Genomic DNA, 112,650 nt, shown 5'->3' with positions numbered 1-112,650 from the left:
TGAACTGCGTGGCGCCGGGCATGGTCGACGGGCCGCGCTTTCGCGAGAAGGTGTGTGCCGACATGGCCGAGAAGCTCGGCATTTCGCTGGAAGAGGCAATGACGCGGCACGCCGCCGACTACGCGCTGCGCCGCGTGTCCACCGACGCGGACGTGGCCAACGCCTGCCTCTTCATGGCAAGCGATGTGTCCCGCCAGGTCACCGGTGTCGACCTGCCCGTCGACGGCGGCTGGGCGATGCTCTGAGGAGGCCGGCATGAAAGAAGTCGACCTCGTCATTCGCGGTGCGCGCGTCGTGTCCGCGGACCAGATCATCGAAGCCAGCGTGGCCATCGCCGGCGAGCACATCGTGGCCGTCGGCCACGACGACACCATGCCGCCGGCGCGCCAGGAGATGCGCGCCGACGGGCTGCACCTGCTGCCGGGCGCCATCGACAGCCACGTGCACTTTCGCGACCCGGGCTATCCGAACAAGGAAACCTGGAAGACCGGGTCGGCCGCCGCCGCCATGGGCGGCGTGACCACCGTGTTCGAGATGCCCAACACCAACCCCGCCACCGGCACGGTGGAGGCGCTGCGGCTGAAGCAGAAGGCGGCCGAGTCGTCGTACTGCGACTTCGGCATCCACGGCCTGCTGGGCGACGACACGGTCGAGCGGCTCGAGGAGCTGCTCGACGCGGGCGTCACCAGCTTCAAGGCCTTTGTGGGCAACACCTTCGGCAACCTGCCCGCGCCCACCGACGGTGCGCTGCTCGAAGGCTTCGAGAAGCTGGCGCCGCTGGGCATTCGCACGGTGGTGCATGCGGAGAACTCGTCGATCCTGCAGCGCCGCCAGAAGCACATGCAGGCGGCCGGGCGCATCGACGCGATGGCGCACCTGGCCGCGCGGCCGGCCGTGGCCGAGATAGAGGCCATCGGCCGCGTGCTCACGCTGGCCGAGTGGACCGGCGCGCGCGTGCACATCGCGCACCACAGCGCGGCCGATTCGCTCTACCTGCTGCGCGAGGCCAAGCGCCGCGGCGTCGACGTGACGGCCGAGACCTGCCCGCAGTACCTGCTGCTGAACACCGGCCACATGCTCAAGCTCGGCGGCGTGATGCGGCTCAACCCGCCCATTCGCGAGGCGCGCCACAACCAGCCGCTGTGGGACGCGCTGATGGACGGCACGCTCGACATGATCGCCACCGACCACGCGCCGCACGCGCCCGAGGAGAAGACGCGCGAGAGCATCTGGGACTGCGACTGCGGTTTTCCGGGCGTGGAAACGCAGATGCCGCTGATGCTCACCGAGGTGAACCGCGAACGCGCCACCCTGATGGACTACGTGCGCTGGAGCGCGGTGAACCCGGCCAGGGCCTGGGGCCTGTACGGCACCAAGGGCGTGATCGCGCCCGGCGCGCATGCCGACATCGCCTTCGTCGACATGCAGCGCGCGGGCACGCTGTCGCAGAACCGGCTGCAGAGCATCAGCAAGATCTCGCCGTGGAACGGCCGCCCGGTCAAGGGCTACCCGCTGCACACGCTGCTGCGCGGGCGCTTCGTGATGCGCGAAGGCAAGCTGGTGAGCGACGCGGTCGGATGGGGCCGTTCGGTGAAGGGCGTGCAGAAGATGCCCGCGGCCAGGCCGCGCAACACCGAGCACTACAGCAGCGCCATCCTGCGGACGCCGCCCGGCGTGCCCGCGACGGCGGTGCCGGTGGGCGAGGTGGACTGGAGCGCCACATGAACGCCGCGCGTGTGCAGCAGGTGCAGGTGTGGCGCATTCCCTGCCGCGGGCCCGGCGACCTGAGCGGCGTGAAGGCGCTGATCGACGCGGGCGAGATTGTCGCGGCCGACATCGTGGCCGTGATGGGCAAGACCGAAGGCAACGGCTGCGTCAACGACTTCACGCGCGAGTACGCGTCCACCGCCTGGTGCCACCTGCTCGCACCCGCGCTCGGGTGCACGCCCGAGGCGGTGCACGGGCGCGTGGCGCTGGTGATGTCGGGCGGCACCGAGGGTGTGCTGGCGCCACATTTCACCGTGTTCGCGCGGCGCTGGCTGCCCAAGCTGCCCGAGGTTCCTGGCGTGACTGAGTTGACGGCCGGCCTGGGCAAGCGCCTGGTGGTCGGCGTGGCGCACACGCGCGACTTCCTGCCCGAAGAAATGGGCCGCGCCGCGCAGGTCGACGCCACGGCGCAGGCGGTGGCCGAAGCCATGCGCGACGCGGGCATCGACAGCGCCGACGACGTGCACTTCGTGCAGGTCAAGTGCCCGCTGCTCACGTCGGCCAAGGTGTCGGCGGCACTGGCGCGCGGGGCCGCGCCCGTGACCCACGACAGCTACGAGTCGATGGGCTATTCGCGCGGCGCCTCGGCACTCGGCGTGGCGGTGGCGCTGGGCGAAGTCGCGCGCGGCGACATCACCGATGCGAGCGTGATGAGCGACTGGGGCCTGTTCTCGGCGCGTGCCTCGGCCTCGGCCGGCATCGAGCTCGAGGGCAACGTGGTCATCGTGCTCGGCGAGGCGCAAGGCAGCGCCTCGGCGTTTCGCATCGCCCATGCGGTGATGCGCGACGCGATCGATGCGGCCAGCGTGCGCGCGCTTCTGCGCGATGCCTTCGGGCTCGACGCGGAGCGCGATGCGCAGGCCCTGTCCGCACGGTTGGTGAACCTGCTCGCCAAGGCCGAGGCCAGCCCCGACGGCCGCGTGCGCGACGCGCGCCACACCATGCTCAACGACTCCGACATCCACTCGACGCGCCACGCGCGCGCCGTGGTGGGCGGCGTGCTGGCCTCGGTGGCCGGCCACACGGCGCTGTACGTGTCGGGCGGCGCCGAGCACCAGGGGCCCGCGGGCGGCGGGCCGGTGGCCGCCATCCTGCGGATGGACGACGCGGCGGCCAGTTCTTCCCTCGCCAGTTCTTCCCTCTCTTCCTGAATGACCTTCATGGGCAACGCATTCATCCAACTGTCCGACGTGATGCTCCGTTATGGCGGCGGCACCATCGCGCTGGACCACACGACGCTGGACATCGACAAGGGCGACTTCGTCGCGCTGGTGGGGCCCAGCGGCTGCGGCAAGTCGACCATCCTGAAGCTGGTGGCGGGCCTGCTGCGGCCGAGCGCGGGCGCGGTGATTGCCGGCGGGCGCGAGGTGGGCGCGGCCGGCACGGTGGCCGCGGCGGGCGCGCATGCCTCGCAGGCGCCGCGCCTTCGCATCGGCCTGGCCTTCCAGAACCCGACGATGCTGCCGTGGCTCACGATCCGCGAGAACGTGATGATCCCGCTGAAGATCGTCGAGCCCTTTCGCCAGCACTACCGCAGCAAGAAGCGCGGCGAGTACGCCGAGCGCGCCGACGCGCTGCTGGCGCAGGTGGGCCTGAAGGGCTTCGGCGATAAGCGGCCGTGGCAGCTCTCGGGCGGCATGCTGCAGCGCGCCTCGCTGTGCCGCGCGCTGGTGCACGAGCCCGAGCTGCTGCTGCTCGACGAGCCCTTCGGCGCGCTCGACCAGTTCACGCGCGAGGAGCTGTGGGACATCATGCAGACGCTGTGGATCGCCCGGCGCCCGACCGTGCTGCTGGTGACGCACGACCTGCGCGAGTCGGCCTACCTGGCCAACCGCATCTGCGTGATGAGCGCGCGGCCGGGCCGCATCCTGGAAACGCGCGACGTGGGCTTTGCGCGGCCGCGCACGCTGGAGAGCAGCTACGCGCCCGAGTTCGCGGCGCTGGTGCAGCAGCTGCGCATGCGCATCGCCGAGGCGCGGCGCGAGAGCGATGCGGTGCCTGCAATCGCACAGGCAACGCAGGCCACGCAGGCAACGCAGGCCACGCAGGCAGCGCAGGCCACGCAGGCTGCGTCCCGCAACACCACGCCGGAAGCACGCGAAGAGGTGGCCGCGTGATCGCGCCGCTCACCCGGCAGCGCCTGCTGTCCGCCGGCGCGCTCGTCGGCTTCTTCGTGTTGTGGGAAGCGGTGTGCCTGGCCTTCGGCGTGTCGGACCTGATCCTGCCGCGCCCGAGCCAGATCGCGATGGTGCTGCTGCAGAAGATGCCGCTGCTGTGGCCGCACACCGTGCAGACGCTCTACACCACGCTGGCCGGCTTCGTGCTCGGCGTGGGAGCGGGCATCGTGGTGGGCGTGGTGATCGGCTCGTCGAAGCTGGCTTACGACGTGACGTACCCGCTGCTGGTGGGCTTCTCGAGCATTCCCAAGGTGGCGGTGGTGCCGCTGTTCGTGGTGTGGTTCGGCGCGGGCACGGTGCCGGCCATCCTGACCTCGATGGTGATCAGCATCTTTCCGGTGGTGGTGAACGTGGCCACCGGCCTGGCGAGCACCGAGCCCGAGCTGGAGGACGTGCTGCGCGTGCTGGGCGCGAGAAAGCGCGACATCCTGTGGAACGTGGGCCTGCCGCGCGCGCTGCCCTACCTGTTCGCCTCGCTGAAGATCGCGATCACGCTGGCCTTCGTGGGCACCGTGCTGAGCGAGACGGTGGCGGCCAACAAGGGCATCGGCACGGTGATGATGATCGCCAGCGGCAACTTCGACGTGCCGATGGTGTTCGCCGGGCTCTTCCTGCTCGCAGCGATGGGGGTGGCGCTGTATGCCGTGTCCTCGCTGGTCGAGCGGCGCATGACGGGCTGGGCCCAGCGCAAGACCGACACGGCCATGGCATGACGGCCACGACAAGGTGAAAAGGCAAGAAATGAACGACCTCATCCGCATCACCGCCGGCGGCCTGCGCTTCGTGGCGCAGACGCACCCCGACGCACCGCGCACCGTCGCGGCCTTCCGCAAGCTGCTGCCCTTCGCGCAGAAGCTGGTCCACGTGCGCTGGAGCGGCGAAGGCTGCTGGGTGCCGCTGGGCGATTTCGAACTGGGCGTGGGCTTCGAGAACCACACCAGCCATCCGTCGGTGGGGGACGTGCTGTTCTACCCCGGCGGCTACAGCGAGACCGAGATCATCCTGGCCTACGGCGCCTGCAGCTTCGCCAGCAAGATGGGCACGCTGGCGGGCAACCACTTCCTCACCATCGTCGAAGGGCGCGAACAGCTGCGCGCGCTCGGCAACAAGGTGCTGTGGGAGGGCGCGCAGGACGTGCTTTTCGAAGCCCTCTGATTCATCCGCCGATTCATTCGCCGATTCACCCGCTGATTCGCTTGCCGATTCATTCTCCGGAGCCGCTCATGACCTTTTCCGTATCCCGCCGCAAGGCGGTCGTCGCCTTGTCGGCGGCCCTGGGTTCGTCGCTCGCGGCGTTGCCCGCGCGCCAGGCGCGCGCCCAGCCGCTCACGCCCGTGCGCTTCGTGCTCGACTGGAAGCTGCAGGGCGTGCACGCCTGGTACTACCTCGCCGAAGACCGCGGCTACTTCGCCGCGGAAAACCTCGCGGTCGCCATCGACCAGGGCGACGGCTCCGCGGCTGCCGTGACCAAGGTGATGGCCGGCGCCTACGACGCGGGCTTCGGCGACGTCAACGCGGTCATCCAGAACGCCGCTGCCAAGCCGGGCGCCGCGCCCGTGATGGTCTACATGGTCTACAACCGCGCGCCGTTCGCGCTCATCGTGAAGGCCAGCAGCCCCGTTCGCACGCTGAAGGACCTGGAAGGCCGCACGCTGGGCTCGCCGGCCGGCGGCGCCGCGCTGCGCATGTTCCCGCTGATGGCGGCGCGCAGCGGCGTGGACGCGGCCAAGGTCAAGTGGACGAACATGGCGCCCAACCTGCAGGAGCAGATGCTGCTGAAGGACCATGTCGAAGGCTCGGCCGTGTTCTCGGTCACCAGCTACATGAACCTGGTGGCGCAGGGCGTGGACCCCGACAAGGACATCCGCTGGTTCCACTACGCGGACCACGGTGTCGACCTGTACGGCAACGGCGTGGTGGTGTCGCGCCAGTTCCTGAAAGACAAGCCACAGGCCGTGGCCGGGCTGGTGCGTGCCATCCACAAGGCGGTGCGCGACACCGTGGCCGACCCCGACGCCGCCATTGCCGCGCTCATGAAGCGCGAGCCGCTGCTGAACGCGGCGCTGGAGAAACGGCGGTTGCTCTACACGCTGCGCACCGTCATGCTCACGCCCGAAGTCGCCGCCGCCGGGCTGGGCGATGTGAACGACGCGCGCATGGCGCGTGCCGTCGGGCAGGTGAAGGAGGCGTTCGAACTGGCGAACGCGCCTGCCGCTGGCGAGGTGTTCGACCGGCGCTTCCTGCCGCCGCTGGCGGAGCGCAAGGTCGCCGCGCTGCAACCGTAGCCAGGGCGCCCAACCGACAACGAAGGAAGCGCCATGCTCGCTCGCACGCCTGAAGAACACATCGACTGCGCCTGGTTGCTGGCCGACCCCGGCGTGCAGCCTGCGCAACGCGGCATGCGCATCGCGTTGGAAGGCGGCGGCATCCGGTCGGTCGCGCCGTTGCCGGACCTAGCCGCCAGCAGCGCGCCGCGCCTGCTCGCGCTGCCCGCGTTGGCCAACGCGCACGACCATGCGCGCACTTTCCGCAGCGCCACGCTGGGCGCTTTCGGCCAGCCGCTGGAGAGCTGGCTGCCGTTCCTGGGCGTGGTGCCGGGCATGGACCCGTACCTGTGCGCCGCCACGTCGTTCGCCCGCTCGGTGCGCCACGGCGTCGCGAACCTGATGGTCCACTACACACGCGTGCAGGGCGGCATGGCCTATGCCGACGAAGCGGCCGCGGTGGCGCGCGCGGCACGCGACGTGGGCGTGCGCATCGGCTTTGCAGTGGCCATGCGCGACCGCCATGGCATCGCCTACTGCGACGACGCGGCGGTGCTGTCGGCGCTGCGCCCGGGCATTCGCGATGCGGTTGCCGAAAGGCTCGCGGTGAAGCCGGTGTCGCCGGCGCAGCAGCTCGCGCTGGTCGACGAGGTCGCTCGCAGGGTGGAAGAGGGCGGCCACGCTGGCCACGTGACGGTGCAGTACGGCCCGGCGGCCGTGCAGTGGTGCAGCACGCCGTTGCTCGAGGCCATCGCGCGGGCGTCGGCCGACACGGGCCGCCCGGTGCACATGCACCTGCTCGAAACGCGCTACCAGCGCGACTGGGCCGATGCCAACCACCCCGGCGGCATCGTGCGCTTCCTGGACGACATCGGGCTGCTGACGCCGCGCCTCACGCTCGCGCACTGCGCCTGGGCCCGGCCGGAAGAGCTGGCGTTGATTGCCGAGCGCGGCGCGACCATCGCGGTCAACACCAGCTCCAACCTGGGCCTGAAATCGGGCATCGCCCCGGTGCCCGAGATGCTGAAGCACGGCTGCCGCGTGGCCATGGGGCTGGACGGCATGGCCTTCGACGAAGACGACGACGCGCTGCGCGAGATGCGGCTGGCGTATTCGCTGCACCGCGGCTGGGGCTACGACACCACGATGACGCGCGAGCAGCTCTGGGCGTTCGCCTCGGGCAACGGGCCGCGCAGCGTGCGCGGCGGCGGCGCGTGGGGTAGGCAAAGCGGGCGCATCGCACCCGGCGCGCCGGCGGATATCGTGTTGCTGGACTGGGATGCGCTCGACGACGACGCGCTCTTCGCCGAGACCGACCCGCTCGACCTGCTGCTGGCGCGCGCCAACGGCAGCCACATCGCCAAGGTGCTGGTCGGCGGGCGGCGGGTGGTCGACCGGGGGCGCGTGCTGGGCATCGACGAGCCCGCGTTGCGCGCCGAGCTGCTGGCGCGCATGCGCGGCGCGCTGGCGGCGGACGCGGCAGGCGCGCTGTCGTGGCGCGAGACCGTCAAGGCGCTGGCCGAGGACCTCGGGCCGTTCTACCGCAGCGGGCGGATCGGCGGCTGCTGCGGCTAGGAAGCTGGGAAGCTGGGGAGTTGGAAGGGGCCTCCAGCCGGGGCCTTACAGCGTGAAGTCGTACTCCACCGTGATCGGCGCGTGGTCGCTGAACTTGATGGTCTTGTAGATCGCCTCGGTGCGCGCCAGCGCGCCGATGGCCGGCGTGGCCAGGTGGTAGTCCAGCCGCCATCCCACGTTGTTCGCGTAGGCCTGGCCGCGGTTGCTCCACCAGGTGTAGGCCTCGTCGGTGGTGTCGGGCTTGAGCATGCGGTACACGTCCACCAGGCCCGCGCCGTCGGTGCCGGCGTCGAGCAGCTTGGTCATCCAGTCGCGCTCCTCGGGCAGGAAGCCGCTGTTCTTGCGGTTGCCGCGCCAGTTCTTCAGGTCGATTTCCTTGTGCGCGATGTTGATGTCGCCGCACAGCACGAACTCGCGCTCCTTCTTCAGCGCGATCAGGTGCGGGAAAAAGCCTTTCAGGAAGCGGAACTTGGCCTCCTGGCGCTCCTCGCCCGAACTGCCGCTCGGAAAGTAGCAGCTGATGACGGAGAACTTGCGGCTGGGCGTGTCGAAGCGCAGCTCCAGGTAGCGGCCCTCGGCGTCGAACTCGGCGTCGCCCCAGCCCACCACGACCTGGCTCGGTGCGTGCTTGGTGTAGATGGCGGTGCCGGCGTAGCCTTTTTTCTCGGCGAAGTGGAAGTGGCCCTTCAGGCCCGCCATCTCCTCGAAACGGCCTTCGATGTCGCTGGCCTGGACCCGGATCTCCTGCATGCAAATACAATCCGGCGCAAGTTCGGCCACCCAGTCGGCCACGCCTTTGGTAGCGGCCGAACGCAGGCCATTGAGATTGAGACTGGTCAGTTTGAACACAAGGAATTTCCGATGGCTGTAGAGAGTGAGAAAAGCAGCGCGGTCGCACAGGACTTCGTCCAGTTTGCGTTGGATGCCGGCGTGCTGCGCTTCGGCGAATTCAAGACGAAGGCCGGGCGAATGAGCCCTTATTTCTTCAATTCCGGGCTCTTCGACGACGGCGCCAAGATCGCCCGTCTGGCCGGATTCTATGCAGACCGCATCATCGAGAGCGGGCTCGAATTCGACATGATCTTCGGCCCCGCCTACAAGGGCATTCCGCTGGGCGCCACGGTGGCCGCCGAGCTGGCGCGCCGCGGGCGCAACTACCCCTTTGCCTACAACCGCAAGGAAGCCAAGGCCCACGGCGAGGGCGGCAACCTGGTGGGCGCGCCGCTGAAGGGCCGCGTGCTGATCGTGGACGACGTCATGTCGGCCGGCACCGCGGTGCGTGAATCCATTGCCGCCATCCAGGCCGCGGGCGCCACGCCGCATGCCGTGGCCATCGCGCTCGACCGGCAGGAGAAAGCCACCGAGAACGGGGTCGACGTGGACCACAGCGCCGTGCAGTACGTGCGCAACCAGCTCGGCCTGGCGGTGTTCGCCATCGCCACGCTGGACGACCTGCTGAACTACCTCGCGGGCAACGCCGCCGCCGACCTGGGCGCGCACCACGAGCGGGTGCTGGCCTACCGCACCCGCTACGGCGCCAGCTGAGGCAAGGCCCGCATGCACGCACGCGATCACGGCCATCCGACTCGCCTGCGGGCAGCGGCGACTTCGTTTCTTGTGCTTCTGTCGTTCCTGGGCTCCGGCGGCGCGTTGCATGCGCAGCCGAAGAGCGTGGACGGCGCGGGCCCCAGCATCTACACCTGCACCGACGCACGCGGGCGCACGCTGACGGCCGACCGGCCCATTGCCGAGTGCAGCGACCGCGAGCAGCGCGAGCTGAATCCCAGCGGCTCGATTCGCCGCAAGGTCGAGCCGACCTACACGGCGCGCGAGCTGCAGGAGCGCGAAGACCGCGCCCGCGAAGCCGCGGTGCAGGCCGCGCGCATCACCGACGAGCGCCGCCGCGAGCGCGCGCTGCTGGTGCGCTACCCCAACGCCACCACGCACGACCGCGAGCGCTCGGAGGCGCTGGCGCAGGTCGACGCCGTGACCCAGGCGGCGCGCAAGCGCATCGCCGAGCTGGCCGAAGACCGCAAGAAGGTCGACGAGGAGATGGAGTTCTACAAGCAGGACCCGAGCAAGGCGCCCGGCTCGGTGCGCCGCAAGCTCGAGGACAACACGCAGAGCGTGGCCGTGCAGAACCGCTTCATCGCGGAGCAGGAAGACGAGAAGAAGCGGGTGAACGCGCGCTTCGACGAAGAGCGCATTCGCCTGAAAGCGCTGTGGTCGCCGCAGAACGGCGGCACCAACCGGTGACAGTGCCGGGGCCCTGCGCAAGCCATTGCGCAAGGCCCCGGTCGGCCGGGTTCAGCCCAGCTTGGCCTTCAGCAGCTCGGTGACCTGCGCGGGGTTCGCCTTGCCGCCGCTGGCCTTCATGACCTGGCCCACGAGGCCGTTCAGCGCCTTCTCCTTGCCGCCGCGGTATTCCTCGACGTTCTTCGCGTTCTTGGCGATCACCTCGTCGAGGATCTTGTCGAGCGCGCCGGTGTCGGCCATCGGCTTCAGGTCTTTCGCCTCGATGATCGCGTCGACGTCGCTGCCTTCGCCGGTCCACAGGGCGTCGAACACCTGGCGCGCGGCGTTGTTGGGCAGCGTGCCGTCGGCGATGCGCGTGACCAGCTGGGCCAGTTGCCGGGCCTTCACGGGCGCGGCCTCGATGCCGATCTCGGCGGCGTTCAGGCGGCGCGCCATCTCGCCGGTGATCCAGTTGCTCGCGAGCTTGGGCGTGGCGCCCGCGCCCACGGCTTCGTCGAAGTAGCCGGCCAGCGCCGCGCTCTGCGTGAGCTGCGCGGCGTCGTATTCCGACAGGCCGTGGTCGCGCGCATAGCGCTCGGCGGTGGCGCGCGGCAGCTCGGGCATGGCCGCCTTCACGCGCTCGATCCACTCGGCGGCGATCACCAGCGGCGGAAGGTCGGGGTCGGGAAAGTAGCGGTAGTCGGCCGAGTCTTCCTTGGCGCGCATGGCGCGCGTCTCGCCGGTGTCGGTGTTGAACAGCACCGTGGCCTGCTCGATCTTGCGGCCGTCCTCGATCTCCTCGATCTGCCAGCGGATCTCATAGTCGATCGCCTGCTGCATGTGCTTGAAGCTGTTGAGGTTCTTGATCTCGCGGCGCGTGCCCAGCCTGTCGCCGGGCTTGCGCACCGACACGTTGGCGTCGCAGCGGAAGCTGCCTTCCTGCATGTTGCCGTCGCAGATGCCGATCCAGGTGACGATCTTGTGCAGCTCGCGCGCATAGGCCACGGCCTCGGCGGTGGAGCGCATGTCGGGCTCGGTCACGATCTCCAGCAGCGGCGTGCCGGCGCGGTTCAGGTCGATGCCGCTCTGGCCGATGAAGTTCTCGTGCAGCGACTTGCCCGCGTCTTCCTCGAGGTGGGCGCGCACCAGGCGCACTGTCTTCTTTTCTTCGCCGAGAAAGAACGACACCGAGCCGCCCTGCACCACCGGGATCTCGAACTGGCTGATCTGGTAGCCCTTGGGCAGGTCGGGGTAGAAGTAGTTCTTGCGCGCGAACACGCTGCGCGGCGCGATGTGCGAGCCCAGCGCCAGGCCGAGCTTGATGGCGCGTTCGACCGCGCCCTTGTTCATCACCGGCAGCGTGCCCGGCAGCGCCAGGTCGACCGCGCAGGCCTGCGTGTTGGGCTCGGCGCCGAAGGCGGTGGAGGCGCGGCTGAAGATCTTGCTGGCGGTCGACAGCTGGGCGTGCGTCTCGAAGCCGATGATGACTTCATAGCCGCGCACCAGCGGGCCGGTCGGGCGGCCTTGTTGTTGTGCTTCGAATGTGTTCACGGTCTCGCTCATGTCAGAAGCCCTCCGGCGTGCGTGCATGCCAGTCGGTGGCCTGCTGGAAGCGGTGGCCTGCGTTGAGCAGCCTGGCTTCGCCGAAGTAGTTGCCGATCAGCTGCAGCCCCACGGGCATGCCGCCGTCGAAGCCCGCGGGCACGCTCATGCCGGGCAGGCCGGCCAGCGACGCAGGCAGCGTGAAGATGTCGGCCAGGTAGTCGGCCACAGGGTCGTCACCATGCTCGCCGAGCTTCCACGCGGTGGTGGGCGCGGCCGGGCCGGCGATGACGTCGCACTGCGTGAAGGCCTGCTGGAAGTCGTCGGCGATCATGCGGCGCACCTTCTGCGCCTGCAGGTAGTAGGCGTCGTAGTAGCCGTGGCTCAGCACGTAGGTGCCGATCATGATGCGGCGCTTCACTTCGTCGCCGAAGCCTTCGGCGCGCGTGCGCTCGTACATGTCGGCCAGGTCCTTGTACTGCTTGGCGCGGTGCCCGAACTTGACGCCGTCGAAGCGGCTCAGGTTGCTCGAGGCCTCGGCCGCGGCCAGGATGTAGTACACGGGAATCGACAGCTCGGTGCGCGGCAGCGATACCTCGACGCGCCTGGCGCCGAGCTTCTCGTATTCGGCCAGCGCCGCGTCGATGGCCGCGCGCACGCCCGGTGCCACGCCGTCGCCGAAGAATTCCTTGGGGACGCCGATGCGCAGGCCGTCGAGCGAATCGTTCAGCGAGCGGCCGAAGTCTTCTGCGGGCTTGTCGAGCGAGGTGGAATCGCGGTCGAGATCGGGGCCGCAGAAGGCCGACAGCAGCAGCGCGCAGTCTTCGGCGGAGCGGGCCATCGGGCCAGCCTGGTCGAGGCTGGACGCGAACGCCACCATGCCGTAGCGCGAGGCGCGCCCGTAGGTCGGCTTGATGCCGGTCACGCCGCAGAACGACGCGGGCTGGCGAATGGAGCCGCCGGTGTCGGTGCCGGTGGCCGCGGGGGCCAGGCGTGCGGCAACGGCCGCGGCGCTGGCGCCGGACGAACCGCCCGGAATGCGCTCGCGGTTCCAGGGGTTCTGCACGGGCACGGCCTTGTCGTGGCCCACGGCGGGCACGGCGACGTTCTCGTTGGCCGAGCCCATGGCGAACTCGTCGCAGCTCAGCTTGCCCAGCGTGACCGCGCCGGCCTCGGCCAGGCGGCGCACCACGGTGGCGTCGAAGGGCGAGCGGTAGCCCGCGAGCATCTTCGAGCCGGCGGTGGTGGCGAAATCGGCGGTGACGAAGATGTCCTTGTGCGCAATGGGCACGCCGGCCAGCGCCGGGGCGTTGCCCGCGGCGATGAGGGCGTCGGCCGCGCGGGCCTGGGCCAGCGTGGTTTCCTCGTTCACGTCGACGAAGGTGCCGAGCGATTCGTGGGCCTTCATGCGGCCCAGGAACACCTGCGAGGCTTCCACGGCCGACACCTTGCGTTCGGCCAGCGCCTTGGCCAGCGCGACCACGCTCATCTGGTGCAGTTCAGCGCTTGTCGTCATTCGATCACCTTGGGCACGAGGAACAGGCCGGCTTCGACGGCGGGGGCGCTCTTCTGGTTGGCTTCGCGGTTGTTGGGCTCGCTCACCACGTCGTCGCGCAGGCGCAGCGTGATGTCCTCGAGGGCGGCCACGGGGTGGGCCAGCGGCTCGATGCCGGTGGTGTCCACGGAGCGCATGCGTTCGACCAGGTCGAAGAAGCCGTTGATCTGGCTGAGCATGCGCTCGCTTTCGTCGGAGGCCAGCTGCAGCCTCGCCAGCGAGGCGATGCGCGCAATATCGGAAGCGGAAAGTGACATAAGTGCGGGACGCTAAAAAAGCGAAGCTAATCGCACCGCGAGGCGGGTGCTAATACAGGAATCAGAGGGGATTCGGGTATTATCCCGCCTTTGCCGCAACCCCCGCGAACGCGCCGGCTTTTGCGCCAAAAACGATCAATTCACCCCGTCAAACGACCCAAAAAATAGAGCGACGACCTGCCGATGCGCAGGCCGTGCTCAGAGGATTCCGCACATGTTTGGAGCTTTCCGTCGGTACTTTTCCACCGACCTTGCGATCGACCTCGGCACCGCCAACACCCTGATCTTCGCCCGCAACAAGGGCATCGTGCTGGACGAGCCGTCCGTCGTGGCCATTCGCCATGAAGGCGGCCCGCACGGCAAGAAGGTGATCCAGGCCGTGGGCCGCGAGGCCAAGGCCATGCTGGGCAAGGTGCCCGGCAACATCGAGGCGATCCGCCCGATGAAGGACGGCGTGATCGCCGACTTCGTGATCACCGAGCAGATGATCAAGCAGTTCATCAAGATGGTGCACCCGCGCACGCTGCTCACGCCGAGCCCGCGCATCATCATCTGCGTGCCCTGCGGCTCGACCCAGGTCGAGCGCCGCGCCATCAAGGACGCGGCCGAAGCGGCCGGCGCCACGGCGGTCTACCTCATCGAAGAACCCATGGCCGCGGCCATCGGCGCCGGCCTCCCCGTCAGCGAGGCCTCGGGCTCGATGGTGGTGGACATCGGCGGCGGCACCACCGAAGTGGGCGTCATCAGCCTGGGCGGCATGGTCTACAAGGGCTCCGTGCGCGTGGGCGGCGACCGCTTCGACGAAGCCATCATCAACTACATCCGCCGCAACTACGGCATGCTGATCGGCGAGCCGACGGCCGAAGTCATCAAGAAGAACATCGGCTCGGCCTTCCCGGGCTCCGAAGTCAAGGAAATGGAAGTCAAGGGCCGCAACCTTTCCGAAGGCGTGCCGCGCAGCTTCACCATCAGCAGCAACGAAGTGCTGGAAGCCCTGACCGATCCGCTGAACAACATCGTCTCCGCCGTGAAGAACGCGCTGGAGCAGACGCCGCCCGAGCTGGGCGCCGACATTGCCGAGCGCGGCATGATGCTCACCGGCGGCGGCGCGCTGCTGCGCGACCTCGACCGCCTGCTGGCCGAGGAAACCGGCCTGCCGGTGCTGGTGGCCGAAGACCCGCTGACCTGCGTGGTGCGCGGTTGCGGCATCGCGCTGGAGCGCATGGACCGACTTGGAAGCATCTTCACGAGCGAGTGAAGGGCCCCCAGTCCTCATCGCCGGCCTCTGCTTGCGCAGGCCGGCTTTTTGTTATTTGATTCCGCACCACCGCCGGGTCTGAACTCATGCCTCTGGGCACGCTCGATCGCACAGCGCCACCCTTGTTCAACCAGGGGCAGTCGGCGCTCAGCAAGCTGATCTTCTTCGGCGCGCTCGCCCTGTTCCTCATGGTGGCCGATGCACGCTTTCATATCGTGCAGCCCGTGCGCGCGGCCATCGGCGCGGTGCTGTACCCGGTGCAATGGGTGGCGCTGAAGCCGGTGCAGGCGGTGCTGGGCGGCGGGCGCTACTTCGAAGACCTGCAGACCGCGCAGCGCAACGAGGACGACGCCCGCAAGGCGCTCATGATGCAGGCCGAGCGCGCCGCCCAGGCCGACACGCTGGCGCAGGACAACGCCCGCCTGCGCGAACTGCTCGAACTGCGCCAGGCCACCACCACGCCGGGCCGCGCGGCCGAGGTGCTGTACGACGCGGCCGACCCCTACACCCGCAAGATCGTCATCGACCAGGGCCTGGCCCAGGGCGTGGCCGCGGGCTCGCCGGTGATCGATTCGCGCGGCGTGCTCGGCCAGGTCACGCAGGTGCTGCCCTTCACGAGCGAGGTCACGCTGGTGATCGACCGCGACCTGTCCATTCCCGTGCAGAACACCCGCACCGGTGTGCGCAGCGTGGCCTTCGGCGACGCCTCGGCGCACGGCGGCGGACTGGAACTACGTTTCATGGCAGCCAACGCCGACCTGCAGGAGGGCGACCTGTTGTCCACCAGCGGCGTCGACGGCATCTATCCCGCCGGCCTGCCGGTGGCGAAGATCGATCGCATCGAGCGGCGCGCCGACTCGGCCTTCGCGCGCATCTACTGCGTGCCGCTGGCCCATGTGACGGCCGCGCGCTACGTGCTCGTGCTGGCACCCACCGGCACACCGGCCGCGCCGCCGCCGGCCGCGCCCGCCACCGTGCAGCGCAAGCGCCCGGAAGGCAAGCCCGGCGCGGGCAAGAACGAAAAGAAGCAGGGGGAACGCCGATGATCAAGCGCCCCGGCCAACAGCAGCTGCTGCTGCCCGTGAGCCCGGTCTTCATGTGGACCAGCCTCATCGCGGCGGCGCTGGTCAACCTGATTCCGATCGGCCGCGCCGTGTGGATGCCCGACCTGCTCGCGCTGGTCATCGTGTTCTGGGGCGTGCACCAGCCGATGCGCGTGGGCATCGGCGCGGCCTTCGTGTTCGGCCTGTTCATGGACGTGCACCAGTCGTCGATGCTGGGCCAGCACGCGCTCTCGTACACCACGCTGGGCTTCTTCGCGATCACCATCCACCGGCGCCTGCTGTGGTACCCGGTGCTGTCGCAGGCGCTGCAGGTGCTGCCGCTGTTCGCGCTGTCGCAGCTCATCGAGGTGGTCACGCGGCTGATCGGCGGCGGCGTGTTCCCGGGCTGGGCGGTGCTGATCTCGCCGGCCATCGAGGCGGCCCTCTGGCCCCTGGTGACAGCACTGTTGCTGGCCCCGCAGCGCCGCACCCCGGAACCGGACGAGAACCGCCCCCTCTAAGTCCTGCCTGCGCCGTTCCTGGCATTTGCCTCCGCCATTGCCTTCGCCATTTGCCTTCGCACTTGCACGCGCCTAAGCTCGCACCGCCATGACCGAAATCCGCAACGTCGCCGCCGACCTCGCGCGCTTCAAGCGCCGCGTGATCGTCATCGGGCTGGCCGTGCTGTTCGCCTTCAGCCTGCTGTGCGCGCGGCTCATCTACCTGCAGGTCACGCGTCACGAAGACCTGGCCGAGCAGGCCGAGAGCAACCGCACGGCCGTGGTGCCGGTGGTGCCCAACCGCGGGCTCATCCTCGACCGCAACGGCATCGTGCTGGCCTCGAACTACTCGGCCTACACGCTGGAGATCACGCCCTCGAAGGTGAGCGACGTCGACGAGACCATCGACAGCCTGACCCAGGTGCTCGAGGTGTCGCCGCGCGACCGCCGCCGCTTCAAGCGCCTGCGCGAAGACTCGCGCAGCTTCGACTCCATTCCGATCCGCACCCGCCTGAGCGACGAAGAGGTCGCGCGCTTCGCGGCCCAGCGCTACCGCTTTCCGGGCGTGGAGATCAAGGCGCGCCTGTTCCGCAACTACCCGCAGGGCGAGCTGGCCTCGCACGTGCTCGGCTACATCGGGCGCATCAACCAGCGCGAGAAGACCGCGATGGAAGACTGGGACGAGGAAGACCAGGCCAACTACAAGGGCACCGACTACATCGGCAAGCTGGGCATCGAGCAGAGCTACGAGAAGACGCTGCACGGCCAGACCGGCGTCGAGCAGATGGAAACCTCGGCCGGCGGGCGCGCCGTGCGCCGCCTGGCGAGCCACCCGGCCACGCCGGGCAACACCGTGATGCTGGCGCTGGACATCAAGCTGCAGAAGCTGGTCGAAGACATGTTCGGCGAGCGGCGCGGCGCGGTGGTGGCCATCGACCCCAAGACCGGCGAGGTGCTGGCCTTCGTGAGCAAGCCCACGTTCGACCCGAACCTGTTCGTCGAGGGCATCGACAACGAGAGCTGGGCGGCGCTGACCGAGTCGCTCGACAAGCCTTTGCTGAACCGTGCGCTGCGCGGCACCTACCCGCCCGGTTCCACCTACAAGCCCTTCATGGCGCTGGCCGCGCTGCAGACCGGCAAGCGCGGCCCCAGCGTGGTGGTGAACGACCCCGGCTACTTCAACTTCGGCGGCCACCGCTTCGGCAGCCCCGAAGGCAACCTGGGCGGCGTGGACATGCGCCGCGCCATCCAGCTGTCGAGCAACATCTATTTCTATTCGCTGGCCAACGAGATGGGCGTGGACATGATCCACGACGCCATGAAGCCGCTGGGCTTTGGCCAGATCACCGGCATCGACCTGGGCGGCGAGGTGCGCGGCGTGCTGCCCAGCACCGAGTGGAAGCGCAACACCTACAAGCGCCCCGAGCAGAAGAAGTGGTACGCGGGCGAGACCATCTCGCTGGGCATCGGCCAGGGCTACAACGCCTTCACGATGCTGCAGCTGGCGCAGGCCACGTCGATCGTGGCCGACGGCGGCATCAAGCACAAGCCGCACCTGGTGCTGGCCACGCGCAACACCGTGAGCGGGCAGGTCATCCCGCTGCCGCCGGTGCCGGCGGAAAACCTGGGCTACACGCCCGCGGCCATCTCGGTGATCCGCGAGGGCCTGACCAGCGTGGTGACCAGCGGCACCGCGCGCGGCGTGTTCGCCGGCGCGCTCTACCAGGCCGCCGGCAAGACCGGCACGGCGCAGGCCGTGACGCAGGCGCAGAACACCAAGTACAACGCCCGCGCGCTCGAGGAGCACCAGCGCGACCACGCGTTGTTCATGGGCTTCGCGCCGGTGAACGACCCGAAGATCGCGATTGCCGTGATCGTGGAGAACGCCGGCTGGGGCGCGGGCGCCGCGGCCCCCATTGCGCGCCGCGTGTTCGACTACTGGCTCGCGAACCAGTACCCGAGCGAAGCCGACCTGGCGGCGATCAAGACCGGCAAGGCGACCGCGCCGATCGGCAAGCCGCGCGTGGCGACGGAAGTGTCGTGGCCGGCGCCGGTGGCAACGCCGGTGAATGCACCCTGATGTGTTGCTGCCTCCCCTTCCGGGGGAGGGGCGGGGTGGGGGCATGCGGCGATCGAGCTCGCGCGATGTTGTGGGGCCGTCAGCCCTCACCCTAGCCCTCTCCCGCTCGCGGGAGAGGGGACAACACAGAGCCCCGCTGCGATGAATTCGCCCCTGATGCCTTGCTCCCTCCCCTTCCGGGGGATGGTTGGGGTGGGGCACGCGGCGATCGAGCTCGCGCGATGTTGTGGAGCCGTCGGCCCTCACCCTAGCCCTCTCCCGCGAGCGGGAGAGGGGACAACACAGAGCCCTGCTGCGCTGAATTCGTCCCTGATGCCTTGCCCCCTCTCCCGCTTGCGGGAGAGGGTTGGGGTGAGGGTCAGCGGCAACGAAGACCGCGCGATGTCGTGAGGCCGTCGGCCCTCACCCTGGCCCTCTTCCGCAAGCGGAAGAGGGAACCCATCCTCAAACCACCGTGCCGCTCACCTCGCCCAGCCCGATGCGCACCGCGCCCGCACGCTCGCAGTACCCGCGGATCACCAGCGTGTCCCCGTCCTCCAGGAACGTGCGCTTCTCGCCGTTGGGCAGCGTGATTGGCTGCTTGCCGCCTTGCGTGAGCTCGATCAGCGAGCCCGCTTCATCGGGCTTCGGCCCCGACAGCGTGCCCGAGCCCAGCAGGTCGCCGGGCTGCAAGTTGCAGCCGTTCACCGTGTGGTGCGCGATGAGTTGCGCGGCCGTCCAGTAGGCGGCTTCGGTCGTGTTGCCGCGCGTCAGGCGCACGGGCGCTTCGCCGGCTGCGCGCATCTTCTCGGTCTGCAGCAGCACCTCGAGCGTGATGTCGAGCGCGCCGCTCTCGCGGTTGGCTGCCGAGTCGAGGTAGGGCAACGGCTGCGGGTCGCCGGCGGGCCGCTCGAACTTCGCGCGGAAGGGCGCCAGCGCCTCGGTCGTCACGATCCACTGCGACAGCGTGCTGGCGAAGCTCTTCGACAGGAACGGGCCCAGCGGCTGGTATTCCCAGGCCTGCACGTCGCGCGCCGACCAGTCGTTGAGCAGCGTCACGCCGAACAGGTGGTCCTCGGCCTCGCCGATGGCGATGGGCTCGCCCAGCGCATTGCCGCGCGCCACCACGAAGCCCAGCTCCAGCTCGTAGTCCAGCCGCTTCGACGGGCCGAAGCTCGGCTCCGCGGCATCGGGCGCCTTGGTCTGGCCCTGCGGGCGCTTGAACACCTGGCCGCTCACGCGGATGGACGACGCCCGCCCGTGGTAGCCGATGGGCACCCACTTGTAGTTGGGCATCAGCGGCTGGTCGGGGCGGAACAGCTTGCCGATGGTGGTCGCGTGGTGGATGCCGGTGTAGAAGTCGGTGTAGTCGCCGATGCGGCAGGGCACGGTCATCTCGGCCGCGGCCTGCGCCAGCAGCGCCTTCGACCACGCGGCCTGCTTGTCGCTGCCTTCGGCCAGGCCGGCGGAAATCGACGCGCGCAGGGCCTGGCGGTCTTTCACGCTGACGCTCATCAGCGCGTTCATGTCGTCGGTGTCGACCAGCCCGGCGGCCTTCAGGTCGAGCACCTGGTCGCCGATGGCCACGCCGATGCGAAAGGCCTCCTGGCTGCCCGCGGCGCGGAAGCGGCCGAAGGGCAGGTTCTGGATCGGGAAGTCGGTGCCGGCTTCGTTGGCCGAGGCGACCCAGCTGCGCAGCTTCGGGTCATGGGTGGCGTTGAGTGCGGTCATGGATGTCTTTCGTTGAGTCTGTTCAATCGGCGGTCATGCCGGCCTTCTTGGCGACGTCGCCCAGGCGCTTGTATTCGGTCTCGGTGAGCGTGGTGAGTTCTTGCGCCGTGGAGCCGCGCGGCGAGAAGCCGGCCTGCTGCAGCTTGGCCTTCACGTCGGGCATGGCCAGGGCCTCGACGAAGGCCTCGTTCAGCGCCTTCACGATGGGAGCCGGCAGCTTCGCCGGGCCGTACACGCCGAACCACGGGTCCAGCGCGTAGCCCTTGAGCCCGGCTTCGGCCATGGTCGGCACGTCGGGCAGCGAGGGCGAGCGCGCGGGGCCCGCCACCGCCAGCGCGCGCAGCTTGCCGGACTGGATGTGCGGCAGCGACGCCGGCAGGTTGTCGAACATCACGCCGATGTTGTTGCCCAGCATGTCGGTGATGGCCGGGCCGCTGCCCTTGTAGGCCACGTGCACGAGCTCGGTGCCGGTCATCTGCGCGAACATCACGCCGGCCAGGTTCATCGAGGTGCCGGCGCCCGCGGTGGCGTAGGGCATGCCGGGGTTCTTCTTGGCGGCCGCGACCAGCTCGGGCACGGTCTTGATGGGCGACACCGCCGGCACTTCGAGCACGATGGTCGAGGTGCCCAGCAGGCTGATGGCGGTGAAGTCCTTGCGCGGGTCGAAGGCCATCGACTTGTAGATGTGCGGGTTCAGCGCGTTGGTCGAGATGGCGCCGAAGCCGATGGTGTAGCCGTCGGGCGCGGCCTTGGCCACGGCGTCCATGCCGATGTTGCCGCCCGCGCCGCCGCGGTTGTCGATGAGCACCGGCTGGCCCAGCTTCTCCGACACCTTCTGGCCCACCGTGCGCGCCACCAGGTCGGTGGTGCCGCCGGGCGAGTAGGGCACGACGAAGCGGATGGGCTTGCTCGGGTAGTCCGCCGCGTGCGCGAGCAAAGGCGCCGCGAAGGGCGCGGCGAGCAGGGCGACGGCCGCGGCGCGGCGGGTCAGGGTGAATGCGTTCTTCATGCTTTGAATTGATCTTTCAGGCCGGCCCAGCAGTCGGCGTAGTCGGTGTCGAGCGCGCTGCTCTGCAGCGCGAAGTGGGTGGGAATGAAGCGGTAGCGGCTCTCGAACATGAAGGCCAGCGTGTTGTCCAGCTTGTGCGGCTTCAGGTCGGCGTGGGTGGCCTTGTCGAAGGCTTCCTCGTCGGGCCCGTGCGGCACCATGCAGTTGTGCAGGCTCGCGCCGCCGGGCTTGAAGCCGCCCGGCTTGGCGTCGTACTCGCCCAGCACCAGCCCCATGAACTCGCTCATGAGGTTGCGGTGGAACCATGGCGGGCGGAAGGTGTTCTCCATGACCATCCAGCGTGGCGGGAAGATCACGAAGTCGCAGTTGGCGGTGCCGGGCGTGTCGCTGGGCGAGGTCAGCACGGTGAAGATCGACGGATCGGGGTGGTCGAAACTGATCGAGCCGATCACCATGAAGTGCGCCGTGTCGTACTTCACCGGCGCGAGGTTGCCGTGCCAGGCCACCACGTTGAAGGGCGACTGGCTGGCGGGCGCCTTCCAGAAGCGGCCGCCGAATTTCTTGACGAGCTCGTAGGCGCCTTCTTCCGATTCGAAGGCCGCCACCGGCGCCTGGAAGTCGCGCGCGTTGGCCAGGCCGTTCGAGCCGATCGGGCCCAGCTCGGGCAGGCGGAAATGCGCGCCGTAGTTCTCGCACACGTAGCCGCGCGAAGGCCCCGCGCCAGCGTCCGAGTCCGGCAGCGCCACCTTGAAGGCCATGCCGCGCGGCAGCAGCGCGATTTCGCCCGGCTTCACGTCGAGCACGCCCAGCTCGGTGGTGATCACCAGGCGGCCCTGCTGCGGCACCACCAGCATCTCGCCGTCGGCGTTGACGAAGGCGCGGCGTTCCATCGAGCGGCCGGCCAGGTACATCAGCGAGCCGATGCCCACCTGCGACTCGGCATCGCCGTTGGCCGCGATGGTGTGCATGCCGTCGATGAAGTCGACCTCGGCGGCGCCGTCCAGCGGCTGCGGGTGCCAGCGCAGGGGCTCGGGCGGCAGCGCGATCTCGCGGTCGGCGCCGGTGCTCCAGTGCGCCTGCGCGTACGGCTGGTAGCGCCCCGATACCACCGAGGGCTGGCGGCGGTACAGCCAGGTGCGGCGGTTCTCGTGGCGCGGCGCGGTGAAGGCGGTGCCCGAGATCAGCTCGGTGTACAGGTCGAAGGGGCCACGCTGCGGGTTGTTGCGGCCCTGGGGCAGGGCGCCGGGCACGGCCTCGGAGGCGTACTCGTTGCCGAAGCCGCTCTGGTAGCGGCGCTCGGCGGCGGGGGGTGCTTGGGTCATGGTGTTCTCTTTCGAAAATCGCGATGAGGTTGGAATGCTGTGAACGTGCTCAGCCGGCGCGCGCGGTCTCGAAGGCCTCGCGCAGCACGGCCAGCGAGCCGACGTGGTTGGCCAGCACCAGCACGAGCCGCGCGTTGAAGGCGTGGCTCTCTTCGGTGGTCAGGCCCTGGTGCGCCTCGATGAGCGCCTCGTAGAAGTCGTCGGGCGCCTCGAGGTTGGGCGTGGTGGTCAGTTGCATCGTGGTCATGCGGTTGCCTTTGTGTTTGCCTTCGCCAGCGCCCGGTCCAGTGCCGCGCGAACGTCCGTTGCCGTGGGGTGCCGCCAGCGCGCGCACACGTGCTGGTCGGGCCGCAGCAGGTAGACGGTACCGGGTTGCGCGTCGTAGCGCTGCACGGCGAGTTCGGCGCCGGGGCCGGTGCCTGCCACGCGCACGATGTGCAGCGGCAGGTCGGCGCCCTGCAGCGCCTGCAGGCTGCGCTCGGCGGCTTCGCCCTGGCCGAACACGAGCGCGGTGAAGCGTTCGACGTGGCACTCGCGCAGCAGCCAGCCGGTGCTGCCGTCGGCGCGCGCCACGGGCGCATCGGCCGCGGCGGCGCCCGGCACCATCGCGCCGGTGAATGCGTCGGCGTCGCCAGTGTTCAGCGGCGAGTCGCGCAGCACCGTGGCCACCGACAGCCGCCCGCTGTTGACCAGCGTGCGCGCGAAGGCGTGGCGCTTCGTCAGCTCGAGCACCGCGTCGCGGAACAGCCGGCTCACCTCGCTCTTGGGCGTGATGAAGTCGGTGGCGCGCGTGGAGTTGCGGATGTTCTCGTCGGCCGCGTACTCGCGCTCGCTGGCATAGCTGTCGAGCAGCGCGTCGGGCGCCTGGCCCTGCACCACCGCGGCGAGCTTCCAGGCGAGGTTGTCCGCGTCCTGCACGCCCGAGTTGGCGCCGCGCGCGCCGAAGGGCGACACGCCGTGCGCCGAGTCGCCCGCGAACAGCACGCGGCCGTGGCGAAAGCGCTCCATGCGCTGGCAGGCGAAGGTGTACACGCTGGCCCAGCCGATCTGGAACTGCACGCCCTCGAAGCCGATGCTGTCGAGCAGCGCGCGCACGCGCGGCGTGATGTTCTCGGGCTTGCGCTCTTCCACCGGGTCGGCGTCCCAGCCGAGCTGGAAGTCGATGCGCCACATGCCGTCGGCCTGCTTGTGCAGCAGCACGCTCTGGCCGGGGTGGAACGAGGGGTCGAACCAGAAGCGGCGCTCGGTGGGCAGCTGCGCGTCCATGGTGATGTCGGCGATCAGGAAGCGGTCGCGGAACACGCGGCCTTTCGCTTCCTGGCCCAGCAGCTGGCGCAGGTTGGAGCGCGAGCCGTCGCAGGCGGCCACGTAGCCGGCCTGCAGGCGGTGGGTGCCGTCGGGTGTTTCCACCGTGAGCACCGCGCCATCGGCACCGTCTTCGCCTTGCTCGATGCCGGTCACCTTGTGGTTCCAGCGCAGGTCGATCAGCGGCAGCGCCGCCGCGCGCTCCACCAGGTAGCCCTCGACGTAGTACTGCTGCAGGTTGATGAAGGCCGGGCGCTCGTGGCCGGGCTCGGGCAGCAGGTCGAAGCGGAACACCTGCTCGTCGTGGAAGAACACCTTGCCCACGTTCCACGACACTCCCTTGTCGACCATGCGGTCGCCGCAGCCCAGGCGGTCGAACACCTCGAGCGTGCGCTTGGCGAAGCAGATGGCGCGCGAGCCGCTGGAGAGGGTGTTGTCGTTGTCCAGTAGTACCACCGGCACCTGGCGCAGCGCCAGGTCGATGGCCAGCGTGAGGCCCACGGGGCCGGCGCCGACCACCACCACCGGGTGTCGTGCGGGCGCGGACGCGGGGGCGTCCTGGTCGGCGTGGCGCTTGTAGTCGAAGCGCAGGCTCTGGTAGTCGATCACGTGCTTGTCTCCGTGTCTTGTCGTCTTCTTGCTTTGTCTTTTTGACTTGCTCCTTCCCCCGCTGGGGGAAGGTCGGGATGGGGGCAAGCGGCGTTCACTTCGGGCGCTCTGCCTGCCCCCACCCCAGCCCTCCCCCAGCGGGGGAGGGAGCAATGCGCGCGCTCAGCCCTCCAGGGCCTTCCACATGTCGATGTCGCGCTGCGCCGTCCACACGCGCGGGTCCGCATGGCCCGAGGCCTCGTCGTACGCGCGGCTCACGTCGAAGGGCATGCAGTGGTCGAAGATCACCCACTGGCTGTACTTGGGCTTGAGCTTCTCGTACGTGTCCTTGTAGACCGCGTTCAGGTCGCGCCCGGCCTTCACGCCCTCCTGCACGCTGGCGTACACGTCGGAGATGAAGTCGCGCGTGCCGCTCAGGCCTTCGGCCACGGCCTCGGGCGTGGTCAGCGCGGCACCGCGGCCGGGCACCAGCGCGGCGGGCTTCAGCGCGGCGATGTTGTCCAGCGTTTGCGGCCAGTCCTTGAAGTAGGCGTCGCCGGCGTACGGCGTGGCACCGAACTCGACCAGGTCGCCCGACAACAGCGTGCGCTCCTGCGGCAGCCACACCACCGTGTCGCCCTTGGTGTGGCCGCGGCCCAGCTGAATCAGCTGCACCTCGAGCTTGCCCAGCCACAGCGTCATCTTGCCGGTGAAGGTCATGGTGGGCCAGGTCAGGCCCGGGGGCACCGTTTCCACGTTCTGGAACAGGCGCGGGAAGCGGCCGATTTCGCTGGCCTTGTCTTCCTCGCCGCGCTCCACGATCAGGTCGCGCGTGTCCTGGCTGGCCAGGATGTGGCCTTCGCCCGGCGCGAAGTAGCCCGCCGCGCCCAGCACGCGCACCGCGTGGTAGTGCGTGAGCACCACGTACTTGATGGGCTTGTCGGTCACTTCGCGAATGCGGCGCACCACGTCGGCCGCCATGGCAGGCGTGGCCTGGGTGTCGGCCACCAGCACGCAGTCGTCGCCGATGACGATGCCGGTGTTCGGGTCGCCTTCGGCGGTGTAGGCCCAGGCGTGCTCCGAGATCTGGCTGAAGGTGACCTTCTTTTCTTCCATGTCGGCCTGGCTGGCGAATTTCTTGGCTTGGCTCATCGTTGTCTCCGGTGGTCGTGGGGATGAATGCGGGGTTGGATGCGGGGTCGAAACTAATTCGTCTAAGGCGAACGAATTTGCTGTGAACGAATTTTGGCAGTGTAAGCGTCGGATCAGTTAATGTCTAATCCCTTCTTCATGAACGAACGATCGGCGGGCCATGGCAGCCAATGACACCGACCGCGCCCAGCGCGGCATCCAGAGCATCGAAGTCGGCGGACAACTGCTGCGCGCGCTGGTGCACCACGGCCGGCCGATGGCGCTGAAAGACCTCGCGCGCGAGGCCGACATGACGCCCGCCAAGGCGCACCCGTACATGGTCAGCTTCGGCCGGCTGGGCCTCATCGAGCAGGACCGCGCCAGCGGCCACTATCTGCTCGGCCCGCTCGCCTTGCAACTGGGCCTCATCAGCCTGCAGCAGGCCGACCCGGTGCACATCGCCACCCCGCTGATCGGCCAGCTGGCCCAGCAGCTCGGCCACACCGTGGCGCTGGCCGTGTGGGGCGCGCGCGGCGCGACCATCGTGCGCACGGCCGAATCGCCTTCGCCGGTGCACGTGAACATGCGCCACGGCACGGTGTTCTCGCTGACGCACACCGCCTCGGGCCGGGTGTTCGCCACCTACCTCGACGCTGGCGTGGTGCGCCAGCTGCTCGACGAGGAGCGCCAGCGCCAGAAGCAGCGCAAGGGCGCCGAGCCCGCGCCGCCGGCCGGCATGCCGCCGGTGCAGCCGCTGCCCTCGTGGAGCGACTTCGAGCGCCAGCTGCAAGAGGTGCGCGACCACGGCATCAGCCGCTCCGACGGCGAGGTCATCGAAGGCGTGAGCGCCATGGCCGCGCCCGTGTTCGACCACACCGGCGCCATCGTGCTGGCCGTGACCGCCATCGGCCCGGCCGGCATCTTCAATACCGCGTGGGACGGCGAGATTGCCCGCGCGCTCAAGGCCTGCGCGGACACGGTGTCGCAACGGCTGGGCGCCAGCGTTGCGACGCCCGCGAACAGCCCCAGATCAGACAGATGACGCCAGCTTCCGCATCCGCACCCGACCTTTGTTCTTCGCTGCACGCCGCGGCCCAGCTGCTGGGCAACGCCCGGCGCATCGTCGTCTTCTCGGGCGCCGGCCTGTCGCGCGCCTCCGGCATTCCGACCTACCGCGACGCCGACGGCCTGTGGAAGAGCCAGAACGCCCTGCAGTTCTCGCACGCCGAAGACCTTCAGCGCGACCCCTCGGGCTTCACCAGGTTCTGGGCGCAGCGGCTGTCGGTGATCGAGTCGGCCCAGCCCAACCCGGGCCACGCCGCGCTGGCGCAGCTGCAGCGGCTGCGCCCGGCCACGCGGCTGGTGACGCAGAACGTCGACGGCCTGCTCACGCTGGCCGGCGGGCAGGACGTGCTCGAGCTGCACGGCTCGCTGCGCCGCTGGCGCTGCGACCACTGCGGCAACCGCAGCGGCCCGTGGCCCTTTCACCGCTGCCTGCGCTGCGGCTCGCATGCGCGCCCCGACGTGGTGATGTTCGGCGAGATGCTCAACGCCGGCGTGCTGCTCGACGCGCAGGTGGCGGCGCAGGAGTGCGACCTGTTCGTGGTGGTCGGCAGCACCACCATCGTCTACCCCGCGGCCGAGCTGCCGCAGACCGCGCTGGCGCATGGCGCGAAGCTGGTCACGCTCAACCTGGAGCCGCTGCCGCACCTGGACGATGCGGCGTCGGTGGTGCTGCGCGGTGCTTCGGAAGACCTGCTGCCGAAGCTGCTGGCCGGGCTGGGCTGAAAAGAACAGGGCCGGGCCGAGCCGGGCCGAGCTTGACAGGGCCGGGGGCCTCAGCCCTTCTTGCCGCCCAGCAGCACCAGCGCCCCGCCCACCACGATCGCGGCCACGCCGGCCCAGGCCGGAATGGCGACGGTCTGCTTCTCTTTCAGCGAGAACTCCAGCGGGCCGAGCTTGGCCTCGTGGGTTTCCTTGGTGAAGCTGAAGCTGCCCACGCCGATGGCCGCGATGCCGGCCACGATCAACAGGATGCCGACGATGCGAGTGACGTTCATGGGATCGCTCCTGTGCGTTGACCGGTGGCTGGAAGCGGTCGCCTACTGCCGGGGCGCTGCGGCCTGCTGTTGCTGCAGCTGGTCGACCCACTGCACCAGCTCGCCCGAGGCGGTGTCGCTGGCCGCGATCAGCGCCTTCACGCCACCGGGCGCATCGGCGCTGGCGGCGGGGCTGCGCACGGTGAAGGTCCGCTGGCCCAGCACGCGGTCGCCGCCGGCGGTGCCGCGGATGAGCGTGGCGCGCAGTCGCACCAGGCCCACGCTGGCGCTGGCCGAATCGAAGTAGTGGCTGAACTCGTCGAGCGAGATGCGCAGCGTGTCGGGCACCTCGCCCTTGCCGCGCGCGATGGTGGCGCTTTCTTCCGGGCCGAGCACCATGCGGCGCGCGGCCAGCGCGTCGCGCAGGCGCTGGCGCAGCAGTTGCGCGGGCGGCTGGCTCCAGCGCGACTGGCCGTAGGGGCGCAGCTCGTTGGCGTCGGCGTAGCCCAGGCGGTACAGGATCTGCGTGCCGTCCAGGCGCGAGTTGCTCTCGAACTCGGCCAGCGCCAGCGTGGGCAGGGTGGCGACCGCGGGCGCGGCGGCCGGAGCCGTCATGCCGGGGCCGAAGTCGTACAGCGTGGCGCGGGCGGGCTTGTCGGGCAGCGCGCCGCAGCCGGCGGCCAGCAGGGCGGCGCCGAGCGCCAGCGCAGAGAAGGCCGTTCGTGCAAAGGCCGTCCGTGCAAAGGCCGTTGGTGCAGCGGCCGGCAGGGCGGTCCGGGACCGGGCGGTGTTGTTCAGGTTCTTGGTCATGCGCTTGGCCTCCCTCAGCGGTTCGCGGCGGCCGGCGCGCTGAAGCCCGGCTCGCCCGGGCCCGCGGCCGCGCCGCCGTTGCCGAACAGCAGCGATTGCGGGTTGTCGTTGATGCTGTCCGCCGCCCGGCCCAGCCGGCGCACGGCGTGCGAGGTGTCGTCGGCCACGCGGTTCACGCGCGGCAGGGTGGCGGCGTTGAACGAGTCGACCGCCTGCGCCAGCGCCTTGGTGCCGTCGCTCAGCCGCTCGACCGGGCCGTCGGGCGCGTTCAGGCGGCCCACGGTGGTGTTGAAGTTGTTGGCCACGCGCGAGACGTCGCCGGCCGCCTTCTTCACCGAGGCCATGGTGTCGGGCAGCCTGGTGAGCACCGGGTTCAGGCCGGTCTTCACGGTGGTGTCCAGCGTCTTGAGCAGCGTGTTGGCGCTGGCCGAGGCGGCCGCGATGTTCTCCAGCGCATCGGCCGCGCGCTTCTGGTTGGGGTCGCTCAGCAGCTGGTTGGCGCGCTTGGTCACCTCTTCGACCTGGTTGATGATGGCCTCGCCGCGGTCCTGCAGCTGCGCCAGCATCGAGGGCTTCAGCGGAATGCGCGGCGGGTCGTCGTTGTCGGGCTTGAGCACCACGCTCGACTCGCCCTTGTCGTCCAGCGCGATGAACGCCAGGCCGGTCACGCCCTGGTAGCTCAGCGTGGCGAAGCTGGAGGCGGTGAGCGGCACGCGCTCGTCGACCGTGATGCGCACGCGCACGTTGCCCTTCACCTTGGGGTCGAAGTCGATGGAGGTCACCTTGCCCACCGCGATGCCGCGGTAGCGCACCATGGCCTGCGGCTGCAGGCCGCTGACGGCCTCGCGCGTGGACAGCTCATACACGTTGCGCACGGTGTTGTCCCGCGTGAACCAGATCACCAGCGCGACGAGCGCGGCGACCAGGCCGAGCACGAAGGCGCCGGCGGCGAAAGCGTGGGCCTTGTTTTCCATGGGGGTGTCCTGCCTTTCAGGGCTTCAGCGGTCCGCCTGCGCGGCGGGTTGCCGGGGAGCGACGGGGGAAGCGACGGGGGGAATGGTCGCGGTCGTGTCGGCGGGCCTGTCGTGCAGCGCCTCGAGTGCGCGCTGGCCGCGCCCGCCGAGAAAGTATTCGTGGATGAAGGGGTGCGGGTACGCGATGACCTCGCGCGCCGCGCCGGTGACGATCACCTTCTGGTCGGCCAGCACCGCGATGCGGGTGCTCAGGTCGAACAGCGTGTCCAGGTCGTGCGTCACCATCACCACCGTCAGCCCCAGCTCGCGGTGCAGGCCGCGCAGCAGGTCGCAGAAGCTGTCCGACGCCTCGGGGTCCAGGCCGGCCGTGGGTTCGTCCAGCAGCAGCAGCGGCGGGTCCATGATGAGCGCGCGCGCCAGCGCCACGCGCTTGATCATGCCGCCCGACAGGTCCGACGGGCTCTTGTTGGCGTGCTGCGGGCCCAGGCCCACCATCTGCAGCTTCACCAGCGCCGCGTGGCGGATGAGCTCGTCGGGCAGCAGCTTCAGCTCGCGCAGCGGAAAGGCGATGTTCTCCAGCACACTGAAGGCAGAGAACAGCGCGCCGTGCTGAAACAGCATGCCCACGTTGGCCGCGCCCGAGGCGCTGAGCTCGCCGGGCTCCTGGCCCAGCACCTCGACCGTGCCGCGCGTGGGCTTCTCCAGCCCGAGAATCTGGCGCAGCAGCACCGTCTTGCCCGTGCCCGAGCCGCCCACCAGCGACAGCACCTCGCCACGGTCGATGTGCAGCTGCAGGTCGCGGTGCACCACCTGCTCGCCGTCGGCGTTCCTGAACACTGTCCACAGGTTGCGGATGTCCACCACGGTGGTGTTGGTGTCGGGGCGCACGGGCATGCTCATGGCGTCATCCGCGGAACCCGATGCCCTTGAAGAGCACGGCGAACAAGGCGTCCACGAGGATCACCGCGGTGATCGAGGTCACCACCGACGACGTGGTGCCGCGCCCCAGGCTCTCGGTGTTGGGCTTGACCTTCATGCCGAAGTAGCAGCCGATCAGCGCGATGAGCACGCCGAACACCGCCGACTTGGCCATGGCCAGCCACAGGTTCGAGATGGGCACCGCGCGCGGCAGCGCCGAGAGAAAGTAGGCCGGTGAAATGTCCAGCGCCGCGTCGGCCGCCAGCATGCCGCCGGCCAGCGCCGCCATCGAGGTCCACAGGCTGATGAGCGGCATCGCGATGGCCAGCGCCAGCACCCGCGGCATCACCAGCCGGAAGCCGTGCGGAATGCCCATGACGCGCATGGCGTCGAGCTCTTCGGTGACGCGCATCACGCCGATCTGCGCGGTGATGGCCGAGCCCGAGCGCCCGGCGATGAGCACCGCCGCCAGCACCGGCCCGAGCTCGCGCACCAGCGACAGCCCGAGGATGTTCACCACGAAGGTCTCGGCGCCGTACTGGCGCAGCTGCTGCGAGATCAGGTAGGCCAGCACCACGCCGATCAGCAGCCCGACCAGCGCCGTGATGTGCAGCGCCGTGGCGCCGAACTGGTACAGGTGCCCCGAGAAGTCGCGCCACGGCCCGCGGTGCGGCGCCTTGATGAGCCGGCCCACGTCGATGGCCAGCTGCCCGATCAGCTCCGTCAGGTCGCGCATCACGTACATGGCGCGCGGCCCGTTGTGCGAGAACGCGCGCACGCGGTCGATCAGCGTGGGGGCGGGTTCGTCGGGCGTGGCGACGGTGTATTGCGCCACCTGGTCGAGCACCGCCTTGTGCTGCGGCCCCATTTCCAGCGTGGCGGGCCACTGGTGGCGCCAGTGCTCCCACAGCAGCTGCGCGCCGATGTGGTCGAGCTGCTCGACGGGGCGCAAATCCCAGGCGCGGTCGTCGGCGGCGGGGGCGGCCTCGAGGCTCTTCGACAGTGCCGTCCACGCCGGCTTGGACGACATGCCCAGCGCGGTCCAGCGGCCGCTGGCCACCGTCCATTGCCGGCCTTCCTGTTCACGCTGCCCGACGCGGGGCCACGCGCTGTCGGCGGCTGAAGCGTCGGCAGGCGATGTGGCAGGGGACATAGGGCGAATGAGGGGAAAGTAAACAAAAAGCGGGGGTTGGGCGCATCGTAACCGGGTGCATCCGTGAGTCTTATGTCACAGACCCTTCGTGTGCGTAGGGCACGACGCCGTTTGTTCAGGTTTTCTTCAGGTAACGCTGCTTACGAAATCATGCGGCGAAGCCGTCCGCCAGCGTGGCGCGCAGCCAGCCCACGAAAGCCGTCACCGCCTGCGGCACGTGCGTGGCGTAGGGCCGTATCGCGTACAGCCGCTCGCCGAAGGCGCCCACCGAGCGCCACTGCGGCAGCACCTCCACCAGCTTGCCCGACTGCAGCGCCGACTGCGCGCTGAAGTCGGGCACCAGCGCAATGCCCAGCCCCGTGGCGGCCGCGTCGCGCAACGCTTCGCTGTTGTTGGCGACCAGCGGGCCCGACACCGGCACCGTGATGCGGGGGGCCGTGGGTTTGCTCGTGGCCTTGCCTGCAGATCTACTAGTGGTTTTCGGCGACGGCTTTCGCGCCTCGAAGTGCCAGGTCGGCGTGTCCTGCGCGCGCGGGTAGTGCAGGCAGTCGTGCCCGGCCAGCGCCTGCGGCTCGCGCGGCGTGCCGCGGCGGCGCAGGTAGGCGCGGCTGGCCACCAGCAGCGAGCGGGTTTCGCACAGCGTCCAGGCCACGTGCGTGTCGGGCGGTGCCGCCGTGTGGCGGATGGCCAGGTCGAAGCCTTCCATGGCCAGCGAGCTCAGCCGGTCGGACAGGTCCAGCTCGATGCGGATCTCGGGGTGCGCGCGCAGGAAGTCGGCCAGCCGCGGCACCAGCTGCTGGCGCGCGAAGGCCACCGGCGCCGTGACGCGCACCAGCCCGCGCGGCACGCCCGCCAGGTCGCGCACGCCGGCAAAGCTGTGGGCAATCTGCTCGAAGGGCCCGCGCATGTCTTCCACCAGCCGCTGGCCGGCCTCGGTGAGCCGCACGCTGCGCGTGGTGCGCTGCACCAACGGCGCCTCCGCGGCCCGCTCGAGTTCGGCGATGCGCTGGCTCATGGCCGCCTTGCTCACGCCCAGGCGCAGCGCCGCGGCCGTGAAGCTGCCCTGCTGGGCCAGCACCGTGAGCCAGTGCAGGTGCGTCCACAGCGCCTCGATATTTTGGGGTTTCATGCTTGCATTGTTCAGCAGAGTGAACAATAAGTTCAAGCCTCGTGGCTAGGCGCGGGCCGTGCCGCTGCCTAAACTGGCCGCATCGTTCCCGACATCCTCCCGACTTCCCCCTGACAGCAACGCCCTTCAAGGCCCTCTTCATGTCCACCACCTCCATCGACCACTTCATCGCCGGCAAGCCCGCTGCCAACACCTCCGGCCGCACGCAGGACGTGACCAACCCCGCCACCGGCGCCGTCACCGGCAAGGCCGGCCTGGCCGATGCCGCGCAGGTCGGCGCCGCCGTGGCCGCCGCGCAGGCCGCCTTCCCGGCCTGGGCCGACACCCCGCCGATCCGCCGCGCGCGCGTCATGTTCAAGTTCCTGCAGCTGCTCAACGAGCACAAGGACGAGCTGGCCCACCTCATCACCGCCGAGCACGGCAAGGTCTTCACCGACGCGCAGGGCGAGGTCAGCCGCGGCATCGACATCGTCGAGTTCGCCTGCGGCATTCCGCAGCTGCTCAAGGGCGACTTCACCGACCAGGTGAGCACCGGCATCGACAACTGGACCCTGCGCCAGCCCCTGGGCGTGGTCGCCGGCATCACGCCGTTCAACTTTCCGGTGATGGTGCCGATGTGGATGTTCCCGGTGGCCATCGCCGCGGGCAACACCTTCGTGCTCAAGCCCAGCCCGACCGACCCGAGCGCCTCGCTGCGCATGGCCGAGCTGCTGAAGGAAGCCGGCCTGCCCGACGGCGTGTTCAACGTGGTGCAGGGCGACAAGGTCGCCGTCGACGCGCTGCTCGAGCACCCGGATGTGAAGGCCATCAGCTTCGTGGGCTCCACGCCCATCGCCAACTACATCTACGAAACCGGCGCCCGCCACGGCAAGCGCGTGCAGGCCCTGGGCGGCGCGAAGAACCACATGGTGGTGCTGCCCGACGCCGACATCGACCAGACGGTGGACGCGCTCATCGGCGCGGGCTACGGCTCGGCCGGCGAACGCTGCATGGCGATCAGCGTGGCGGTGCTGGTGGGCGACGTGGCAGACAAGATCATTCCCAAGCTCGTCGAGCGCACCAAGACCCTGCAGGTGCTCAACGGCACCAACCTGGCCGCAGAGATGGGCCCGATCGTCACGCGCGCCGCGCACGAGCGCATCACCGGCTACATCGACCAGGGCGTGAAGGAAGGCGCCACGCTGCTGGTCGACGGCCGCGGCTTCGACGCCAGCAAGGCCGGCGAAGGCTGCGGCGACGGCTTCTGGATGGGCGGCACGCTGTTCGACAACGTCACGCCCGAGATGCGCATCTACAAGGAAGAAATCTTCGGCCCGGTGCTCGGCTGCGTGCGCGTGGCGAACTTCAAGGACGCGGTCGACCTCGTCAACGCGCACGAGTTCGGCAACGGCGTGAGCTGCTTCACCCGCGACGGCAACGTGGCGCGCGAGTTCAGCCGCCGCATCCAGGTGGGCATGGTCGGCATCAACGTGCCGATTCCGGTGCCCATGGCCTGGCACGGCTTCGGCGGCTGGAAGCGCTCGCTGTTCGGCGACATGCACGCCTACGGCGAAGAGGGCGTGCGCTTCTATACCAAGCAGAAGTCGGTCATGCAGCGCTGGCCCGAGAGCATCGGCAAGGGCGCCGAGTTCGTGATGCCCACCGCCAAGTAAGGCGACCCGCGCGGCCCCGGCCCGGACCCCTCCGGCGCCGGGTTTCCTCACTCCTCCAGTTCTGAATTTTTTCTTTCGTAGAGTTCGCGATGAACAGTTAGAAACCTGGACGCCTTTCACGTCCAATTCCAGAACACCCAGAGAGGAGCGAGGAGACAAATGGCCGAGAACCACCCCCGGAGGATCTTTCCCCTGCCAGCCCGCGGCGCACTGCTGCGCGTGCTGGCATCGGCCGTGGCGTGCGCGTCGGCACTCGCGGCCGCGCCGCTCCATGCGGCGGGCGTGCTCAGCGTCAGCCCGCAGGGCGAGGCGCGCGACGTGCGCCAGGTGGCGGTGCGCTTCGATGCCGACATGGTCCCGCTCGGCCAGGGCCAGGGTGGAGGCGATGGCGCCGAGCCGGCCACCCTTCAATGTTCCCCGCAGACGCCTGAAGGCCGCGCGCGCTGGATCGGCCCGCGCGCCTGGGCCTTCGAGTTCGCGGCGGACGTGCGCGGCGGCACGCGCTGCAATGTCGTGTTCAAGCCGGGGCTCAAGACATTGGCGGGCGAGGCCGTCGCCACGCCGCCGGCGGCGGGCTTCGTCGCGGGGCCGTACGGGTTCTTCGCCTCCTATCCGTCCGAGGGTGCCGAAGTGGCGCCCGACCAGGTCTTTCTGCTGCAGCACCACGACCCGCAGCCGGGCGCCGACGCGCACACCCTGGCGGCCGGCTTCACCTGCGAGCAGCGCGCCGGCGACAAGGTGCTGAGCCAACCCGCCATGGCCGTGACCGGTGCCGCGCTCGATGCCGCGCGCCGTGCGGTGCCCGGCATGCAGGACGTGCGCTTCGCGCTGGCCCTGCGCTGCGCCCAGCCCGTGCCCGAAGGTGCCGAACTGCGGCTGCGCCAGGCGCCCGTGGGCACGGCGCAGCCGCGGCTCTTCAACTACCGGGTGCGCTCGCCGTTCACGGCGCGGGTCGACTGCACCATCGTCAACTACCCGAAGGGGCACCAGGCCTGCGATCCGCGCCAGCCGCCCGTCATCCAGTTTTCCGCGCCGGTGGACGTGCAGGTCGCGCAGCAGTTGCGCCTCGTGAATGCATCGGGCGCCGAGGTGGCGCTGAAGCCCTCGCCCCTGTGGAACAACGTCGCGCAGGCCACGCAGGTGCTGGTGGTGCCGCCCGCCGGCGGCTTCGGCGAAGACAGCCGCTACACGCTGCAGATGCCGCCGGGCTTGAGCGACGTGCTCGGCCGGCGGCTGGCCAATGGCGGCGAGTTTCCGAAGGCGGTGCAGTTCGCGCGCCTGCCGCCGTACCTGGGCCCGGTGAATTCGCTGTCGGTCATGCCGTGGCGACCCGGCGCCGGCTCCCCCGCTGTCGCCGCCTTCGCCGTGCGCCGCACCGAAAAGTCGGTGCCGCTGCGGCAATGGCGGCTCGGCGGCGAGATGGGCGAGGGCATCGAGGTCCACGCCATCGAGCTGCTGCAGGTTCGGCAGGCGGGGCAGGCGGGGCTGGAATCTCCCGAGCCGCTCGCCGCCAAGTTCGGCACGCCGTCCACGTCGACGCTCGCCACGCGCGGCGATGCGATGGAGTTCGTCGGTGCGCCGCTGGCCGCGCCCGGCCTGCACGTGGTGCGCGCCGACAGCGATGCCTTCGCCGAGTACATGGACAACCGCAAGCCGCTGTCAGGCGAAACGCCCGACACCGGACCACGCCAGCGCTATGCGGTCGTGCAGGCGACCAACCTCAACCCCGGCGCCAGCCTCAGCGACACGGGCGCCTCGGTGGTGTGGGTGACCGCCCTCGACAGCGCGCAGCCCGTGGCCGGTGCCGACGTGGCGGTCTATTCGTGCACGCGCGAACTGCTGTGGCGCGGCAAGAGCGATGCCCAGGGCCTCGCGCAGCCGGGCGAGGCCTTGCGCGGCAAGCTGGCGTGCAACGAAGGCACGGCGAACCTCGCGCAGCGGCGCCACGGGGGCTATGGCGGCCATGGCGGCTATGGCAACAGCGCCTGGGTGGTCGTGCGCGCAGGCCAGGACATGGCGGTGATGCAGGCGTCGGCGGGCTGGAACAGCTACGGCATGGCGCGCGGCGCGCAGGGCCTGCGCGCCCACACCGTGCTCGACCGCACCCTGTTCAAGGCCGGCGAAACCGTCCACATGCAGCACGTGGTGCGGCTGCTCGAAAGCCGAGGCTTCGCGCTGCCGCCGGCGGGCACGCTCGACGTCGACATCCGCTACCAGTACAGCGACAAGGTGAACACCGCCAGTGTGCCGCTGGGCACCGACGGCAGCGCGGCCAGCGAGTGGACGATTCCGCTCGATGCCAGGCTCGGCGCGTACACCGTGCTGGTGTCGCAAGGCGGCATGCAGCTGGCGAGCGCGCAGTTCCAGGTCGAGGAGTTCCGCACGCCGGTGTTCGATGCCGCGCTGCAGGCCAAGGCGTTCTGGGAGCGCGACGTGCAGGTGGCGCAGCTCGACGCGCGCCTGGGCTACTTCGCCGGTGGCGCCGCGGCGGGCCTGCCCGTGAGCGTGCAGCAGGGCTGGTTGCGCACGGTGCGCAGTCCGCGCGCGGGGTATTCGTTCTACGAGGAAGGCATCGACGCCGAACCGGCCCCGCCACCCGACATGCGGGCCGGCACGCCGCGCCAGGAGACGAGGCTCGACGGCAACGGCAAGGCGCAGGTCCGCCTGAAGGCACCGCCGCTCGCGCGGCCGTGGCTGCTGCAGACCGAGCTGAAGTTCCAGGACCCGAACGGCGAGACCCAGGCCGTCGGCGGCACCGCCATGCTGTGGCCCGACCGCATGAAGCTCGGCCTGCGCCTGCGCGCGAAGGACCGCGACCGGCCGCAGGCCGTCGAAGGCATCGCGCTCGACGACAAGGACCAGCCGGTGGCCGACGAGCCGGTGACGGTGCGGGTCAAGCCGGTGCGCCGGGAGTGGAACAGCGGCCGCAACCAGGTCATCGATGTCGGCGCCGAGGTGGAGGTGTGCAGCACCCGCACCGATGCGCAGGGCCAGTGGGCGTGCGAGTGGCAACTGCCGCAGCCCGCGGCGGACGCGCAGGGCAACCAGAGCGCCCGTGAGGTGCCGTTGCCCGAGCAATGGCTGTTCAGCGCCAGCGCGTCTTCGCTGAAGCACAGCCGCGCCGTCGTGCGCACCGAGATGCTGCAGTACCGCTGGACGCTGGGCTGGCAGGCGGCGGTGGCGCGCGACGTGCTGCAGCTGGAAAGCAAAGAGAGCGGCCCGGTCTTCGGCCCCGGCGAGACCGCCATCGTCGTCGCCCGGCCCGAGCGCCTGCCGGCGAACCTGCTGCTCACCACCGAGCGCGAAGGCGTGCTGGCCGCCAGCGTGCACGCGCTCACCTCGATGACGCAGCGCATTCCGCTGCCGCTGGGCGCGCATTACGCGCCCAATGTGCACCTGTCCGCGCGCTACGTGTACCCGCTGCAGGGGGTGGGCAAGGATGTGGGCAACGACGTGGGCAACGACGCGGGCAAGGACGCCCCGCTGTCGAGCACGCAACGCGTCGAGGTCAAGGTGCGCCCCGACGCCTGGACGCTGTCCGTCGGCGTGCGCCCCGTGGCTGCGACGGCGCGGCCGCGCGCGCAGGTGCCGATGGAAGTGGCGGTGCGCGACGCCGCCGGCCAGCCCGTGGCCAACGCGAACGTGACGCTGGCCGCCATCGACCAGGCCTTGCTGTCGCTCAAGCCCAACGGCACCTGGGCGCTGGCCGCCGCGATGTTCGCCCCGCGTGGCAACGCGGTCAGCACCACCGCGCTCGATGCGCGCCTGCAGCGGCGCGTGGACGTGGGGCCGCAGCCGCGATACCTGCCGGACGACGAGGCTGCGCGCAGCCGGTTCGGTGCCGTGCCGGGCGTGGCGGCACCTGTGTCGGCCATGGCCCCCGCGCCGTCGGCCGCCAAGGTCGCGGGCGCGAACGTGTCCCAGGCGCCGCCTCCGCGCAGCGACATGTCGTCGCTGATCCTCTGGCGCACCGACCTGCGCACCGACGCCCAGGGCATCGCGCGCGTCTCCGTGCCGCTGAACGACGCGCTCACGCAGTTCCGCATCGTCGCCGTCGCCAGCGCGGGCGAGGCGCAGTTCGGCCAGGGCGAAGCCACGCTCACCAGCACGCAGCCGCTGCAGATCTTCAGCGGCCTGCCCGAGCTGCTGCGCGCGGACGACGCCATCGTGCAGAAGCTGAGCCTGCGCAACACCGGCAAGACGCCGCTGGCCGTGGTGCTGAAGGCCGAGGCCGCGGTCGAGCCCGGCGGCGACTGGCCTGGCGCGCGCGACGTGGTGCCCGCCGACGCGCTGGCCGCGCGCGGCCTGAAGATCGAACGGCGCGTGCAGCTCGCGGCCGGGCAGACGCAGGAGCTGCTGTGGCCCGTCGCCGTGCCCGCCGGCGCGGGCGCGTTGCGCTGGCGCATCAGCGCGCAGGGCGGGGAAGAGCGCGACGCGCTGGAAATCACCCAGCGCGTGGTGCCGGCCTTGCCCGTGACCGTGCGCCAGTCGACCTTGCTCTCGGTGGCCGATGCCGGTGCGGTGCCGGTGGTGCAGCCGCGCGATGCGTCGCCCCTGACCGGCGGCGTGCGCGTCGCGCTGCAGTCCAGCCTGGTCGATGCCGCGCTGGCCGAGTCGATGCGCTGGATGGCGCAGTACCCGTACCTGTGCCTGGAGCAGCAGAGCTCGCGCTTCGTCTCGCTCGACGACCGCGCGGGGTGGGACGCGCTCATGGCCACGCTGCCGAAGTACATCGACGGCCAGGGCCTGGCGCGCTACTTTCCCGAGGCCACGCTCTCGGGCAGCGAGATGCTCACCGTGCAGCTGCTCGACCTGGCCCGCGCCAAGGACTGGCCCGTGCCCGAGGCGCAACGCGCGCGCATGCTCGATGCGCTCGACGCGCTGCTGCAGGGCCGCCTGGCCGCGCAAGACTGGGCGCCGCGCAACGACCTGGAGCCCCGGCAGCTCGCCGCGCAGGCCACGCTGGTGGAGCACGGTCGCGCGAAGATCGTGGTGCGGCCGAAGGCGCTCGACGCGCTCTCGGCGCAGTCGCTGGTCGATTGGTCGCGCACGCTCATGGCCATGCCAGCCGAGGCTGAACGCGACGCCGCGTTGAACGAAGCCGGCGCGCAGCTGCGCAGCCGCTTCGACGTGCAGGGCACGCGCCTGCGCTGGCGCGACGAGTCGGCCCAGCACTGGTGGTGGTTCATGTGGAGCGGCGACAGCATCGCCGCGCGCATGGCGCTGCTGGCGCAGCAATGGGCGCAGACCGATGCCGCCTGGAAGGCCGACGCGCCGCTCATCACCCAGGGCCTGGTGGGCCGCCAGGACGCGGGCCGCTGGAGCACCACCACGGGCAACGCGTGGAGCACCGTGGCGCTGCGCCGCTTCCAGCAGCAGTTCGAGGCCGGGCCGGTCGACGGCGTCACGCACGCCACCCTGGGCCGCGCCACGCGCGACGCGGCGTGGACCGATGCCAGGGCGCCGAGCGTGCTGCTGCCCTGGCCAGCCCAGGGAGCACAGGGCACATTGCAGCTGCGCCACGAAGGCAACGGCAAGCCCTGGGCCACCATCAGCACGCTGGCCGCGGTGCGCAACACGCAGCCCGTGGCCAACGGCCTCGTGGTGCGCCGCACGGTCACGCCGGTGACGCAGAAGCGCAAGGGCCAGTGGTCGGTGGGCGACGTCTACCGCGTGCGGCTCGACCTCGAATCCACCGCCGAGCAGACCTGGGTGGTGGTGCGCGACGCCGTGCCCTCGGGCGCCAGCCAGCTGGGGCGCGGCCTGGGCCGCGAAAGCCAGCTCGCGCAGCGCGGCGAGACCCGCGCGGGATGGGCCTGGCCCAGCCACATCGAGCGCGCCACCGACAGCTACCAGGCCTACTTTCGCTACGTGCCGCGCGGCAACTGGCAAGTGGAGTACACCGTGCGCCTGAACAACGCGGGCGAGTTCAAGCTGCCGCCGGTGCGCGCCGAGGCCATGTACGCACCCGAAGTTTTCGGCGAGGGCATTGCCCAGACCATGACCGTCAAACCCTGAGAAGAAAAGATGAGAGACAACGACAACACCTTCGACTACATCATCATCGGCGCGGGCACCGCGGGCTCGCTGATGGCGAACCGGCTGAGCGCCGACAGGAGCAAGCGCGTGCTGCTCATCGAGGCGGGCCGCAAGGACGATTACCACTGGATCCACATTCCGGTGGGCTACCTGTATTGCATCGGCAACCCGCGCACCGACTGGCTCTACAGCACCGAGCCCGACGCCGGCCTCAACGGCCGCGTGCTGCGCTACCCGCGCGGCAAGACGCTGGGCGGCTGCTCGAGCATCAACGGCATGATCTACATGCGCGGCCAGTCGCGCGACTACGAGCACTGGGCCGAGCTCACGGGCGACGACGGCTGGCGCTGGCAGAACGTGCTGCCGGCCTTCAAGAAGCACGAAGACCACTACCTGGGCGCCGACGAGATGCACGGCGCCGGCGGCGAATGGCGCGTCGAAAAGCAGCGCCTGCGCTGGGACATCCTCGACGCCTTCGCCGCGGCGGCGGAGCAGGCGGGCGTGCCGCATTCCACCGACTTCAACCGCGGCAGCAACGAGGGCGTGGGCTACTTCCAGGTCAACCAGAAGAACGGCTGGCGCTGGAACACGGCCAAGGCCTTCCTGCGTCCGACCTGCTATGGCAGGCCCAACTTCGAGCTGTGGACCGGCGCGCAGGTGTCGCGCCTGCTGTTCGAGACCTTGCCCGACGGCACGCGCCGCTGCACCGGCGCCGAGGTGTGGAACGGCACCGAGATGGCCACGGCCACCGCCACGCGCGAGGTGGTGCTGAGCGCGGGCGCCATCGGCTCGCCGCAGATCCTGCAGCTCTCGGGCATCGGCCCGGCCGAGCTGCTGCGCCAGCACGGCATCGACGTGGTGCTCGACGCGCCCGGCGTCGGCGCCAACCTGCAGGACCACCTGCAGATTCGCGCGGTCTACAAGATCGACGGCGCGCCCACGCTCAACGTGATGGCCTCGTCGATGGTGGGCAAGGCCAAGATCGGGCTGGAGTACCTCATGAAGCGCAGCGGCCCCATGAGCATGGCGCCCTCGCAGCTCGGCGCCTTCACGCGCAGCTCGCCCGAGCGCGAATGGCCCAACCTGCAGTACCACGTGCAGCCGCTGTCGCTGGACGCCTTCGGCGATCCGCTGCACGCGTTTCCGGCCTTCACCGCGAGCGTGTGCAACCTCAACCCGACGAGCCGGGGCTCGGTGCGCATCAAGAGCAAGCGCTTCGAAGACGCGCCGGCCATCGCGCCCAACTACCTGAGCACCGACGAAGACCGCAAGGTGGCGGCCGACTCGCTGCGCGTCACGCGCCGCATCGCCGAGCAGCCCGCGCTGGCGAAATACAAGCCGCAGGAGTGGAAGCCCGGCGTGCAGTACCAGACCGACGAAGACCTGGCGCGGCTGGCCGGCGACATCGCCACCACCATCTTCCACCCGGTGGGCACCACAAAGATGGGCGCCGAGGGCGACCCGATGGCCGTGCTCGACGCGCACCTGCGCGTGCGCGGCGTGAAGGGCCTGCGCGTGGTCGACGCGGGCGCCATGCCCACCATCACCAGCGGCAACACCAACAGCCCCACGTTGATGATGGCGGAGAAGGCCGCGGGCTGGATCCTCGAAGACAACCGCTGAGTCAGGCCCAGAGGTCGTTCGGGCGGGTGCGGTCGCTTTGCGCGTCGCCGGTGTTCACCACGCCGCGCGGCTCCACGAGCAGCACGTGGGCCTCGCTCTGCGCGAAGGGCTTGTGCTCGACGCCCCGGGGCACCACGAACATGTCGCCGGCGCGCAGCGTGACCGCGCCGTCGCGAAAGTCGATGCGCAACTCGCCCGCCACGACCAGGAAGGCCTCGTCGGTGTCGGCATGGCTGTGCCACACGAAGTCGCCTTGCAGCTTGGCGATCTTGAACTGGTAGTCGTTCATTTCGGCCACCACGCGCTGCGACCAGTGTTCGTGCAGGCGCGAGAGCTTGTCGGCCAGGTTGACGGCAAGGTAGGGCGTGGGGGTGGGGTTGGAAGCAGGGGGGGGTGTGGTGGTGGAGGTCGATGTCATGGCGCTGGCGGTCCGGGGGAATCAGTCGATCCGCACTCTAGAAGGCGCCCGGCCCGGGGTCTTGAACGATCGTGCGTCGTTCGTTCTCAAGGTCGCGCCCGACGCTGGCAATGCGCAGCCACCGGGCCGGCGTCACGCCGAAGGCCTGCACGAAGTGCCGCGTCATGTGGCTCTGGTCGGCGAACCCCGACATGGCGGCGCATTCGGCGAGGCTGCGGCCGGCCAGCATGTGGCCGCGCGCGCGGTCGAGCCGGCGCAGCGTGACGTAGCGGTAGGGGCTGGTTCCGAAGAAGGCGCGAAAGTCCCGCGACAGACTCCAGCGGTCGCGTCCCGTTGCCGCGGCGAGCGCGTCCAGCGTGACGACGCGGTCGGGGTCGTCGTGAATGAATTCGCGTGCGATGCGCGCCGCGCGAAAGTCGCCCGCCGCCGGGCGCGCAGGCGCTCCGGAGGCCGCCTGCAAGGCGAGCGCCAGCGACAGCAGCGCATCGTCTTCCTCGAGCGCTTCGAGCGGTGCGTCCAGGTGGTCCAGCAGCGCCCTGGCCGCGCGGGCAAGGCGCGGGTCGGTGGACACGCCCGCCGCGACGAAGGGCAGGGCGGCGCCGCCCAGTGCCTCCTGCAGCCGTGACGGCGCCACGTACAGCATGCGATAGCGGAAGCCTTCGGCCGTGCCGGCATGGCCGTCGTGCAGTTCGTCGGGATGCAGCACCACCGTGTTGCCCGCCAGGCTGTGTCGCAGCGACGCGCGGTACATGAACGATTGCACACCGGCCACCGTGCATCCGATGGCGTAGGTGTCGTGGCGGTGCGGGGCGTACGCATTGCCCCCGAAGAAGGCTTCGATGCGCTCCAGGCCGCCGCTGTCGGCGCCGCGCAGCAGCCAGTCCGGGGCAGCGGAACGAGGTGTCATGCGGCGACTTTAGATGCAGCCGCGCCGCGCGTCGAGCGCATGCGGCCACGTGAAAAACGCAGGCATTTTGTTCAAGATATGTCGCGCGATTCGGCGGACAGTGCGTGGGCGGCGACGCATTCCGCGTTCGCCGCCAACCACGCACTCCATGAAAAACAGCATGTCCGACATCAAGACGAACCCCGCGACAGGCGCCTCGCGGCGGCGTATTCTCGCGGGCGCGGCCGGCATCGCGACCGTGTCCGCCCTCGGTACTTCCACAGCGGCAGCCGCGCAGAAACGCGCGGCGCCAGCGGCCTCCGACCACCTGAAAGGACTTCCCATGAGCTTTGTGACGACCAAAGACGGCGCGAACATCTTCTACAAGGACTGGGGCCCGCGCAACGCGCAGCCCATCGTCTTTCACCACGGATGGCCGCTGAGCGCGGACGACTGGGACACGCAGATGCTGTACTTCCTGGGCAAGGGCTACCGCGTGATCGCGCACGACCGCCGGGGCCACGGCCGTTCCTCGCAGACCGCGGACGGGCACGAGATGGACACCTACGCGGCCGACGTGGCCGCGCTCACCGACGCGCTGGACCTGAAGAACGCCGTGCACATCGGCCACTCCACGGGCGGCGGCGAGGTGGCGCGCTATGTGGCGCGCGCCAAGCCGGGCCGCGTGGCCAAGGCGGTGCTGGTGAGCGCCGTGCCGCCCATCATGCTGAAGACGGCGGCCAACCCCGGCGGCCTGCCGTTGGAGGTGTTCGACGGCTTCAGGGCCGCGCTGGCGGCCAACCGCGCGCAGTTCTTCATCGACGTGCCCGCCGGCCCGTTCTACGGCTTCAACCGGCCGGGCGCGAAGGTCTCGCAGGGCCTCATCGACCGATGGTGGCTGCAGGGCATGATGGGCGCGGCCAATGCGCACTACGAGTGCATCAAGGCGTTTTCGGAAACCGACTTCACCGAAGACCTGAAGAAGATCGAGGTGCCCGTGCTCGTCATGCACGGCACCGACGACCAGGTCGTGCCCTACGCCGACTCCGGCCCGCTGTCGGCCAAGCTGCTCAAGCACGGAACGCTGAAGAGCTACGACGGCTATCCGCACGGCATGCTGTCCACGCACGCGGACGTGATCAACCCGGACTTGCTGGCTTTCGTGAAGGGCTGAGGCCGGGCGGCCTTCAGCGGCGCGGCGCGGGGCTGCGCCGCTTGGGGGCGGAGCGAGGTGTGTCTGCGGCACCCGCAGCACCATCCGCCGCCCCCGCCAGGCGCGCCTTCGCGCCTTCGAGCATCAGGTCCACGCCGACATCGAACAGCGCGTCCGGCCCGGCCCGGCGGTAATGGGCGAAGGCCTCGGCCAGCAGCGGGCGCGAGGCCGCCGCGGCGTCGAGCGCCTGCTGCTGCGCTTCGGCGTCGGGCGGCGTGGCCTGCTGCTCGAGCACGCAGCCCACGGTGTAGCGGCCCAGCGCGATCAGCAGCGTCATCGCCTGCGTCGCCGGCACTCCCAGCTCGACCACCGCGGCGAGCTGGGCCTCGACCATGTCGAGGTCGCCCGGGTCGGGCTCGGAGCCCGCATGCAGACGCGCCCCGTCGCGCCGCGCCAGCAGCGCGCGCCTGAAGCTGCGCGCGTTCTCGCGCAGGAACATGTCCCAGGTTTCGCCAGGCCGCGGCAGCGTGCGCTCGTGCGCGCTGTGCAGGATCTGGCCGTTCATCGCGTCCAGCAGCGCGCGCTTGTTCTTGAAGTGCCAGTACAGCGCGGGCTGCTGCACGCCCAGCCGTTCGGCCAGCAGCCGGGTGCTGAGCTTGTCCATGCCGACCTCGTCGAGCAGCGCCAGCGCCGCTTCGAGGATCGCTTCGCGGTCGAGTTTCATGCCGAAGTGTGTGCGGGTGGGTGTGCCGATGTCATTGCGGCCGAGCATGCCATGCCGCACCCGGTGCTTCACAGGCCGGAATTTATCGCTGATAATTCCTTATCAATGATAAATTCCAACATCAATCCAGGCCCACCCAAGGGCTCGTTCATGGGCGGCAGCCACGCGCACGCGGTGATCCTCGCGATCGTCACGCTCGACGCCGTCGGCATCAGCCTGGTCATGCCCATCGTGCCGAGCCTGCTGCGCGAGGTCGGCCATACCGGCAACCTCGGCTGGCGCTTCGGCGCCTTCCTCTCGCTCTATGCGCTGATGCAGTTCATCTGCGCGCCTGTGCTCGGCGCGCTCAGCGACCGCTTCGGCCGCCGGCCGGTGCTGCTTGTTTCGGTGCTGGGCGCCGCGGTCGACGCGCTGTTCATGGCCTTCGCGCCTTCGTTGTGGATGCTGTTCGTGGGCCGCGCCATCGCGGGCATGACCGGCGCGAGCATGGCGGTGGCCTCGGCCGCCATTGCCGACCTCACGCCCGAGCACCAGCGCGCGCGCTGGTTCGGCCGCATGGGCGCGTGCTTCGGCCTGGGCTTCATCGCCGGGCCGGCGCTGGGCGGCGTGCTCGGCGACCACGGCGTGCGGCTGCCCTTCATCGCGGCGGCGGTGCTCAACGGCCTGACCTTCCTGGCCGGCCTGTTCCTGCTGCGCGAATCGCGCCCGCCGGCGCTCGCGCGGCAGCCCTTCGACCGCGGCGTGCTGCACCCGCTCGCGCCGCTGCGCTGGGCCGCGGGTTTTCCGGCGCTGCTGCCGATGCTCGGCGTGTTCCTGGTGCTCGTGTTGGTGGGCGAGGTCGCGGGCACCACCTGGGTGGTGTACGGCGAGGACAAGTTCGCCTGGAACGGCACCATGGTCGGCCTGTCGCTCGCGGCCTTCGGCCTGTTCCATGCGCTGGTGCAGGCCTTCGTGGCGGGGCCGCTGGTCGAGCGCTGGGGCGAGAGCGCGGCCATCGCCATCGGCACCGCGTGCGACTTCACGGCCTACGCGCTCATCGCCTTCGCCACGCGCGGCTGGATGGCGCTCGCGCTGCTGCCGCTGCTGTGCCTGGGCGGCGTGTGCGCGCCGGCGCTGCGCTCGTCGCTGTCGGTGCGCGTGGGCGAGGCGCACCAGGGCCGGCTGCAGGGCGTGCTCGCGAGCATCACCAGCCTGGCGGCGGTGGTCGGGCCGCTGCTGATCAGCACGCTGTATTTCGCGTACCGCACGACCTTCCCGGGCATCGTGTGGCTCGCCGGCGCGGCGGTGTATGTGCTGTGCCTGCCGGTGATGTTGCGCAAGACCTCGCCGTGACAGGCTGAAACACGGAGCCCGCATGACGGCCCGCTCCACCTTCGGCATACGCAGTTTGTGGAATTTCCTTCGCCGCGCGCACGCGGAAAGATGCGCGGGCCGCAGCTTGCGACGTGTCATCGCCCGAAGGAGCTTCTTTCATGCTGACCGATCTTCAACTCGCGCAGGTCATGCGCAACGCCTCGCAGCGCCGGCGCGCGCTGTTCCTGCAGCCGCTGAACGACGCCATGGCCTCGCACGGCATCGACACGCCGCTGCGCATGGCGGCCTTCCTGGCGCAGCTGGCGCACGAAAGTGGCGAGCTGCAGTTCATGGAAGAAATCTGGGGCCCCACCGCCGCGCAGAAACGCTACGAGCCGCCCAGCGACCTGGCGCGCCGCCTGGGCAACACCCAGCCCGGCGACGGCCTGCGCTTCAAGGGCCGCGGGCCCATCCAGATCACCGGGCGCGCCAACTACAAGACCTTCGGCGACCTGATGGGGCTCGACCTGGTCGGCAACCCGCAGCAGGCCGCCACGCCGGAGGTGGGCTTTGCCATTGCCGGCCTGTTCTGGCAGCGCAAGGGCCTCAACGAACTGGCGGACGCGGGCAACTTCACCGAGATCACGCGGCGCATCAACGGCGGGCAGAACGGCGCGGCCGACCGTGAGCGTTTCTACGCGGTGGCAAAGCAGGTGCTGGGCGCCAGCGCGCCGGTGCAGCGCGCAGGCAGTGCACGGGCCGGCGCCGTTGCAAAGCCCAGTGCGAAGGCCCGCGCGAGCGCCGCCGCCATCGACGCGCTCGTGCGTGGCCCCGAGCTCGTCGCGGCGGACGAAGCGGCGCAGCCCGCCCCGCCTGTGAAGGCGACGAAGCTGGGCAAAAGCAAGGGTGCGGCACAGGCCACGGCCGACGCCCCGGTGCGCGTGCTCGACGCCCGCCCCGACACGCTCGACTTTCGCGACCTCATGTACACCCCATCGCTGGTCGAGGTGCCCACGCACGTGCCGCTGGGCGACTATATGGACCAGGGCGTGCCCATCCTCGACCAGGGCAGCGAGGGCGCGTGCACCGGCTTCGGCCTGGCCACGGTGGCCAACTACCTGCTGTTGCGCCGGCGCGTGGTGCCCGACAACGCGCCGGTGAGCCCGCGCATGTTCTACGAGCTGGCGCGCCGCTACGACGAATGGCCCGGCGAGAACTACAGCGGCTCCAGCGCGCGCGGCGCGATGAAGGGCTGGCACAAGCACGGCGTGTGCGCCGAGACGCTGTTCCCCTACACGCCCGCGAAGAAGAACGACCCGCAGGGCCTCACCGACGCGCGCACGTCCGACGCGCTGCGCCGCCCGCTGGGCGCCTACTTCCGGGTGAACCACAAGGACATCGTGGCCATGCACTCGGCGCTGGCGGAGGTGGGCGTGCTGTACGTCACCTGCACCGTGCACGCGGGCTGGAACGACGTGGGCGCCGACGGCGTCATCACGCAGTCGGACAGCATCACCGGCGGGCACGCCTTCGCCATCGTCGCGTTCGACGACCAGGGCTTCTGGCTGCAGAACTCGTGGGGCGCGTCGTGGGGCCGGCAGGGCTTTGCGCGCATCAGCTACGACGACTGGCTCGAGAACGGCACCGACGCGTGGGTGGCGCGCCTGGGTGCGCCGGTCACGCTGCGCAAGCTGGAGTCGATCGCGTCGGTGCATGCGTCGACCTCGGCGCAGTCGAACGCCTATTCGTTCGCCGACCTGCGCCCGCACATTGTGAGCGTCGGCAACAACGGCACGCTGAAGGCCGGCGGCGACTACGGCAGCACGCCGGCCGAGCTGGCGCAGATCTTCGAGCAGGACATTCCGCGCGTGACCCAGGGCTGGGACAAGCCGCGCATCCTGCTCTACGCGCACGGCGGCCTGGTGAGCGAGCAGGCCGCCACGCAGCGGCTGGCCGAATACCGCCCGCCGCTGCTGGGCGGCAACGTGTACCCGCTGGCCTTCATCTGGCGCACCGACTACTGGACCACCGTCACCAACATCCTGAAGGACACGGTGAGCCGGCGCCGCCCCGAAGGCGTGCTCGACGCCACTAAGGACTTCATGCTCGACCGGCTCGACGACGCGCTGGAGCCGCTGGCGCGCGTGCTCACCGGCAAGTCGGCGTGGGACGAGATGAAGCAGAACGCGCTGGCCGCCAGCGACCCCGGCGGCGCCGCGGTGCTGGTGGCCGACCAGCTGAAGGCGCTCGCGAAGAAGCTGCCCGGGCTGGAGATCCACATGGTGGGCCACAGCGCGGGTTCCATCCTGCTGGCGCCGGTGGTGAAGCTGCTGACCGACCGCGGCCTGAAGGTGGAAACGTGCACGCTGTGGGCGCCGGCCTGCACGGTGGACCTGTTCCGCTCGGCCTACCTGCCCGCGATGCAGAAAGGCTCGCTGGGCAAGATGGCCGTGTTCGCGCTGAGCGACAAGACCGAGCGCGACGACAACTGCGCCAGGATCTACAACAAGTCGCTGCTGTACCTGGTGTCCGCCGCGTTCGAGGCGCAGCAGCGCATTCCGCTGTTCCGCGAGGGCGAGCCCATCCTGGGCATGGAGCGCTGGATCGACGCGGGCCTGCGCAGCACCTTCGAGCAGCTGGGCGCGGAGCTGGTGCTGGCGCCGAACAACGCGCCGGCGGATTCGCAAGGGGCCTCGGGCGCGATGCACCATGGGGACTTCGACGACGACGAGAAGACGGTGATGTCGACGTTCAGGCGGATTGTTGCGGGGGCGGGGGCACCGAGCCGGTCTGCGCGCGGGGTGGCGGGCAAGGCCGGGCGGGCAGTGCGGGCGGGTGTCGCGCGCGCGCAGCCGATGCCGGCGCACGTGGCCGCCGAACGCGACGGCACCACGCCGATGTTCCGCCGCTCGGAGTCGTCGCTGAGGGACCAGCGCACGCTGATCGATTTGAAGACGATGCGCTAGGTGGGGCGGGAGGCTTGTTGCGTCGCGCGGACTTCATCGCCGCTCACCCTCACCCCAGCCCTCTCCCGCAAGCGGGAGAGGGGGCAATGCATCAGGGGCGAATTCGGCGCAGCGGGGGCCGTCGTGTTGTCCCCTCTCCCGCTTGCGGGAGAGGGCTAGGGTGAGGGCCGACGGCCTCACAACATCGCGCGGACTTCACCGCCGCGTGCCCCCACCCCAGCCCTCCCCCGGAAGGGGAGGGAGCAATACATCGGGGACGAATTCAGCGCGGCGGGGTGTGTCGTGTTGTCCCCTCTCCCGCTTGCGGGAGAGGGCTAGGGTGAGGGCCGACTGCCTCACAACATCGCGCGTATCTCATCGCCGCTCACCCCCACCCCCAACCCTCCCCCGGAAGGCGAAGCAGCAAGCCAAATCAACGCTCGATGGTCTTGTTCCATCGCGCGTTCCACGCAGGCCGGTTCGCGTTGATGCTTTCCCAGTCGATGGTCACGGCCGTCTTCATCCACTTGGTGATGTCCGCCACCTGCGCCGCGCCTTCACCCTCGGCCGGGGTCTTGGGGTTGGTCGGGATCTGCGCGCCGTACTGCAGCACGTTGGCCTGCGCCACCGGGCTCAGCAGGAACTCGGCGAGCTTCTGCGACAGCTCGGGCTCGCTGTTGTTGGCAATCACGCACTGGCCCACCATGAGCACCACCGCGCCTTCCTTGGGCGGCGCGTACTCCACCGGAATGCCCTTGGTCTTGAGCGCGGCCACGGCCGTGGGCGTCAGCGGGAAGATGGCCGCCTCGCCGGTCTGCACCATCTCCGACAGCTTGGCCGAGCTCGGGATGTACTCCAGCACGTTCGGGCCGATGGTGGTGGGCCAGGCCTTGAAGCCGGGCTCCACGTTCTTGTCGTTGCCGCCCTGGATGCGGTTGAACATCAGGAAGCCGTGCAGCCCGAAGGACGAGGACGACATCGACTGGAACACCACCTTGCCCTTGTACTTGGGGTCGGCCAGGTCCATCCACGAGGTGGGCGCGGCCCAGCCCTTTTCCTTGAACATCTTGGCGTTGTAGGCCAGGCCGGTCATGCCCAGGCTCACGCCGCTGGCCATGTCGTCCTTGAAGCGCGCGGCCGGGTAGATCTCGCTGAGCGAAGGGTTGGGCTTCTGCTTCTGGCACAGGCCCATGCCGATGGCGCGCACCATGATGCCGTCGTCCAGGAACATCACGTGCATCTGCGGCTTGTCCTTGTTGGCCTGGGCCTTGGCCAGGATGTCGGACGAGGTGCCCGGCACCACCACCACCTTGGCGCCGTAGGCCTTCTCGAAGGCGGGGAACACGTACTGCGAGTACGCCTTCTCCATGGTGCCGCCGTTCATGCCGATGTAGATGGTCTTGGTCTGCGCGAGCGCGGTGCCGGCGCAGGCAAGCAGCGCGGCCATGGCGACGGCGGCGGGGAGGGAGGAAAGAACGCGGGACTTGGCGGTGCGGGACATGGTGATGCTCTCCAATCAAGTTCAGGTGGGGAAATTCAACGTGGGTGACGTGGTGACGTGGGGAACGCAGGGGCGGTTGATTCAGCCGTCCGCAACGGCCAGCGCCTGCGCGCCGGCATGCGCGAAGCGCTCGATGGCGAACGCGTCGATGGGCGTGTCGCTTCGCCCGTCGCGCGCGAGTTCTGCCAGCACCTCGCCGGCGGCCGGGCCGATCTGGAAGCCCGCGCCCGCGAAGCCGAAGCCGTGGAACAGCCCGGGCGTGGTGCGGCTGGGCCCGAGCACCGGTTCGCGGTCGGGCAGGTAGCCCTCGGTGCCGCCCCAGGTACGGATGATGTGCGCGTGGCGCAGCACGGGCAGCAGCTCGACCGCCTGCACCGCCAGCGTGGCGATGGCGTCGTGGTCGGCGCGCGCGCGGTCGGCGTCCAGCGTGATGCCGGTGCCGCCGCCGAGCACCAGGTTGCCGCGCGCCACCTGCCGGCAGTAGATGCCGCCGCCTTCCACGCCCAGGCTCCAGCCCATGAAGTGCGGCACCGGCTCGGTCACCGCCATCATCGGGCTGCGCGCGCGCATCGGCGGGGTCTCGCCGAACTGGCTGGCGATGGCACCGGCCCAGGCGCCCGCGCAGTTGAGCAGCACCGGCGCCCGCACCTCCAGCGTGCCGGCGTCCTGCGCCGACAGCACCGTGGCGCGCACGGTGAACAGCGCGCCGTCGTGCGCCAGCTCGTCGACGCGGTGGCGCTCCAGCACCTGCGCGCCGGCGCGCCTCGCGGCCAGTGCGAAGGCCGGCGACACCAGGCGCGGATTGGCCTGGCCGTCTTCCAGGCACAGCGAGCCGCCCACGGCGCGCGTGCCGAGCCAGGGGCATTCGGCACGCAGGCGCGCGGCGGAAATCAGCTCCAGGCCCAGGTCGAAATCGCTGCTCATCGCGCGGTAGCGTTCCAGCGAGGCCATGTCCGCTTCGCTGCGCGCGATCTTGAAATGGCCCGAGCGGATGTACTCGCCGTCGGTGCCCAGCCGCGCGGGCAGCTCGCCCCAGATGCGGTGCGCGCGCTGCGCCAGCGGCAGCTGGCTCAGCGGGCGGCCCTGCCGGCGCACGCCGCCGAAGTTCACGCCGCTGGAGCGCGAGCCGCACAGGTCGCGCTCCAGCAGCACCACGCCCAGGCCCATGCGGCGCAAGGCCAGCGCGGCGGACGCGCCGACGATGCCGCCGCCGACGATGGCGACGTCGGTCTTCAGTGTCCTGGTGCCGCTCATGCGCCGCTCCCTTCGGCGGGCACCAGCCGCATCGGAATCGGCTTGATCGGTGCCTGTCCGCGCAGGCGGCCGACCTGCTGCAGCGGCTGCTGCGTGGCGTGCGCCAGTATTTCCGCCGCCGCCACGCCGCACATGCGGCCCTGGCAACGGCCCATGCCGACACGCGACAGCGCCTTCAGTCGGTTGATTTCGTCCGCGCCCTGCACGGCGACGGCTTGGCGCAGCGTGCCGGCGGTGATGTTCTCGCAGCGGCAGACCACGAGCTCGTCGGGTGCGTGCGCGCCCCAGTCGTCCGGCACCGGAAAGGCGCGCTCCAGGCCCTGGCGGAAAGCGCCGAGCCTGTGCAGCTTGCGTTCGAGCTCGGCGGCGCGCGCGGTGTCGGCCGCTGTGTCGGTCGCGATGCCCGCGTCGGCCAGCAGCGCCAGCGCGGCGCGTTCGCCGGCCCACTCGGCGGCGTCCGCACCCATGATGCCGGCGCCGTCGCCCGCGAGGTACACGCCCTCGACGCTGGTGCGCCCCGCCGCGTCGCGCACCGGCAGGTGGGCGCGGTGCATGGGCGCGTAGTCGAAGCGGCAGCCGAGCAGGTCGGCCAGCTGCGTTTCGGAGCGCAGCGCATAGCCGAAGCCGACGGCGTCGCAGGCCAGCGTGCGTTCTTCGTTGCCATTGCCCGCTTGCCAGGCCACGCCAGTGACGCGCCCCTGCGCCTCGTCGCCGAGCACGCGCAGCGGGCGCACGCCGCTGTGCAGCGCCACGCCGTGCGCGCGCAGCCAGCCGACGTAGTACACGCCCTTGGCGAACACGGCGGGCTGCGACAGCATCGCGGGCGTGGCGGCCAGCTGGTCGGCCAGGCGCGCAGTGTCGAGCACCGCCGCCACCTTCACGCCGGCCTTCGCGTATTGATAGGCCACCAGGTACAGCAGCGGCCCGGTGCCCATGAACACCACGCGCTGGCCGATGGCACAGCCCTGGAACTTGAGCGCCACCTGCGCGCCGCCCAGCGTGTACACGCCCGGCAGCGTCCAGCCCGGCACGGGCAGCACGCGGTCGGTGGCGCCCGTGGCGACGATGAGGTGGCTGTAGGGCACGCGGCGGTTGCCGCGCGTGGGGCCGTGCATCACGTCGAGCACCTTGTCTTGCGCGCTCCACACCAGGCTGTCGGGGTGGTGGTCGATGCGGCCCTGCAGTCCGTCGAAGGCGGCGTGCAGCGCATCGGCGCGCGGCGCCTCGAAGCCGTAGAGCGTGCGTGTGCTGCGCTGCGCCAGCCCCGCGGGCGGGCGCCGGTAGATTTGCCCGCCGGCGCGCGCGGCCTCGTCGATCACCACGGGCCGCAGCCCGTGCGCCACCAGGGCCTGCGCCGCGCGCACACCGGCCGGGCCGGCGCCGACGACCACGGGGCGAAGTGCTTCGGCCGTGCTCATGCGCCGCTCTTTCCGGTGACCAGCGCCATGCCGGGCGCGATGAAGGTCGAGCAGGCGCGCAGGCGCTCGCCCTCGCCGGTGGCGATCCAGCAGTCCTGGCAGGCGCCCATCATGCAGAAGCCCGCGCGCGGCAGGCCGCTGAATTCGTTGCGCCGCAGCTGGGCGCCTTGCGTGAGCACGGCGGTCAGCACGGTGTCGCCGGCCAGCGCGCTGGCCGGCGCGCCGTTGAGCGTGAAGCGCACGCTCTCGCGGCCGGCGGCCTCGGCCACGCGGTGCAGCAATGGATGTGCATGCGATGTCGTCATTTGCTGCGCCCCACGAGCACGCGGTCCAGCCCGTACACACGGTCGAGCAGCACCATCGCAAAGGCCGTCACCGCCACCATCAGCGCCGACACCGCCGCCATCAGCGGGTCGATGGACTCGGTGGCGTACATGTACATGCGCACCGGCAGCGTCACCGTGCTGGGCGAGGTGACGAAGATCGACATGGTCACCTCGTCGAAGCTGTTGATGAACGACAGCATCCAGCCGCCGGTCACGCCCGGCAAAATCATCGGCAGCGTGATGCGGCGGAACACCGTGGCCTGGCTCGCGCCCAGCGACAGCGCGGCCTGCTCGGCGCTGCGGTCAAAGCCCACCAGCGCCGCCACCACCAGCCGCAGCGTGTAGGGCGTGACGATGAGCGCGTGCGCCATCACCAGCCACGCGAAGCTGCCCGTGCCGCCGACCAGCGCGAACAGCCGCAGCAGCGCCACGCCCAGCACCAGGTGCGGCACGATGAGCGGCGAAAGGAACAGGCCGTTCAGGAAGTTGCGCCCCGGAAATTCGTAGCGCGTGATCGCCATGCCCGCCGGCACCGCCAGCAGCGTGGCGATGGTGGCCGAGCTCAGCGCGAGCCACAGGCTGTTCCAGAACGACTGCATGAAGTCGGGGTGCGCGAACACCGCGCGGAACCAGCGCAGCGAGAAGTGCGTGGTCGGAATGGTCAGCGTGTTCTCGGGCGTGAACGCCACCACGCACACCACCACCAGCGGCGCGAGCATGAAGGTGATGACGAGCGCGTTGAACGCGAGGGCGATGGGGCCGTTCTTGGTCATGGTGCCTCCCGCCGGGCCGCCCCAAGGGAGGCACGCGCCCCCTCGGGGGGCAGCGAATACACGAAGTGATGGAGCGTGGGGGTCATGTTCAGCCCAGCGCTTTCTTGTAGCGGCCTTCTACGAGGCGGTTGTAGCTGAGCATCACGACCAGGTTGGCTACCAGGAGCACCAGCGCCACGGCGGCGCCCAGGGGCCAGTTCAGTTCACTCAGGTACTCGTCATAAACGATGGTCGCGACCATCTTCAGCCTGCGTCCGCCCAGCAGCCCTGGAATCGCGAACGAGCTCGCGGCCAGGCCGAACACGATCAGGCTGCCCGAGAGAATGCCCGGCATCACCTGCGGCAGCACGATGCGCCGCAGCGTGGTGAAGGGCGTGGCATTGAGCGAGAGGGCGGCGTTTTCCACGCCCGGGTCCAGCTTCTGCAGCGAGGTCCACACCGGGATCACCATGAAGGGCAGCATGACGTGCACCAGCGCGATGACCACAGCCGCGTTGGTGTACAAAATTTTCACCGGGCCGATGCCCAGCAGGCCCAGCAGCCCGTTCACCGCGCCCTCGGGCCCGAGCAGCATGCTCCAGCCGAAGGCGCGCACCACCACCGACACCAGCAGCGGCGCCAGCACCACCAGCAGGAGCACCGAGCGCCACGGGTTGCGCATGCGGCTGAGCACGTAGGCCTCGGGCGCGCCGATCACCACGCAGATCAGCGTGACCAGGCCCGACACCCAGAAGGTGCGCCAGAAGATGCCGAGGTAATAAGAGTCGGAGAACACCAGCGCGTAGTGCGCGAGCGTGAACTCACCCGCCTTGGGGCCGGTGGCCGGGTCGTACACGTTGAACGACAGCACCGCCGTGAGCGCGAGCGGCACCACCAGCAGCGCGGTGAACAGCAGCAGCGCCGGGGCGGAAAGCCACCAGGGGGTGGCCGTGTGCTTCGAGGTGCTCATGCCGCGACAGCCTTCGCCGGCGCACCCGCGGTCGCACCCGAGGGCACACCCACCGGCACATCCGCCGGCAGCAGGCGCATGCAGTGCGCGGGCCAGTCGATGCCGGTGCGGGCGCCTTCCTCGAGCGCGTCGCGCCCGTCGTTGGGGCTCAGCACGGTGAGGTCGCCCACGGGCGTGGCCACGCGGTAGAGCCACTGGCTGCCGAGGAAGAAGCGCTCCTGCACCTCGCCGTCGATGCGGCCGCGGCCCGTCGGCACCAGCTGCAGCTTCTCGGGCCGCACGCTCAGCAGCGCCGAGGCGTCGACGCAGAAGCCGGTGTCGTCCTCCACGTCGAGCGAGAGCGTGCCGACCTCCACGCAGGTGCGCGTGGCGCCGCTGCCGGACACGCGGCAGTCCAGCAGGTTGGCCTTGCCCACGAAGGTGGAGATGAAGCGCGTGCTCGGGTGCTCGTACACGCGCTGCGGGTGGTCGATCTGCGTGGCGCAGCCGCCCTCCATGACCACCACGCGGTCGCTGATGGACATGGCCTCGCTCTGGTCGTGCGTGACCATCACCGTGGTGGTGCCGACCTTGCGCTGGATCTGCCGCAGCTCGAACTGCATTTCCTCGCGCAGCTTGGCGTCCAGGTTGGACAGCGGCTCGTCCAGCAGCAGCACCGGCGGCTCGATGACCAGCGCGCGCGCCAGCGCCACGCGCTGCCGCTGGCCGCCCGAGAGCTCGCGCGGGTAGCGCGCGGCGTGGGCCTCCAGGTGCACCAGCGCCAGCGCCTGCTTCACGCGCTCGGCGCGCTCGGCCTTGGGCATCTTGCGCATCTCCAGGCCGAAGCTCACGTTGTCGGCCACCGTCATGTGCGGGAACAGCGCGTAGGTCTGGAACACGATGCCCAGGCCGCGCGTGTTGGCCTTGGCGTGCGTGATGTCCTTGCCCGCGAGCTCGATGCGCCCGCTGCTCACGGCCTCGAAGCCCGCGATCATCTGCAGCGTGGTGGTCTTGCCGCAGCCCGAAGGCCCCAGCAGCGAGACGAACTCGCCTTTTTCCACCGTGAGGTTCATGGCCGACACCGCGCGGGTGGCGCCGTAGAACTTGGTGACGTCGGTCAGCCGAAGGAATGACATGGAGGCTTGCCTTTCTGCGGGGGGCGAAAAGATGGCCTTGGGCACCACGTTTCAAGTTGGTGCAGGCCATGGACAGCGTGCTGCGTTCAATTCACTCTATTGCAACGATTGCGCCAGATCGCCTCGGGTATTCCATTAATCAGAATATTTCTTTAATTTATTCCAATCAATGGAATATCATGGCCGAAAGCAATGGATCGAATTCCACAGGAACAAGGCATGGAAAGCACTTCGGCGGTCACTTCGGCAGCTACCTCGGCAACCACGGCGGCCAGCGGCGGCGTGCCGCGCGTCTTCTCGGTGATCCGCGCGCTCGGCGCGGTGCAGGCCGAGGGCGGGCGCGTGACCCAGATCGCGCGCTCGGTGGGCCTCACGCAGGCCACCACGCACCGTCTGCTGCAGTCGCTCATGGCCGAGGGCATGGTCGAGCAGGACGAGCGCAGCAAGCTCTACCGCCTGAGCATCGACTTCTTCGCGCTGGCCGCCAGCGCGGGCAACCCCGGCGACCTGCGTTCCATCTGCCGGCCGGTGCTGCTGCGGCTGTGCGCCAGCCTGGGCGACAGCATCTTCCTGCTGGCGCGCAGCGGCTTCGACGCCATCTGCCTGGACCGCAGCGAGGGCCCGTTTCCCATCCGCTCGTTCACCGGCGACATCGGCGGGCGCATTGCGCTGGGCGTGGGGCAGGGCGCGCTGGCGATCCTGGCCTTCCTGCCCGAGGCCGAGCGCGAAGAGGTCATTCGCTTCAACCTGTCGCGTGTGCGCGAGTACGGCGTGTACGACGAGGTGTACCTGCGCACCGAGATAGAGCGCGTGCGCCAGCAGGGCTACGCGGGGCGCAACACCGGGCTGCTCGAAGGCATGGCCGGGGTGGCGGTGCCCGTGCTCGACCGCGAGGGTCGCGCGGTGGCGGCGCTGAGCGTGGGCACCATCGCCGACCGCCTGAACGCCGACCGCATGCCGACGGTGGTGGAGCTGCTCAAGCGCGAGGCGGCGGCCATCGGGCCGAAGATCAACCCGTTCGACGCCACGCTGAGGCGGCCGGCGCAGAGCCTGGCGAGTTCGCCGGCGGGGCAGAAGATTGAGCTGCCCGAGGCGCCGGGGCCGCAATAGGCCCCCAGTAGATCCCCTGCGTTGGAACGCGCGCCGCAGTCGCTACGGCTTCCAAGCCGAGGTCGCTTTGGACGCGGCCTACATTGCGAACTGGAAGTTCGACTTTGCGTGCTTACGCAGCAGTTGGGAGAGTGAGATTGTTTCGATGCTCAAGCTCGCCGCCGCGTCCGGTAGCTTGACGTCTTTTTTTGACTCCGGTGCCGACACTTCATTGGTCACCACTTTCCACGCCGCGCCCTTGTTTGCTGCGGCGGCTATGAGCCACGCATCGGCTCCTTTGGTTGCAAGAAACTTGCTGAGCGCTGCAGGAAGGTATTCGGGCTGGCGCTTCGCGACCCAGTTCGCCAGCGCAGCGTACTCGGCAACGGCCCCTTTCGACGGCAAAAAGAAATCGCTCAGTCCGGGACGCTTGCACCATTGCCGAAGAAGATCGTCTTCATTTCCGCTCATCAGTTCGTCTTTCACCTTGTCCAGGCTGAAGAAGACTCCCATGCTGTGGCCGACGTCAATCCAATCCCAGAAAAGCTGGCAAAAGTCCGGGTGATAGTGCATTCGCTTCGATGCGACAAGCACGTCGGTGTCAAGCAGGTAGGGCACGGCGTTCGTGATAGTTGATGACGTTACTTGGGGAGGTGTTCAACAAGCGGCCGGCCTGCCGCAGCCCGAGTTCGCCGGAGTGCGCGAGCCGCGCCACCGTGTCCGAGAAGCGCTTTCCATTGCGTGCGCCGAGCGTGGCATAAAAGTCGCCTCCGCCGCCTGCACTGCTCGACCTTCTCGCCGCTTCATAGATTGCGGCATACACCCCGCGCTCGATGAACCCCTCATCCAGGGCCCGGCGGGCGATGACAAGGGTGCTGACCTTGAAGACAAGTCTCAGGCTTTCAAGTTTCTCTTGCACTGTTCCGTCAAGAGCTTTCCAGCGGACCCTGAATTCTTCGGCTGGCACAAGAATCTCGGCTGCTGTCGCGTTGCTCAAGACTTCCATCGGGTGATTGGTCTGGGGAGCGGAGTCTGTAACTGCAGATTCGCCAACCCAGATATGCGCAAGCTCATGGAGCAGGGTGAAAGCCCATGCGGCCTTGGCATCCGCGCCATTCACGAAAACGACCGGGCAATGCGGGTCCACGATCGCGAAGCCGCGGAACTGCGAAACGGGCAGACCTCGACGGGTGTTGTTGCCTACGACGCCGTTCTTGAAGACCAGTACGCCTGCGCGTTCGGCCGATTGGGACAGATACGCATACAGCGCCTCGGGCGTATTGGCCTTGCGCATCGTCGATATGTCGAGCTTGAGATCTTGAAAGATCGCTGCTGCAAGCGCACGGGGCGAGCTATTGGCTTTGTGCTTGCTCACGAAAGCAAGAGGCGGCGCTCCTATGCTCGCCAGGTAATCCCGAAACCACTCCTGCTTGTAGATGACGTCGTCGTAGACATCGAAGAACTCCGCACCCAGAGGCTCCCTGTCCTGAACGTTGCGAAAGTCAGGCAGAGGAACAGGTCGTTTTGCCGGCGCCTCCTCCAAAAACAAAAAGCCCAGTGGGATTTGGTCAGCCGTGCGTACTTTTCAGCCTGACTCAGTGTGAGGCGGCCTTCCAGGATGGCCTCGGAACGTTTCGAGACCTTGACTGCAATTTCTCCCAGCGAACTTCCTGCACGCCTGGCGGCCCAAGAGAGAACCTCTGTGGACAGTTGAATCGGATGTGCGGTCATTGCGCGGTGTTGCGATCGTGGTTTGGGACTCCCACGTGGAGTCCAATGCTTTGTATCACACGAGTTTCTGCACGATGCGCCTGACCAAATGCTTGCTGCGTGATCTCACCGTGCGCGAGTGACTTTTGCAACGATGGCCGACCAAACCTTTGAACAGATCGATAGATGCCGTTCCTTCCCAAAACGCATCACGTCCTTCCATTTTTTCACTAGCCAATCGCGCGGAGTTCGCTGATATTGGCCGGCTTCCACCGTCCCGTTTGCCTTCTTTCCTTCACCTCCTTCCCCGGAGCGCGTCCATGTCCGAAGCCCACACCTCTCTTCCCGTCGCCACCGAAGTCGAGCAGCTGCTGCTGCGCCTGGGCGTGCCCCGCGAGGCGCACACCGGCGGCGAGCTCACGGTGCGCTCGCCCGTGTCCGGCGAGGTGGTCGCGCAGGTGCGCCAGACCTCGGCGGCCGAAGCGACCCAGACCATCGGCCGCGCCCACGCCGCCTACAAGGCCTGGCGCAACGTGCCGGCCCCGCGCCGCGGCGAGCTGGTGCGCCTGCTGGGCGAAGAGCTGCGCGCGGCCAAGCGCGACCTGGGCCGCCTGGTGACGCTGGAGGCCGGCAAGATCCCGTCCGAAGGCGCGGGCGAGGTGCAGGAAATGATCGACATCTGCGACTTCGCCGTGGGCCTATCGCGCCAGCTCTACGGCCTCACGCTGGCCACCGAGCGCGCCGAGCACCGCATGATGGAAACCTGGCACCCGCTGGGCGTGTGCGGCGTGATCTCGGCCTTCAACTTTCCGGTGGCCGTATGGTCGTGGAACGCGGCGCTGGCGCTGGTGTGCGGCGACTCGGTGGTGTGGAAGCCGTCCGAAAAGACCCCGCTCACCGCCCTGGCCGTGCATGCCATCGCGCAGCGCGCCATCGAACGCTTCGGCGATGCGCCCGAGGGCCTGCTGGGCCTGCTGCTCGGCCAGCGCGACATCGGCGAGCTGCTGGTGGACGACCACCGCGTGCCCATTCTCTCGGCCACCGGCTCCACGGCCATGGGCCGCCAGGTGGGGCCGAAGCTGGCCGCGCGCTTCGCCCGCGCCATTCTGGAGCTGGGCGGCAACAACGCCGCCATCGTCACGCCCTCGGCCGACCTCGACCTCACGCTGCGCGGCATCGCCTTCGCGGCCATGGGCACGGCCGGCCAGCGCTGCACCACGCTGCGGCGCCTGTTCGTGCACGACAGCGTGTACGACCAGCTGGTGCCCAAGCTGGCCAAGGTCTACGGCAACGTGCAGGTCGGCGACCCGCGCGAGGCCGGCACGCTGGTCGGCCCGCTGATCGACCGCGCCGCCTTCGACGGCATGCAGAAGGCGCTCGGCGAAAGCCGCGAGGCCGGTGCCACGGTGCACGGCGGCCAGCGCGTCGAGGGCATCGGCACGAACGACGCCTACTACGCGCGCCCCGCGCTGGTCGAGCTCAAGTCGCACGCCGGCCCGGTGCTGCGCGAGACCTTCGCGCCCATCCTCTACGTGGTGCGCTACAGCACGCTCGACGAGGCCATCGAATGGCACAACGAAGTGGGCGCGGGCCTGTCGTCGTCGATCTTCACGCTGAACGTGCGCGAGGCCGAGCGCTTCATGTCGAGCGCGGGCTCCGACTGCGGCATCGCCAACGTCAACATCGGCCCAAGCGGCGCCGAGATCGGCGGGGCCTTCGGTGGCGAGAAGGAAACCGGCGGCGGCCGCGAAGCCGGCTCCGACAGCTGGAAGGCGTACATGCGCCGCGCGACCAACACCATCAACTACTCGACCGCGTTGCCGCTTGCACAGGGCGTCACGTTCGACATCGGAGAGTAAGGCTCTCCCCCAGGCTTCGCGCACTTCGTGTCGCTGCGCCAACCCCCTTCCGGGGGCGACATCAGCGGTCCGGCAAAGCCGGCTCCGCGATGTCTCGCGAACGGGCTGTCCGCTGCTCGCGGCCAGCCTTTGCCTTGCAGATCACAACAACCACAGGAGACAGAGACCATGCACATTCCCTTCAAGACCGCGGCCACCACCGCCATCGCAACCGCCATGCTCGCGTTCGCATTCGGCGCCGCCGCGCAGACCGCCACCGGCACGCTCGACAAGATCAAGGCGAGCGGCAAGGTGGTGCTCGGCGTGCGCGAGGCCTCGCCGCCCATGGCCTACATGCTGGGCGCGGGCGAGAAGTACGTGGGCTACCACGTGGAGCTGTGCGAGCGCGTGCTGAAGGACATCGCGCCGCAGGCCAGGCTCGAGTACATGGCCGTCACCGCGCAGAACACCATTCCGCTGGTGCAGAACGGCACGCTGGACATCGGCTGCGGCCCCACCACCAACAACACCGCGCGCCAGCAGCAGGTGGCCTTCGCGCTCACCACGTACGTGAGCGAGGTGCGCATGGCCACCAAGGTCGACTCGGGCATCACCACGCTCGACCAGCTCGCGGGCCGCAACGTGTCGGCCTCGACCGGCACCACCGCCGTGCAGCTGCTGCGCAAGCGCGAGCGCGCACAGAACGTGTCCTACAACACCATGCTGGGCAAGGACCATCTCGAGAGCTTCCTGCTGATGGAGTCGGGCCGCGCCGATGCCTTCGTGCTCGACGACAACCTGCTGGCCGGCATCATCGCGAACTCGAAGAGCCCGGCGAGCTACCGCATCGTCGGCGAGGCGCTGGGCTCCGAGCCGATCGCGCTGCTCTTCCGCAAGGACGACCCGGCCTTCAAGACCGCGGTGGACGACTCGCTGCGCCGCATGATGAAGAGCGGCGACCTCGAGAAGATCTACACCAAGTGGTTCGTGGCCGCCATTCCGCCGAAGAACACCAGCCTGAACCTGCCGATGAGCCCGGCGCTCAAGCAGCTGATGGCCGAGCCCAACGACAAGCCCCTGGAGGCGTACGCCAAGTGAGCCAGCACAGCGCCACCTCCATCGCCTTTCGGCCGGCGCAGCGCGTGCGCGCCATGGGCGTGTCGGAAATTCTGCGCATCACCGACCATGCCAACGCGCTCAAGCGCGCCGGCCGCCCGGTGATCGTGCTGGGCGCGGGCGAGCCCGACTTCGACACGCCGCAGAACGTGCGCGAGGCCGCGGTGCGCGCCATCGAGCGCGGCGACACGCGCTATACCGTGCTCGACGGCAGCCCGGCGATGAAGGCGGCGGTGCAGCTGAAGTTCAGGCGCGACAACGCGCTGGACTTCGCGCTCGACGAGATCAGCGTGAGCGCGGGCGCCAAGCAGGTCATCTTCAACGCGCTGATGGCCAGCCTGGACCCGGGCGACGAAGTGATCCTGCCGGCGCCGTACTGGACGTCTTACGCGGACATCGTGCAGATCTGCGGCGGCGTGCCGGTGGCCGTGCAATGCACCGAGGCCAACGGCTTCCGGCTCGACGCGGCGCAGCTCGAGGCGGCCATCACGCCGCGCACGAAGTGGCTCTTCGTCAATTCGCCGTCGAACCCGAGCGGCGCGGCCTACAGCGCGGCGCAATTGCAGCCGCTGTGCGAGGTGCTGCTGCGGCACCCGCAGGTGTGGGTGCTGGCGGACGACATCTACGAGCACATTCTTTACGACGGCCTCGCGTTCGCCACGCCGGTGGCCGTGGAGCCGCGCCTGCGCGAGCGCACGCTGACGCTGAACGGCGTGTCGAAGGCCTACGCGATGACCGGCTGGCGCCTGGGCTACGGCGCGGGGCCGCGCGCGCTCATCGCGGCAATGGCGGTGGTGCAGAGCCAGACGACCTCGTGCCCGTCGTCGATCAGCCAGGCCGCGGCCATCGAGGCGCTGACCGGCCCGCAGGACATCGTGGCCGAGCGGTGCGCGGACTTTCAGTCGCGGCGCGACTTCGTGGTGGCCGCGCTGAACCGCGCGCCGGGGCTGCGCTGCCGCGTTCCGGAAGGCGCGTTCTATACCTTCGCGAGCTGCGCCGGGGTGCTGGGCAAGCGCACGCGCGGCGGCACGCGGCTGCAAAGCGACAGCGACTTCTGCAGTTACCTGCTGCAGGACTTCGAGGTGGCGGTGGTGCCGGGGAGCGTGTTCGGGCTGGCGCCGTATTTCCGGATTTCTTATGCGACGTCGATGTCGCAACTGGAAGAGGCGTGCAGCCGCATCGTCGCCGCGTGCAACGCCCTCGAATGACTGTGCATTTCTCCCTCCCCTTCCGGGGGAGGGGCGGGGTGGGGGCGCGCGGCATGTCAATTGCTGCCGGTGTAGCCAGCGCCGCTTGCCCCCATCCCAACCTTCCCCCGGGAGGGGAAGGAGCCGCTCTCCTTACCTTCAGCCTTTTGGAACAAGCATGACCTCACCCCGCACCGGCGGCCAGATCCTGGTCGACCAGCTCATCACCCACGGCGTGCAGCAGCTCTTCTGCGTGCCCGGCGAAAGCTTTCTCGCCGTGCTCGACGCGCTGCATGACGCATCGATCGACGTGACCGTGTGCCGCCAGGAAGGCGGCGCGACCATGATGGCCGAGGCGCAGGGCAAGCTCACCGGCAAGCCCGGCATCTGCTTCGTCACCCGAGGCCCCGGCGCCACCAACGCCGCCGCCGGCGTGCACATCGCGCACCAGGACTCCACGCCGCTGCTGCTGTTCGTCGGCCAGGTCGCGCGCGACGCGCTGGGCCGCGAGGCCTTCCAGGAGCTGGACTACGGCGCCGTGTTCGGCACCATGGCCAAGTGGGTCGTGCAGATCGACGACCCGGCGCGCCTGCCCGAGCTGGTGTCGCGCGCCTTCCATGTCGCCACCTCGGGCCGCCCCGGCCCGGTAGTGATCGCGCTGCCCGAAGACATGCTGACCGAAGCCGCCACGGTCGCCGACGCGCTGCCCTACGCCGTCACCGAAACCCACCCCGGCGCGGCGCAGCTCGCCGAGTTGCAGCAGCGCCTTGCGCAGGCGCAGCGCCCGGTCGTCATCCTGGGCGGCAGCCGCTGGTCGGAAAAGGCCGCGCTGCAGTTCGCGGATTTCGCGGCCGCGTACTCGCTGCCCGTGTACTGCTCGTTCCGCCGCCAGATGCTGCTGTCGGCCGAGCACCCCAGCTATGCAGGCGACCTGGGCCTGGGCGCCAACCCGCGCATGCTGGAGCGCATCCGCAATGCCGACCTGGTGCTGCTGGTGGGCGGGCGGCTGTCGGAGGTGCCGTCGCAGGGCTACGAGCTGCTGGCCATTCCGCAGCCGAGGCAGTCGCTGGTGCACGTGCACGCCGACGCCGACGAGCTCGGCAAGCTCTACCGCCCGGCGCAGGGCATCCACGCCACGCCGCAGGCCTTCGCCGAAGCCGTGGCCGCGCTGCGCCCCGCAGCGACGCCCGCATGGCAGGCCGAGACGAAGGCCGCGCGCGAGGACTTCCTGCGCTGGAGCGACCCGGCCCCCATCCGCATTCCGGGCCCGCTGCAGATGGGCGAGGTGATGCAGCACCTGCGCGAGGTGCTGCCGGCCGACACCATCTTCTGCAACGGCGCGGGCAACTTCGCCACCTGGGTGCACCGCTTCTGGCCGTTCCGCGCGTTTGCCAGCCAGCTGGCGCCCACCAGTGGCTCGATGGGCTACGGCCTGCCGGCCGGCGTGGGTGCCAAGCGGCTGTGGCCGCAGCGCGAGGTGGTCGTGTTCGCCGGCGACGGCGATTTCATGATGCACGGCCAGGAGTTCGCCACGGCCGTTCAGTACGGCCTGCCGATCATCGTGGTGCTGCTGGACAACGCCATGTACGGCACCATCCGCATGCACCAGGAGCGGCACTACCCTGGCCGCATCAGTGCCACGCAGCTGAAGAACCCTGATTTCCGCGGCTACGCCGAGGTGTTCGGCGGCCACGGCGAGCGCGTGACGACCACCGAAGAGTTCGGCCCCGCGCTGGCCCGCGCGCGCGCCAGCGGCAAGCCGGCCATCCTGCATTGCCTGCTGGACCCGGAAGCCATCACGCCGGCCAGCACGCTGCAGTCGATCCGCAAGGCGGCGCTGGCCGCGGCTTGATCGGGGGCGGCCCGAACGCCGGGCACCGGCCTGCGAACGGTCAGCGCAGGCCGCCGACGTAGCGCGGCGGCGGCGTGGGCGGCTGCCCATCGGGCTGCCGCGCCGCCAGCCGGGCCGCGCGCGCCACGGGTTCCATCGCCTGCTCCAGCCGCGTGGCGAGCTGGTCGAGCTCGTCGTCCTTCGTCTCGGCGGCATGCGCCCGCGTCATGCGGACGATTTCCGCGGCGTACTCCGCGTTGGTCGCCATCCATTCGGTGTCGGTCACGCGCCCATGCTTTCGCCGAAGGGCCACATGCAGGCGGGCGGCGAGGGCGATGCGTTCGCTTTCGGACATGGACGGCATGGTTCCTCCTTCGGTGCGTGCGTCAACTCCCCAGGTGCTCCCTGTGCTGTGCAAGATCGAGGCCCAGCTGCTCGCTTTGCGCGTCGACGCGCAGGCCCACCAGCGCGTGCACCAGCAAGAGCACCACCGCCGTGCCCGTGGCGCTGTAGATGGCCACGCTGCCCACCGCGATCGCCTGGGTCAGCACGTCGCCGGTGGCGCCCGAGATGCGCGCGTCGGCGAACACGCCCGTGAGCAGCGCGCCCACGATGCCGCCGATGCCGTGCACGCCGAACACGTCCAGGGAGTCGTCCGCGCCCAGCAGGTGCTTGAGCCCTGTGGCGCCCCAGTAGCAGGCCAGCCCCGCGATGGCGCCGATGGCCAGCGCGGCCAGCGGCGTGACGAAGCCCGCCGCCGGCGTGATGGCCACCAGCCCCGCCACCAGGCCCGAGCACAGCCCCAGCAGCGACGGGCTGCGCCGCACGATCCATTCGCCGACCATCCAGCTCATGGCGCCCGCGGCCGCCGCGATGTGCGTCACCAGCATCGCCAGGCCCGCGCGCCCGTCGGCCGCCACCGCCGAGCCCGCGTTGAAGCCGAACCAGCCCACCCACAGCAGGCCCGCGCCCATCATCGTCATCGCCAGGCTGTAGGGCTCGAAGGCCTCCTTGCCGTAGCCCTTGCGCGGCCCCAGCGCATAGGCGCACACCAGCCCCGCGATGCCCGCGTTGACGTGCACCACCGAGCCGCCCGCGAAGTCGAGCGCGCCCATCTGCGCGAGCCAGCCGCCCGGCTCCCACACCCAGTGCGCGACCGGCGCGTACACCAGCACGCTCCACAACAGCGCGAACCACAGCACCGCCGAGAAGCGCATGCGCTCCACGAAGGCGCCCAGCACCAGCGCGGTGGTGATGATGGCGAAGGTGAGCTGGAACATCGCGTAGACCGACTCGGGCACGTTGGGCGCCACGTGGCTCACCGCCACCTGGCCCGCTTCCTTCAGGTATTCGAAGCCCGAGAAGCCCCATTTGCCGAGGCCGCCGAGCCAGGGCCAGCCGGGCGTGAACGCGAGCGAGTAGCCCACGAGGAACCACGTCAGCGAGACCGCCGCCGCGATGGCCACCACGGCCGCCATGGTGGCCAGCACGTTCTTGCGCCGCACCATGCCCGCGTAGAAGAGCGCAATGCCGGGCAGCGTCATCAGCAGCACCAGCGCGGTCGAGGTCATCATCCACGCGGTGTCTGCCGCGTTGATGGAGGCTTGTGCTGCCAAGGCCATGGCCGGTGTCTTCTTCGAGTTGTGGACTGTGGCCTTACGTGCACAAGTCATGCCATGTCGTTAACGCTCCGACACACTTTGGTTCGACAAACGTGTTTCAGACGTAAGACAAAGCGGGTAATTCCTAATGCACTGGCGCGGTGCACGCCCTAAAGTCTGCCCACTCGCGAACGGGCCCTGCTCGTGCTGCCGAGGGTCCGAGGAGACAACTTCCCAAGCAACAAGAAAAATCTTCAAAGGCTCCGTACGAGATGCCTGGTCAGAACTTGAAAAGGCGCCGCTGGTCGGCGCCTTTTTTTATGCCTGTCCGAACGGGAAGTCCGGGTTTTTTGGCCGAGCCGAAGTGGCTCCCAAGGCATGGTGCGCATGCGCCTGCAGCTATCGTTTCGATAGCGACGTGGGTGAGACAATCCGGCCATGGAAATGCTGGTGGTCACGGGTGCCTCGCTGCTCGCGGGTTTTGTCGATTCGATCGTGGGCGGGGGCGGGTTGATCCTGGTGCCGGCGCTGTTCGCCGTGTTCCCGGGCGCACCACCGGCGACCCTGCTGGGCACCAACAAGAGCGCGTCCATTTGGGGCACGGCGGCCGCCGCGGCCCAGTTCAGCCAGCGGGTGCAGATGCGTTGGGGTGCGCTGTGGCCCGCCGCGCTGCTCGGTTTCGTCGGCGCGATGCTGGGTGCCTGGGGTGTCACGATGTTTCCCGGCGACTTCCTGCGCCGGGCGTTGCCGGTCATCCTGCTCGGGGTGTTGCTCTACACGCTGGCGCGCAAGGACATGGGCCGGCTGCACGCGCCGCGCTTCACCGGCCGCGCCGAAACCCTGGCGGCCTGCACCATCGGCCTGTCGATCGGGCTGTACGACGGCTTCTTCGGGCCGGGCGCGGGCAGCTTCCTGGTGTTCCTGTTCGTGCGCTGGATGGGCTACGACTTTCTCAACGCCTCGGCCTCCGCCAAGATCATCAACACGCTGACCAACGCCGCCGCGCTGATCCTGCTGGCGGCCAAGGGCCACGTGTGGTGGCACTACGGGCTGGTGATGGCGGTGGCCAACGTGGCGGGCAGCCTGCTGGGGACGCGCGCGGCGTTGAAGCACGGCGCGGGGTTCGTGCGCGTGGTGTTCATCGTGGTGGTGAGCGCGTTGATCCTGAAGACGGCTTACGACGCGTTTCTTCGGTAGGGGCCTGTTCGCGCGTGCCGAACGGCAGCGCATCGAACAACCACCGGAAATGAAAAAGCCCCCGAAACCGGGGGCTCGCAGAGGAAGCCGAGACGCTCACTCTTCGACAAAAGCCTCTTCGCGCTTGGCCTTGATGGAAGGCAGCAGCACGATGCCGAGCAGCAGCACCGCCGCCGCGAGCAGCCCCGCCGACAGCGGCCGCGTGACGAACACGCTCCACGCACCGCGCGACAGCAGCAGGGCGCGCCGCAGGTTCTCTTCCATCATCGGGCCCAGGATGAAGCCCAGCAGCAGCGGCGCCGGCTCCGTCCTGAGCTTGATGAACAGGTAGCCGATGAAGCCGAAGGCCGCCACCATCCACACGTCGAAGGTGTTGTTGTTGGTCGAGTACACGCCGATGGCGCAAAACAGCACGATCGCCGGGAACAGGAACTTGTAAGGCACCGACAGCAGCTTGATCCACATGCCGATCAGCGGCAGGTTCAGGATGATGAGCATCGCGTTGCCGATCCACATCGAGGCGATCAGGCCCCAGAACAGCTCGGGGTTGCTGGTCATCACCTGCGGGCCGGGCTGGATGTTGTGGATGGTCATGGCACCCACCATCAGCGCCATCACCGCGTTGGGCGGAATGCCCAGCGTGAGCAGCGGAATGAAGGAAGTCTGCGCGCCGGCGTTGTTGGCCGACTCGGGCGACGCCACGCCGCGGATGTTGCCCTTGCCGAAGGGCATTTCGCCCGGGCGCATCTTGATCTTCTTTTCCAGCGCATACGCTGCGAACGACGCCAGCAGCGCGCCGCCGCCCGGCAGGATGCCCAGGGCCGAGCCCAGCGCCGTGCCGCGCAGCACCGCCGGCGTCATGCGCTTGAAGTCTTCCTTGGTGGGCCACAGGCCCTTCACCTTGTGCGTGAACACCTCGCGCTCGTCGTCGGGCTGCGACAGGTTGCCGATGATTTCGCCGTAGCCGAACACGCCCATGGCGATCACCACGAAGCCGATGCCGTCGGTGAGTTCGGGCACGTCGAAGCTGAAGCGCGCCACGCCCGAATTGACGTCGGTGCCCACGATGCCCAGCAGCAGGCCCAGCACGATCATGGCCACCGCCTTGATCAGCGAGCCCGAGGCCAGCACCACCGCGCCGATCAGGCCCAGCGTCATCAGCGAGAAGTATTCGGCCGGGCCGAACTTGAACGCCAGCTCGGTCAGCGGCGGCGCGAAGGCGGCCAGGATGAGCGTGCCCACGCAGCCGGCAAAGAACGAGCCCAGGCCCGCCGCGGCCAGCGCCGGACCCGCGCGGCCCTGCCTTGCCATCTGATAGCCGTCGATGCAGGTGACCACTGACGAAGACTCGCCCGGCAGGTTGACCAGGATGGCCGTCGTGGATCCGCCGTACTGCGCGCCGTAGTAGATGCCGGCCAGCATGATCAGCGCCGACACGGGCGGCAGCGCGTAGGTGGCGGGCAGCAGCATCGCGATGGTCGCGACCGGCCCGATGCCCGGCAGCACGCCAATGAGCGTGCCCAGGATGCAGCCCAGCAGGCAGTACAGCAGGTTGGTGAAGGTGAAGGCGACGCCGAAACCGATGGAAAGGTTGTGGATCAGGTCCATGGTGTTCGCTCCTCAGCCCGAAATGAAAGTGGGCCAGACCTGGATCTGGAGCTTCAGCGCCCAGATGAAGGCCACATAGCTGCCGGCCGCCAGGATGGTCGAGAGAACCAGCACGTCGCGCAGCTTGAAGTGCTCGCCGGCCATGCTCGAGATGATGGTGAGCGCGTAGATGGCGATGATCATTCCCATCGCCGGCAGCCCGATGCTGGGCAGACCGCCCAGCAGCACGCCGAAGGCCAGGTTGGCGCCGAGCACGAAGGCCAGCGGCTTCCAGGCCCATTTGCCGATCGGGTCGCCGTCGGTGGTTTCGACCACCAGGGCCTGGAACATGATGATGGCGCCCAGCACGGCCAGCAGGATGCCCAGCATCAGCGGGAAGTACCCCGGCCCCATGCGGGCGCCGTCGCCGATGGTGTACGTGGTGGCGCCTATCGCGAAGGCCCCTCCCACGCTGGTGAACATGACTCCTGAAAAGAAGTCCGCCTGACTCTTGATGCGCATGTCTCGCCCCTCTTGTTTTGGAGGGGTGAGGGTCGTTCCGCGCGGCTGACCGTTGGCTGACCGCGAGGGTACGGACAAATGCTTACCGGGTTTCTATTAGGGTGACCTGACCGCCGGGGTCGAAGGCTGGCGCAGAAACGAAAAAAGCTCCCGAAAGAGCTTTTTCTTTTCATTCGAAGCGCCGAAACGCTTCGAGAGCAGGGAAGGGCTTAGTAGCCGCCGCGGCCACCGCCGCCGCCGCCGTAACCGCCGCCACCACCGCTGCGGCCACCGCCGCCGCCGCCGTAGCCGCCGCCACCACCGCCGTAGCCGCCACCGCCGCCGCCACCACCGTAGCCGCCGCCACCACCACCGCCGGTGCGGGGGGGACGAGCTTCCATCGGACGGGCTTCGTTCACCGTCAGGGCGCGGCCCTGCAGGGAATGGCCGTTCATGGCTTCGATGGCTGCGAGTGCTTCAGCGTCCGTGCCCATTTCGACAAAGCCGAAGCCCTTCGAACGACCGGTGTCGCGTTCCATCATGACCTTGGCGCTGACGATCGAGCCGAACTCGCCGAAAGCTTGTTCCAGGTCGTTGTCACGCACGGAGTAGGCGAGGTTGCCTACGTAGAGTTTCTTGCCCATTGAGGGACTCCTAATTCAAACCAACAAGACAAAGCGATGGAGTCCCAGAATCACAACAAACAAGTGCGCTGTGGCGCGAAACTGACCGATCACCGAATTACGTGCACGGGAGACAAAGCTCACAGACACGTGGGCCGGATTATCAGCCCCAATTGCAAAAAGCGTTGGAAATTCGTGTGTTATTGAGAAACATCGCGAGCCGGCGGGCGGTTTCGCAACGGTTTGAGCAGGTCTGAAAGGCCGTTGTGGTCTATTTCATGCATCAAATCGAGCAGTCGGCCAATTTCTCCTGAGGGAAAACCCTCGCGTGCAAACCAGGTCAGGTAATTTCCGGGCAAATCGGCAATCAGCGTGCCCTTGTGCTTGCCAAAGGGCATTTGAAGGGTCACCAGGCGCTGCAGGTCTTCGGGTTTCATCGTGCGGCTAGCCTCCGGCCCGCTTGACGGTGTGGCCCTGCTTCACGAGGGCGGCGATCACGGTGTCGCGGTGGTCGCCCTGGATTTCGATCACGCCGTCCTTCACCGTGCCGCCCGAACCGCAGGCGGTTTTCAGCTGCTTGCCCAGCGCCGCGAGGCCTTCGGCGTTCAGCGCCACGCCCTTCACCACGGTCACGCCCTTGCCTTTGCGGCCCTTGGTCTCGTGCGATACACGCACAATGCCGTCGGTGGCCGGCACGCGCGCCTTGAGTTCCTTGCAGCGGCATTGGGCCGCCGGCTCGCCGCAGTCCGGGCACATGCGCCCGCCCGCCTCGGTGGAGTACACCAGGGCGCTGCCGGCTTGATTGCGCTGTTTCATCGTCGACATTCGATACGTCTCTTCTCTATCTCGGGTTTTTCTCTCTGTCTGCTCACATGCCATTCGATTCACTGGGCCTGGCCCCCGCGCTCGTGCAGGCTGCCGCCGAAAGCGGCTACGCCGCGCCGACCGCCATCCAGGCCGCGGCCATCCCCGCGATTCTGCAAGGTCGCGACGTGCGGGGCTCGGCGCAGACCGGCTCCGGCAAGACCGCCGCATTTTCCCTTCCGCTGCTGCAGCGCCTGGGCAGCGAGCGCGCCGCGCAGGCCGAAGGCCCCCGCCGCGTGCGCGCCCTGGTGCTCGTGCCCACGCGCGAACTCGCGGCCCAGGTCGGCGAAACCCTGCGCAGCCTGGCGCAGCACCTGCCCGAACGGCTGAAGATCGTCGTCGCCTTCGGCGGCGTGTCGATCAACCCGCAGATGATGGGCCTGCGCGGCGGTGCCGACATCGTCGTGGCCACGCCGGGCCGGCTGCTCGACCTGGTCGAGCACAACGCGTTGCGGCTCGCCGCCGTGTCCACGCTGGTGCTCGACGAGGCCGACCGCCTGTTCGACCTGGGCTTTGCCGAGGAACTCGGCCGCATCCTCGCGCTGCTGCCCGCCAAGCGGCAGAACCTGCTGTTCTCCGCCACCTTCCCGCCCGCCATCCAGGCGCTGGCCGACGGCATGCTGCACGAGCCCGCGGTGATCGACGTGCAGGGCGAGCCCGGCACCGAGCCCAACATCGTGCAACGCGTGATCGAGGTCGACGCCATCCGCCGCACCCAGCTGCTGCGCCACCTGCTCAAGCAGCACGAAGGCGAATGGGACCGCGTGCTGGTGTTCGTCGCCACGCAGCATGCGGCACAGATCGTGGCCGAGAAGCTCTACAAGAACGGCATCTACGCGGTGCCCTTCCACGGCGACATCGCGCAGGGCACGCGCACCGACATCCTGTCGCAGTTCAAGCAGAGCCGCTGGGACGTGGTGATTGCCACCGACCTGGCGGCGCGCGGCATCGACATCGCGCAGCTGCCGGTGGTCATCAACTACGACCTGCCGCGCTCGCCGACCGACTACATCCACCGCATCGGCCGCACCGGGCGCGCAGGCGAAAGCGGCCTGGCGATCAGCTTCGTGAGCGCGTCGACCGAGGCGCACTTCCAGCTGATCGAGAAGCGCCAGGGCCTGAGCCTGCCGCGCGAGCGCATCGAAGGCTTCGAGCCGACCGAGGTGGCCGTGCCGGTGACGGACACGTCGGGCACCGGCGGCGTCAAGGGCAAGCGGCCGAGCAAGAAGGACAAGCTGCGCGCGGCGGCGAAGGCCGCGCAAGCCGGTGGCGACAACAACGGAAACGACGGCGGGCTCTGAGCCCGATTTGCTTGGTTGCGTCCCCAGTTCCGCCTGGGTTCCGCCTCAGCCCCGCCCGGCGTGGAACGACGCCGGCGAATGCTTCGCCAGCTCCGCCAGCAGCAGCGTCCAGCCGCGCGTGCCTTCGCCGATCGACTTCAGCCTGAAGAACTCGTTCGGCGCGTGCACGTCCTCGTCGGGCAGGTTGAAGCCGAACATCAGCGTGTCGATGCCCAGCATCTCCTTGAAGATCGCCGTCACCGGCACGCTCGCGCCCAGGCGCACGTGAATGGGCCGGCGGCCGCTCTCGCGCTCCAGCACCGCCTCGGCCGCGCGCACCAGCGGATGGTCCGCGGCGAGCGTCGATGCGGGCGAGCCATCGTTCATCGCCACCACGTCGAGCGTGCAGCCTTCGGGGCAATGGCGTTGCAGGTGGCGCAGCACCGCGCGGATCACCGTGGCCGGGTCCTGCCCCGCGACCACGCGCGGCGTGAGCTTGGCCTGCGCCTCGCAGGGCACGATGGTCTTGCCCCCGCCGCCGGTGTAGCCGCCCCACAGGCCGTTGACGTCGAGCGCGGGCCGCAGCGTGACGCGCTCGCGCGCCGTGTAGCCCGGCTCGCCATGCGCGCTGCCGCCGACGTCCGAGAAGAACGCGGCCTCGTCGTACGGAAACGCGGCCGTGTCGTCGCGCTGCCGCGCGGTCGGCGGCAACGCGCCGTCGTGGAAGCCTTCGACCGCCACGCTGCCGTCCGCATGGTGCAGCGACGCCACCAGCCGCGCCATCTCGTGCAGCGCGTTGCGCACGCTGCCGCCGTAGCGGCCCGAATGCAGGTCCTTGTGCGCGGTGCGCAGCCGCACCTCGAGCTGCGCGTTGCCGCGCGCGCCGGTGTTGATGGTGGGCACCTCGGCGCTGGCGCGACCGCCGTCGGCGGAAAGCACCGCGTCGGCCTGCAGCAGCGCGCGGTGGCGTTCGACCAGCGTGCGCAGCGACGGGCTGCCCGTTTCTTCCTCGCCTTCGAGAAATACCTTGATGTTCACCGGGCAGGCGCCCTGCACCGCGAGAAACGCGGCAATCACTTCCAGCGCGATGGTGGTCGAGCCCTTCACGTCGGAAGTGCCACGGGCGTAGAGCCGGCCGTTCACCTCCGTGGGCTCGAAGGGCGGCGTGCGCCACTGGTCGACGGGGTCGGCCGGCTGCACGTCGTAGTGGCCGTAGACCATGAGCGTGGGCTTGCCCGGCGCGCCGTTCCATTCGCCATACACGGCAGGCTCGCCGCCACCGTCGAGCAGCCGCACGTTGGCCAGGCCGATGTGTTCCAGCCGCTCGACAAGAAAGCGGCGCGCGTTGTGCATGCCCTGCCCGAAGGCCGGGTCGGCGCTCACGCTCGGTATGCGCAGGAAGGCCTTGAGCCAGTCCACGATCTCGGGTTGCCGCGCCGCGAGGTGGTCGATGACGTGTTGTTCGTTCATGGGGAATCCGTTGGGGGTCTGTAGGTCAGGGTTCAGTACAGCGGTGGGAACACGGCAGGCCCCCACAGCGTGTCGCACTTGTGCGCCTGCTCGAACGCGTTGCGCGAGGTCTCGACGGCGGGGTAGCTGAAGTCGATCAGCGCGCGGTCCGACGGTCCCGTGAAGCGCGGCCAGGGCGTGGCGACCTCGCGGCCGTCGCCGTTCGGATCGCCGTTCTTCGCGAAGTTGAGCAGGTACGAAACCATCTGCGCCGACAGCGCCTTGCGCTGCGCCGTGGTGGCCGCGTCGGGCGTGGCGCTGCCGGGGTCGAAGTACGGGTAGCTGGGCAGCGCATCGACCGTGCCGGTGAAGTAGTAGCTGTCCATGCCGTGCGCGGTGCCGTAATAAAAGGCCTTTGAGCTATTGAGGCTCGCTGGGAACGAGAGCTGCGGGTCGGTCAGCTCCCAGCCGTACACCGGCACCCAGGCCGACAGCGCATCGCGCCGCGCGCTGTTGCCGCAGGCGTACAGCGCGTCGCCCATGGCCCGCGCGAAGCCCTGCGCGGGCACGGCGTAGCTGCCGACCGGGTACGCCGCCTCGATGGCCGTGGTGTCGTAGCCCGCCGGTGCCAGGCTGCGCAGGTACAGCGGGTAGTTGTCGGCGCTCAGCTTCGTGTCGACGAACAGCGTGCCCTCGTCGTACACGCCGCCGATCATCACGGGCACCTGGTTGAAGTTGCCGCTCTGGAAGGCGCGCGCGGGCACCTGCGTGATGACCTGCGCGTCCACCGTGGGCCGCCACTTGAGCCCGCCCTGGCCGAGCAGCGCGGACACGGGCAGCGCGCGCAGGCAGGCGACCACGTCGGCGGCGGTGTTGCAGCCGAGGTTCTTCACCGCCGTGTCACCGACGGCCAGCGAGGTGTCCATGCTCGGGTTCGAGTACTCGGCCGAACCGCCGCTCTGCATCACCGCGCGCTGGAACAGCCCCTTGGCCTTGGGCGACTGCAGCAGCGAGAAGCTCTGCGTGGCGCCGGCCGAGGTGCCCCACAGCGTGACGTTGCCCGCGTCGCCGCCGAAGGCCGCGATGTTCTTCTGCACCCAGCCCAGCGCGGCGAGCTGGTCCATCACCGCGAAGTTGCCGAGGCTGCCGTCCTTGTTGGCCGCGCGCAGCGCCTGGTTGGCCAGGTAGCCGAGGGCACCCAGCCGGTAGTTCAGGCTGACCACCACCACGCCGCGGCTGGCCAGCGGGCTCGGGCCCATCTCGCCCGAGCCGAGCGTGAAGGCGCCGCCGTGGATGTAGAAGACCACCGGCAGCCGGTCGCCGGGCTTCGTGCCCGCGGGTTTCCACACGTTCAGGTAGAGGCAGTCTTCGGCAATCGGCGACGACACCGCGCCGGGCGCCTGCGGGCAGGCGTTGCCGAAGGCCTTGGCCTGCAGCGTGCCGGTGCGCGCGGCCGGCGGTTGCGGTGGCGCCCAGCGCAGCGCGCCCACCGGCGCCTGCGCATAGGGAATGCCGAGGAAGGACACCACCTCGGCGCCGGCCGTGCCCGCGACCTGGCCTTCGGTGGTGGTGGCGAGCGAGAGATCCTGCGCGGGTGGTGGCGCCACCGGCGCCGGGGGCTCGGCTGTCGCGGGTGTGGCGGAAGGTGGCAGCGCGATGCCGCCGAACCCCGTGCCGCCCCCGCCGCCGCCGCAGGCGGAGAGCGACAGCGCGAGCGCCAGGGTCAGCGCGAGGCCGGGGATGTGTCCGTTCTTCATGAATGCGTCTCCTCGAAGGGAACCGAATGGCGATGGAGTGGCGAGGGGGTGGAAGGACCGCGACCGTCAGGGCGCTTCGTAGCCGATGGTCTTGACCAGCTCGCGGTATCGCGCCATTTCGCTCGCGTAGAACTTCTCGCCCGCCTCCAGGCTCATCGGCTCGAAGACCGTCTTGGCCTGCGACTCCAGCTGCGCGCGCGCATGCGGGTTCTTCAGCGCGGCCGCGATCGCCGCGTTCAGCCGCTCGGCCACCGGCTGCGGCGTGCCCTTGCGCACCATGTACGAGGTCCAGATGCCGAAGTCGAACTCCTTCATGTCCTTGCTCTGCGCGCTGGTCTGCAGCGTGTCGAAGGGCGCGGGTAGGCGCTTGCCCGGAGAGAGCGAGCCGACCAGGCGCAGGCGGCCCTGGTTCACGTAGTCCACGTAGAAGGCCTGGTAGGGCATGAACGCGAAGTCGATCTGCCCGCCGAGCAGGTCCTGGATGATCGGCGCGCCGCCCTTGTAGGGCACGTGCGTGAGGGGCGCGCCGGTGCGCCGGGTGAAAAGCTCGCCGAGCAGGTGGTACAGCGTGCCCGCGCCCGGCGTGCCGTAGCTCAACGGCGCGTCCTTGCGGGCGCGCGCCAGCGCCACGAACTCGTCCAGCGAATGCACCGGCAGCTTGCTGTTGACCACCAGCACCAGCGGCGAGGTCGCCACCGGCGCGATCCACTGGAAGTCCTCGGGCTTGTAGCGCGTGCTCTTGTTCACCAGCCCCGACAGGATCAGCTCGTTGGGCGAGCCCTGGAACAGGTAGTGGCCGTCGGCCGGCGCGCCGAGCACCTTGGCCGCGGCGATGGCGCCGGTCGCCCCGCCGATGTTCTCCACGATCACCGGGCCGCCGAGCGCCTTGGCGAAGGGTTCGCTCAGCGCCCGCGCGGTGAAGTCGCTGGCCGCGCCGGCGGGGTAGGGGACCATCAGCGTGACCACCTTCGAGGGGAAGGCGGGCGCCTGTGCTTGTGACTGCGCTTGCGCCATCGCCGCCGTGCCGCAGCCTAGAAAAGCCAGCGCGCAGAGCCATCGGCCGAATCGTTTCATGGTGAATTCCTGGGTCTTGAGTGGTGTGCGCTGGATGCTAGGAATCGGTCTTTCATCCGTCCAATGCATTGTTTTTGTCATTACCATGCGCATCACTCATGCAGACCCCGCATGCAAACGCGCTCGCGCCACCGTCATGAACCTCCAGCAACTCGACCACTTGCTCGCGCTCGCGGAAACCGGCTCCTTCAGCCGCGCTTCCGAGAAGGTGCACCTCACGCAGCCGGCGCTCAGCCGCAGCATCCAGATGCTCGAGCAGGAGCTGGGCATGCAGCTGGTGGACCGCATCGGCAAGCGCAACGAGCTCACGCCCTTCGGCGCGATGGTGCTGGCGCGCGCCAAGCGCATCTCGACGGAAGCGCACGAGCTCAAGCGCGCCGCGGCGCTGCTGGCCGACGGGCAGGCGGGCTCGGTGCGGCTGGGGCTTGGCGCGGCGCCCGGCGCGTTGTTCTCGGGTCCCTTGCTGATCGAGATGCTGCGCAAGCACCCGCGCGTGGGCCTGCAACTGCACGGCGGCAGCCCCGAGCTCCAGCTGGCGGCGTTGCGGGCGCGCACGCTCGACGCGCTGGTGCTCACCTACCGCGCGGTGCCGCCGCGCGAAGACCTGCACATCGAGGTGCTGCCCACCATGCGCTCGGGCTTCGTCTGCCGGCGCGACCATCCGCTGCTCGCGCAGGGCGGCGGCAAGCCCGTGCGCTTCGACGCGCTCACGCGCTACCCGGTGATCTCCACGATGGTGAGCGACGACGTGGCGCGCACGCTGGTGGCACGCTACGGCAGCGACGCCAGCCCGCAGCGCTGGCTGCACGTGTCATCGGAAGACATCGGCGCGTTGATCGGCGCCGTGCGCAACACCGATGCCATCTTCCTGGGCGTGCTGGCGGCCACGCGCGCGCTGCAGGACAGCGGCGAGCTGGCCGAGCTGAAGGTGCACCCCGCGGCGGGGCTGAGCGCGCAGTTCGCCTTCGTCACGCTCGAAGGCCGCACCGAGGCGCCCGCGCTGCAACTGGTGCGCAGCTTCTGCGTGGCGACGGCGCGCTCCGGCGCCGGCCGCCCCGCCTCGACTCAGCCGACCGCGTAGTCCACCTGGTGCCGCGCGATGCGCAGGTCGCCCAGCTCTTCGCGCACGCGCAGATGCGCCGGGTGCGTGGCATAGCCGTCGAGCGACGCCTGGCTGTCGAACTCGCTGTACAGCACCACGTCGCAGGCATAGCCGATGCCGCTCGAATCCACGCCGACCTCCAGGTGCAGCAGCCCCGGGATCTGCCCGCGCAGCGATTCGAACTTGCGCTTGAGCAGCGCGCGGGCCTGCGCCTTTTCTTCCGGCGTGTCGCCGCGCAGGTCCCACATGACGATGTGCTTCAACACGGGCGCGGGCATCGGCGTGGGCGCGGGCATGGTGCGCGCGTTCATTCGGCCGGCGGAAAGCCGACCTTCTGCGGCCACAGGTTGGTGAAGGCCAGCACCGAGCTGCTGGCGTAGAGCCCGGCGCGGGTGAAGGGCTCGTTCGCCTGCCATTGCTCGGCCGCGGCACGGCTGTCGAAGTCGATGGCCAGCAGGCTGCCGACCATGGTCTTGCCGTCGTCGGCCAGCAGCGGGCCGGCGAAGGCCATGCGGTCGGCCACATGGGCCAGGTAGGCCTTGTGCTCGGGGCGCACCGCGGTGCGCAGCGCGGCCGAGCCGGGCTTGTCCAGAAGATGAAAAACGAAGATCACGCGAGGCTCCTGCGTTCAGTGGCATGGGGGATGCCGGCCGATGGTAAGCAGGCGCGGCGCGAAACGCCATGCGCTTCGGGCCCCGTGCGTGAAGAACAGTTTTCCGCTGGCACACGGAAGCCGTGAACACGGGGAGCGCGGCGAGCGCGGCGAGGCTGCTTACCAGCCCATCTGCTTCGCCGCCAGTTCCTTCATGATGTCCTCGGCGCCGCCGCCGATCATCATCACCTTCACCTCGCGGTAGATGCGCTCGCTCACGGTGCCGCGCATGAAGCCCATGCCGCCCAGGACCTGCACGGCCTGGTCGGCGCAGAACTGCATGGTCTGCGTGGCGTGGTTCTTCAGCAGGCAGATCTGCGCGACCCATTCCGGCGCGTTGTGGCGGCCTGCGGCTTCGAGCGCATCGCCTTCTGCGGACACCGCTTCCAGCCACGCCTCGGTCGACGCGATGCGCATCTGCATGTCGACCAGCTTGTGGCGCACCGCCTGGTGTTCGATGAGCGCGGCACCGAAGGTCTTGCGCTCGCGCGCCCATGCCAGCGCCTCGTCCAGGCACGCCTGCGAGAAGCCCAGCGCGCCGGCGGCCAGGCCGATGCGCTCGCCGTTGAAGTTGCCCATGACCATGCGAAAGCCCGCGCCCTCTTCGCCGAGCAGGTAGCGCGCGGGCACGCGCACGTTGTCGAAGTGCAGCGTGGCGGTGTCGGAGCACAGCCAGCCCATTTTCGACAAGCGCGTGCGCGAGAGGCCCGGCGCATCGCCCGGCACCAGCAGCATCGAGATGCCGCCTGCGCCGCGGCCCTCGCCGGTGCGCACGGCCACGGTGATCCAGTCGGCGCGCATGCCGGAGGTGATGAAGGTCTTCTCGCCGTTCAGCACGTAGTGCGCGCCGTCGCGCCGCGCGGTGGTGCGCAGCGCGGCCACGTCGGAGCCGCCGCCGGGCTCGGTGATGGCCAGCGCCGCGATCTTCTCGCCGCGCAGCACCGGCGGCACCACCTCCTGGCGCACCGCCTCGCTGCCGTGCAGCACCACCGGCGGCAGGCCGATGTTGTGCGAGAACAGGCTGGCCAGCACGCCGCCGCTCTGGCCGTGGCGCGCCAGCGCGATCCACGCGGGCAGCTTCAGCGCGTAAGAGGCCGGCGTGCCGCCCAGTTCCTCGGGGTAGCCCAGGCCCAGCAGGCCGAGTTCGGCGGCGCGTGCGTACAGCGCGCGCGAGAACTCGCCCGCGTCGTCCCAGGCCTGCACGTGCGGCGCGATCTCGGTCTGCGCGAAGCGCCGCACCGTGTCGGCGAGCGCCGCGCGGTCGGCCTTCAGTTCGTCGTTCACCGGCGCGCCCTCAAACGCGCGGCGCCCGCTTGGCGATGCCCATGGTCTTCGCGAGGATGCCCAGCATCACCTCGTCCGCGCCGCCGCCGATGGAGCCGAGCCGGCCGTCGCGGTACAGCCGCGAGACGCGGTTTTCCAGCGTGAAGCCCATGCCGCCCCAGAACTGCAGGCAGGTGTCTGCCACCTGGCGCGTGAGCCGGCCGGTCTTGAGCTTGGCCATCGACGCGAGCTCGAGCACGTCTTCGCCCTGCACATGCAGGTCGCAGGCGCGGTAGGTGAGCGCGCGCAGCGCCTCCACCTCGGTCTTGAGCTCGGCCAGCTTGAACTGCACCCACTGCTGGTCGGCCAGCGTGCCGCCGAACATCTGGCGCTGCTGCGCCCATTCGATGGTCTGCGCGATGCAGTCTTCCATCGACTCGAGCGAGCTCGCCGCGGCCCACAGCCGCTCTTCCTGGAACTGCTGCATCTGGTAGATGAAGCCCTGGCCCTCCTCGCCGATGCGGTAGCGCTGCGGCACGCGCACGTTGTCGAAGTAGATGAGGCCGGTGTCGCTGGAGTTCATGCCGATCTTGCGGATCTTCTTCGCCTTCTCGATGCCGGGGCTGTCCATGGGCACCATCACCAGCGACTTGTTGCGATGCACGGGGCCGTCGCTGGTGTTGACCAGCATGCACATCCAGTCGGCCTGCAGGCTGTTGGTGATCCACATCTTCTGGCCGCTGATGAGGTAGTCGTCGCCGTCCTTGCGCGCGTGGCTCTTAAGGCCCGCCACGTCGCTGCCGGCGCCGGGCTCGCTCACGCCGATGCAGCCCACCATGTCGCCCGCGATGGCGGGCGCCAGGAACTCGCGGCGCAGCGCGTCGCTGCCGAAGCGCGCGAGCGCGGGCGTGCACATGTCGGTCTGCACGCCGATGGCCATGGGCACGCCGCCGCAGCTCACGTGGCCCAGCGCCTCGGCCATGGCCATGGCGTACGAGTAGTCGAGCCCGCCGCCGCCGAAGGCCTCGGGCTTGTTCAGCCCCAGCAGGCCGAGGTTGCCGAGCTTCTTGAAGACCTGGTGCGCGGGAAAGATCTCGGCCTCTTCCCATTCGTCCACGTGCGGGTTGATTTCTTCGTCGATGAAGCGGCGCAGGGTCTTCTGGATCTCGAGGTGTTCGTGCGTGTACTGCATGGGGTTGTCTCCGGTCTTCTGTTCGTTTGTTCGTTCTTTATTTGTCCTGCGCATCCTGGAAGACGCGCGGCGTCTGCGCCAGGTGGAAGCCGTCGAAGGGCTTCACCGCCTCGCGCTGCCGTGCCTGCGCGTCGGGCAGCTCCATGGGCCAGCCCATGCGCACCTGCGGCCGCGCGCCGTCCACGCGCAGCACGGTGCCGCTGATGAAGCTGGCCGCGGGGCACAGCAGGAAGGCGATGGCGGCGGAGGTCTCGGCCTCGGTGCCGAAGCGGCCCGCGGGCAGCGTCTTGCGCATGGCGCGCAGCATGTCGCCGGCCTCGGGCGGGTAGTGGTCCATGCCGCTCGATGCGATGTAGCCCGGCGCCACCGCGTTCACGCGCACGCCGCTCACGGCCCACTCGGCCGCGGCCGTCTCGGTGAAGCTCACCATGCCCGCGCGCGCCGCGCCGCTGTGGCCCATGTTGGGCATGGAGCCCCAGATGTCGGCCACGATGTTGACGATGGCGCCGCCGTGCGCCTGCATGCTCTGCAGGTAGCACTCGCGCGCCACCAGGAAGCCGCCCGTGAGGTTGGTGTGGATCACCGCCTCCCAGCCCTTGGCCGAGATGGCGTGCAGCGGCGTGATGTACTGGCCGCCAGCGTTGTTGACCAGCCCGTCGACGCGGCCCTGCGCCGCGACGACGGCGCCGATGGCCGCGCGCACCGCGTCTTCCTGGCGGATGTCGAAGGCCTGCGTGCTGGCCTTGCCGCCGGCGGCCTCGATCTCGGCTTTCACCGCGTCCAGCTTGTCCTGCTTGCGGCCGACCAGCACCACGTGCGCGCCGAGCGCGGCAAGTTCGTGCGCGGTGCAGCGGCCGATGCCCGAGCCGCCGCCCGTAACGACGATGATCTGCCCGTCGAAGAGGCCGGGCGTGAAGACGGAGCGGTAGCGAGAAGAAGCATTCATGTCGAAAACTTTCGAGAACTTGGGTGGAAGCGCGTCATGCGTCGGCGGCAACGTCGGTTGCTTCGGCCGCATCTGAAACTTCAGCGACCACGTGCCGCGCGGCCACCTGCGCACCGACCGCGACATGCAGCGCGACGCGCCCCGCGCGCGGCGCGCAGTGCACGTGCTCCATCTTCATCGCCTCCAGCGTGACCAGCGGCTGCCCCGCGGCCACCGTATCGCCTTCGGCCACGAGCAGCGCGATGACGCGGCCGTTCATGGAGGCGCGCAGCAGGCCGTCGCCGCCGCTGTCGCCCGCGCGGGCCACCGCCACGTGCGTGAGGTTGTCGAGCCGGAACGCGCGGCCGCGGAAATGAAAGAACGGAAAGTTCGCGCGGCCCGACTCGCGCACGACCACGGCCTGCTCGGCCAGCCCGCCGCACGCGAAGCGCAGCGCGCCGTGGTCTTGCAGGGCCAGCAGCGCGACCTGCGTGGCGGGCCGGTCGTCCAGCGCCACGTCGAACGCGCCCTTGCCGCGCGGTGTCGCGCGCGCCGCATGCACCACGCCGTCGAGCGAAAAGCGCAAGGCATTCGGCAGCGTGTGCGCCAGGGGAGACGGCCAACCGCGCTCGCCGAGCTGCAGCAGCAGGGCGGCCAGCAAGGCGGCTTGCGTGTCGGTGGCGGCATCGGGTGCGAGCAGCGCATCGGCATGGTCGGCAATGAAGGCGGTCGTCGCCTCGCCGCGCGCGAACACCGGGTGCGACAGCGCGCGTTGCAGCAAGGCCTGGTTGGTCGCGATGCCGAGCGCCACCGTGTCCTGCAGGCCGGCGACGAGCCGGTGGCGGGCTTCGTCGCGCGTGCGGCCGTGCGCCACCAGCTTGGCGATCATCGAGTCGTAGAAGGGCGGCACGGCCGCGCCGTCGCGCAGCGCGTGCTCGGTGCGCAGCACGGGCGAAGGCCGCCACGCGGCGAGCGTGCCGCTCTGCGGCATGAAGCCCTGCTGCGGGTCTTCCGCGCACAGGCGCACCTCGATCGCGTGGCCGCTGATGCGCACCTGCTGCTGCGTGATCGGCAACGGCTCGCCGGCGGCCACGCGCAGCTGCAGCTCGACCAGGTCGAGCCCGGTCACGGCCTCGGTCACGGGGTGCTCGACCTGCAGGCGGGTGTTCATTTCCATGAACCAGTACTGGCCGTCGGCGTCGAGCAGGAATTCGAGCGTGCCCGCGCCTTCGTACCCGATGGCCTTCGCCGCGGCCACGGCCGTGGCGCCCATGCGCTCGCGCAAGGTCTCGGACACGGCGGGCGAGGGCGCCTCCTCGATCACCTTCTGGTGCCTGCGCTGCACCGAGCAATCGCGCTCGCCCAGGTGGATGGCGTGGCCGTGCCGGTCGGCGAACACCTGCACCTCGACGTGGCGCGGCGCGACGATGGCGCGCTCCAGGATCACCGTGGCATCGCCGAAGGCGTTGAGCGCTTCGGACTGCGCGCTGCGCAGCAACTCGTCGAACTGCGCGGCCGAATTCACGAGCCGCATGCCGCGCCCGCCACCGCCGGCCGTGGCCTTGATCATCACGGGCCAGCCGATGCGCGCGGCCTCGGCGGCGAGCGTGGCGGCGCGCTGGTCTTCGCCCTGGTAGCCCGGAATGCAGGGCACGCCAGCGGCCTGCATCAGCCGCTTGGCGCCGGCCTTGTCGCCCATCGCGCGAATGGCGTCGGGCGAAGGGCCGATGAAGACCAGGCCGGCGTCGCGGCAGGCCTGCGCGAACGCGGCGTTCTCCGCGAGAAAGCCGTAGCCGGGGTGCACGGCGTCGGCGCCGCTGGTGCGCGCGGCCTCGATGACGGCGGCGATGTTCAGGTAGCTCTGCGCGGGCAGCGCTTCGCCGATGCACACGGCCTGGTCGGCCTGGCGCACGTGCTCGGCGTCGGCATCGGCGGTGGAATACACGGCCACGGTGCGGTAGCCCATGGCGCGCGCGGTGCGCATCACGCGCACGGCGATTTCGCCGCGGTTGGCGATCAGGATCTTGTGAAAACCACTCATGGCCGTGCCACCGAGAACTGCATGGCCTGCGGCGTGCGCGCATCGGCGTCGCGGCACACGGAGAGCACCTCGGCCAGCACGGCGCGCGTGTCGCGCGGGTCGATGACGCCGTCGTCCAGCAGCAGCGCGCTGGTGGTGAACACACTCATCTGCCGGTCGAAGCGCTCGACGATCTGCTGCTGCATCGCGTCGATCTTCGCGTGGTCGACCACGCCCTTGCCGCCGTCCTTGCGCGCCATGCCGGCCTCCATGACGATGGCCATCGTCTTTGCGGCCTGCTCGCCGCCCATCACCGCGGTGCGCGCGTTGGGCCAGCTGAAACAGAAGCGCGGCGCGAAGCCGCGGCCGCACATGCCGTAGTTGCCCGCGCCGTACGAGGCGCCGCAGTGCAGCGTGATCTGCGGCACGGTGGCGTTGGTCACGGCCTGGATCATCTTGGCGCCGTGCTTGATGATGCCGGCCTCTTCATGCGCGCGGCCCACCATGTAGCCGGTGATGTTCTGCAGGTAGACGATGGGGGTGCGCGACTGGCAGCACGCCTGGATGAAGTGCGTGGCCTTGGTGGCGCCGTCGGAGTCGATGGGCCCGTTGTTGGTGACGAGGCCCACCGCATGCCCTTCGAGACGGATGTGGCCGCATACCGTGGCGCTGCCGTAGTGCTCGCTGAACTCCAGGAACTCGGAGCCGTCGGCAATGCGCGCGATGACCTCGCGCATGTCCACCGGCCGCCGGCCGTCGCTGGGCATGAGGCCCAGCAGGTCTTCGGCGTCGTGGCGCGGAGGGGCGAAGGGGCGCGGCCTGTCTTCGCGCGCCCAGTCGATGCCGCCCAGGATAGAGCGCGCGATGCGGATGGCGTCGCGGTCGTCCTCGGCCAGGTAGTCGCCCAGGCCGGAAACGTGGGTGTGCATCACGGCGCCGCCCAACTCCTCTTCGGTCGCAATCTCGCCGGTGGCGGCCTTCAGCAGCGGCGGGCCGGCAAGAAAGGCCCGGGTGCGGTCGCGCACCATCACGATGTAGTCGGACAGGCCCGTCTGGTACGCGCCGCCCGCGGTCGAGGAGCCGTGCGTCACCGTCACCACCGGCAGCCCGGCGGCCGACAGCCGCGCGAGGTTGCGAAAGATGTTGCCGCCGCGCACGAAGTCCTGCACGCGGTACTGCATGAGGTTGGCGCCCGCGCTTTCCACCAGCTGCACGTAGGGGAGCTTGTTTTCCAGCGCGATCTCCTGCACGCGCAACTGCTTGTCCAGCCCCATGGGCTGCAGCGCGCCGGCGTCGATGCCGGAGTCGGAGGCGTTCACCATGCAGCGCACGCCCGCCACCTGGCCGATGCCCGAGATCAGCCCGCCGCCGGGCACGCTCTTCGACAGGTCGGGGTTGTCCTGCCCCAGCCCCGCGAGCGAGGCCAGCGGAAGAAAGGGGGCGCCGGTGTCCAGCAGCAGCGCGATGCGCTCGCGCGGCAGCAGTTGGCCGCGCCTGGCGAAGCGCTCGGCCGAGGCGCCGGAGGCGGCCGCGGCGCGGGCCTCGTGGGCGCGCACCTCGCCGAGCAGCGCGAGCATCGCCGCGCGGTTGGCCTGGAAGGTGTCGCTGGCCGCGTGCAGCCGGGATTCGATGACGGGCATGGGGTGTCTGTACAGGTCGTTGTTGTCGCTCTGTACAGACTGTAGGGGGGGCCCGCCGGCCCTGCTTGCGCCAACTAGCTGGTCGGCTGGCTCAGCTGATGCGCGGATGCCGCACGCCTGCCGCAGGCGTCGTGTCCAGGCTGCTGCCGGTCACCACCCAGTAGATGAAGATGAGCACCGCGCCGGCCGTGCCGAACACCGTGAGGCTCATGGAACTGCCGCCGATGGCCAGCGCGTCGACCGGCGCGGCGGCGGTGCAGATCATGTCGGCCGCGCTCATGCCCACGTAGTGCATGGTGCACACGGCCAGGCCCATCACCGCGGCGGCCGCCACCTTGTGGGTGAAGCGGCGCAGGTTGAAGGCCAGCCACAGCGCCGCGGCGGCCGCGCTCACCGCGATGACCACCGACAGCCCGACGCGCGCGATGTCGAAGTCCATCGAGGCGCGCATGTTCATCGCGAACATGCCCATGTAGTGCATCACGCACACGCTGGCGCCGGCCAGCAGGCTGCCGCCCAGCCAGCCCGACTTGCTGAACTGGCGGCGCCCGCCCGCCATGTACAGCGCAATGCCCGAGATGAGCACCGCCGCCACCAGCGACACCACCGTGAGCGGCACGTTGTACGAGATGGCCACCGGCAGCCGGTAGGCCAGCATGCCGATGAAGTGCATCGACCAGATGCCGATGCCGCCCAGCGCCACGGCGGCGCAGGCCACCACGGCGAGGTTGGGCTTGCCGTCCGCGCCGACCATGCGCCCGGCGCAGATCAGCGCCACCAGCGAGCCCGCGAACGAGATGAAGAACGAAAGCGCCACCATGCCCACGGAGTACTCGGGCGAAAGCAGCTGGCCTGTGACGAGCGGAGTCATGAGGAGGGTTCCTTTCAGTGAAGAACAAGAACGCCCGCGACCCCCGAAAACCCCTGCCTGACCGGTACGCCGCGAGACGTGCCGATCAGTCTGTAATGTTTGTTATTAAAAGTAAACAGGTATTTACACTTCTTGTTACGCTACCTGACAGGGCTGATTCGATATATCGCATTGTTCCGATCGGCCGACACGTAGACCGTGCCGTCGCGCCCCACGGCCACGCCCGTCACCACGTAGGGCGGCGGCATTCCGGGCCCGGGCGCGAGGCCGATCGGCAGGTTCTCGGCCACCGTGCGGCGGCTGCCGTCGGCCGGGTCGATTTCCACCAGCCGGCGCGCCGCGCTCTCGGCCACCACGAAGCTGCCCCACGGTGTTTGCGCCAGGCCCTCGGGCAGCGCCAGGCCGTCGGCCACGGTGCGCAGCGGCGCGCTGGCGTCCAGCGGAATGCGCAGCAGCTTGCCGGCGGCCTCGGTGACGTAGAGCGCGCCGTCCTGCCCGACGACCATCTGCACCGGGCCGTTCAGGCCGCTGGCAATCACCGACTTCTGGGCGAACCTGGGTCCGCTGGCGCGCGTGATGCTGCCGGTGGCGATCTCGGCGTAGACCACGCTGCCGTCCGGCATGGGAATGGCGTCGAAGGGCGCCTTCAGGCCGTGGATCACGTCCACCGTCTTCAGCGTCTGGCGGTCGACCAGCTGCACCGAGCCGGTGAACCACGAGGTCAGCGCGATGAGTTTCGGCGACAGCCCGACCGCGAACGGGTAGTCGAGCTCGGGCTCGCGCTGCATGCGGAACACGTCGTGCACCTCGCCCGTGCGCACGTCGACCCGGCGAAAGCCGAACACGTCGGCCACCCACAGGTCGTTGCCGTCGATCTTCATGCCGGCCGGCACCGCCACCTTGCCGCTGGTGAGCGTGCGCAGCTCGCCGGTAGCAGGGTTGAAGGCCTGCACCTCGTTGTTGGCCATGTTGGACACGTAGATGGTGCCGTCCGGCGTGTCCTTCGCGATGGCCAGGTTGTCCAGCGAGGGCCGCAGCTGCTTCGCGACGGTCTTGCGGCCGGTGGCCAGCTCCACCTTCACCAGCTCGCCGCTGCGCGCGTCGACCACCCAGAGGTTGCCCTTGCCGTCGAGGTTGGCCGCGGCCGGGATCTGGAAGCCGTCCGCGATGACGGTCATGGCGCCGTTGGCCGGGTCGATCTTCACCACCTGGCCCTTGAACCACAGCGGCCCGTAGAGCATGCCGTCGGGGCCGGCCTCGAAGCCGTTGAAGCCGCCCATGTCCTTCTTGATGAGCCGCGGCGGCTTCTGGCCTTCGCGGTCGATCTCCCACAGCGCGTCGCCCAGGAACACCTGCGAGGCGTAGAGCTTGCCGTTGCGGCGGTCGAAGTCCAGCGAGTTCAGGCCGGGCAGGTCCTTGGCCAGCACGCGCAGCGGGGCGCTGTCGCTCTCGCGGTAGCGCAGCATGCCCATGAGGTAGTTGGTCCACGCCAGCTCGCCCTTCGGTCCCACGGCGATGTCGTCGGCCTGGCCTTCGGGCGCGTCGACCAGCACCCTGGCCGCGCCGGTGGTGCGGTCGACCTCCCACAGCGTGTTGCCCAGCACCGAGCCCGCGAGCAGCCGGCCCTTGCCGTCGATGGCCAGGCCGTGCACGCCGGCGAAGGACGAGGGCGCGACCAGCACCTCGGGCGCGGCCCACGAGGCCGGCCGGGTGGCGGCCGGTGCCTTGGATATGTTGACGGACGGTGCCGAGAAAGGCGCCATCACCGAGCCGCACGCGCCCAGCAGGGCGAGGCCGGTGGCGAGCAGGGCGGCGCGAAGGGCGCCGTGACAGGCGCTGGACGAAAGACGGGTCATGCGTTGTGTCTCCTCTTTGTGGTCGCGCGACGGGGCGCGCGAGGCAGTCTAGGAGGCGGGGCGGGGCGTGGAGTCGCTCCCGGGACACGGTGCGGACTTTCGTCCGCTGGGGCTTACCCGGCCGTTCGGATGTGGCTGGCGGCCGCTCAGCCGTTCGTCGTTCAGCCGCGCAGCAGCTGCGTGACCGTGTGGATCAGCAAGCCCACCAGCCCGCCCACCAGCGTGCCGTTGATGCGGATGAACTGCAGGTCGCGCCCGATGTGGCGCTCCAGCTCCAGCGTCATTTCCTGCGCGTTCCACTCGCCCACGCGCTCCTCGATGTAGCGGCGGATGTCCTCGCGATAGCGCTCGATGGCCAGCGGCGCGGCGGCCTCGATCTGCTCGTTGATCCAGCGGCGGATGGCCTCGTCGCCCTGCAGCCGCGTGCCCAGCGCGCCGGCCATCGAGGCGATGCGCTGGCGAATGGTCGAGTCGTGGCGGCCCAGGTCGTCGTGCAGCCAGCCCAGCAGCTCGCCCCACAGGCCGTGCAGGTAGTCGCCCAGCGCGGGGTGCGCGATGAGCTCGGCGCGAATCTGCTCGCCGCGCTGCTGGAACTCGGGGTCCAGCTTCAGGCGCACCACGAAGTCGTCGACGAAGTGGTCGAAGCGCTTGCGCATCGGGTGGTCGGGCTCGGCCGCCAGCTCGCCGATGGTGCGCGCCACGGCCGCCACGATCTTGCGAGTGGCCAGCTTGGCGGCCACCTGGTCCAGGCCCACGTAGCGCAGCGTCTTGATCTCGCGCGCGATGGCCTCGGTGATGTGCGCCTGCAGCTCCTCGCCCTCGAGCAGGCCGGCCACCTGCTGCAGCACGTCGTCGAGCAGCGCCTGGTGGCGCCCGCCGGCGGTGAGCGCGTCCAGCGCCTGGCCGGTGAGGCGCGAGAGGTCGATCTTCTGCAGCCCCGCGGCGGCGGCCCGGCCCATGAAGGCGCGCACCCGCTCGTCGTCGAAGGCCGCGAGCCCGTAGCGCGTGGCGGCCACGCCCCATTCGCCCAGCTTCTCGCCGCTGGCGGGGCGGGCCAGCCAGTCGGCGATGCGCCCGGCCGCGTCGAACTGTCGCACCTTGCCCAGCACCTGCGCGGTGCTCAGGAAGTTGTCGCAGATGAAGCCCGCGAGCTTGGCGCCGATGCGGTCCTTGTTGCTCGGGATGATGGCCGTGTGCGGAATCTTCAGGCCCAGCGGATGGCGAAACAGCGCCACCACCGCGAACCAGTCGGCAATGGCGCCGACCATGGCCGCCTCGGCAAAGGCGGCCACATAGCCCAAAGAGTCCCAGGCCGGGTGCCGCGCGTGCAGCACGCTGGCCGCCGCGTACAGCAGCGCGGCGCCGCACAGCAGGCCGAGCGCGACGCGCTTCATGCGTTGCAGCGCGCCGCTGTCTTGTGGGTCAGCCAATCTTGGGCGAGGTGGCCAGCCGCTCCATGAACAGCTCGCAGCGCGCCAGCTGCTCCAGGCTCACGAACTCGTCGGGCTGGTGCGCCTGCTCGATGCTGCCGGGGCCGCACACCACGGTGGGGATGCCGGCGTTCTTGAACAGGCCCGCTTCGGTGCCGAAGGCCACCAGCGTGGTGCGGTCCTCGCTGGCCAGGCGCTGGGCCAGCAGGGTGATCGGGTCGTCGGCCGAGCCCAGGAAGCTCGGAATTTCGCAGATGGTCTCGAACTGGAAGCCCGCGTCGGGCGCGACCTTTTTCATGGCCGGCTCCAGGCCGCCCGCGTAGGCCACCACGTCGCTCTGCATGCGCCTGGCGTCGGCGGTGGGCAGGTCGCGGAACTCGTAGCGGAACTCGGCGTCGCGCGGCACCACGTTGTCGGCGATGCCGCCGTGGAACTGGCCCACGCTGGCGGTGCTGAAGGGCACGTCGAAGCCTTCGTAGCGCGGCTCGTTGCGCTCGAAGTCCTCGGCCATGTCGCGCACCTTGCCGATCACGCGCGCGGCCATCTCGATGGCGTTGACCGACTTGGGCGTGAGCGACGAATGCGCCTCCTTGCCGCGCACGCAGCACTTGTAGCGGTACACGCCCTTGTGGGCGATGGCCGGCACCATGCTGGTGGGCTCGCCCACGATGCAGGCCAGCGGCTTGATGCCCGCGTCGCGCATGTCGGCAATGAGCTCCTTCACGCCGAAGCAGCCGATTTCTTCCTCGTAGCTGAAGGCGAAGTGCACCGCGAAGGGCGAGTCGCTTTCCAGGAAGCGGTGGGCGTTGGCCAGCGCGATGGCAATGAAGCTCTTCATGTCGGCCGAGCCGCGGCCGTAGAGCTTTTCGTTCTGCACCACGGCGGAGAGCGGGTCGACGCTCCAGTCCTGGCCGTCCCAGGGCACCGTGTCGGTGTGGCCCGAGACGATCACGCCGGCCGGCTTGCCTTCGCCCAGCGTGGCGAACAGGTTGGCCTTGGTGCGCTCGGCGTTGTAGGTGATGCGGCTCTTCACGCCCAGGGCCGCGAGGTGGCTCTGCGCGAAGTCGATCAGTTGGAGGTTGCTGTTGGCGCTGACGGTGTTCATGCGAACCAGCGTCTGGGCCAGCAGAAGGCTTTGGGGGGAAAGCGTGTGGAGCATGCGGCGCATTCTCCCGGAAGTCGGCGCGGCGCGTGCGTTGTCGGCCACTGCGAATGCCAGTGCCACTGCCACTGCCGCCGCCAGCGTCGATGCCGTCCCGGCCTGGCCTGGCCTGAGGGTTTGCCCGGCACGGTCTTTGCGGGTGCAGTGGCAAAGCCTAGACTGTGAAGCATGAAACTCATCGATTCGCTCGTCACCCAGGCGGCCGGCATCGCCGCCGTCCGACGTGACCTCCACGCCCACCCTGAACTCTGCTTCGAAGAAGTCCGCACCGCCGACGTGGTGGCAGGCAAGCTCACCGAATGGGGCATTCCCATCCACCGCGGGCTGGGCACCACCGGCGTGGTGGGCATCGTCAAGAACGGCACCAGCACCCGCGCCATCGGCCTGCGCGCCGACATGGACGCGCTGCCCGTCACCGAGCTCAACACCTTCGCCCACGCCAGCCAGCACCACGGCAAGATGCACGCCTGCGGGCACGACGGCCACACCGCCATGCTGCTGGCCGCCGCGCAGCACCTGGCCAAGAACCGCAACTTCGACGGCACCGTGTACCTGATCTTCCAGCCGGCCGAAGAAGGCGGCGGCGGCGCCCGCGAGATGATCAAGGAAGGGCTCTTCGAGCAGTTCCCCATGGACGCCGTGTTCGGCATGCACAACTGGCCCGGCATGAAGGCCGGCCAGTTCGCCGTGAGCCCCGGGCCGGTGATGGCCTCGGGCAACAAGTTCCATGTGAACGTGATCGGCAAGGGCGGCCACGCCGCGCTGCCGCAGACCGGCATCGACCCGGTGCCCATCGCCTGCGAGATCGTGCAGGCCTTCCAGACCATCCTCACGCGCAAGATGAAGCCGACCGACTCGGCCGTGATCTCGGTCACCACCATCCACGCCGGCGAAACCAACAACGTGATTCCCGACAACTGCGAGCTGTCGGGCACGGTGCGCACGTTCTCGCTGGAGGTGCTCGACCTGATCGAGGCCAAGATGGAGCAGATCGCCAGGCACATCTGCGCGGCGCACGACGCCACCTGCGACTTCCGCTTCGAGCGCTACTACCCGCCCACCATCAACACCGAGGCCGAGGCTGACTTCGCCCGCCGCGTGATGGGCGACATCGTGGGCCCCGACAACGTGCTGCGGCAAGAGGCCGCCATGACCTCGGAAGACTTCGCCTTCATGCTGCAGGCCAAGCCCGGCGCCTATGCCTTCATCGGCAACGGCGACGGCGCACACCGCGACGTGCACCACGGCGAGGGCCCGTGCACGCTGCACAACGCGAGCTACGACTTCAACGACGACCTGATCCCGCTGGGCGCGACCTGCTGGGTGCAGCTGGCCGAGCAGTTCCTGAAGCCCGGCGGTACCACCCTATGAGCGCCGCATGATCGGCATTGCCGAGGCCTTCTCCCCGCGCTACGCCCAGGCGCGCCAGAAGTTCCTGCAGGCCTGCGTGAGCGCGGGCCTCACGGTGGAGCCGCACGCCCACCCGCTGAAAGGCCGCGACGGCGAGGAGCTGTCGATGGACGTGGCGCTCGACGGCGACGCGAACGCCGAGCGGCTGCTCGTCGTCACCAGCGCCTGCCACGGCGTGGAAGGCCATTGCGGCAGCGGCGTGCAGGTGTTTGCGCTGCACGACGCCGAGTGGCGCGAGAAGGCCAGGGCGCAGGGCGTGGCGGTGCTGTATGTGCATGCGCTGAACCCGCACGGCTTTTCGCATGGCCGGCGCGTGACGCACGAGAACGTCGACCTGAACCGCAACTTCATCGACTTCTCGAAGCCGGTGCCGGTGAACGAGCCTTACGCCAGGCTGCACGAGCTGCTGCTGCCGGCCACCTGGCCGCCGACGCCCGAGAACCAGGCGGCCGTGGCCAGGTGGATCGACAAGCACGGCGCCACCGCCTACCAGGCCGCCGTGACCAGCGGCCAGTACCAGTTCGACGACGGCCTGTTCTTCGGCGGCAAGGCGCCGACCTGGAGCAACAAGACGATCCGCAAGGTGCTGGCCACCCACGCGGGCCGCGCCAGGCGGCTCGCCTGGATCGACCTGCACACCGGCCTGGGCCCCAACGGCCTGGGCGAGCGCATCTACGCGGGCAGGGACGACAAGGCCACCTACGCGCGCGCCAATGCGTGGTGGGGCACGCCGGCCGCGCCAGTCACCTCGATCTACGACGGGTCTTCCACCTCGGCGCTGCTGCGCGGGCTGATGTGGGACGCGGTGTACGAGGAATGCCCGCAGGCCGAGTACACCGGCATCGCGCTGGAGTACGGCACGTTGCCCATCCTGGAAGTGACCGGTGCGCTACGCGCCGACCACTGGCTGCACAAGCACCCGGAAGCGCCGGCCGACCTGGCCGACGGCATCCGGGCGCGGATGGTGGAGGCGTTCTATACCGACACCGACGCCTGGCGCGGGCAGATCGTGAGCCAGGCCCGGCAGGCGATGTTCCAGGCGGTGGACGGGCTCGCGGGCTGAGCCTCAGGTCCTGACGCGGCCGTCGGCCGTCAGCATCGACAGCTCGACGAACTTCGAGCCCACGTGGTTCTTCGCCGAGAACGACACCTCGAAGCCGCCGAACTGCTGGCGGTCGATGCTTTCCAGCCCGGCCACCAGGCTGTCGCGCGTCGGCTTGCCCGGCGCCTTGCGCAGGCCCTCGGTCAGCACCTTGGCGGCCAGGTAGCCTTCCATGCTCGAGAAGTTGGCGCTGGCTGCGTTGCCGGCCTTGCGCACCGCGTCCGCGAACTCGCGCGCCAGCGCGTTGGCCGGGTTGTAGGGGGAGGGCACCACCTGCGTGACCATCACGCCCGCGGCATCCTTGCCCAGCTCGTCGGCCAGCGCCTGCGTGCCCACGAACGACATGTTGAAGAAGGTGCCGCCGTAGCCCGCCTTGCGCGCCTCGCGAATAAAGGCCGCGCAGGCCTTGTACGCGCCGATCTGCACCACCGCGTCGGGCCGCGCGCCCGCGATGGTCTTCACCGCCGCGGCCACGTCGTTCGAGTTGCGCTCCACCGTGGCCAGCGCCACCGGCTTGAGCTGCAGCTGCTCCAGCGCCAGCGTCACGCCGTCGAGCCCGGCCTTGCCGTAGGCGTCGTTCTGGTAGAAGACCGCGATCTTCTTCAGGCCCAGCGTGGTCAGCTGCTTGACCATCAGCGCGGTTTCGTCGTTGTACGAGGCGCGCAGGTGGAACACGTTCTTCTGGAAGGGCTCGCGCAGCGACATCGCCCCGGTCAGCGGCGCGATGAACGGCACCTTGCTGTTCACCGCCAGCGGCAGCGCGGCCAGGCTGGTGGGCGTGCCGATGTAGCCGAAGAGCGCGAACACGTCCTCGTCGATCAGCTTCTGCGTGTTGGCCGCGCAGCGCTCGGGCTCGTAGCCGTCGTCCAGGTTCTTGATGACCACGTTGCGGCGGCCAGGCTGGGCGTTGTAGCTCTCCAGGAACAGCTTGGCGCCCTGGTGGAACTGGATGCCCAGCTGCGCCGCCGGACCGGTGAACGGTGCCGACTGGCCCAGCACCAGCGGTGCCTCGCCCTGCGCCCGGGCCAGGCCGAAGCCGCCCAGCGTGGCGGCCGCGCCCGCGGCCAAGGAAAAACGTCGTCGATTCATCGTCATGTTCAAAACCCCCCTCACGCGCGCTGACTCGCGCACAAATTAGACTTGCCCGATGCCCCACGCACCGGATTCATTGCTCAAAGAAGCACCCCTGCCCACCGCCACGGCCACCGCCACGGCGACCGTCCTGGGGGCCTGCCCCCACGACTGTCCGGACACGTGCGCGCTCGTCACCACCGTCAAGGACGGCGTGGCCGTGAAACTGCAAGGCAATGCCGCGCATTCGCACACCGGTGGCGTGCTGTGCACCAAGGTGTCGCGCTACATCGAGCGAAACGACCATGCCGAACGGCTGGTGCAGCCGCTGAAGCGCATTGGTCCCAAGGGCAGCGGCCAGTTCGAGCCGGTGAGCTGGGACGCCGCGCTGGACGACATCGCTGCACATCTTGGCGCATTACAGGGTAAACCCGAAGACATTCTCCCCTACAGCTATGCGGGCACCATGGGCCTGGTGCAGGGCGAGTCGATGGACCGGCGCTTCTTCCACAAGCTGGGCGCGAGCCTGCTGGACCGCACCATCTGCTCCATGGCCGGCGGCGAGGCCATGGTCTACACCCTGGGCGCCAAGGTGGGCATGCGCATCGAGTTCTTCGCCGAGGCGAAGCTCATCCTGATCTGGGGCAGCAACTCCATCGCCAGCAACCTGCACTTCTGGCGCCACGTGCAGGTGGCCAAGCGGGCCGGCGCGCGGGTGGTGTGCATCGACCCGCGCAAGACCGAAACCGCCGACAAGTGCGACGAGCACGTCGCGCTGCTGCCCGGCACCGATGCCGCGCTGGCCCTGGCGCTGATGCACGAGCTCATCGTGCACGACTGGCTCGACCACGGCTACATCGCCGAGCACACGCTGGGCTGGGAGCAGCTGCGCGAGCGCGCGCTGCAATGGCCGCCCTCGCGCGCGGCCGAGGTCTGCGGCATTCCCGAAGAGCAGATCGTGTCGCTGGCCAAGGCCTACGGCACCACCAGGCCGGCGGCCATTCGCCTGAACTACGGCATGCAGCGCGTGCGCGGCGGCGGCAACGCGGCCCGCGCCATCGCCTGCCTGCCGGCGCTGGTGGGTGCCTGGCGCGAGCGCGCGGGCGGCGTGCTGCTGAGCAGCTCGGGCCACTACCCGGTCGACCGCGCCGCGCTGCAGCGCCCCGACCTGCTGGCCGGCCGGCGCCCGCGCACCATCAACATGAGCACCATCGGCGACGCGCTGCTGGACACCGCGCGCCCGGTGAAGGCCATCGTGGTCTACAACAGCAACCCGGTGGCGGTGGCGCCCGAGTCGGCCAAGGTGGCGGCGGGCTTCGCGCGCGAAGACCTGTTCACCGTGGTGCTGGAGCAGTTCCGTACCGACACCGCCGACTACGCCGACTACCTGCTGCCCGCCACCACGCAGCTGGAGCACTGGGACATCCACTGCAGCTACGGCCACACCGACGTGCTGCTGAACCGCCCGGCCGTGGCGCCGCGCGGCGAGGCGCGCAGCAACGCCTGGGTGTTCCGCGAGCTGGCGCGCCGCATGGGCTTCACCGAGCCCTGCTTCAGCGATTCCGACGAAACGCTGTGCCGCACCGCCTTCGCCGAGCACGCCATCGACTTTCCCCAGTTGCTCGAGCAGGGCTTCACCAGCGTGAAGCTGCCCGAGGCGCCGTTCGCCGAAGGCAGATTTCCCACGCCCTCGGGCCGCTGCGAATTCTTCAGCGCCCGGCTGGAGGCCATGGGCATGAACGGCGTGCCCGACCACGTGCCCAACTGGGAGCCGGCCGGCAGCTCGGCCGAGTTTCCGCTGGCCATGATCTCGCCGCCGGCGCGCAACTTTCTCAACTCGACCTTCGTCAACGTGACCAGCCTGCGCGCCATCGAGGTGGAGCCGCTGCTCGAAATCCATGCCGACGACGCCGCCGCGCGCGGCATCGAGGACGGCGCCACGGTGCGCGTGTTCAACCAGCGCGGCGAGCACCGCTGCCGCGCCGAGGTGTCGCGCCGCGCGCGCCGCGGCGTGGTGCACGGCATGGGCATCTGGTGGCGCAAGCTGGGCATGGACGGCACCAACGTCAACGAGCTCACGAGCCAGCGCCTGACCGACATCGGCCGCGGCCCGACCTTCTACGACTGCCTGGTCGAGGTCGAGAAGGCGTGAGGCCGTTCGCCGCGCTCGCCGCACTCGCCGGGGCCGGGGTGCTGCTGGCCCTCACCGGCTGCGCCGACCTCGGCTACTACTGGCAATCGGCCAGCGGCCACATCGGCATCATGCGGGCGGCCAAGGCCGTGCCCGAGTGGCTGGCCGACCCGGCCACCTCGGCGCCGCTGAAGGCCAAGCTCGAGCTCACGCAGCGCATCCGCCGCTTCGCCACCCGCGAGCTCGGCCTGCCCGACAACCGCAGCTACACCTCGTACGCCGACCTGCACCGCGCCGCCGCGGTGTGGAACGTGGTGGCCGCGCCGCCGTACTCGCTCACGCTGAAGAGCTGGTGCTTTCCGGTGGCCGGCTGCGTGGGCTACCGCGGCTACTACAGCGAGGACGCGGCCAAGGCCGAGGCCGAGGCGCAGAAGAAGCTGGACCTCGAAGTCGCCGTGTACCCCGTGCCCGCGTACTCCACGCTGGGCTGGACCAACTGGGCCGGCGGCGATCCGCTGCTGTCCACCTTCATCGGCTACCCCGAGGGCGAGCTCGCGCGCATCGTGTTCCACGAGCTCGCGCACCAGGTGCTCTACGTGCCCGGCGACACGGTGTTCAACGAGTCGTACGCCACCGCGGTGGAGCGCATCGGCGGCGCGATGTGGCTGCAGCGCGAGGCCGGCGAGGCCGCGCGCGCGGAGTACACGCAGTTCGACGCGCAGCGCCAGGGCTTTCGCGCGCTCGCGCTGGCCACGCGCCGCGCGCTGACGCAGGTGTACGAATCGCCCGAGGCCAAGGCCGGCGACCGCGCCCGGCTCGAGGCCATGAAGCAGGCGGCCATGGCCGACTTTCGCGAGCGCTACGCCAGGCTGAAGGCCGGCTGGAGCGGCCCGCGCCAGAACGCCTACGACGGCTGGGTGTCGCGCGCCAACAACGCGGCCTTCGGCGCGCAGGGCGCGTACGACGATCTGGTGCCCAGCTTCGAGACGCTGTTCGAGCGCCAGGGCCGCGACTGGCCGCGCTTTTACACTGAGGTCAAGCGCATTGCCGCGCTGCCGACCAGCGAGGAGCGCCGCAGCGCGCTGCAGGCCGCCAGCGGCATCCTGCAAACCCATTCCAGCCCCAGCACAGACAACAAGGAACATCACGGTGCCTGACATCCACATCGAACGCAATCACACGCTGGGCATCGCCGGCGCGCGCAAGGTCGCGCACCAATGGATCGAGCAGGCCGAGCAGGAGTTCGGCCTCGAGTGCGTCTACACCCCGGGCGAGGACCGCGACGTGGCCACCTTCACGCGCGCCGGCATCGACGGCACCGTCGAGGTCACGGCCAGCACCTTCACGCTCGACGCGACGCTGGGCTTCCTGTTCAGCAGCTTCAGCGAAATGATCGAGCAGAAGATCACGCGCAACCTCGACGCGATGCTCGGCGCACCCGGCGGCGGCACCCGGCTCGCCTGAGCCTTCGCTCGAAGCAGGAAGAGCACCGGCGCCACCACTTCCTCCACCCGCGCAAAGCGCCCCAGCGGAATCCCCCGGAACAGCCCACGCCTGTTGGGACATCGGCGTGATCGCGCCCTGAACAACGACGACGCCAACGTCAAAAAAAGCAGCAGCTCACTTCAGCCGATGCATCGCGTCCCGCAACGCCGGGTACAGCGATTTGTAGATATCGAAGCGCTCCCGGTACACAGCCTGCGCCGCAGGCTCCGGGCGCGCGCGCTCCACCAGCGTGACCCAGCCGCGCTCGGCCGTTGCCGCATCGACCAGCCCCGCGCCCAGCGCCGCGAGCATGGCCGCGCCCAATGCGGCCTCGACCTCCTGCTCGATGGTGAACACCGGGTAGCCCGTGACGTCGGCCACGATCTGCATCCACAGGTCGGAGTGCGCCGCGCCGCCGACTACGATGAGCCGGTCGTCCAGCGGCTGGCCGCTTTGCCGGCCGGCTTCCATGTTGTGCTGCAGCGCGAAGCTCACGCCCTCGAGCACCGCGCGGTACAGGTGAGCGCGGCCGTGCGCGAGCGACAGGCCGATGAAGGCGCCCTTGGCCTGCGCGTCCCAGATCGGGCTGCGCTCGCCCATCAGGTAGGGCAGGAACACCAGGCCCTCCGCGCCCGGGGGCACGTCGACCGCCTGGCGCTCGATGAGCGCATGCGCGTCTTCGCCGGTGCGCGCGGCCTCGGCCACCTCGGCCTGGCAGAAGGTTTCGCGGAACCATGTCACGGCCGCGCCCGCCGTGATGGCGCCGCCGAACACGTAGCTGCGGTCCGCGCCGCGGTACACGTGCGGCATGGTGATGAGCTTGTGGCGCGCATCGACCGTCGGGCTCACGAAGCCCCAGCACATGCTGGTGCCGATCATCGCGACATGGTCGCCGCTGCCCGTGACGCCCGCGCAGAAGGTGGCCACCGCCGCATCGACGCCGCCCGCCATCAGCGGCATGCCTTCGGCCAGCCCCAGCTTCTCCGCCCATTCGGCGCTCAGCCCGCCCACCACGTCGCTCGACTCGACCAGGCGCGGCGGCATCATGCGCGCCGGAATGCCGAGCATGCGCATCGCCTCTTCGGACCACTGCCTGCGCCCGGCGTCGTACACGCCGCCGATGTTGCCGGCCGAGCTGTGGTCCACCGCCAGCTCGCCCGTGAGGCGCCAGTTGATGTAGCTGTTGGGCGGCAGGAAGTAGCGCGTGCGCTCCCACACCTGCGGCAGGTGCTCGCGCACCCACAGGATCTTGGTGAAGCCGTGGTAGCTGTCCACGCCGTTGCCGGTGATGGCTTCGAGCCGCGGCACGTCGACGTTCGCGTTCACCCATGCCACCTCGGCGGTGGCGCGGCGGTCCATCCAGATCAGGCAGGGGTGCAGCGGCTGCATCGCCTCGTCGACCGGAATGCCCGCGCCGCCGTACAGGCTGCTCACGCACAGCGCGGCGATGTCGGCGGGGGCCACGCCGCCGCCCTTGAAGGCGGCCGCGATGCAGCCGCGCACGCTCTCGCAGACCGCGTCGAACCACACCTCGCAATCCTGCTGCGCCCACAGCGGCCTCGGCGTCTCGGGCTGGTAGGCCACGCTGTGTTGCGAGTGCACCTTGCCGTCGACGCCGACCAGCAGGCACTTGGTGCTCTGCGTGCCGATGTCCACGCCGATCACGTATTTCATGGTGTGTCGTCTCTCAGGATCGGGGCTGCGGCTTGAGCAGCACCTTGATGGAATCCAGCGAGTTTGCCAGCGCGAAGGCGGCACCGCATGTGGCTCCGCGCGCGGCACCACGGCACACTCTGGCGCCATGACGACGACAACCTCTTCTTCTCCTGCGGCGGCGGGCCCGCTGGCCGGGCTCAAGGTCATCGAGCTGGGGCAGCTCATTGCCGGGCCTTTCGCGGCGCGCACGCTGGCCGACTTCGGCGCCGAGGTCATCAAGATCGAGCCGCCCGGCGCGGGCGATCCGCTGCGCAGCTGGCGGCTCATGAAGGACGGCACCTCGGTGTGGTGGCAGGTGCAGTCGCGCAACAAGCGTTCGCTGGCGCTCGACCTGCGCGAGCCCGAGGCGCAGGCCATCGTGCGGCAACTGGCCGCCGAGGCCGACGTGCTGATCGAGAACTTCCGCCCCGGCGCCATGGAAGGCTGGGGCCTGGGGCCCGACGCGCTGCTGGCGGCCAACCCCGCGCTGGTGATGCTGCGCATCAGCGGCTACGGCCAGACCGGCCCGTACCGCGACCGCCCCGGCTTCGGCGTGGTGGCCGAGGCCATGGGCGGGCTGCGCCACCTCACGGGCGAACCGGGCCGCGTGCCGGTGCGCGTGGGCGTGTCCATCGGCGACACGCTGGCTTCGCTGCACGGCGTGATCGGCGTGCTGATGGCCATGCAGCACCGGCATGCCACGGTGAGCGCCGCGCACCCGAAGGGCATCGGCCAGGTGATCGACGTGGCGCTGTACGAGGCGGTCTTCAACTGCATGGAAAGCCTGCTGCCGGAGTACGGCGCCTTCGGCGCGGTGCGCGAGGCGGCCGGCAGCGCGTTGCCGGGCATTGCGCCGACCAACGCCTACCGCTGCGCGGACGGCGGCTACGCCATCGTCGCGGGCAACGGCGACAGCATCTTCCGGCGGCTGATGGCGTGCATCGGGCGGCCCGACCTCGCGGCCGACCCGGCATTGGCCGGTAACGCGGGCCGGGTGGCGCAGGTGCAGGTGCTGGACGCCGCCATCGGCGACTGGGCCGCGCGGCGCACGGTGGACGAGGTGCTGGCCGCGCTCGACGCGGCGCACGTGCCGGCCGGGCGCATCTACACCATCGCCGACATCGCGGCCGACCCGCACTACGCGGCGCGCGGCATGCTGCAGCAGGTGCGCATGCCCGACGGCAGCGCGCTGGCGGTGCCCGGCTTCGTGCCCAAGCTGTCGCTCACGCCGGCCAGCCACCGGGTGAACGCGCCGGCGCTGGGGGCGGACACCGACGCTGTGCTGAAAGAAATCGGGCTGAGCGCCGAGCAGATCGCCGCGCTGCATGCGCGCGGGATCGTGGGCTGAGCCCTGGAAAGCCAGCGGCTCAGCCGCGCAGCGACTCGATCAGGTCGATGTACTTCTGCTTGGCTTCGTCGGCGCTCGCACCCTTCTGCGCGGTCCACGCGTCCCACTTGGCGCGCGCGACGATGTCGCTGAAGCTGGGCTTCTTGGCGGTGTTGTCGCCTTCGGTGGCCTGCTTGAAGAGGCCGTAGATCTTCAGCAGCGTGGGGTTGTCGGGGCGCTCGGCGAGCAGCTTGGAGTTGGCCAGGGCGGCTTCGAACTGGGCGTTGAGATCGGACATGGCAAGACGGTGTTGAAAGCGGAAACCGCGGATCTTAAATCGTGCGGTACCCAGGGGTACCGGTGCAGCGCCGCAGGTGTAGCCGCTCAGTCCTTCAGCCCCGCGCGCGCCAGCTCCACGTCCAGCCGTTCGCGCGCGTCCGCCGGCTTCAACGCCGCGGCCTGCTCGTACAGGGCCGTGGCCTCGCCCATGCGCGAGTCGCCGTGCAGCATGAGCAGGGCGCGGGCGTATTCCATCTTGCCGGCGGCGGAATGCGGATGCAGCGCAAGCCCGCGCTCGAACAGCGCCATCGACGTTTCCGCGCGCACGCCGTAGGTCATGCGCCCAACCAGCGCGCCCACCTTGTCGATCACTTCCGCATGGAACGACGCCAGCGCGAGGTGCGCGTCGGCATGGCGCGGCTGCAGTTCGATGACGTGTTCCAGCGCGCCCTTGAGCTTGCTGCCCAGCCCCTGCGCCAGCGCGCGCGCTACGCTGATGCCCTGGCTGTAGCGGCCCAGCGCATAGGCCTGCCAGTACAGCGCCTGGCAGTTGTCGGGTTCGGCCTCGGCCTGTGCGCCGGCGCGTTCGATCACCTGGCGGAACATGGCCAGCCGCACGGCCTCGCGCGGCTCCAGGTAGTTGGCGTAGATGGCCGTGGCCTGGTTGGCCAGCGCCAGGCCCTCGGCGCCGTGCAGCAGGCCGAGCGTGGCGGCGCGTTCGAATTCGCCGCTGTGGTACAGCGCCCAGCCCTCGGCCAGCGGCGAGGTCTCGTCGGGCACGGGCAGCTCGTGGCCGGCATGAAGGCGCGGCCAGTGCGAGGCCACGCTGCGCGCGTCGTAGCGCGGCACGTCGGCCCAGGGCAGGGGCGTCCACGGGTCGGCGTTGGCGGCGGCCGGGTGGGCGGACATCAGCGAGAGCGGTTTGAAGTCGGGGTGGGGCATTTTTTTCTAGACCGCCATGTCGGCACGGGGTGCCGCACTGCTGTTGCTGTTCTTGCCATCCTTGGCGCTGCCGTTGCCGCCGTCCTCGCCGTTGTAGGCATGGCTCAGCGCCAGCAGGTGCCTTCGCTGCTCCCGCCCGAGATAGGGGGCGAGCTGGTGCAGGGTGTGGTGGGCGCCGCGCATGAGCGCGCCCTGCGCATGCGCGGGCTCCAGCGCCTCGCGCGGATTGCGCACGTACTCGTAGCTCAGCCAGTAGGTCAGCACGACCACCATGCTCTGCGCGAGGGTGTCGACCTCGTGCACGTCGATCTCGAGGTGGCCGGCGCGGCTCAGGCCGGCAATCAGCTGGCGGATGGCGCGGGCCTTGTTCTTCAGCACCAGCTGGAACTGCGTTTCCAGGTGCCGGTTCTTGCTGAGCAAGTCGTTCAGGTCGCGGTACAGGAAGCGGTGGCGCCAGATCAGCTCGAACAGCGTGTGCATGAAGAACCATGCGTCCTCCACGTCGTGCACGCCTTCGCTGGCATGCAGCAGCTCGTTGAGCTCGGCCTCGTAGCCTTCGTAGAGCTTGTTGATCAGCTCTTCTTTCGCCGGGTAGTGGTAGTACAGGTTGCCCGGGCTGATGTTGAGTTCGCCCGCCACCAGCGTGGTCGAGACGTTCGGCTCCCCGAAGCGGTTGAACAGGTCCAAAGCGGCTTCGAGGATGCGTTGCGCCGTGCGTCGTGGCGCCTTCTTTGCCATGTCGGTGCCCCCGTTTGTCTCGTGGTCTGTTTGGGGACACTCTAGCGTATGTGCACCGCACCATGGCGGGCGCGGGACATGTTTTGCGGGCCTCGTTTTTTGGTGCGGTGCCGCAATTCGGGCGGGCCGCCGCGGGCCTGCCCAGGCCCGGCGCTTCACGGGCAGATCACCGGCGCTTCAGCCGGCCTTGCTGCGGCGCAAGGTGGTCTTCTTGGGCGCGGAGGCGGTGGGGGCGGCGGTCTTGCGGGTGGCGCCGCGGGTGGCGTTCCGGCTGGCACGCGCGGGGGCGGCTTCCTTGGCGGCGCCGCCGTGCGCTTGCTGCTTCTTCAGTTGCGCCTCGAGCGCATCGACGCGCGCCTGCAGCGCGGCCATGTCGGCGGCGGTGGGGGTGCCCAGCTTTTCGAGCGCGCGCGCCACGCGCTCTTCGAAGATGTTCTCCAGCTTGCCCCACTGGCCGGCGGCCTTGGAGCCGAACTCGCTGGCAAAGCCGGCCATGCGCTGCTGGGCCTGGCTCAGGGTTTCCTCGGCGGCCTGCTGGGTCTTCTTCTGCATGCCGGCACCGTCCTTGACGAGCGCCTCGAAGGCCTTGCTGCCCTCTTGCTGCATCTTGGCGAAGGCACCGAGCCCGGCCAGCCAGATCTGCTGCGCGGAGTCCTTGATGCGGTCGGCGGACTTGCCGTTGGCTTTGCTGTTGTCGTCGCTGCTGTCGCTGTCGTGGGGGCGGGCGGAGGCCATGCGGGGTGTTCCTGGGAGAAAGTGCGAAAAGGTCGAATCGCAGGACTCTAGCCGCCCGATGCCCGCGCGGTTAGAGCTTTCCGCCTAGCCGGTGCACGCGCCCCCTGTGCGGTGCAGTGCGGTGCCGCGCCGCTATGCGGTCAGGGCGTGGCGCCGGCCGCGCGGCTGGCGTCCAGGTGCGCCTTGGCGCGTTCGGCCAGCGCCATTTCGCCGGGCGTGCCGGGCACGAAGGCCTCCACCGGCAGCGGCCGGCCGTGCGAGTCGACCGAGACGAACACGATCAGGCATTCGGTGGTCTTCTCCATCACGCCGCCCTTCATGTCGCCGCTGCGCACTTCCACCGAGATGTTCATGCTGGTGGTGCCGGTGTAGGCCAGGCGGGCTTCCACCTCGACCAGGTCGCCGATCATGATCGGGCGGTGAAAGCGGATGCTGCCGATGAAGGCGGTGACGCAGTAGCGCTTGGCCCAGCTGGTCGCGCAAGCGTAGCCGGCCTCGTCGATCCACTTCATGACCGTGCCGCCGTGGACCTTGCCGCCGAAGTTGACGGTGCTGGGTTCTGCGAGGAATCGCAGGGTGATCGAGGACATGGGGGCCGCCTTGTGTGTAGGGCTGTGGGGTGTGGGGAGCCGCGATTATGCGAGCGCCCGAATACCCGACGGCGCCGCCCGTCGGGCCTGTTTGCCCGCTCGTGCCACCCGTGCCCGTTCGCGCTGGCTCAGCCGCCGCTGAAAAGCTGCGCCAGCGTGCGCCGCAGCCACGCGTTGCCCGGGTCGGCGTGAAAGCGCTCGTGCCAGTGCTGCTTCACCGCGTAGGCGGGCAGGGCGAAGGGCGGCTCCAGCAGCTTCACCGGCTCCTGCGTGGCCAGCACCTGGCCCAGGATGCGCGGCACCACCACGATCAGCTCGGTGTGCGCCACGATGCGCGCCACGCTCAGGAAGCTCGACAGCCGCACCACCACGTCGCGCCGCAGGCCCAGCCGCGCGATGGTGGTGTCGACGATGGCATGCCCGGTGCCCGACGTGGACACCACCGCGTGCGCCTCGGCCTCGAAGCGCTTGCGCGTGAGCTTGTTGCCGCCGATGCGCGGGTGGTTCTGCGCCGCCAGGCAGACGAAGTTCTGCATGAACAGCGTCTGCTGGTAGAAGCCCGCGTCCAGCTGCGGCATGAAGCCCACGGCCAGGTCGACCTCGCCGTCCTGCAGGCGGCGCCCGCTCTGGGTGGAGATGATCTCGGTTTCTATATGCACCCCCGGCGCTTCGTGGCGCAGGTGGTCGAGCAGGCCGGGCAGCAGCACCACCTCGCTGATGTCGGTCATGCACACGCGAAAGCGCCGCTGCGCCTGCGCGGGCTCGAAGCTGCTGCGGTTGCCGCGCGCCTGCGCCAGCTGGGCCAGCACCTCGCGCAGGTGCGGGTAGATGCGCTCGGCATGCGGCGTGGGCTGCATGCCCTGCGCGGTGCGGGTGAAGAGCCGGTCGTCGAAGTGGGCGCGCAGCTTGTTCAGCGCGGTGCTCGCCGCGGCCTGCGCCATGCCCAGCCGCTCGGCCGCCTTGGAGACGTTGCCGGTCTTGTAGACCTCGTCGAACACGGCGAGCCATTCGGTATCGAGCTTGGACATGGTGGGGACGCCGGCGCCTTTTCTTGTGCAACGAAAGCCACCATTATCGAAATTTCGAATTCCTTGTATTGCCCACCAGGCTTGAGGAAATAGTGGTGCGGATCAAGAATCGCGGCACGGAGACACCCACGCCATGAAAACCGCGCCTTCCAACGCCGCCGAGCGCAGCGACTACTACGCCCGCATCCGCCCGCTGAACCTCACGCCGCTGTGGGAATCGCTGCACGCCCTGGTGCCGCGCGAGCCGCAGACGCCCTGCGTGCCCGCCCTGTGGCGCTACGACGAGATCCGCCCGCTGCTGATGGAGTCGGCCGCGCTCATCACCGCCGAGGAGGCCGTGCGCCGCGTGCTGGTGCTGGAGAACCCGGCGCTGCCGGGCAACTCGTCGATCACGCAGTCGATCTACGCGGGGCTGCAGCTCATCATGCCGGGCGAGGTGGCGCCGTCGCACCGCCATGTGCAGTCGGCGCTGCGCTTCATCGTCGACGGCAAGGGCGCGTACACCACGGTGGGCGGCGAGCGCACCACCATGTACCCGGGCGACTTCATCATCACGCCCTCGTGGGCCTGGCACGACCACGGCAACGAGGGCATCGAAGGCGTGAGCGAGCCGGTGGTGTGGCTGGACGGGCTGGACATTCCGATGCTGCGCTTCTTCGACGCCGGCTTCGCCGAGAACGACGACGCCAAGGTGCAGCACGTGGCGCGCCCCGAGGGAAACAGCCTGGCGCGCTTCGGCCACAACATGGTGCCGGTGCGCCACGACCACGCCGCGGCCACCTCGCCCATCTTCAACTACCCCTATGTGCGCAGCCGCGAGGCGCTGGCCCAGTTGGGCCGCCAGGAGGCGCCCGACGCCTGGCTCGGCCACAAGCTGCGCTACATCAACCCGCTGACGGGCGGCTCGCCGATGCCGACCATCTCGACCCAGCTGCAGCTGCTGCCCAAGGGCTTCGCGGGCAAGGCGCACCGCGCCACCGACGGCACCGTGTACAGCGTGGTCGAAGGCCACGGCACGGCGGACATTGCCGGCCAGCGCTTTCACTTCGGCCCGCGCGACACCTTCGTGGTGCCCTCGTGGGCGCCGCTGCGGCTCGCCTCGCCCGACGGGGAGTCGGTGCTGTTCAGCTTCTCCGACCGCCCCGTGCAGCAGGCCATGGGCATCCTGCGCGAGGCCTTCCTCGAAGAGGCCTGAAGCAGCGGCCCCGGCCTTTCGACGCCTTCCGACGCCTTCCGACGCCTCTCAGACCGTTCCGTTTTCCTGTTCGACCGCATGCCGCCGCCCGCGGCAGGAGCCCCCATGTCCATTGCCTCCACCTCCGCAAACAATCCTCCCTCCGTGCTGCTGGTCGGCGGCGGCATCGGCGGCATGGCCGCCGCCCTGGCGCTGGCGCGCATCGGCGTGGCTGTCGACCTGCTGGAGCAGAGCGCCACCATCGGCGAGATCGGCGCCGGCCTGCAACTGGGCCCCAACGCCTTCGCCGCGCTCGACGCGCTGGGCGTGGGCGAGGCGGTGCGCCGGGGCTCGGTGTTCACCGACCGGCTGGTGATGATGGACGCCGTCGACTGCGGCGAAGTGGCCTCGGTGCCGGTGGGCGAGGCCTTTCGCGCGCGCTTTCGCAACCCGTACGCGGTGAGCCACCGCGCCGACCTGCATGGCGCCATCCACGAGGCGGTGAAGCAGCACCCGCTCATTCGCTTCCACACCTCGGCGCAGGTCGCGCACGTCGACATGGGCGCCCAGGGCGTCACGGCCGTGACGCAGGACGGCCGGCGCTTCAAGGCCGACGCCATCGTCGGCTGCGACGGCGTGAAGTCGGTGGTGCGCGCGCGGCTCATCGGCGATGCGCCGCGCGTGTCGGGCCATGTGGTGTACCGCGCCGTGGTGCCCGCGGCCGACATGCCCGCCGACCTGCGCTGGAACGCGCCCGTGGTGTGGGCCGGCCCCGACTGCCACCTGGTGCACTACCCGCTGCGCCACGGCGAGCAATACAACCTGGTCGTCACCTTCCACAGCCGCGAGCGCGAAGAGTGGGGCGTGAGCGACGGCAGCAAGGAAGAAGTGCTGTCGTACTTCGAGGGCGTGCATGCGCGGCCGCGCCAGCTGCTCGACCGCCCGACCTCGTGGCGCCGCTGGAGCACCGCCGACCGCGACCCGGTCGCGCGCTGGAGCGAGGGCCCGGCCACGCTGCTGGGCGACGCGGCGCATCCCATGATGCAGTACCTGGCGCAGGGCGCCTGCATGGCGCTGGAAGACGCGGTGACGCTCGGCGAGGCCGTGAAGGCCTGCGGCTTCGACATGCCCGCCGCCTTCAAGCTGTACGAGGCGGCGCGTGTCGCCCGCACGGCGCGCGTGGTGCTGTCGGTGCGCGAAATGGGGCGGCTGTACCACGCCAAGGGCGTGGAGCGGCTGGTGCGCAACAGCCTGTGGGTGGGCCGCCCGCCCGAACGCTTCTACGATGCCGTCGAGTGGCTCTACGCCTGGCGGCCCGAGCATTGCCTGGAGGACGCACCCGGGGCGCTGCGGCCCCGGGGCGTTGCAATGGCGGAACCCGCCGCCGCGCTTTCGCCGCACTGACACCTGTTTCTTTCATCATCCATAACCAATAACCATCGAGGCGACCATTCCAGGTCAAGCCCAGGAGACAAACGACATGATTTTTTCGCGCGCACTGCTCACCGGCGTCCTTGCCCTCTCGGCGGCCACGGGCGCCCAAGCCCAAGTCCAGACACAGGCCGGCGACTACCCCAGCAAGCCCGTGACCCTGGTCACCCCCTTCGCGGCCGGCAGCGGCCCCGACGCCGTGCTGCGCCTGGTCTCCGACAAACTCTCGCGCCTGTGGAACCAGCGCGTGCTCGTGGACAACAAGCCCGGCGGCGGCGGCTTCATCGCCATCGACCAGGCCCGCCGCGCCGCGCCCGACGGCTACACGCTGCTGCAGCTCGACAGCGAGCACATCGCCGCGCTGCCGCACCTGTACAAGTCGAAGAACTTCGTCACGCTGCAGCACTTCGACCCGGTCGCCTCGCTGTTTCGCACGCCCTTCTTCGTGGCCGTGGCGAGCGACTCGAAGTGGAAGAACATGAGCGACCTGATCGCCGCGGCCAAGGCCGATCCCGAGGGCGTGGTCTACGGCTCGTGGGGCGTGGGCAGCCCGGGCCACCTGGGCGCCCAGCAGCTCGAGGCGCTCACCGGCGTGCGCATGCGCCACGCGCCGTACCGCGAGGTGTCGCAGCTGTTCGCCAACGTGGGCGCGGGCGAGGTGCCGTGGAGCTTCGCCAGCATTCCGTCGAGCCAGGGCATCTACAAGGCCGGCAAGCTGCGCTACCTGGCCATTGCCGCGCCTCGGCGCATCCCGCAGATGCCCGACGTGCCCACCATGGCCGAGGCCGGCGGCCCGGCCTCGCTGGAGGTCAATTCGTTCGTGTCGCTGCTCGTGCCCAAGGGCGTGCCGGCGGCCATCAAGGCGAAGATCAATGCCGACGTGGCCAAGGTCATCGCCGACCCCGAGATTCGCGCCCGCTTCGACACCTTCGCCTTCGAGCCGCTGGCCTGGTCGCCCGAGGAAATCGAGCGCAATGCCGAGGCCAAGTCGAAGGTGTACGGCGAGCTGGTGCGCAGGGGCAACATCAGCCTCGAATAGCGCAGGCCGCGCCTTGCCCAGGGCTTTGCCCGGCAGTTAAGCTGGCCTTCTTTGTTTTTTGACAATTTTTCACACTTTTCCATGCACGCCACCAAGAGAGCCCTCCTGATTGCCTGCGGCCTGGCCGCCGCCACCGTGTTGCCCCTGACCGCCAGCGCGCAGAACGCCGCCTGGCCGACCAAGCCCATTCGCCTGCTGGTGGGCTTTCCTGGTGGCTCCAGCCCCGACATCGCGGCGCGCACCATCGCCGAGCCGCTGTCCAAGGCGCTGGGCCAGCCCATCGTGGTGGACAACAAGGCCGGCGCCTCGGGCAACATCGCGGCCGACCAGGTGGCCAAGGCCACCGACGACCACACGCTGGGCGTCGTCATCAACGGCAACCTGACCTCCTCGAAGATGCTGTACGCCAAGCTGCCGTACGACCCGGTCAAGGACTTCACCTACCTCTCGCTGCTGGCGACCGCGCCGCTGGTGCTGGTGGCGCAGAACAACCTGCCCTCGGGCACCGCCTTCTTCGACGCGGGGCGCAAGGCCGGCGACAAGTGGAACTACGGCTCGGTGGGCATCGGCTCGGTCGGCCACCTGGGCATGGAACTGCTGAAGACGCGCGTGCCCGGCTTCAAGCCCGAGCACGTGCCCTACCAGGGCAACCCGCAGGTCATCACCGCCATGCTGGGCGACCAGGTGCAGATGGGCCTGATCCCCCCGGGCGTGGCCATGCCGCAGATCAAGGCCGGCAAGCTCAAGGCCATCGGCCTCACCGGCGGGCGCAGCGCGCTGGTGCCCGAGATTCCGCCGCTGGCCGACGCCGGCGTGAAGGACTTCAGCCTCGAGGTGTGGGTGGCGCTGCTCGGCCCGGCCAACCTGTCGAAGACCGCGCAGGCGCGCATCAGCAGCTCGCTCGAGGTGGTCATGAAAGACCCCGAGGTGCGCCGCAAGCTGTTCGAGCAGGGCTGGCAGGCCGTGGGCACCTCGCCGGACGGCATGCGCACGCGCGTGACCGAAGAGGCCGCCATCATGACCAAGATCATTTCCGCCCGCGGCATCAAGCTCCAGTGATGACTGCGAAGACCTTGCATGAACCGGCGCGCGAGCTGCCGGTGTTCGGCGACTACGACGTGGTCGTGGTCGGCGGCGGCCCCGCCGGCATCGCCGCGGCCGTGAGCGCTGCGCGCCACGGCGCCAGCACGCTGCTGGTGGAGCGCTACGGCTTTCTCGGCGGCATGGGCACCGCCGGCGGCGTGACCAACTTCGCGGGCCTGTACGGCAAGCGCAAGGGCGAGATGACGCAGCTGGTGCACGGCGTGGTCGACGAGCTCATCGAGCGCATCGCCGCGCTCAACGGCATGAACGACCCGCAGAACGGCATGGGCGGGCGCATCTGCGTGCGCTCGTACGACACCTCGGCGTACAAGCTCGCGGCCGACCAGCTGCTGCAGGCCGCCGGCGTGAAGCTGCTGTTCCATGCGTACGCGGCCGCGGTGGTGCGCGACGGCAACCGCATCACGGCGCTGGTGGTGGAGACCAAGTCGGGCCGCCAGGCCCTGCGCGCCAACGCCTTCATCGACGCCAGCGGCGACGCGGACGTGGCCGCCTTTGCCGGCGTGCCCTTCGAGGTGGGCGACGGCCACGGCAGCGGGCTGTTCCCGACCACCATGTTCCGCATCGGCCAGGTCGACGCGCCGGCCGCGCTGGAGGCGGTGGGCGAGTTCAAGGCCATCAACGACTTCATGGCGCGCGCCGAGGCGCAGAAGCCGGGCGTGTACAAGTTTCCGCGCGAAGGCGCCATCCTGCGCCCGAACAAGGACCCGCGCGAGTGGCGCGCCAACGTCACGCAAATTCGCAATGCCCAGGGCCGCGCGATGAACGGCGTGGATGCGCAGGAGCTCACCGACGGCGAGCTCGAGGGCCGCCGCCAGATCACCGAGTATTTCAAGTTCCTGAAGGCCGAGGTGCCGGGCTTCGCGCAGTCGGCCATCGTGGAGATCGCGCCGCAGGTCGGCATCCGCGAAACGCGGCGCATCCAGGGCCTGTACGCGCTGCAGCGCGAGGACATCCTGGGTTCGGCCAGGTTCGACGACAACATCGGCCTGAACGCCTGGCCGATGGAAATGCACGCCGACGGCCGCATCGAGTGGGCCTTTCCGCGCGACGAAGCCAACGCCTACAACCACCTGCCGTGGCGCATGCTGGTGCCGCAGGCGATCGACAACCTGCTGGTGGCGGGGCGCTGCGCGTCGATGACGCACGAGGGCCAGTCGGCCGCGCGCGCGAGCGGCGGCTGCTTCGTCATGGGGCAGGCCGCGGGCACCGCGGCGGCCACGCTGGGCAGCGCCAATTTCGCGCAGGTCGACGTGCCGGCGCTGCAGAAGAAGCTGCTGGCCGACGGCGCCGACCTGGACCGCTGAGCGCTCAGCGCTCCGCGCGCACGGGATGCGGCTAGAGTCCGGGGCTTGAAAAACTCGAATCCCGGACGAAACGTGCACCTTCTTTCGTTGCCTTCGCTGGCGCCCGCCGCACGCCGCATCTTCCTGGCGCTGTCGTGCGCCGCATTCGGCCTGCTGCAGGTGGGCTGCGCCAGCACCCCCGAGGGCGACCCGGTCCACGGCAAGGACCGCATCGTGAGCTTCCTGGCGGCCAAGGACGGCCGCAAGGTGGCCATTGCCGGCGAGAAGTACCACTACGTGTTCGACGGCGACCCCTCGGTGGCGGCGCTGCTGCGCTGGAGCGGCCGCGCCAAGGTCACGCCCGCGCTCATCGGCGAGTTCAAGGTGGCGCGCAACCAGAGCTTCGAAGGCCAGTACGTGCTGATGGCGTTCGACGCCGACCTCACGCCCGAAGACCGCAGCTTTCTCGTGCAGACCGGCTTCGCCAAGGCCGAGGTGAAGTACGGCGACCGCACGGGCCCCGTGCTGCGCTACTTCGGCACCGTGTACGGCAAGCGCTACGAGGCGGCGGCGCTGAAGCCGGCCGACAAGGTCGACTTCTCGCGGCGCTACGACCTGAGCTACGTGGAGCAGGAGACGCTGAGCGCCCCCTTCTCCAAGGCCGCGCCTTCGCCGCTGGCGTACGCGGACGACGGCTCGGCGCTGCTGGACGGCGTGCCGGTGCGCGTGGTGCAGGGCGGCACCGACTTCAGCTGCCGCGCGAAGTACATGGACATCTGCTTCTTCAGGTAGCCCGGCCGTGACCCGGCTGCAAGCGCGCCCGGTCGCCGGCTGACCGGGCCGCGACAGCCCGCGGGCC

Annotated in this window: 99 protein-coding genes (1 of these 99 cut by a window edge); 42 read left to right on the top strand and 57 right to left on the bottom strand. The window is 69.7% G+C overall.

Annotated elements, in window-relative coordinates:
- The 8 genes from AB6807_RS15865 to AB6807_RS15830 form a co-directional block, all read left to right on the top strand.
- Positions 1 to 245: the 3' end of an SDR family NAD(P)-dependent oxidoreductase gene (locus AB6807_RS15865; protein WP_116911503.1), read on the top strand. The gene continues 547 nt to the left of window position 1, outside the view; 245 of the gene's 792 nt are visible here — the last part of the coding sequence; its start codon lies beyond the left edge, outside the window; the stop codon is at positions 243 to 245.
- A gap of 10 nt (positions 246 to 255) precedes the next feature.
- Entirely contained in the window at positions 256 to 1,725 is a 1,470-nt protein-coding gene (locus AB6807_RS15860) for a dihydroorotase family protein (RefSeq protein WP_371085326.1), read from the top strand.
- Positions 1,722 to 2,918, top strand: coding sequence for a ring-opening amidohydrolase (locus tag AB6807_RS15855; protein ID WP_371085325.1), 1,197 nt, complete (start codon positions 1,722 to 1,724; stop codon positions 2,916 to 2,918). The genes AB6807_RS15860 and AB6807_RS15855 overlap by 4 nt, the downstream gene beginning before the upstream one ends.
- A 9-nt stretch (positions 2,919 to 2,927) precedes the next feature.
- Positions 2,928 to 3,884 carry an ABC transporter ATP-binding protein gene (locus AB6807_RS15850; RefSeq protein ID WP_371085324.1) on the top strand — a complete coding sequence of 319 codons (957 nt, stop codon included), beginning with the start codon at positions 2,928 to 2,930 and terminating at the stop codon, positions 3,882 to 3,884.
- Complete coding sequence (locus tag AB6807_RS15845) at positions 3,881 to 4,657, top strand: ABC transporter permease (protein ID WP_371085323.1); 777 nt, start codon at positions 3,881 to 3,883, stop codon at positions 4,655 to 4,657. Before AB6807_RS15850 ends, AB6807_RS15845 begins: the two co-directional genes overlap by 4 nt.
- 28 nt (positions 4,658 to 4,685) lie before the next feature.
- A complete protein-coding gene (locus AB6807_RS15840; protein ID WP_116911498.1) occupies positions 4,686 to 5,099 on the top strand; it encodes a DUF3830 family protein in 414 nt (137 codons plus the stop codon).
- Between the two features lie 68 nt (positions 5,100 to 5,167).
- Positions 5,168 to 6,229, top strand: a complete 1,062-nt coding sequence (locus AB6807_RS15835; RefSeq protein WP_371085322.1) for an ABC transporter substrate-binding protein — start codon at positions 5,168 to 5,170, stop codon at positions 6,227 to 6,229.
- Positions 6,230 to 6,262: 33 nt separating this feature from the next.
- Positions 6,263 to 7,783, top strand: a complete 1,521-nt coding sequence (locus tag AB6807_RS15830) for an amidohydrolase family protein (RefSeq protein WP_371085321.1) — start codon at positions 6,263 to 6,265, stop codon at positions 7,781 to 7,783.
- A gap of 45 nt (positions 7,784 to 7,828) precedes the next feature.
- On the opposite strand, the gene AB6807_RS15825 is transcribed toward AB6807_RS15830, so the two are convergent.
- Positions 7,829 to 8,632, bottom strand: coding sequence for an exodeoxyribonuclease III (locus AB6807_RS15825; RefSeq protein ID WP_116911495.1), 804 nt, complete (start codon positions 8,630 to 8,632; stop codon positions 7,829 to 7,831).
- A gap of 12 nt (positions 8,633 to 8,644) precedes the next feature.
- Here AB6807_RS15825 and pyrE point away from each other — a divergent pair, with 12 nt between their 5' ends.
- On the top strand, positions 8,645 to 9,328 hold the full coding sequence (pyrE, locus tag AB6807_RS15820; RefSeq protein WP_116911494.1) for an orotate phosphoribosyltransferase: 684 nt from the start codon (positions 8,645 to 8,647) through the stop codon (positions 9,326 to 9,328).
- 12 nt (positions 9,329 to 9,340) lie between these two features.
- Positions 9,341 to 10,039 (top strand): DUF4124 domain-containing protein, encoded by a 699-nt coding sequence (locus AB6807_RS15815; RefSeq protein WP_286516210.1) that lies wholly within the window; start codon positions 9,341 to 9,343, stop codon positions 10,037 to 10,039.
- Positions 10,040 to 10,090: 51 nt separating this feature from the next.
- On the opposite strand, the gene gatB is transcribed toward AB6807_RS15815, so the two are convergent.
- The 3 genes from gatB to gatC are packed head-to-tail and all read right to left on the bottom strand — an operon-like array spanning position 10,091 to position 13,372.
- A complete protein-coding gene (gene gatB / locus AB6807_RS15810) occupies positions 10,091 to 11,581 on the bottom strand; it encodes an Asp-tRNA(Asn)/Glu-tRNA(Gln) amidotransferase subunit GatB (protein ID WP_371085320.1) in 1,491 nt (496 codons plus the stop codon).
- A gap of 1 nt (position 11,582) precedes the next feature.
- Positions 11,583 to 13,076, bottom strand: a complete 1,494-nt coding sequence (gatA, locus tag AB6807_RS15805) for an Asp-tRNA(Asn)/Glu-tRNA(Gln) amidotransferase subunit GatA (RefSeq protein WP_371085319.1) — start codon at positions 13,074 to 13,076, stop codon at positions 11,583 to 11,585.
- Positions 13,073 to 13,372, bottom strand: coding sequence for an Asp-tRNA(Asn)/Glu-tRNA(Gln) amidotransferase subunit GatC (gene gatC, locus AB6807_RS15800; RefSeq protein ID WP_371085318.1), 300 nt, complete (start codon positions 13,370 to 13,372; stop codon positions 13,073 to 13,075). The genes gatA and gatC overlap by 4 nt, the downstream gene beginning before the upstream one ends.
- A 214-nt stretch (positions 13,373 to 13,586) precedes the next feature.
- On the opposite strand from gatC, the gene AB6807_RS15795 reads away from it, so the two are divergent.
- The 4 genes from AB6807_RS15795 (at position 13,587) to mrdA (ending at position 18,253) form a co-directional block, all read left to right on the top strand.
- Complete coding sequence (locus AB6807_RS15795) at positions 13,587 to 14,630, top strand: rod shape-determining protein (RefSeq protein ID WP_056583929.1); 1,044 nt, start codon at positions 13,587 to 13,589, stop codon at positions 14,628 to 14,630.
- Between the two features lie 86 nt (positions 14,631 to 14,716).
- Complete coding sequence (gene mreC / locus AB6807_RS15790) at positions 14,717 to 15,676, top strand: rod shape-determining protein MreC (RefSeq protein ID WP_116911489.1); 960 nt, start codon at positions 14,717 to 14,719, stop codon at positions 15,674 to 15,676.
- Positions 15,673 to 16,194 carry a rod shape-determining protein MreD gene (mreD, locus tag AB6807_RS15785; RefSeq protein ID WP_116911488.1) on the top strand — a complete coding sequence of 174 codons (522 nt, stop codon included), beginning with the start codon at positions 15,673 to 15,675 and terminating at the stop codon, positions 16,192 to 16,194. The genes mreC and mreD overlap by 4 nt, the downstream gene beginning before the upstream one ends.
- A gap of 88 nt (positions 16,195 to 16,282) precedes the next feature.
- Entirely contained in the window at positions 16,283 to 18,253 is a 1,971-nt protein-coding gene (mrdA, locus tag AB6807_RS15780) for a penicillin-binding protein 2 (RefSeq protein WP_116911487.1), read from the top strand.
- Between the two features lie 444 nt (positions 18,254 to 18,697).
- Here mrdA and fahA read toward each other — a convergent pair whose 3' ends face one another.
- The 6 genes from fahA to AB6807_RS15750 all read right to left on the bottom strand — a co-directional run bounded on the left by fahA (position 18,698) and on the right by AB6807_RS15750 (position 25,339).
- Positions 18,698 to 19,963 (bottom strand): fumarylacetoacetase, encoded by a 1,266-nt coding sequence (gene fahA / locus AB6807_RS15775; RefSeq protein ID WP_371085317.1) that lies wholly within the window; start codon positions 19,961 to 19,963, stop codon positions 18,698 to 18,700.
- Between the two features lie 22 nt (positions 19,964 to 19,985).
- On the bottom strand, positions 19,986 to 20,972 hold the full coding sequence (locus tag AB6807_RS15770; RefSeq protein WP_371085316.1) for a Bug family tripartite tricarboxylate transporter substrate binding protein: 987 nt from the start codon (positions 20,970 to 20,972) through the stop codon (positions 19,986 to 19,988).
- A complete protein-coding gene (gene hmgA / locus AB6807_RS15765) occupies positions 20,969 to 22,294 on the bottom strand; it encodes a homogentisate 1,2-dioxygenase (RefSeq protein ID WP_116911484.1) in 1,326 nt (441 codons plus the stop codon). Before hmgA ends, AB6807_RS15770 begins: the two co-directional genes overlap by 4 nt.
- Before the next feature lie 49 nt (positions 22,295 to 22,343).
- Entirely contained in the window at positions 22,344 to 22,532 is a 189-nt protein-coding gene (locus AB6807_RS15760; protein ID WP_371085433.1) for a DUF2783 domain-containing protein, read from the bottom strand.
- A gap of 5 nt (positions 22,533 to 22,537) precedes the next feature.
- Positions 22,538 to 24,208, bottom strand: a complete 1,671-nt coding sequence (locus tag AB6807_RS15755) for an FAD-dependent oxidoreductase (protein ID WP_371085315.1) — start codon at positions 24,206 to 24,208, stop codon at positions 22,538 to 22,540.
- A 162-nt stretch (positions 24,209 to 24,370) separates the two neighbouring features.
- Positions 24,371 to 25,339, bottom strand: a complete 969-nt coding sequence (locus tag AB6807_RS15750) for an MBL fold metallo-hydrolase (protein ID WP_116911482.1) — start codon at positions 25,337 to 25,339, stop codon at positions 24,371 to 24,373.
- Between the two features lie 160 nt (positions 25,340 to 25,499).
- On the opposite strand from AB6807_RS15750, the gene AB6807_RS15745 reads away from it, so the two are divergent.
- Both AB6807_RS15745 and AB6807_RS15740 read left to right on the top strand, forming a co-directional pair.
- Positions 25,500 to 26,360, top strand: coding sequence for an IclR family transcriptional regulator (locus AB6807_RS15745; protein ID WP_371085314.1), 861 nt, complete (start codon positions 25,500 to 25,502; stop codon positions 26,358 to 26,360).
- A complete protein-coding gene (locus AB6807_RS15740; protein ID WP_371085313.1) occupies positions 26,357 to 27,106 on the top strand; it encodes an NAD-dependent deacetylase in 750 nt (249 codons plus the stop codon). Before AB6807_RS15745 ends, AB6807_RS15740 begins: the two co-directional genes overlap by 4 nt.
- A 50-nt stretch (positions 27,107 to 27,156) precedes the next feature.
- On the opposite strand, the gene AB6807_RS15735 is transcribed toward AB6807_RS15740, so the two are convergent.
- The 6 genes from AB6807_RS15735 to AB6807_RS15710 form a co-directional block, all read right to left on the bottom strand.
- Positions 27,157 to 27,378, bottom strand: coding sequence for a hypothetical protein (locus AB6807_RS15735; protein ID WP_116911479.1), 222 nt, complete (start codon positions 27,376 to 27,378; stop codon positions 27,157 to 27,159).
- Positions 27,379 to 27,420: 42 nt separating this feature from the next.
- Positions 27,421 to 28,167, bottom strand: coding sequence for an ABC-type transport auxiliary lipoprotein family protein (locus tag AB6807_RS15730; protein ID WP_371085312.1), 747 nt, complete (start codon positions 28,165 to 28,167; stop codon positions 27,421 to 27,423).
- Positions 28,168 to 28,181: 14 nt separating this feature from the next.
- A complete protein-coding gene (locus AB6807_RS15725; protein WP_116911477.1) occupies positions 28,182 to 29,141 on the bottom strand; it encodes an MlaD family protein in 960 nt (319 codons plus the stop codon).
- Between the two features lie 24 nt (positions 29,142 to 29,165).
- A complete protein-coding gene (locus AB6807_RS15720) occupies positions 29,166 to 30,041 on the bottom strand; it encodes an ABC transporter ATP-binding protein (protein ID WP_371085311.1) in 876 nt (291 codons plus the stop codon).
- Between the two features lie 4 nt (positions 30,042 to 30,045).
- Positions 30,046 to 31,212, bottom strand: a complete 1,167-nt coding sequence (locus tag AB6807_RS15715; protein ID WP_371085310.1) for an MlaE family ABC transporter permease — start codon at positions 31,210 to 31,212, stop codon at positions 30,046 to 30,048.
- Between the two features lie 148 nt (positions 31,213 to 31,360).
- On the bottom strand, positions 31,361 to 32,341 hold the full coding sequence (locus AB6807_RS15710) for a LysR family transcriptional regulator (protein ID WP_371085309.1): 981 nt from the start codon (positions 32,339 to 32,341) through the stop codon (positions 31,361 to 31,363).
- Positions 32,342 to 32,481: 140 nt separating this feature from the next.
- On the opposite strand from AB6807_RS15710, the gene AB6807_RS15705 reads away from it, so the two are divergent.
- The 3 genes from AB6807_RS15705 to AB6807_RS15695 all read left to right on the top strand — a co-directional run bounded on the left by AB6807_RS15705 (position 32,482) and on the right by AB6807_RS15695 (position 41,655).
- A complete protein-coding gene (locus AB6807_RS15705) occupies positions 32,482 to 33,993 on the top strand; it encodes a CoA-acylating methylmalonate-semialdehyde dehydrogenase (protein ID WP_116911473.1) in 1,512 nt (503 codons plus the stop codon).
- A gap of 159 nt (positions 33,994 to 34,152) precedes the next feature.
- Positions 34,153 to 40,011, top strand: coding sequence for an MG2 domain-containing protein (locus AB6807_RS15700; RefSeq protein WP_371085308.1), 5,859 nt, complete (start codon positions 34,153 to 34,155; stop codon positions 40,009 to 40,011).
- Between the two features lie 9 nt (positions 40,012 to 40,020).
- Positions 40,021 to 41,655 (top strand): GMC family oxidoreductase, encoded by a 1,635-nt coding sequence (locus AB6807_RS15695; protein ID WP_371085307.1) that lies wholly within the window; start codon positions 40,021 to 40,023, stop codon positions 41,653 to 41,655.
- 1 nt (position 41,656) lies between these two features.
- On the opposite strand, the gene AB6807_RS15690 is transcribed toward AB6807_RS15695, so the two are convergent.
- Together AB6807_RS15690 and AB6807_RS15685 are read right to left on the bottom strand one after the other, a co-directional pair.
- Complete coding sequence (locus tag AB6807_RS15690; RefSeq protein WP_371085306.1) at positions 41,657 to 42,073, bottom strand: cupin domain-containing protein; 417 nt, start codon at positions 42,071 to 42,073, stop codon at positions 41,657 to 41,659.
- A gap of 37 nt (positions 42,074 to 42,110) precedes the next feature.
- The gene (locus AB6807_RS15685; protein ID WP_371085305.1) at positions 42,111 to 42,980 is read right to left on the bottom strand and encodes an AraC family transcriptional regulator; all 870 of its coding nucleotides are present in this window, start codon (positions 42,978 to 42,980) and stop codon (positions 42,111 to 42,113) included.
- A 322-nt stretch (positions 42,981 to 43,302) separates the two neighbouring features.
- On the opposite strand from AB6807_RS15685, the gene AB6807_RS15680 reads away from it, so the two are divergent.
- Positions 43,303 to 44,133 carry an alpha/beta fold hydrolase gene (locus tag AB6807_RS15680; protein WP_371085432.1) on the top strand — a complete coding sequence of 277 codons (831 nt, stop codon included), beginning with the start codon at positions 43,303 to 43,305 and terminating at the stop codon, positions 44,131 to 44,133.
- 13 nt (positions 44,134 to 44,146) lie between these two features.
- On the opposite strand, the gene tetR is transcribed toward AB6807_RS15680, so the two are convergent.
- The gene (gene tetR, locus AB6807_RS15675) at positions 44,147 to 44,836 is read right to left on the bottom strand and encodes a tetracycline resistance transcriptional repressor TetR (RefSeq protein WP_371085304.1); all 690 of its coding nucleotides are present in this window, start codon (positions 44,834 to 44,836) and stop codon (positions 44,147 to 44,149) included.
- A 150-nt stretch (positions 44,837 to 44,986) separates the two neighbouring features.
- Here tetR and tet point away from each other — a divergent pair, with 150 nt between their 5' ends.
- Together tet and AB6807_RS15665 are read left to right on the top strand one after the other, a co-directional pair.
- Complete coding sequence (gene tet / locus AB6807_RS15670; RefSeq protein WP_371085431.1) at positions 44,987 to 46,168, top strand: Tet(A)/Tet(B)/Tet(C) family tetracycline efflux MFS transporter; 1,182 nt, start codon at positions 44,987 to 44,989, stop codon at positions 46,166 to 46,168.
- Between the two features lie 140 nt (positions 46,169 to 46,308).
- Entirely contained in the window at positions 46,309 to 49,095 is a 2,787-nt protein-coding gene (locus tag AB6807_RS15665) for a C1 family peptidase (RefSeq protein ID WP_371085303.1), read from the top strand.
- Between the two features lie 412 nt (positions 49,096 to 49,507).
- Here AB6807_RS15665 and AB6807_RS15660 read toward each other — a convergent pair whose 3' ends face one another.
- The 7 genes from AB6807_RS15660 to AB6807_RS15630 form a co-directional block, all read right to left on the bottom strand.
- A complete protein-coding gene (locus AB6807_RS15660) occupies positions 49,508 to 50,575 on the bottom strand; it encodes an ABC transporter substrate-binding protein (protein WP_371085302.1) in 1,068 nt (355 codons plus the stop codon).
- Between the two features lie 81 nt (positions 50,576 to 50,656).
- A complete protein-coding gene (locus AB6807_RS15655) occupies positions 50,657 to 51,829 on the bottom strand; it encodes an NAD(P)/FAD-dependent oxidoreductase (protein ID WP_371085301.1) in 1,173 nt (390 codons plus the stop codon).
- Positions 51,826 to 53,247, bottom strand: coding sequence for an FAD-dependent oxidoreductase (locus AB6807_RS15650; RefSeq protein WP_371085300.1), 1,422 nt, complete (start codon positions 53,245 to 53,247; stop codon positions 51,826 to 51,828). The genes AB6807_RS15655 and AB6807_RS15650 overlap by 4 nt, the downstream gene beginning before the upstream one ends.
- Positions 53,244 to 53,552: a (2Fe-2S)-binding protein gene (locus AB6807_RS15645; protein WP_371085299.1), complete on the bottom strand. Its 309-nt coding sequence runs from the start codon at positions 53,550 to 53,552 to the stop codon at positions 53,244 to 53,246. Before AB6807_RS15645 ends, AB6807_RS15650 begins: the two co-directional genes overlap by 4 nt.
- A complete protein-coding gene (locus tag AB6807_RS15640; protein ID WP_116911461.1) occupies positions 53,549 to 54,346 on the bottom strand; it encodes an ABC transporter permease in 798 nt (265 codons plus the stop codon). The genes AB6807_RS15645 and AB6807_RS15640 overlap by 4 nt, the downstream gene beginning before the upstream one ends.
- Positions 54,347 to 54,434: 88 nt before the next feature.
- Entirely contained in the window at positions 54,435 to 55,295 is an 861-nt protein-coding gene (locus AB6807_RS15635; protein ID WP_371085298.1) for an ABC transporter permease, read from the bottom strand.
- A complete protein-coding gene (locus tag AB6807_RS15630; protein WP_371085297.1) occupies positions 55,292 to 56,410 on the bottom strand; it encodes an ABC transporter ATP-binding protein in 1,119 nt (372 codons plus the stop codon). Before AB6807_RS15630 ends, AB6807_RS15635 begins: the two co-directional genes overlap by 4 nt.
- 219 nt (positions 56,411 to 56,629) lie before the next feature.
- Here AB6807_RS15630 and AB6807_RS15625 point away from each other — a divergent pair, with 219 nt between their 5' ends.
- The gene (locus tag AB6807_RS15625) at positions 56,630 to 57,520 is read left to right on the top strand and encodes an IclR family transcriptional regulator (RefSeq protein ID WP_371085296.1); all 891 of its coding nucleotides are present in this window, start codon (positions 56,630 to 56,632) and stop codon (positions 57,518 to 57,520) included.
- A 78-nt stretch (positions 57,521 to 57,598) separates the two neighbouring features.
- On the opposite strand, the gene AB6807_RS15620 is transcribed toward AB6807_RS15625, so the two are convergent.
- Together AB6807_RS15620 and AB6807_RS15615 are read right to left on the bottom strand one after the other, a co-directional pair.
- Positions 57,599 to 58,117 carry a DUF4411 family protein gene (locus tag AB6807_RS15620; RefSeq protein ID WP_371085295.1) on the bottom strand — a complete coding sequence of 173 codons (519 nt, stop codon included), beginning with the start codon at positions 58,115 to 58,117 and terminating at the stop codon, positions 57,599 to 57,601.
- Positions 58,101 to 59,048, bottom strand: coding sequence for an ImmA/IrrE family metallo-endopeptidase (locus tag AB6807_RS15615; protein ID WP_371085294.1), 948 nt, complete (start codon positions 59,046 to 59,048; stop codon positions 58,101 to 58,103). Before AB6807_RS15615 ends, AB6807_RS15620 begins: the two co-directional genes overlap by 17 nt.
- A gap of 481 nt (positions 59,049 to 59,529) precedes the next feature.
- On the opposite strand from AB6807_RS15615, the gene AB6807_RS15610 reads away from it, so the two are divergent.
- The 4 genes from AB6807_RS15610 (at position 59,530) to AB6807_RS15595 (ending at position 65,202) form a co-directional block, all read left to right on the top strand.
- Positions 59,530 to 61,068, top strand: coding sequence for an aldehyde dehydrogenase family protein (locus AB6807_RS15610; RefSeq protein WP_371085293.1), 1,539 nt, complete (start codon positions 59,530 to 59,532; stop codon positions 61,066 to 61,068).
- A gap of 168 nt (positions 61,069 to 61,236) precedes the next feature.
- Positions 61,237 to 62,145 carry an amino acid ABC transporter substrate-binding protein gene (locus AB6807_RS15605; protein ID WP_371085292.1) on the top strand — a complete coding sequence of 303 codons (909 nt, stop codon included), beginning with the start codon at positions 61,237 to 61,239 and terminating at the stop codon, positions 62,143 to 62,145.
- Between the two features lie 53 nt (positions 62,146 to 62,198).
- The gene (locus AB6807_RS15600; protein WP_371085430.1) at positions 62,199 to 63,371 is read left to right on the top strand and encodes a pyridoxal phosphate-dependent aminotransferase; all 1,173 of its coding nucleotides are present in this window, start codon (positions 62,199 to 62,201) and stop codon (positions 63,369 to 63,371) included.
- Between the two features lie 157 nt (positions 63,372 to 63,528).
- Positions 63,529 to 65,202, top strand: a complete 1,674-nt coding sequence (locus AB6807_RS15595) for a thiamine pyrophosphate-binding protein (protein ID WP_371085291.1) — start codon at positions 63,529 to 63,531, stop codon at positions 65,200 to 65,202.
- A gap of 40 nt (positions 65,203 to 65,242) precedes the next feature.
- On the opposite strand, the gene AB6807_RS15590 is transcribed toward AB6807_RS15595, so the two are convergent.
- Both AB6807_RS15590 and AB6807_RS15585 read right to left on the bottom strand, forming a co-directional pair.
- Positions 65,243 to 65,545: a hypothetical protein gene (locus AB6807_RS15590; protein ID WP_116911452.1), complete on the bottom strand. Its 303-nt coding sequence runs from the start codon at positions 65,543 to 65,545 to the stop codon at positions 65,243 to 65,245.
- A gap of 22 nt (positions 65,546 to 65,567) precedes the next feature.
- Positions 65,568 to 66,803, bottom strand: coding sequence for an ammonium transporter (locus AB6807_RS15585; RefSeq protein ID WP_116911451.1), 1,236 nt, complete (start codon positions 66,801 to 66,803; stop codon positions 65,568 to 65,570).
- 417 nt (positions 66,804 to 67,220) lie between these two features.
- Between AB6807_RS15585 and AB6807_RS15580 the strand changes: the two genes are divergently transcribed.
- Positions 67,221 to 67,979, top strand: a complete 759-nt coding sequence (locus tag AB6807_RS15580; protein WP_371085290.1) for a TSUP family transporter — start codon at positions 67,221 to 67,223, stop codon at positions 67,977 to 67,979.
- A gap of 96 nt (positions 67,980 to 68,075) precedes the next feature.
- On the opposite strand, the gene AB6807_RS15575 is transcribed toward AB6807_RS15580, so the two are convergent.
- The 5 genes from AB6807_RS15575 to AB6807_RS15555 form a co-directional block, all read right to left on the bottom strand.
- The gene (locus tag AB6807_RS15575; protein WP_116911449.1) at positions 68,076 to 69,587 is read right to left on the bottom strand and encodes a tripartite tricarboxylate transporter permease; all 1,512 of its coding nucleotides are present in this window, start codon (positions 69,585 to 69,587) and stop codon (positions 68,076 to 68,078) included.
- Between the two features lie 12 nt (positions 69,588 to 69,599).
- Positions 69,600 to 70,088, bottom strand: coding sequence for a tripartite tricarboxylate transporter TctB family protein (locus tag AB6807_RS15570; protein WP_116911448.1), 489 nt, complete (start codon positions 70,086 to 70,088; stop codon positions 69,600 to 69,602).
- Between the two features lie 209 nt (positions 70,089 to 70,297).
- Complete coding sequence (locus tag AB6807_RS15565) at positions 70,298 to 70,711, bottom strand: RNA-binding protein (protein WP_108139928.1); 414 nt, start codon at positions 70,709 to 70,711, stop codon at positions 70,298 to 70,300.
- Positions 70,712 to 70,890: 179 nt separating this feature from the next.
- Positions 70,891 to 71,127: a DUF3820 family protein gene (locus tag AB6807_RS15560; RefSeq protein ID WP_371085289.1), complete on the bottom strand. Its 237-nt coding sequence runs from the start codon at positions 71,125 to 71,127 to the stop codon at positions 70,891 to 70,893.
- Positions 71,128 to 71,134: 7 nt separating this feature from the next.
- The gene (locus AB6807_RS15555) at positions 71,135 to 71,515 is read right to left on the bottom strand and encodes a translation initiation factor Sui1 (RefSeq protein ID WP_371085288.1); all 381 of its coding nucleotides are present in this window, start codon (positions 71,513 to 71,515) and stop codon (positions 71,135 to 71,137) included.
- A 47-nt stretch (positions 71,516 to 71,562) separates the two neighbouring features.
- Between AB6807_RS15555 and AB6807_RS15550 the strand changes: the two genes are divergently transcribed.
- A complete protein-coding gene (locus tag AB6807_RS15550; protein WP_371085287.1) occupies positions 71,563 to 72,855 on the top strand; it encodes a DEAD/DEAH box helicase in 1,293 nt (430 codons plus the stop codon).
- 45 nt (positions 72,856 to 72,900) lie between these two features.
- On the opposite strand, the gene AB6807_RS15545 is transcribed toward AB6807_RS15550, so the two are convergent.
- From AB6807_RS15545 to AB6807_RS15535, 3 genes are all read right to left on the bottom strand, one after another.
- Entirely contained in the window at positions 72,901 to 74,304 is a 1,404-nt protein-coding gene (locus tag AB6807_RS15545) for a dipeptidase (protein WP_371085286.1), read from the bottom strand.
- A gap of 32 nt (positions 74,305 to 74,336) precedes the next feature.
- The gene (locus tag AB6807_RS15540; RefSeq protein ID WP_371085285.1) at positions 74,337 to 76,040 is read right to left on the bottom strand and encodes a carboxylesterase/lipase family protein; all 1,704 of its coding nucleotides are present in this window, start codon (positions 76,038 to 76,040) and stop codon (positions 74,337 to 74,339) included.
- Between the two features lie 66 nt (positions 76,041 to 76,106).
- Positions 76,107 to 77,114 (bottom strand): tripartite tricarboxylate transporter substrate binding protein, encoded by a 1,008-nt coding sequence (locus AB6807_RS15535; RefSeq protein WP_371085284.1) that lies wholly within the window; start codon positions 77,112 to 77,114, stop codon positions 76,107 to 76,109.
- Between the two features lie 136 nt (positions 77,115 to 77,250).
- Here AB6807_RS15535 and AB6807_RS15530 point away from each other — a divergent pair, with 136 nt between their 5' ends.
- Positions 77,251 to 78,195: a LysR family transcriptional regulator gene (locus AB6807_RS15530; protein ID WP_116911442.1), complete on the top strand. Its 945-nt coding sequence runs from the start codon at positions 77,251 to 77,253 to the stop codon at positions 78,193 to 78,195.
- On the opposite strand, the gene AB6807_RS15525 is transcribed toward AB6807_RS15530, so the two are convergent.
- From AB6807_RS15525 to argE, 11 genes are all read right to left on the bottom strand, one after another.
- Complete coding sequence (locus tag AB6807_RS15525) at positions 78,180 to 78,527, bottom strand: Dabb family protein (protein ID WP_371085283.1); 348 nt, start codon at positions 78,525 to 78,527, stop codon at positions 78,180 to 78,182. The genes AB6807_RS15530 and AB6807_RS15525 overlap by 16 nt on opposite strands.
- Positions 78,524 to 78,829, bottom strand: a complete 306-nt coding sequence (locus AB6807_RS15520) for a YciI family protein (RefSeq protein WP_116911441.1) — start codon at positions 78,827 to 78,829, stop codon at positions 78,524 to 78,526. The genes AB6807_RS15525 and AB6807_RS15520 overlap by 4 nt, the downstream gene beginning before the upstream one ends.
- A gap of 159 nt (positions 78,830 to 78,988) precedes the next feature.
- Positions 78,989 to 80,152: an acyl-CoA dehydrogenase family protein gene (locus tag AB6807_RS15515; RefSeq protein ID WP_371085282.1), complete on the bottom strand. Its 1,164-nt coding sequence runs from the start codon at positions 80,150 to 80,152 to the stop codon at positions 78,989 to 78,991.
- Positions 80,153 to 80,162: 10 nt separating this feature from the next.
- Complete coding sequence (locus AB6807_RS15510) at positions 80,163 to 81,323, bottom strand: acyl-CoA dehydrogenase family protein (RefSeq protein WP_116911439.1); 1,161 nt, start codon at positions 81,321 to 81,323, stop codon at positions 80,163 to 80,165.
- Positions 81,324 to 81,360: 37 nt separating this feature from the next.
- A complete protein-coding gene (locus AB6807_RS15505; protein ID WP_371085281.1) occupies positions 81,361 to 82,269 on the bottom strand; it encodes an SDR family oxidoreductase in 909 nt (302 codons plus the stop codon).
- A gap of 34 nt (positions 82,270 to 82,303) precedes the next feature.
- The gene (locus tag AB6807_RS15500; RefSeq protein ID WP_371085280.1) at positions 82,304 to 84,289 is read right to left on the bottom strand and encodes an acetyl-CoA carboxylase biotin carboxylase subunit; all 1,986 of its coding nucleotides are present in this window, start codon (positions 84,287 to 84,289) and stop codon (positions 82,304 to 82,306) included.
- On the bottom strand, positions 84,286 to 85,908 hold the full coding sequence (locus AB6807_RS15495) for an acyl-CoA carboxylase subunit beta (RefSeq protein WP_371085279.1): 1,623 nt from the start codon (positions 85,906 to 85,908) through the stop codon (positions 84,286 to 84,288). Before AB6807_RS15495 ends, AB6807_RS15500 begins: the two co-directional genes overlap by 4 nt.
- Before the next feature lie 91 nt (positions 85,909 to 85,999).
- Entirely contained in the window at positions 86,000 to 86,779 is a 780-nt protein-coding gene (locus AB6807_RS15490; protein ID WP_371085278.1) for an MHYT domain-containing protein, read from the bottom strand.
- Positions 86,780 to 86,919: 140 nt separating this feature from the next.
- The gene (locus AB6807_RS15485; RefSeq protein WP_371085277.1) at positions 86,920 to 88,635 is read right to left on the bottom strand and encodes a hypothetical protein; all 1,716 of its coding nucleotides are present in this window, start codon (positions 88,633 to 88,635) and stop codon (positions 86,920 to 86,922) included.
- A 161-nt stretch (positions 88,636 to 88,796) separates the two neighbouring features.
- Entirely contained in the window at positions 88,797 to 90,065 is a 1,269-nt protein-coding gene (locus AB6807_RS15480) for a DUF445 domain-containing protein (protein ID WP_286516227.1), read from the bottom strand.
- On the bottom strand, positions 90,058 to 91,224 hold the full coding sequence (argE, locus tag AB6807_RS15475; protein ID WP_116911638.1) for an acetylornithine deacetylase: 1,167 nt from the start codon (positions 91,222 to 91,224) through the stop codon (positions 90,058 to 90,060). Before argE ends, AB6807_RS15480 begins: the two co-directional genes overlap by 8 nt.
- Before the next feature lie 171 nt (positions 91,225 to 91,395).
- Between argE and AB6807_RS15470 the strand changes: the two genes are divergently transcribed.
- A complete protein-coding gene (locus AB6807_RS15470; protein ID WP_371085276.1) occupies positions 91,396 to 92,598 on the top strand; it encodes a M20 aminoacylase family protein in 1,203 nt (400 codons plus the stop codon).
- A 7-nt stretch (positions 92,599 to 92,605) separates the two neighbouring features.
- Positions 92,606 to 93,700, top strand: coding sequence for a M14 family metallopeptidase (locus tag AB6807_RS15465; protein ID WP_371085275.1), 1,095 nt, complete (start codon positions 92,606 to 92,608; stop codon positions 93,698 to 93,700).
- A 3-nt stretch (positions 93,701 to 93,703) separates the two neighbouring features.
- On the opposite strand, the gene AB6807_RS15460 is transcribed toward AB6807_RS15465, so the two are convergent.
- The gene (locus AB6807_RS15460) at positions 93,704 to 94,834 is read right to left on the bottom strand and encodes an ABC transporter substrate-binding protein (RefSeq protein ID WP_371085274.1); all 1,131 of its coding nucleotides are present in this window, start codon (positions 94,832 to 94,834) and stop codon (positions 93,704 to 93,706) included.
- Between the two features lie 52 nt (positions 94,835 to 94,886).
- Here AB6807_RS15460 and AB6807_RS15455 point away from each other — a divergent pair, with 52 nt between their 5' ends.
- From AB6807_RS15455 to AB6807_RS15445, 3 genes are read left to right on the top strand one after another with little or no spacing between them, the layout of a single operon-like run.
- Complete coding sequence (locus AB6807_RS15455; protein WP_371085273.1) at positions 94,887 to 96,962, top strand: molybdopterin-dependent oxidoreductase; 2,076 nt, start codon at positions 94,887 to 94,889, stop codon at positions 96,960 to 96,962.
- Complete coding sequence (locus tag AB6807_RS15450; RefSeq protein WP_371085272.1) at positions 96,959 to 98,098, top strand: aminopeptidase; 1,140 nt, start codon at positions 96,959 to 96,961, stop codon at positions 98,096 to 98,098. The genes AB6807_RS15455 and AB6807_RS15450 overlap by 4 nt, the downstream gene beginning before the upstream one ends.
- The gene (locus tag AB6807_RS15445; RefSeq protein ID WP_116911430.1) at positions 98,091 to 98,405 is read left to right on the top strand and encodes a polyhydroxyalkanoic acid system family protein; all 315 of its coding nucleotides are present in this window, start codon (positions 98,091 to 98,093) and stop codon (positions 98,403 to 98,405) included. The genes AB6807_RS15450 and AB6807_RS15445 overlap by 8 nt, the downstream gene beginning before the upstream one ends.
- Positions 98,406 to 98,561: 156 nt before the next feature.
- Here the strand turns inward: AB6807_RS15445 and AB6807_RS15440 are convergent, their stop codons facing one another.
- Positions 98,562 to 100,100 (bottom strand): FGGY-family carbohydrate kinase, encoded by a 1,539-nt coding sequence (locus AB6807_RS15440; RefSeq protein ID WP_371085271.1) that lies wholly within the window; start codon positions 100,098 to 100,100, stop codon positions 98,562 to 98,564.
- A 127-nt stretch (positions 100,101 to 100,227) separates the two neighbouring features.
- Here AB6807_RS15440 and AB6807_RS15435 point away from each other — a divergent pair, with 127 nt between their 5' ends.
- Entirely contained in the window at positions 100,228 to 101,469 is a 1,242-nt protein-coding gene (locus AB6807_RS15435) for a CaiB/BaiF CoA transferase family protein (protein WP_371085270.1), read from the top strand.
- Between the two features lie 19 nt (positions 101,470 to 101,488).
- On the opposite strand, the gene AB6807_RS15430 is transcribed toward AB6807_RS15435, so the two are convergent.
- From AB6807_RS15430 to AB6807_RS15405, 6 genes are all read right to left on the bottom strand, one after another.
- Entirely contained in the window at positions 101,489 to 101,746 is a 258-nt protein-coding gene (locus AB6807_RS15430; protein WP_371085269.1) for an acyl-CoA-binding protein, read from the bottom strand.
- A gap of 86 nt (positions 101,747 to 101,832) precedes the next feature.
- Positions 101,833 to 102,669, bottom strand: a complete 837-nt coding sequence (locus AB6807_RS15425; protein ID WP_207786757.1) for a hypothetical protein — start codon at positions 102,667 to 102,669, stop codon at positions 101,833 to 101,835.
- 6 nt (positions 102,670 to 102,675) lie between these two features.
- Positions 102,676 to 103,407: a TetR/AcrR family transcriptional regulator gene (locus tag AB6807_RS15420; protein ID WP_371085268.1), complete on the bottom strand. Its 732-nt coding sequence runs from the start codon at positions 103,405 to 103,407 to the stop codon at positions 102,676 to 102,678.
- Between the two features lie 177 nt (positions 103,408 to 103,584).
- Positions 103,585 to 104,142, bottom strand: coding sequence for a phasin family protein (locus AB6807_RS15415; protein WP_371085267.1), 558 nt, complete (start codon positions 104,140 to 104,142; stop codon positions 103,585 to 103,587).
- A gap of 140 nt (positions 104,143 to 104,282) precedes the next feature.
- Complete coding sequence (locus AB6807_RS15410; RefSeq protein ID WP_108139880.1) at positions 104,283 to 104,732, bottom strand: acyl-CoA thioesterase; 450 nt, start codon at positions 104,730 to 104,732, stop codon at positions 104,283 to 104,285.
- 128 nt (positions 104,733 to 104,860) lie between these two features.
- Positions 104,861 to 105,760, bottom strand: coding sequence for a LysR family transcriptional regulator (locus AB6807_RS15405; protein ID WP_116911425.1), 900 nt, complete (start codon positions 105,758 to 105,760; stop codon positions 104,861 to 104,863).
- A 133-nt stretch (positions 105,761 to 105,893) separates the two neighbouring features.
- Between AB6807_RS15405 and gtdA the strand changes: the two genes are divergently transcribed.
- From gtdA to AB6807_RS15375, 6 genes are all read left to right on the top strand, one after another.
- The gene (gene gtdA, locus AB6807_RS15400) at positions 105,894 to 106,955 is read left to right on the top strand and encodes a gentisate 1,2-dioxygenase (RefSeq protein ID WP_371085266.1); all 1,062 of its coding nucleotides are present in this window, start codon (positions 105,894 to 105,896) and stop codon (positions 106,953 to 106,955) included.
- Between the two features lie 105 nt (positions 106,956 to 107,060).
- The gene (locus AB6807_RS15395) at positions 107,061 to 108,338 is read left to right on the top strand and encodes a 3-hydroxybenzoate 6-monooxygenase (protein WP_371085265.1); all 1,278 of its coding nucleotides are present in this window, start codon (positions 107,061 to 107,063) and stop codon (positions 108,336 to 108,338) included.
- A gap of 76 nt (positions 108,339 to 108,414) precedes the next feature.
- Positions 108,415 to 109,404 (top strand): Bug family tripartite tricarboxylate transporter substrate binding protein, encoded by a 990-nt coding sequence (locus AB6807_RS15390; protein WP_371085264.1) that lies wholly within the window; start codon positions 108,415 to 108,417, stop codon positions 109,402 to 109,404.
- Between the two features lie 81 nt (positions 109,405 to 109,485).
- Positions 109,486 to 110,463 carry a Bug family tripartite tricarboxylate transporter substrate binding protein gene (locus AB6807_RS15385; RefSeq protein WP_371085263.1) on the top strand — a complete coding sequence of 326 codons (978 nt, stop codon included), beginning with the start codon at positions 109,486 to 109,488 and terminating at the stop codon, positions 110,461 to 110,463.
- Entirely contained in the window at positions 110,463 to 111,812 is a 1,350-nt protein-coding gene (locus AB6807_RS15380; RefSeq protein WP_371085262.1) for an FAD-dependent oxidoreductase, read from the top strand. Before AB6807_RS15385 ends, AB6807_RS15380 begins: the two co-directional genes overlap by 1 nt.
- Positions 111,813 to 111,884: 72 nt before the next feature.
- Positions 111,885 to 112,583 (top strand): hypothetical protein, encoded by a 699-nt coding sequence (locus AB6807_RS15375; protein ID WP_371085261.1) that lies wholly within the window; start codon positions 111,885 to 111,887, stop codon positions 112,581 to 112,583.
- The last annotated feature ends 67 nt before the right edge of the window (positions 112,584 to 112,650 follow it).

It is taken from the genome of Variovorax sp. RCC_210, from assembly GCF_041355175.1.
Lineage (GTDB): Bacteria > Pseudomonadota > Gammaproteobacteria > Burkholderiales > Burkholderiaceae_C > Variovorax.
This window is presented reverse-complemented; position numbering and strand designations above follow the sequence as displayed.

Bases quoted from the DNA above. Each gene is read 5' to 3' on its own strand.
- AB6807_RS15860 (WP_371085326.1), top strand. From the start codon at position 256: ATGAAAGAAGTCGACCTCGTCATTCGCGGTGCGCGCGTCGTGTCCGCG.
- AB6807_RS15855 (WP_371085325.1), top strand. From the start codon at position 1,722: ATGAACGCCGCGCGTGTGCAGCAGGTGCAGGTGTGGCGCATTCCCTGC.
- AB6807_RS15850 (WP_371085324.1), top strand. From the start codon at position 2,928: ATGGGCAACGCATTCATCCAACTGTCCGACGTGATGCTCCGTTATGGC.
- AB6807_RS15840 (WP_116911498.1), top strand. From the start codon at position 4,686: ATGAACGACCTCATCCGCATCACCGCCGGCGGCCTGCGCTTCGTGGCG.
- AB6807_RS15835 (WP_371085322.1), top strand. From the start codon at position 5,168: ATGACCTTTTCCGTATCCCGCCGCAAGGCGGTCGTCGCCTTGTCGGCG.
- AB6807_RS15830 (WP_371085321.1), top strand. From the start codon at position 6,263: ATGCTCGCTCGCACGCCTGAAGAACACATCGACTGCGCCTGGTTGCTG.
- pyrE (WP_116911494.1), top strand. From the start codon at position 8,645: ATGGCTGTAGAGAGTGAGAAAAGCAGCGCGGTCGCACAGGACTTCGTC.
- AB6807_RS15815 (WP_286516210.1), top strand. From the start codon at position 9,341: ATGCACGCACGCGATCACGGCCATCCGACTCGCCTGCGGGCAGCGGCG.
- gatB (WP_371085320.1), bottom strand. From the start codon at position 11,581: ATGAGCGAGACCGTGAACACATTCGAAGCACAACAACAAGGCCGCCCG.
- gatA (WP_371085319.1), bottom strand. From the start codon at position 13,076: ATGACGACAAGCGCTGAACTGCACCAGATGAGCGTGGTCGCGCTGGCC.
- gatC (WP_371085318.1), bottom strand. From the start codon at position 13,372: ATGTCACTTTCCGCTTCCGATATTGCGCGCATCGCCTCGCTGGCGAGG.
- AB6807_RS15795 (WP_056583929.1), top strand. From the start codon at position 13,587: ATGTTTGGAGCTTTCCGTCGGTACTTTTCCACCGACCTTGCGATCGAC.
- mreC (WP_116911489.1), top strand. From the start codon at position 14,717: ATGCCTCTGGGCACGCTCGATCGCACAGCGCCACCCTTGTTCAACCAG.
- mreD (WP_116911488.1), top strand. From the start codon at position 15,673: ATGATCAAGCGCCCCGGCCAACAGCAGCTGCTGCTGCCCGTGAGCCCG.
- mrdA (WP_116911487.1), top strand. From the start codon at position 16,283: ATGACCGAAATCCGCAACGTCGCCGCCGACCTCGCGCGCTTCAAGCGC.
- fahA (WP_371085317.1), bottom strand. From the start codon at position 19,963: ATGACCGCACTCAACGCCACCCATGACCCGAAGCTGCGCAGCTGGGTC.
- AB6807_RS15770 (WP_371085316.1), bottom strand. From the start codon at position 20,972: ATGAAGAACGCATTCACCCTGACCCGCCGCGCCGCGGCCGTCGCCCTG.
- hmgA (WP_116911484.1), bottom strand. From the start codon at position 22,294: ATGACCCAAGCACCCCCCGCCGCCGAGCGCCGCTACCAGAGCGGCTTC.
- AB6807_RS15760 (WP_371085433.1), bottom strand. From the start codon at position 22,532: ATGCAACTGACCACCACGCCCAACCTCGAGGCGCCCGACGACTTCTAC.
- AB6807_RS15750 (WP_116911482.1), bottom strand. From the start codon at position 25,339: ATGAGCCAAGCCAAGAAATTCGCCAGCCAGGCCGACATGGAAGAAAAG.
- AB6807_RS15745 (WP_371085314.1), top strand. From the start codon at position 25,500: ATGGCAGCCAATGACACCGACCGCGCCCAGCGCGGCATCCAGAGCATC.
- AB6807_RS15740 (WP_371085313.1), top strand. From the start codon at position 26,357: ATGACGCCAGCTTCCGCATCCGCACCCGACCTTTGTTCTTCGCTGCAC.
- AB6807_RS15735 (WP_116911479.1), bottom strand. From the start codon at position 27,378: ATGAACGTCACTCGCATCGTCGGCATCCTGTTGATCGTGGCCGGCATC.
- AB6807_RS15730 (WP_371085312.1), bottom strand. From the start codon at position 28,167: ATGACCAAGAACCTGAACAACACCGCCCGGTCCCGGACCGCCCTGCCG.
- AB6807_RS15725 (WP_116911477.1), bottom strand. From the start codon at position 29,141: ATGGAAAACAAGGCCCACGCTTTCGCCGCCGGCGCCTTCGTGCTCGGC.
- AB6807_RS15720 (WP_371085311.1), bottom strand. From the start codon at position 30,041: ATGAGCATGCCCGTGCGCCCCGACACCAACACCACCGTGGTGGACATC.
- AB6807_RS15715 (WP_371085310.1), bottom strand. From the start codon at position 31,212: ATGTCCCCTGCCACATCGCCTGCCGACGCTTCAGCCGCCGACAGCGCG.
- AB6807_RS15710 (WP_371085309.1), bottom strand. From the start codon at position 32,341: ATGAAACCCCAAAATATCGAGGCGCTGTGGACGCACCTGCACTGGCTC.
- AB6807_RS15705 (WP_116911473.1), top strand. From the start codon at position 32,482: ATGTCCACCACCTCCATCGACCACTTCATCGCCGGCAAGCCCGCTGCC.
- AB6807_RS15700 (WP_371085308.1), top strand. From the start codon at position 34,153: ATGGCCGAGAACCACCCCCGGAGGATCTTTCCCCTGCCAGCCCGCGGC.
- AB6807_RS15695 (WP_371085307.1), top strand. From the start codon at position 40,021: ATGAGAGACAACGACAACACCTTCGACTACATCATCATCGGCGCGGGC.
- AB6807_RS15690 (WP_371085306.1), bottom strand. From the start codon at position 42,073: ATGACATCGACCTCCACCACCACACCCCCCCCTGCTTCCAACCCCACC.
- AB6807_RS15685 (WP_371085305.1), bottom strand. From the start codon at position 42,980: ATGACACCTCGTTCCGCTGCCCCGGACTGGCTGCTGCGCGGCGCCGAC.
- AB6807_RS15680 (WP_371085432.1), top strand. From the start codon at position 43,303: ATGAGCTTTGTGACGACCAAAGACGGCGCGAACATCTTCTACAAGGAC.
- tetR (WP_371085304.1), bottom strand. From the start codon at position 44,836: ATGAAACTCGACCGCGAAGCGATCCTCGAAGCGGCGCTGGCGCTGCTC.
- tet (WP_371085431.1), top strand. From the start codon at position 44,987: ATGGGCGGCAGCCACGCGCACGCGGTGATCCTCGCGATCGTCACGCTC.
- AB6807_RS15665 (WP_371085303.1), top strand. From the start codon at position 46,309: ATGCTGACCGATCTTCAACTCGCGCAGGTCATGCGCAACGCCTCGCAG.
- AB6807_RS15660 (WP_371085302.1), bottom strand. From the start codon at position 50,575: ATGTCCCGCACCGCCAAGTCCCGCGTTCTTTCCTCCCTCCCCGCCGCC.
- AB6807_RS15655 (WP_371085301.1), bottom strand. From the start codon at position 51,829: ATGAGCGGCACCAGGACACTGAAGACCGACGTCGCCATCGTCGGCGGC.
- AB6807_RS15650 (WP_371085300.1), bottom strand. From the start codon at position 53,247: ATGAGCACGGCCGAAGCACTTCGCCCCGTGGTCGTCGGCGCCGGCCCG.
- AB6807_RS15645 (WP_371085299.1), bottom strand. From the start codon at position 53,552: ATGACGACATCGCATGCACATCCATTGCTGCACCGCGTGGCCGAGGCC.
- AB6807_RS15640 (WP_116911461.1), bottom strand. From the start codon at position 54,346: ATGACCAAGAACGGCCCCATCGCCCTCGCGTTCAACGCGCTCGTCATC.
- AB6807_RS15635 (WP_371085298.1), bottom strand. From the start codon at position 55,295: ATGAGCACCTCGAAGCACACGGCCACCCCCTGGTGGCTTTCCGCCCCG.
- AB6807_RS15630 (WP_371085297.1), bottom strand. From the start codon at position 56,410: ATGTCATTCCTTCGGCTGACCGACGTCACCAAGTTCTACGGCGCCACC.
- AB6807_RS15625 (WP_371085296.1), top strand. From the start codon at position 56,630: ATGGAAAGCACTTCGGCGGTCACTTCGGCAGCTACCTCGGCAACCACG.
- AB6807_RS15610 (WP_371085293.1), top strand. From the start codon at position 59,530: ATGTCCGAAGCCCACACCTCTCTTCCCGTCGCCACCGAAGTCGAGCAG.
- AB6807_RS15605 (WP_371085292.1), top strand. From the start codon at position 61,237: ATGCACATTCCCTTCAAGACCGCGGCCACCACCGCCATCGCAACCGCC.
- AB6807_RS15600 (WP_371085430.1), top strand. From the start codon at position 62,199: ATGGGCGTGTCGGAAATTCTGCGCATCACCGACCATGCCAACGCGCTC.
- AB6807_RS15595 (WP_371085291.1), top strand. From the start codon at position 63,529: ATGACCTCACCCCGCACCGGCGGCCAGATCCTGGTCGACCAGCTCATC.
- AB6807_RS15590 (WP_116911452.1), bottom strand. From the start codon at position 65,545: ATGCCGTCCATGTCCGAAAGCGAACGCATCGCCCTCGCCGCCCGCCTG.
- AB6807_RS15585 (WP_116911451.1), bottom strand. From the start codon at position 66,803: ATGGCCTTGGCAGCACAAGCCTCCATCAACGCGGCAGACACCGCGTGG.
- AB6807_RS15580 (WP_371085290.1), top strand. From the start codon at position 67,221: ATGGAAATGCTGGTGGTCACGGGTGCCTCGCTGCTCGCGGGTTTTGTC.
- AB6807_RS15575 (WP_116911449.1), bottom strand. From the start codon at position 69,587: ATGGACCTGATCCACAACCTTTCCATCGGTTTCGGCGTCGCCTTCACC.
- AB6807_RS15570 (WP_116911448.1), bottom strand. From the start codon at position 70,088: ATGCGCATCAAGAGTCAGGCGGACTTCTTTTCAGGAGTCATGTTCACC.
- AB6807_RS15565 (WP_108139928.1), bottom strand. From the start codon at position 70,711: ATGGGCAAGAAACTCTACGTAGGCAACCTCGCCTACTCCGTGCGTGAC.
- AB6807_RS15560 (WP_371085289.1), bottom strand. From the start codon at position 71,127: ATGAAACCCGAAGACCTGCAGCGCCTGGTGACCCTTCAAATGCCCTTT.
- AB6807_RS15555 (WP_371085288.1), bottom strand. From the start codon at position 71,515: ATGTCGACGATGAAACAGCGCAATCAAGCCGGCAGCGCCCTGGTGTAC.
- AB6807_RS15550 (WP_371085287.1), top strand. From the start codon at position 71,563: ATGCCATTCGATTCACTGGGCCTGGCCCCCGCGCTCGTGCAGGCTGCC.
- AB6807_RS15545 (WP_371085286.1), bottom strand. From the start codon at position 74,304: ATGAACGAACAACACGTCATCGACCACCTCGCGGCGCGGCAACCCGAG.
- AB6807_RS15540 (WP_371085285.1), bottom strand. From the start codon at position 76,040: ATGAAGAACGGACACATCCCCGGCCTCGCGCTGACCCTGGCGCTCGCG.
- AB6807_RS15535 (WP_371085284.1), bottom strand. From the start codon at position 77,114: ATGAAACGATTCGGCCGATGGCTCTGCGCGCTGGCTTTTCTAGGCTGC.
- AB6807_RS15530 (WP_116911442.1), top strand. From the start codon at position 77,251: ATGAACCTCCAGCAACTCGACCACTTGCTCGCGCTCGCGGAAACCGGC.
- AB6807_RS15525 (WP_371085283.1), bottom strand. From the start codon at position 78,527: ATGAACGCGCGCACCATGCCCGCGCCCACGCCGATGCCCGCGCCCGTG.
- AB6807_RS15510 (WP_116911439.1), bottom strand. From the start codon at position 81,323: ATGCAGTACACGCACGAACACCTCGAGATCCAGAAGACCCTGCGCCGC.
- AB6807_RS15505 (WP_371085281.1), bottom strand. From the start codon at position 82,269: ATGAATGCTTCTTCTCGCTACCGCTCCGTCTTCACGCCCGGCCTCTTC.
- AB6807_RS15500 (WP_371085280.1), bottom strand. From the start codon at position 84,289: ATGAGTGGTTTTCACAAGATCCTGATCGCCAACCGCGGCGAAATCGCC.
- AB6807_RS15495 (WP_371085279.1), bottom strand. From the start codon at position 85,908: ATGCCCGTCATCGAATCCCGGCTGCACGCGGCCAGCGACACCTTCCAG.
- AB6807_RS15490 (WP_371085278.1), bottom strand. From the start codon at position 86,779: ATGACTCCGCTCGTCACAGGCCAGCTGCTTTCGCCCGAGTACTCCGTG.
- AB6807_RS15485 (WP_371085277.1), bottom strand. From the start codon at position 88,635: ATGACCCGTCTTTCGTCCAGCGCCTGTCACGGCGCCCTTCGCGCCGCC.
- argE (WP_116911638.1), bottom strand. From the start codon at position 91,224: ATGCTCCACACGCTTTCCCCCCAAAGCCTTCTGCTGGCCCAGACGCTG.
- AB6807_RS15470 (WP_371085276.1), top strand. From the start codon at position 91,396: ATGAAACTCATCGATTCGCTCGTCACCCAGGCGGCCGGCATCGCCGCC.
- AB6807_RS15465 (WP_371085275.1), top strand. From the start codon at position 92,606: ATGATCGGCATTGCCGAGGCCTTCTCCCCGCGCTACGCCCAGGCGCGC.
- AB6807_RS15460 (WP_371085274.1), bottom strand. From the start codon at position 94,834: ATGACGATGAATCGACGACGTTTTTCCTTGGCCGCGGGCGCGGCCGCC.
- AB6807_RS15455 (WP_371085273.1), top strand. From the start codon at position 94,887: ATGCCCCACGCACCGGATTCATTGCTCAAAGAAGCACCCCTGCCCACC.
- AB6807_RS15440 (WP_371085271.1), bottom strand. From the start codon at position 100,100: ATGAAATACGTGATCGGCGTGGACATCGGCACGCAGAGCACCAAGTGC.
- AB6807_RS15435 (WP_371085270.1), top strand. From the start codon at position 100,228: ATGACGACGACAACCTCTTCTTCTCCTGCGGCGGCGGGCCCGCTGGCC.
- AB6807_RS15430 (WP_371085269.1), bottom strand. From the start codon at position 101,746: ATGTCCGATCTCAACGCCCAGTTCGAAGCCGCCCTGGCCAACTCCAAG.
- AB6807_RS15425 (WP_207786757.1), bottom strand. From the start codon at position 102,669: ATGCCCCACCCCGACTTCAAACCGCTCTCGCTGATGTCCGCCCACCCG.
- AB6807_RS15420 (WP_371085268.1), bottom strand. From the start codon at position 103,407: ATGGCAAAGAAGGCGCCACGACGCACGGCGCAACGCATCCTCGAAGCC.
- AB6807_RS15415 (WP_371085267.1), bottom strand. From the start codon at position 104,142: ATGGCCTCCGCCCGCCCCCACGACAGCGACAGCAGCGACGACAACAGC.
- AB6807_RS15410 (WP_108139880.1), bottom strand. From the start codon at position 104,732: ATGTCCTCGATCACCCTGCGATTCCTCGCAGAACCCAGCACCGTCAAC.
- AB6807_RS15405 (WP_116911425.1), bottom strand. From the start codon at position 105,760: ATGTCCAAGCTCGATACCGAATGGCTCGCCGTGTTCGACGAGGTCTAC.
- gtdA (WP_371085266.1), top strand. From the start codon at position 105,894: ATGAAAACCGCGCCTTCCAACGCCGCCGAGCGCAGCGACTACTACGCC.
- AB6807_RS15395 (WP_371085265.1), top strand. From the start codon at position 107,061: ATGTCCATTGCCTCCACCTCCGCAAACAATCCTCCCTCCGTGCTGCTG.
- AB6807_RS15390 (WP_371085264.1), top strand. From the start codon at position 108,415: ATGATTTTTTCGCGCGCACTGCTCACCGGCGTCCTTGCCCTCTCGGCG.
- AB6807_RS15385 (WP_371085263.1), top strand. From the start codon at position 109,486: ATGCACGCCACCAAGAGAGCCCTCCTGATTGCCTGCGGCCTGGCCGCC.
- AB6807_RS15380 (WP_371085262.1), top strand. From the start codon at position 110,463: ATGACTGCGAAGACCTTGCATGAACCGGCGCGCGAGCTGCCGGTGTTC.